Annotated in this window: 98 protein-coding genes (1 of these 98 running past the window's edge); 77 read left to right on the forward strand and 21 right to left on the reverse strand. The window is 58.0% G+C overall.

Translation table 11 applies throughout. The features are described 5' to 3' along the window. Positions 1-267: 267 nt before the first annotated feature. Together B0G52_RS12225 and B0G52_RS12230 are read left to right on the forward strand one after the other, a co-directional pair. Positions 268-1317: an ABC transporter substrate-binding protein gene (locus tag B0G52_RS12225; RefSeq protein WP_094044577.1), complete on the forward strand. Its 1050-nt coding sequence runs from the start codon at positions 268-270 to the stop codon at positions 1315-1317. A 119-nt stretch (positions 1318-1436) separates the two neighbouring features. Beyond that, positions 1437-3074, forward strand: coding sequence for an AraC family transcriptional regulator (locus tag B0G52_RS12230; RefSeq protein WP_094044579.1), 1638 nt, complete (start codon positions 1437-1439; stop codon positions 3072-3074). Here the strand turns inward: B0G52_RS12230 and B0G52_RS12235 are convergent. Then, the gene (locus B0G52_RS12235; protein ID WP_094044581.1) at positions 3071-4642 is read right to left on the reverse strand and encodes a histidine kinase N-terminal 7TM domain-containing diguanylate cyclase; all 1572 of its coding nucleotides are present in this window, start codon (positions 4640-4642) and stop codon (positions 3071-3073) included. The two genes, B0G52_RS12230 and B0G52_RS12235, sit on opposite strands and share 4 nt — an antisense overlap. 288 nt (positions 4643-4930) lie before the next feature. On the opposite strand from B0G52_RS12235, the gene B0G52_RS12240 reads away from it, so the two are divergent. From B0G52_RS12240 to B0G52_RS12300, 13 genes are all read left to right on the forward strand, one after another. Next, a complete protein-coding gene (locus tag B0G52_RS12240; protein WP_233162625.1) occupies positions 4931-5500 on the forward strand; it encodes an RNA polymerase sigma factor in 570 nt (189 codons plus the stop codon). After that, positions 5461-6429: a hypothetical protein gene (locus tag B0G52_RS12245; RefSeq protein ID WP_094044583.1), complete on the forward strand. Its 969-nt coding sequence runs from the start codon at positions 5461-5463 to the stop codon at positions 6427-6429. Before B0G52_RS12240 ends, B0G52_RS12245 begins: the two co-directional genes overlap by 40 nt. Before the next feature lie 7 nt (positions 6430-6436). Then, the gene (locus tag B0G52_RS12250; protein ID WP_094044585.1) at positions 6437-7339 is read left to right on the forward strand and encodes an aldo/keto reductase; all 903 of its coding nucleotides are present in this window, start codon (positions 6437-6439) and stop codon (positions 7337-7339) included. A gap of 129 nt (positions 7340-7468) precedes the next feature. Further along, positions 7469-8200 (forward strand): polysaccharide deacetylase family protein, encoded by a 732-nt coding sequence (locus tag B0G52_RS12255; RefSeq protein WP_094044587.1) that lies wholly within the window; start codon positions 7469-7471, stop codon positions 8198-8200. Between the two features lie 84 nt (positions 8201-8284). Beyond that, the gene (locus B0G52_RS12260; protein WP_094044589.1) at positions 8285-9337 is read left to right on the forward strand and encodes an NAD(P)/FAD-dependent oxidoreductase; all 1053 of its coding nucleotides are present in this window, start codon (positions 8285-8287) and stop codon (positions 9335-9337) included. Between the two features lie 100 nt (positions 9338-9437). Next, the gene (locus B0G52_RS12265; RefSeq protein ID WP_094044591.1) at positions 9438-11210 is read left to right on the forward strand and encodes a glycerophosphodiester phosphodiesterase; all 1773 of its coding nucleotides are present in this window, start codon (positions 9438-9440) and stop codon (positions 11208-11210) included. A gap of 88 nt (positions 11211-11298) precedes the next feature. Continuing rightward, positions 11299-11931, forward strand: a complete 633-nt coding sequence (locus B0G52_RS12270; protein WP_094044593.1) for a 2OG-Fe(II) oxygenase — start codon at positions 11299-11301, stop codon at positions 11929-11931. 69 nt (positions 11932-12000) lie between these two features. After that, complete coding sequence (locus B0G52_RS12275; RefSeq protein ID WP_198960638.1) at positions 12001-12636, forward strand: DUF975 family protein; 636 nt, start codon at positions 12001-12003, stop codon at positions 12634-12636. Positions 12637-12980: 344 nt separating this feature from the next. Next, a complete protein-coding gene (locus tag B0G52_RS12280; RefSeq protein ID WP_094044597.1) occupies positions 12981-13808 on the forward strand; it encodes an alpha/beta hydrolase in 828 nt (275 codons plus the stop codon). Between the two features lie 70 nt (positions 13809-13878). Continuing rightward, complete coding sequence (locus tag B0G52_RS12285) at positions 13879-14715, forward strand: helix-turn-helix transcriptional regulator (RefSeq protein ID WP_094044599.1); 837 nt, start codon at positions 13879-13881, stop codon at positions 14713-14715. Positions 14716-14823: 108 nt separating this feature from the next. Further along, entirely contained in the window at positions 14824-15876 is a 1053-nt protein-coding gene (locus tag B0G52_RS12290; RefSeq protein WP_094044601.1) for an ABC transporter substrate-binding protein, read from the forward strand. Between the two features lie 117 nt (positions 15877-15993). Next, on the forward strand, positions 15994-16380 hold the full coding sequence (locus B0G52_RS12295) for an iron chaperone (protein WP_094044603.1): 387 nt from the start codon (positions 15994-15996) through the stop codon (positions 16378-16380). Positions 16381-16391: 11 nt separating this feature from the next. Further along, the gene (locus tag B0G52_RS12300) at positions 16392-16685 is read left to right on the forward strand and encodes a DUF2277 domain-containing protein (protein ID WP_094044605.1); all 294 of its coding nucleotides are present in this window, start codon (positions 16392-16394) and stop codon (positions 16683-16685) included. A 17-nt stretch (positions 16686-16702) separates the two neighbouring features. On the opposite strand, the gene B0G52_RS12305 is transcribed toward B0G52_RS12300, so the two are convergent. Beyond that, positions 16703-17176, reverse strand: a complete 474-nt coding sequence (locus B0G52_RS12305; protein ID WP_094044607.1) for an SRPBCC family protein — start codon at positions 17174-17176, stop codon at positions 16703-16705. Between the two features lie 213 nt (positions 17177-17389). Between B0G52_RS12305 and B0G52_RS12310 the strand changes: the two genes are divergently transcribed. The 3 genes from B0G52_RS12310 to B0G52_RS12320 all read left to right on the forward strand — a co-directional run bounded on the left by B0G52_RS12310 (position 17390) and on the right by B0G52_RS12320 (position 19259). Continuing rightward, positions 17390-17881: a DinB family protein gene (locus tag B0G52_RS12310; protein ID WP_094044609.1), complete on the forward strand. Its 492-nt coding sequence runs from the start codon at positions 17390-17392 to the stop codon at positions 17879-17881. Positions 17882-17958: 77 nt separating this feature from the next. Then, complete coding sequence (locus B0G52_RS12315; RefSeq protein WP_094044611.1) at positions 17959-18957, forward strand: helix-turn-helix transcriptional regulator; 999 nt, start codon at positions 17959-17961, stop codon at positions 18955-18957. Continuing rightward, positions 18957-19259, forward strand: a complete 303-nt coding sequence (locus B0G52_RS12320; RefSeq protein ID WP_094044613.1) for a putative quinol monooxygenase — start codon at positions 18957-18959, stop codon at positions 19257-19259. Before B0G52_RS12315 ends, B0G52_RS12320 begins: the two co-directional genes overlap by 1 nt. A 29-nt stretch (positions 19260-19288) precedes the next feature. Here B0G52_RS12320 and dapA read toward each other — a convergent pair whose 3' ends face one another. Next, the gene (gene dapA, locus B0G52_RS12325) at positions 19289-20164 is read right to left on the reverse strand and encodes a 4-hydroxy-tetrahydrodipicolinate synthase (protein WP_094044615.1); all 876 of its coding nucleotides are present in this window, start codon (positions 20162-20164) and stop codon (positions 19289-19291) included. Between the two features lie 112 nt (positions 20165-20276). Here dapA and B0G52_RS12330 point away from each other — a divergent pair, with 112 nt between their 5' ends. Further along, the gene (locus B0G52_RS12330) at positions 20277-21161 is read left to right on the forward strand and encodes a LysR family transcriptional regulator (protein WP_094044617.1); all 885 of its coding nucleotides are present in this window, start codon (positions 20277-20279) and stop codon (positions 21159-21161) included. Here B0G52_RS12330 and B0G52_RS12335 read toward each other — a convergent pair. Further along, on the reverse strand, positions 21137-22174 hold the full coding sequence (locus B0G52_RS12335) for a zinc-dependent alcohol dehydrogenase family protein (protein ID WP_094044619.1): 1038 nt from the start codon (positions 22172-22174) through the stop codon (positions 21137-21139). The two genes, B0G52_RS12330 and B0G52_RS12335, sit on opposite strands and share 25 nt — an antisense overlap. 115 nt (positions 22175-22289) lie before the next feature. On the opposite strand from B0G52_RS12335, the gene B0G52_RS12340 reads away from it, so the two are divergent. Next, positions 22290-22667, forward strand: coding sequence for a winged helix-turn-helix transcriptional regulator (locus B0G52_RS12340; protein WP_094044621.1), 378 nt, complete (start codon positions 22290-22292; stop codon positions 22665-22667). 164 nt (positions 22668-22831) lie between these two features. Here B0G52_RS12340 and B0G52_RS12345 read toward each other — a convergent pair whose 3' ends face one another. Further along, on the reverse strand, positions 22832-23713 hold the full coding sequence (locus tag B0G52_RS12345; RefSeq protein ID WP_094044623.1) for a carbohydrate ABC transporter permease: 882 nt from the start codon (positions 23711-23713) through the stop codon (positions 22832-22834). 17 nt (positions 23714-23730) lie between these two features. Further along, positions 23731-24645, reverse strand: coding sequence for an ABC transporter permease (locus tag B0G52_RS12350; RefSeq protein ID WP_094045073.1), 915 nt, complete (start codon positions 24643-24645; stop codon positions 23731-23733). Positions 24646-24848: 203 nt separating this feature from the next. Between B0G52_RS12350 and B0G52_RS12355 the strand changes: the two genes are divergently transcribed. The 11 genes from B0G52_RS12355 to B0G52_RS12405 all read left to right on the forward strand — a co-directional run bounded on the left by B0G52_RS12355 (position 24849) and on the right by B0G52_RS12405 (position 38313). Continuing rightward, positions 24849-26615 carry a cache domain-containing sensor histidine kinase gene (locus B0G52_RS12355; RefSeq protein WP_158223681.1) on the forward strand — a complete coding sequence of 589 codons (1767 nt, stop codon included), beginning with the start codon at positions 24849-24851 and terminating at the stop codon, positions 26613-26615. Continuing rightward, a complete protein-coding gene (locus B0G52_RS12360; protein WP_094044627.1) occupies positions 26593-28230 on the forward strand; it encodes a response regulator in 1638 nt (545 codons plus the stop codon). The genes B0G52_RS12355 and B0G52_RS12360 overlap by 23 nt, the downstream gene beginning before the upstream one ends. 182 nt (positions 28231-28412) lie before the next feature. Next, entirely contained in the window at positions 28413-30107 is a 1695-nt protein-coding gene (locus B0G52_RS12365; protein ID WP_094044629.1) for an extracellular solute-binding protein, read from the forward strand. A 16-nt stretch (positions 30108-30123) separates the two neighbouring features. Further along, positions 30124-30819 carry a ribose-5-phosphate isomerase RpiA gene (gene rpiA, locus B0G52_RS12370; protein ID WP_094044631.1) on the forward strand — a complete coding sequence of 232 codons (696 nt, stop codon included), beginning with the start codon at positions 30124-30126 and terminating at the stop codon, positions 30817-30819. Positions 30820-30832: 13 nt separating this feature from the next. Next, positions 30833-31783, forward strand: a complete 951-nt coding sequence (locus B0G52_RS12375) for an MDR/zinc-dependent alcohol dehydrogenase-like family protein (RefSeq protein ID WP_158223682.1) — start codon at positions 30833-30835, stop codon at positions 31781-31783. Positions 31784-31830: 47 nt separating this feature from the next. Further along, positions 31831-32907, forward strand: coding sequence for a Gfo/Idh/MocA family protein (locus B0G52_RS12380; RefSeq protein WP_094044635.1), 1077 nt, complete (start codon positions 31831-31833; stop codon positions 32905-32907). A gap of 19 nt (positions 32908-32926) precedes the next feature. Beyond that, positions 32927-33661, forward strand: a complete 735-nt coding sequence (locus tag B0G52_RS12385; protein ID WP_094045075.1) for a phytanoyl-CoA dioxygenase family protein — start codon at positions 32927-32929, stop codon at positions 33659-33661. 128 nt (positions 33662-33789) lie between these two features. Then, positions 33790-36027: an alpha-amylase family protein gene (locus B0G52_RS12390; RefSeq protein ID WP_198960639.1), complete on the forward strand. Its 2238-nt coding sequence runs from the start codon at positions 33790-33792 to the stop codon at positions 36025-36027. Further along, on the forward strand, positions 35955-36836 hold the full coding sequence (locus tag B0G52_RS12395) for a sugar phosphate isomerase/epimerase family protein (RefSeq protein ID WP_094044637.1): 882 nt from the start codon (positions 35955-35957) through the stop codon (positions 36834-36836). Before B0G52_RS12390 ends, B0G52_RS12395 begins: the two co-directional genes overlap by 73 nt. Further along, the gene (locus B0G52_RS12400) at positions 36833-37771 is read left to right on the forward strand and encodes a nucleoside hydrolase (RefSeq protein ID WP_094044639.1); all 939 of its coding nucleotides are present in this window, start codon (positions 36833-36835) and stop codon (positions 37769-37771) included. Before B0G52_RS12395 ends, B0G52_RS12400 begins: the two co-directional genes overlap by 4 nt. Before the next feature lie 2 nt (positions 37772-37773). Next, positions 37774-38313 (forward strand): cupin domain-containing protein, encoded by a 540-nt coding sequence (locus tag B0G52_RS12405; RefSeq protein WP_094044641.1) that lies wholly within the window; start codon positions 37774-37776, stop codon positions 38311-38313. 90 nt (positions 38314-38403) lie between these two features. Here the strand turns inward: B0G52_RS12405 and B0G52_RS12410 are convergent, their stop codons facing one another. Next, positions 38404-39228 (reverse strand): ABC transporter permease, encoded by an 825-nt coding sequence (locus B0G52_RS12410; RefSeq protein ID WP_094044643.1) that lies wholly within the window; start codon positions 39226-39228, stop codon positions 38404-38406. Next, positions 39209-40213 (reverse strand): ATP-binding cassette domain-containing protein, encoded by a 1005-nt coding sequence (locus B0G52_RS12415; RefSeq protein ID WP_094044645.1) that lies wholly within the window; start codon positions 40211-40213, stop codon positions 39209-39211. Before B0G52_RS12415 ends, B0G52_RS12410 begins: the two co-directional genes overlap by 20 nt. 340 nt (positions 40214-40553) lie before the next feature. Here B0G52_RS12415 and B0G52_RS12420 point away from each other — a divergent pair, with 340 nt between their 5' ends. The 8 genes from B0G52_RS12420 (at position 40554) to B0G52_RS12455 (ending at position 50518) form a co-directional block, all read left to right on the forward strand. After that, entirely contained in the window at positions 40554-41774 is a 1221-nt protein-coding gene (locus B0G52_RS12420; protein ID WP_233162626.1) for a CynX/NimT family MFS transporter, read from the forward strand. Between the two features lie 112 nt (positions 41775-41886). Continuing rightward, positions 41887-42720 (forward strand): helix-turn-helix domain-containing protein, encoded by an 834-nt coding sequence (locus B0G52_RS12425; protein WP_158223683.1) that lies wholly within the window; start codon positions 41887-41889, stop codon positions 42718-42720. Between the two features lie 197 nt (positions 42721-42917). Beyond that, positions 42918-43781 carry a hypothetical protein gene (locus tag B0G52_RS12430; protein WP_094044649.1) on the forward strand — a complete coding sequence of 288 codons (864 nt, stop codon included), beginning with the start codon at positions 42918-42920 and terminating at the stop codon, positions 43779-43781. A gap of 346 nt (positions 43782-44127) precedes the next feature. Then, complete coding sequence (locus B0G52_RS12435; protein WP_094044652.1) at positions 44128-45147, forward strand: ABC transporter substrate-binding protein; 1020 nt, start codon at positions 44128-44130, stop codon at positions 45145-45147. A 36-nt stretch (positions 45148-45183) separates the two neighbouring features. Then, positions 45184-46296, forward strand: a complete 1113-nt coding sequence (locus B0G52_RS12440; RefSeq protein WP_094044654.1) for an ABC transporter ATP-binding protein — start codon at positions 45184-45186, stop codon at positions 46294-46296. Continuing rightward, positions 46293-47948, forward strand: a complete 1656-nt coding sequence (locus B0G52_RS12445; RefSeq protein WP_094044656.1) for an ABC transporter permease — start codon at positions 46293-46295, stop codon at positions 47946-47948. Before B0G52_RS12440 ends, B0G52_RS12445 begins: the two co-directional genes overlap by 4 nt. A 94-nt stretch (positions 47949-48042) precedes the next feature. Beyond that, complete coding sequence (locus B0G52_RS12450) at positions 48043-49743, forward strand: sensor histidine kinase (RefSeq protein WP_094044658.1); 1701 nt, start codon at positions 48043-48045, stop codon at positions 49741-49743. Next, positions 49736-50518: a response regulator transcription factor gene (locus B0G52_RS12455; protein WP_094044660.1), complete on the forward strand. Its 783-nt coding sequence runs from the start codon at positions 49736-49738 to the stop codon at positions 50516-50518. Before B0G52_RS12450 ends, B0G52_RS12455 begins: the two co-directional genes overlap by 8 nt. Positions 50519-50717: 199 nt before the next feature. Here the strand turns inward: B0G52_RS12455 and B0G52_RS12460 are convergent, their stop codons facing one another. Continuing rightward, entirely contained in the window at positions 50718-50978 is a 261-nt protein-coding gene (locus B0G52_RS12460; RefSeq protein ID WP_094044662.1) for a hypothetical protein, read from the reverse strand. A gap of 737 nt (positions 50979-51715) precedes the next feature. On the opposite strand from B0G52_RS12460, the gene B0G52_RS12470 reads away from it, so the two are divergent. Then, entirely contained in the window at positions 51716-52477 is a 762-nt protein-coding gene (locus B0G52_RS12470) for an SDR family NAD(P)-dependent oxidoreductase (RefSeq protein WP_094044666.1), read from the forward strand. Between the two features lie 20 nt (positions 52478-52497). Here B0G52_RS12470 and B0G52_RS12475 read toward each other — a convergent pair whose 3' ends face one another. The 7 genes from B0G52_RS12475 to B0G52_RS12505 form a co-directional block, all read right to left on the reverse strand. After that, a complete protein-coding gene (locus B0G52_RS12475; protein ID WP_094044668.1) occupies positions 52498-54246 on the reverse strand; it encodes a methyl-accepting chemotaxis protein in 1749 nt (582 codons plus the stop codon). A gap of 164 nt (positions 54247-54410) precedes the next feature. Next, positions 54411-55172 (reverse strand): alpha/beta hydrolase, encoded by a 762-nt coding sequence (locus tag B0G52_RS12480; RefSeq protein WP_233162628.1) that lies wholly within the window; start codon positions 55170-55172, stop codon positions 54411-54413. A 24-nt stretch (positions 55173-55196) separates the two neighbouring features. Then, on the reverse strand, positions 55197-56225 hold the full coding sequence (locus B0G52_RS12485) for a FecCD family ABC transporter permease (RefSeq protein WP_369827050.1): 1029 nt from the start codon (positions 56223-56225) through the stop codon (positions 55197-55199). After that, a complete protein-coding gene (locus B0G52_RS12490; RefSeq protein ID WP_094044672.1) occupies positions 56209-57228 on the reverse strand; it encodes a FecCD family ABC transporter permease in 1020 nt (339 codons plus the stop codon). The genes B0G52_RS12485 and B0G52_RS12490 overlap by 17 nt, the downstream gene beginning before the upstream one ends. Before the next feature lie 10 nt (positions 57229-57238). Then, the gene (locus tag B0G52_RS12495; protein ID WP_094044674.1) at positions 57239-58177 is read right to left on the reverse strand and encodes an ABC transporter substrate-binding protein; all 939 of its coding nucleotides are present in this window, start codon (positions 58175-58177) and stop codon (positions 57239-57241) included. Positions 58178-58277: 100 nt separating this feature from the next. Further along, the gene (locus B0G52_RS12500) at positions 58278-59888 is read right to left on the reverse strand and encodes an AraC family transcriptional regulator (RefSeq protein ID WP_233162630.1); all 1611 of its coding nucleotides are present in this window, start codon (positions 59886-59888) and stop codon (positions 58278-58280) included. 244 nt (positions 59889-60132) lie between these two features. Beyond that, positions 60133-62259 carry a DNA topoisomerase 3 gene (locus B0G52_RS12505; RefSeq protein ID WP_094045081.1) on the reverse strand — a complete coding sequence of 709 codons (2127 nt, stop codon included), beginning with the start codon at positions 62257-62259 and terminating at the stop codon, positions 60133-60135. A gap of 193 nt (positions 62260-62452) precedes the next feature. Here B0G52_RS12505 and B0G52_RS12510 point away from each other — a divergent pair, with 193 nt between their 5' ends. Then, complete coding sequence (locus B0G52_RS12510) at positions 62453-63001, forward strand: hypothetical protein (protein WP_094044678.1); 549 nt, start codon at positions 62453-62455, stop codon at positions 62999-63001. A gap of 6 nt (positions 63002-63007) precedes the next feature. On the opposite strand, the gene B0G52_RS12515 is transcribed toward B0G52_RS12510, so the two are convergent. Further along, entirely contained in the window at positions 63008-63319 is a 312-nt protein-coding gene (locus B0G52_RS12515) for a hypothetical protein (protein WP_094044680.1), read from the reverse strand. A gap of 204 nt (positions 63320-63523) precedes the next feature. Here B0G52_RS12515 and B0G52_RS12520 point away from each other — a divergent pair, with 204 nt between their 5' ends. The 6 genes from B0G52_RS12520 (at position 63524) to B0G52_RS12545 (ending at position 70644) form a co-directional block, all read left to right on the forward strand. Beyond that, the gene (locus B0G52_RS12520; protein ID WP_094044682.1) at positions 63524-63868 is read left to right on the forward strand and encodes a helix-turn-helix domain-containing protein; all 345 of its coding nucleotides are present in this window, start codon (positions 63524-63526) and stop codon (positions 63866-63868) included. A 411-nt stretch (positions 63869-64279) separates the two neighbouring features. Next, complete coding sequence (locus B0G52_RS12525; protein ID WP_094044684.1) at positions 64280-65653, forward strand: extracellular solute-binding protein; 1374 nt, start codon at positions 64280-64282, stop codon at positions 65651-65653. Between the two features lie 112 nt (positions 65654-65765). Further along, positions 65766-66659, forward strand: coding sequence for a carbohydrate ABC transporter permease (locus B0G52_RS12530; protein WP_094044687.1), 894 nt, complete (start codon positions 65766-65768; stop codon positions 66657-66659). Positions 66660-66674: 15 nt separating this feature from the next. Continuing rightward, positions 66675-67559: a carbohydrate ABC transporter permease gene (locus B0G52_RS12535; RefSeq protein ID WP_094044689.1), complete on the forward strand. Its 885-nt coding sequence runs from the start codon at positions 66675-66677 to the stop codon at positions 67557-67559. A 9-nt stretch (positions 67560-67568) separates the two neighbouring features. Beyond that, positions 67569-69368: a sensor histidine kinase gene (locus B0G52_RS12540; protein ID WP_094044691.1), complete on the forward strand. Its 1800-nt coding sequence runs from the start codon at positions 67569-67571 to the stop codon at positions 69366-69368. Positions 69369-69372: 4 nt separating this feature from the next. Further along, positions 69373-70644 carry a response regulator gene (locus B0G52_RS12545; RefSeq protein WP_094044693.1) on the forward strand — a complete coding sequence of 424 codons (1272 nt, stop codon included), beginning with the start codon at positions 69373-69375 and terminating at the stop codon, positions 70642-70644. A 473-nt stretch (positions 70645-71117) separates the two neighbouring features. Here B0G52_RS12545 and B0G52_RS12555 read toward each other — a convergent pair whose 3' ends face one another. Next, on the reverse strand, positions 71118-71495 hold the full coding sequence (locus B0G52_RS12555) for a hypothetical protein (protein ID WP_094044697.1): 378 nt from the start codon (positions 71493-71495) through the stop codon (positions 71118-71120). Positions 71496-71648: 153 nt separating this feature from the next. On the opposite strand from B0G52_RS12555, the gene B0G52_RS12560 reads away from it, so the two are divergent. From B0G52_RS12560 to B0G52_RS12575, 4 genes are all read left to right on the forward strand, one after another. Then, complete coding sequence (locus tag B0G52_RS12560) at positions 71649-71975, forward strand: antibiotic biosynthesis monooxygenase family protein (protein WP_094044699.1); 327 nt, start codon at positions 71649-71651, stop codon at positions 71973-71975. A gap of 21 nt (positions 71976-71996) precedes the next feature. Continuing rightward, positions 71997-72356, forward strand: coding sequence for a MarR family winged helix-turn-helix transcriptional regulator (locus B0G52_RS12565; protein ID WP_094044701.1), 360 nt, complete (start codon positions 71997-71999; stop codon positions 72354-72356). A 16-nt stretch (positions 72357-72372) separates the two neighbouring features. Next, complete coding sequence (locus B0G52_RS12570) at positions 72373-72864, forward strand: pyridoxamine 5'-phosphate oxidase family protein (protein ID WP_094044703.1); 492 nt, start codon at positions 72373-72375, stop codon at positions 72862-72864. A gap of 191 nt (positions 72865-73055) precedes the next feature. Beyond that, on the forward strand, positions 73056-74093 hold the full coding sequence (locus B0G52_RS12575; protein ID WP_094044705.1) for a hypothetical protein: 1038 nt from the start codon (positions 73056-73058) through the stop codon (positions 74091-74093). On the opposite strand, the gene B0G52_RS12580 is transcribed toward B0G52_RS12575, so the two are convergent. Further along, complete coding sequence (locus B0G52_RS12580) at positions 74044-75294, reverse strand: EAL domain-containing protein (RefSeq protein WP_094044707.1); 1251 nt, start codon at positions 75292-75294, stop codon at positions 74044-74046. The two genes, B0G52_RS12575 and B0G52_RS12580, sit on opposite strands and share 50 nt — an antisense overlap. 171 nt (positions 75295-75465) lie before the next feature. Here B0G52_RS12580 and B0G52_RS12585 point away from each other — a divergent pair, with 171 nt between their 5' ends. From B0G52_RS12585 to B0G52_RS12675, 19 genes are all read left to right on the forward strand, one after another. Continuing rightward, positions 75466-75852 (forward strand): GntR family transcriptional regulator, encoded by a 387-nt coding sequence (locus B0G52_RS12585; protein ID WP_094044709.1) that lies wholly within the window; start codon positions 75466-75468, stop codon positions 75850-75852. After that, positions 75849-76727 (forward strand): ABC transporter ATP-binding protein, encoded by an 879-nt coding sequence (locus B0G52_RS12590; RefSeq protein WP_094044711.1) that lies wholly within the window; start codon positions 75849-75851, stop codon positions 76725-76727. Before B0G52_RS12585 ends, B0G52_RS12590 begins: the two co-directional genes overlap by 4 nt. After that, positions 76708-77352 (forward strand): ABC-2 transporter permease, encoded by a 645-nt coding sequence (locus B0G52_RS12595; protein WP_158223684.1) that lies wholly within the window; start codon positions 76708-76710, stop codon positions 77350-77352. Before B0G52_RS12590 ends, B0G52_RS12595 begins: the two co-directional genes overlap by 20 nt. Before the next feature lie 211 nt (positions 77353-77563). Continuing rightward, a complete protein-coding gene (locus B0G52_RS12600; RefSeq protein ID WP_158223685.1) occupies positions 77564-80986 on the forward strand; it encodes a copper amine oxidase N-terminal domain-containing protein in 3423 nt (1140 codons plus the stop codon). Positions 80987-81165: 179 nt separating this feature from the next. Further along, a complete protein-coding gene (gene lepB, locus B0G52_RS12605; RefSeq protein WP_094044717.1) occupies positions 81166-81711 on the forward strand; it encodes a signal peptidase I in 546 nt (181 codons plus the stop codon). Positions 81712-81818: 107 nt separating this feature from the next. After that, entirely contained in the window at positions 81819-84116 is a 2298-nt protein-coding gene (locus B0G52_RS12610) for a glycoside hydrolase family 183 protein (protein ID WP_198960640.1), read from the forward strand. 140 nt (positions 84117-84256) lie between these two features. Then, positions 84257-86074: a sensor histidine kinase gene (locus tag B0G52_RS12615; protein ID WP_158223686.1), complete on the forward strand. Its 1818-nt coding sequence runs from the start codon at positions 84257-84259 to the stop codon at positions 86072-86074. Further along, the gene (locus B0G52_RS12620) at positions 86056-87639 is read left to right on the forward strand and encodes a response regulator (RefSeq protein ID WP_094044721.1); all 1584 of its coding nucleotides are present in this window, start codon (positions 86056-86058) and stop codon (positions 87637-87639) included. The genes B0G52_RS12615 and B0G52_RS12620 overlap by 19 nt, the downstream gene beginning before the upstream one ends. Further along, the gene (locus B0G52_RS12625; RefSeq protein WP_094044723.1) at positions 87629-88972 is read left to right on the forward strand and encodes an ABC transporter substrate-binding protein; all 1344 of its coding nucleotides are present in this window, start codon (positions 87629-87631) and stop codon (positions 88970-88972) included. The genes B0G52_RS12620 and B0G52_RS12625 overlap by 11 nt, the downstream gene beginning before the upstream one ends. 99 nt (positions 88973-89071) lie before the next feature. Then, complete coding sequence (locus B0G52_RS12630; protein ID WP_094044725.1) at positions 89072-90385, forward strand: ABC transporter substrate-binding protein; 1314 nt, start codon at positions 89072-89074, stop codon at positions 90383-90385. 70 nt (positions 90386-90455) lie between these two features. Beyond that, positions 90456-91349, forward strand: coding sequence for a carbohydrate ABC transporter permease (locus tag B0G52_RS12635; protein WP_094044727.1), 894 nt, complete (start codon positions 90456-90458; stop codon positions 91347-91349). A gap of 4 nt (positions 91350-91353) precedes the next feature. Continuing rightward, positions 91354-92166 carry a carbohydrate ABC transporter permease gene (locus B0G52_RS12640; RefSeq protein ID WP_198960641.1) on the forward strand — a complete coding sequence of 271 codons (813 nt, stop codon included), beginning with the start codon at positions 91354-91356 and terminating at the stop codon, positions 92164-92166. A gap of 29 nt (positions 92167-92195) precedes the next feature. Next, entirely contained in the window at positions 92196-93290 is a 1095-nt protein-coding gene (locus tag B0G52_RS12645) for a glycoside hydrolase family 172 protein (RefSeq protein WP_094044729.1), read from the forward strand. A gap of 133 nt (positions 93291-93423) precedes the next feature. Beyond that, on the forward strand, positions 93424-95196 hold the full coding sequence (locus B0G52_RS12650; protein ID WP_094044731.1) for a cache domain-containing sensor histidine kinase: 1773 nt from the start codon (positions 93424-93426) through the stop codon (positions 95194-95196). Positions 95197-95200: 4 nt separating this feature from the next. Then, positions 95201-96841: a response regulator transcription factor gene (locus tag B0G52_RS12655; protein ID WP_094044733.1), complete on the forward strand. Its 1641-nt coding sequence runs from the start codon at positions 95201-95203 to the stop codon at positions 96839-96841. A 106-nt stretch (positions 96842-96947) separates the two neighbouring features. Beyond that, entirely contained in the window at positions 96948-98294 is a 1347-nt protein-coding gene (locus B0G52_RS12660; protein WP_094044735.1) for an ABC transporter substrate-binding protein, read from the forward strand. 98 nt (positions 98295-98392) lie between these two features. Then, positions 98393-99283 (forward strand): carbohydrate ABC transporter permease, encoded by an 891-nt coding sequence (locus B0G52_RS12665; protein ID WP_094044737.1) that lies wholly within the window; start codon positions 98393-98395, stop codon positions 99281-99283. Between the two features lie 12 nt (positions 99284-99295). Further along, on the forward strand, positions 99296-100102 hold the full coding sequence (locus B0G52_RS12670) for a carbohydrate ABC transporter permease (protein ID WP_094044739.1): 807 nt from the start codon (positions 99296-99298) through the stop codon (positions 100100-100102). Between the two features lie 20 nt (positions 100103-100122). Beyond that, the gene (locus B0G52_RS12675; protein WP_094044741.1) at positions 100123-102303 is read left to right on the forward strand and encodes a glycoside hydrolase family 43 protein; all 2181 of its coding nucleotides are present in this window, start codon (positions 100123-100125) and stop codon (positions 102301-102303) included. A gap of 323 nt (positions 102304-102626) precedes the next feature. On the opposite strand, the gene B0G52_RS12680 is transcribed toward B0G52_RS12675, so the two are convergent. Further along, the gene (locus tag B0G52_RS12680) at positions 102627-103517 is read right to left on the reverse strand and encodes an AraC family transcriptional regulator (RefSeq protein WP_094044743.1); all 891 of its coding nucleotides are present in this window, start codon (positions 103515-103517) and stop codon (positions 102627-102629) included. 203 nt (positions 103518-103720) lie between these two features. On the opposite strand from B0G52_RS12680, the gene B0G52_RS12685 reads away from it, so the two are divergent. The 4 genes from B0G52_RS12685 to B0G52_RS12700 all read left to right on the forward strand — a co-directional run bounded on the left by B0G52_RS12685 (position 103721) and on the right by B0G52_RS12700 (position 109456). Then, positions 103721-104761: an alcohol dehydrogenase catalytic domain-containing protein gene (locus tag B0G52_RS12685; protein WP_094044745.1), complete on the forward strand. Its 1041-nt coding sequence runs from the start codon at positions 103721-103723 to the stop codon at positions 104759-104761. Beyond that, on the forward strand, positions 104754-105755 hold the full coding sequence (locus B0G52_RS12690; protein ID WP_094044747.1) for a Gfo/Idh/MocA family protein: 1002 nt from the start codon (positions 104754-104756) through the stop codon (positions 105753-105755). Before B0G52_RS12685 ends, B0G52_RS12690 begins: the two co-directional genes overlap by 8 nt. Before the next feature lie 102 nt (positions 105756-105857). Beyond that, positions 105858-107615 carry an ABC transporter ATP-binding protein gene (locus B0G52_RS12695; protein ID WP_233162632.1) on the forward strand — a complete coding sequence of 586 codons (1758 nt, stop codon included), beginning with the start codon at positions 105858-105860 and terminating at the stop codon, positions 107613-107615. Next, entirely contained in the window at positions 107612-109456 is a 1845-nt protein-coding gene (locus tag B0G52_RS12700) for an ABC transporter ATP-binding protein (RefSeq protein WP_094044749.1), read from the forward strand. Before B0G52_RS12695 ends, B0G52_RS12700 begins: the two co-directional genes overlap by 4 nt. An 8-nt stretch (positions 109457-109464) precedes the next feature. Here B0G52_RS12700 and B0G52_RS12705 read toward each other — a convergent pair whose 3' ends face one another. Beyond that, positions 109465-111105, reverse strand: coding sequence for a helix-turn-helix domain-containing protein (locus B0G52_RS12705; RefSeq protein WP_094044751.1), 1641 nt, complete (start codon positions 111103-111105; stop codon positions 109465-109467). 289 nt (positions 111106-111394) lie between these two features. Between B0G52_RS12705 and B0G52_RS12710 the strand changes: the two genes are divergently transcribed. The 3 genes from B0G52_RS12710 to helD all read left to right on the forward strand — a co-directional run. After that, positions 111395-112402, forward strand: a complete 1008-nt coding sequence (locus B0G52_RS12710; protein WP_094044753.1) for an ABC transporter substrate-binding protein — start codon at positions 111395-111397, stop codon at positions 112400-112402. A 12-nt stretch (positions 112403-112414) separates the two neighbouring features. Next, complete coding sequence (locus B0G52_RS12715; RefSeq protein WP_094044755.1) at positions 112415-113728, forward strand: LLM class flavin-dependent oxidoreductase; 1314 nt, start codon at positions 112415-112417, stop codon at positions 113726-113728. Between the two features lie 214 nt (positions 113729-113942). Continuing rightward, on the forward strand, positions 113943-115343 hold the 5' portion of the coding sequence (helD, locus tag B0G52_RS12720) for an RNA polymerase recycling motor HelD (protein WP_094044757.1). The gene runs 1017 nt beyond the window's last position; 1401 of the gene's 2418 nt are visible here — the first part of the coding sequence; its start codon is at positions 113943-113945; its stop codon lies off the right edge, out of view.

Consider the following 115343-nt stretch of genomic DNA (forward strand, 5'->3'; position numbering starts at 1 on the left):
TGAGTGGCTAGAATGGAACTGTAAATATATGAAATCAAAGTAATAGGAATACAATCCAGTTCACTATGTGAGCATTTATGCAACGCTAGTGCGCCGTACGGGCATATTGGCCTGGTTGGCGTATGAGACAGCCCCGCTTTTTTGCATGATTTCCACGCTTCGGCGAGAAATCAGCCTGTTTTTGCTCCGAATCCTCCATTGTTGACCTTCGGCGGCCTCCTTATAATATGGTGAGAATCATTATCACTAGACAAGGGAGTCTGAACTATGCAAGCCATTCGCAAGCCGACAGCCATTGCCTCTCTGCTGCTTCTCGTTGCCGCCGTGCTGCTCAGCGCATGCGGGAACGGGAATTCCGCCGGAACCGGCGCTTCCGCCAGTCCTTCCAATTCTCCGTCCGCCTCACCGTCCTCGACGCCGTCGCCGTCTGCAACGCCTTCGGCATCCGCCTCGGCGGACGGCGAAGAGACGCGAATCGTCAGCACGGTCAACGGCGACGTCGAAATTCCCGCGCATCCGAAGCGTATCGTCGCCCTGTATTACCATCACATCCTGTTCGCGCTCGGCGAGAAGCCGGTCGGAGCCAATCTGACCTGGTGGGGCGGCAGCCCGTTCCTCGCAGAGCAGGAAGCGGGTCTCGTAGACGTCGGCGGTCCGCCGTCTTTGGAGGCGGTAGTCGCGCTGGAGCCGGATTTGATTATCATGAACAGCAATAACGCCGAAGACTACGAGCAATTCGCCAAGATCGCGCCATCGGTGCTGATTCCGTACGACGGCAACCGCACCGTCTATCAAGAGACCGAAGAAATCGCCAAGCTGCTGGGCAAGCCGGACGAGGCAGCCCGGCTCCTCGAAGAGTTCGAGAAGAAAGCGGAGGCCGCGCGCGCCAAGCTGGAAGGCGTATTGACGAGCGACGCCAAGGCGGCCATTATTCGCATCGACGGCAACGGAGGACAGTTCACCGTGTTCGGCGATAACTACGGCCGCGGAGGATGGCCGATCTACAGAGGGCTGAAGCTGCAATATCCGGCCAAGATCAAGGAAGACGTCATCGACAACGGCAAACAAATCGCTCAGGAGCTGCCGCTCGAGAAGCTTCCCGAATACGCGGGTGACGCCGACTATCTGTTCGTTTCCACGGAAGGAGTCGCGCTCGACGTCGTCAAGGACAGCGCCGTGTGGAAAGGGCTCAAGGCCGTGAAGGAAAATCACGTCATCGAGCTGGACTCCAAGCAGTATTTTTATTTCGACCCGATCTCCATTTCCGCCCAGATGGATCTGATCGCGGACTTGCTGTCGCGCAATTCTTCCCAATAACTCGCCCCGTCGGCCGCCGGTACTCCGGCGGCTTTGTTGCGCGTATCGCGGGGGTTCGCTAGAATAGAGACATTCAACTGATTGATAATCATTATCAACTATAAAAGGGGCGCGCCCGAATGAGCCGTTTGTCTCTGCCCTTCCTGACCTCGTTGTTCACTCTATCCGACATCGTCGAAATTCGTTGCCAGGCTGCCGCCAAGGCGAGCAGGCTGCACGCGTCGGACCATGTATTCGTCGCGGCTATGCAAGGCGCCGGCAGTGCCATCATCGACGGCAGAAGGCGCCGCTTGGTCAAGGGGAGCTGCTTCCTCCTGCCTCCCGATACGTTGTTCGACGTGTCGGCGGACGAAGGTCCGGAGCTGAAGCTGATGTGGTTGATCTTCCGGGCCGTTCCGGTCTCGGGGAGTCCATCGGGTGCAGAGAACGAAGCGAACCAAGACGCTCTTCGCATCTTTCCGTACGAGGAACTCGACGCGCAGCCCTTCGGCCGCATCGCGGGCCGGTTGGACGAGCTATACCGTCACAGGGGAGCGACGGAGGAGCTGGCGCATTTCAGGCAGCATATCCGCTTTCAGGAGCTGCTGTACGAGCTGTGTCGGGGCGGCGAGTCGTCCGGCGCTCAGCTCCAATCCCGGGAAGCGGTTCGGCGATCGATCGACGGCTTGCACCGGTTGGACGTCTCCGACATAAGCGTGGAAGCTCTGGCGAAGCAGGCCAATATCGGAACCCGGCAATACTCGCATCTGTTCAAGCAGCTGACCGGCAAAAGCCCGGTAGACTATATTACGGAATTGAAGCTTAACCATGCCAAGAAGCAGCTTCTCACGTCCAACGACAGCCTGCAGCAGATCGCTCAGAGCGCCGGCTTCAAGGACGTCTACTATTTCAGCCGGAGATTCAAGCAGATGGTCGGGCAATCTCCCAAGCAATACGTTGGCCACGCCCGCAAAGGACTGCGGATCGTGGCGCTCTATTACGCCAACGTCCTGCTCTCGGCCGGGGTGAAGCCCGTGGCCGCCAACTTGACTTGGTGGGGAGGAAGCACGTTCCTGAAGGACATGGAGGAGGGGATCGTCGACATCGGCTGCGAGCCGTCTGTAGAAGCCGTAACGAAGCTGGAGCCGGACCTCATTCTCATGAACGACGCCAATCTGTCTGCCTATCCGGCCATGTCCAAGATCGCGCCCACCCTTCTGCTGCCTTACGAGGGCAGCCGCAGCATCTTCGACGACGTCCGGCTGATCGGCCAACTGATCAATCGTCCGCGGGCGGCGGACGAATTGGAGTCGCGATTCGAGAGAAGAGCCGCGGAAGTTCGGGAACGATTGGCAGGAGTCTTAAGCGGGTCGTCTACGGCGGCCATCGTCAGATTCGACAGCCAGGGCCGGCAGTTTTCGGTGTTCGGGGACAATTACGGACGAGGGGGCTGGCCGATCTACCGGGGGTTGCGCCTGGGCGTTCCGGAGCCCGTGCAGCGGCAGGCGATCGACAGCGGGAGGCAGATCGTGCAGGGCCTGCCGCTCGAGCAGCTGCCGGTTTACGCTGCCGGCGCGGATTATCTGTTCGTCTCCGACGAAGGCGAAGGCATCCGGTACGTGCAGGACCATCCGATCTGGAGGAGCTTGCCCGCCGTGGCGCACGGCCGGGCTCACGTGCTGAGCAGGGCCGACTTCTCCTATTTCGATCCGATCTCGATCGAAGGCCAGCTGGAGCTGCTGGCGCAGCTGTTGACGGAACGTCAGCCCGCCTCCTAGACGCGCGAAGCCGAAGCTCCGCGATAGGCGCTGACGCGGTTGCGGCCGTTCCGCTTGGAGGCGTACAACGCTTCATCCGCTTGCTGCAGCAGCGCGTCGAGCGTCGCGTCGGCGCCGTCTTCGGCCTCCGCTACGCCGAAGCTGGAGGTGACGGCGATCTCGCCCCGGGGAGTCGACAGCGGTTCGGTCTCCAAGCCTCTTCTTAGCCGCTCCGCGATCTCGCAGCCTGCCTCCAGAGTCGCGTCCGGCAGCGCAAGGACGAACTCTTCGCCGCCGTAACGCGCGAACAGCATGTCCGGGGAGACGAGTCCGCCGCATACGGCGACGACGTGCACGAGGAGCTTGTCCCCCGTCTCGTGCCCGTAATGATCGTTCACGCGCTTGAAGTAATCGATATCGAACAGAACGACGGTGAACGGTCTTCCGCCCGTCAGGCAATCCTCGAGCAGTCGGCGGCTGCGGCTGATGAACTGGGAGCGGTTAAGAATTTGCGTTAACCCGTCATAGTAAGCCTGGTGCTCCAGCTCGCGCTGGAGCCGCTTCAGTTCGGTGACGTTGATGAACATGAGCAGGCCGCCTGCCGCATCCCCGTTGCGGTGCAGAAGAGGAGAATAGCGGACCTGGTACGTCTGCTCCGCTCCGTCCGTCGTCCACGCCAGCTCTTCCGCCCCTTCGTCCGGCCGATGGGCGAACGGATACGGAGATCCGTTCAGCTCGATCCAGACTTCGTTTAGCGTTTTCCCGATCATGGCCGTGCTGAGGGAAGGAATCATCCGCGCGACGGCCAGGTTGAAGTCGCTCAGACGATCCGCCGCATCCAGGACGATAACGCCTTCCCTCATGCTGTCGAAGATCGTCTCCTTGGCGATGGGAATGACGGTCAGCATTTTCGCGGACAGAATGGCCCAGATATACAGCGCCGAAGTCACGCACATGACCATCGGAACCGGGTCGATGCCTGCCGGGGTCAGCCCGACGAGATACAGGAACGCGGTGATCATCGGGAGAAACTGTCCGCAGATCAGCGTCGCCAGCTGCGGACGGTAGGACTTGCGGGTCTGTCTCCACCGGCTCAGCAGCAGCACGGTAGCGGCAAGCAGGCAGCTGGACGTGAAAATGCCGTGAACGATATACCATTCGCCGATCTCGATTTCCAGATAGGGAAGAGGCATTCCTTCTTTCATCCGAAACACTTTATAGAACAGCTGGTGGTAGTCGTTGGTGGCGACCATCAGCAGCGTGACGGAAGGGACGACGAGCATGGCCGCGGCCTGCCGGCGGGTAACCTTCCAGCCGAGATACTGGAGAATGATCATGAGACCGAGCGGCGCGGAGAACGGCATGCCGATATATTCGACGACCGTCCATAACTTGACTTTCCACAGCGTATCGCTGGCCAGACTGAAGGCGTAAGCGAAGCTGTAGACGGACAGGGCGGCCGTGTACCAAATGAAAGTGCGGGAGCCGGGAATTTCCTGCTTTCTGAACAGGACGTAGAGGCAGAGGAACACGTTGAAGATGCCCGACACGCTCACCAAGGTAATGTACATTGTCAGCTGCGAATCCATTCCTTCGTTCGACTCCATTCGCGAGGATCTATGCTGCTATCGTAACACATCGATCCGGGGGCCTGTCTGTATAAATAATTACTATTTAAATCAAAAACGCGCGCTTTCCGACCCGTCCGGGCTACAATGCCTTTAGGCGGGTTTTTGGCGTCTGCGCGCTTGATCCCAGCTGTTTTTTTCGACATGTGGTCGATGCGGCGGCACTTTTTTCGTCGCTCGAGTGTTATAAGAGTAATACGGTCGAAGGAGGTGTCCGAATCGCTGCAACCCTCTCTGAATTCGGATGAATTGGAAACGTTGGTCTCCGCCGTGCGGCAAGGAGAGACGGAGAAATACGAGCCGATCGTCAGAGCCTTCCAGCAGCCGATCTTCCGCTATTGCTACCGCTTGTTCGCCAATCGGCAGGATGCGGAGGACGCCGTGCAGGATATTCTGGTGAAGGCTTATCGATCGCTTGGACAGTACAGAAGAGCGGACAACTTTCAGGCCTGGCTGTACCGGATCGCTTACCGCCATTGCCTGAACGTGCTGAGGAGACGCCGCATTCACCGGCAGGTGATGAAGATGCTCAGGCCGGAGACCGTTACCGCGGGGCCGGAACAAGAGCTCGACGACCGGCTCTATCATCCTTCTCTGGCCCGGGCGCTGGCGGAATTGTCTCCTCGGGAGCGAAGCCTGCTGATTCTGCGGGCATTCGAAGAGAAGAGCTTCGCCGAGCTGGGAGACATTATGCAGACCAGCCCGAATGCGCTGGTGAAGAGAATGCAACGGATCAAGCAGAAAGTGCGGACATCCATGAAGTCGAAGGAGGATATGCCATGGAACGATTCGAAACGTCCGATGAATACAGAGGTTTGAAGCTGGCCGTCCATACAAGTCAAGTTCCGGAGATCGACGTCGCCGAGAAGGTGATGGCCCGTATTGCAGGCTCGTCGCGCCGCCGTCCGGCTGTTATCAGGACGATGAGGGGCTCGACGGCGCTGGCCGGCCTGTTCGCTCTGCTTCTGGTCGTCTCCGTCACCGCTTACGCCACTTCGGAGTATATCCAGTTTCGGGACAAGAGCGGCGCGGTCAGGGTGGAGTATGTGCCGCCGAACACGTCGAGGATCGTCGATATTCCCTACAATAAGTTCACCGCGCAGGTTCACGAATTCGCCAAGCCCGGAGAGCTGGTGGCTTATTTTGTCAAGGACGGCGACGAAGCGGGAGGCTTGCAATTCGAATTCAAACCCGAGCGCATGACTTCTTTCTCCAAGCTCCAAGACGAGCTCCGGCGTGTCGGTTCCCCGGTGCTGCCGCAAGCGGTCTCCGGCTTTCAATTCGAATATGGAGAGATCAGACCTCACTATCCGGATAAGGAAACGCCTCAATACCGGGACACGCTTAAGGAGCTCTCCGGGCTCGCTTCCCGGGCGGCCGACGGCGAACGCTTGTTTATGAAGACCGTGCCGTGGACGGACGCGGCGACTCTGGTCGCGATTTATTCCAAAGACGGCGCTTCGATCGGGTTGCACGCTCATTTCCTGAGGGGAATGGAGATGTACGTCGAGCTGCAGGAAGGCAATACAAGCGAAAAAAGGACGATAGCCGGGACGGAAGTCGTTTATAATGAGGTCAAGAGACAGATCGCCGCCGAGGGACGGCCCGTGCAGCTTGAATACGGGTACCTGAACTGGTATGACGAAGAGCGGGACATCTATTACACGCTTACGAATCATAAAGGGCCCGGGATTTCCAAGGAGGAGATGCTGCGGCTGGCGGAAGATTGGCTGGAGAAGAAGGGATGAGCGCGCGATGAAAATGAACCGTCTGGGCGTATCCGACTTGCTCGTCGGCGAGATCGGACTGGGATGCATGTCTTTGGGAACGGAGGAGGGGAAGGCGACCGGTCTGATTCACGAAGCGCTGGACCTTGGCGTCAATTTTCTGGATACGGCCGATCTGTACGACCATGGCCGCAACGAGGAATTCGTCGGCAAGGCGATTCGCGGCAGAAGAGACCGGGTCGTGCTGGCGACGAAGGTCGGCAACCGGCGCATTCCGGGACAGGAAGGCTGGACGTGGGACCCTTCCCCGGAATACATCCTGTCCTCGGTCAAGGAGAGCTTGAGGAGGCTGGGCACGGACTATATCGATCTGTACCAGCTTCACGGCGGAACCCTTGAGGACCCGATTGACGATACGATAGAAGCTTTTGAACAGTTAAAAAGGGAAGGAACGATCCGGGAGTACGGCATCTCCTCGATCCGTCCCAACGTCATCCGCGAGTACGCCGTACGTTCCTCCATCGTCAGCGTGATGAACTCGTACAGCATTGTCGATCGGCGGGCGGAGGAGACGGTGCTTCCGCTCCTCCATGAGAAGGGGATCGGCGTCATCGCCAGAGGCCCGCTGGCCAAAGGGGCGCTGGCAGCCAATCGTGAACCTTCGGGCGGAGTGTCGGACTACGAGCTGGAAGAGCTCAAGGCTCTTCGGGAGAGGCTGCGGGATCTGGAGACGCCGGGGCGCAGCCTCACCCAATTGGCGATCCGGTATTCGCTCGCCCATCCTGCGGTGGCCGTCGCGATTCCCGGAGCAAGCTCGCGTGAGCAGCTGCTGCAGAACGTCGCCGCGACGCATGCGCCTGAGCTGTCGCCCGAAGAGCTCGCGGCCGTTCGCTCGTTCAGCAAGCCGAACGTCTACGCCGCGCATCGCTAAAAAACGTTGCATTGTGTAAGAAATTGATCATCTGTTATCTCGTTTCGCTCCTCCTTGGCCGCTAGAATGAACATACAGCATACGAACGCCGTAGATGCTGACTAGTACGGAGGAGTGAGCTACAGAAACATGAATACCGGAAAAAAGGTTGTTTATTGCGTCATTGCCGCCATTGTGATCCTGCTGGCGACGGCTTGTTCGCGGGAGAAGCCGCAAGCAGTCGAGCATGTCTACAAGATCCATGCAGCTACCCAAACGATCGTCCCCGTCAACCCGGGGCAGAATAGCGACAAAGTGGTGCTGCTCACCTTCGACGACGGTCCGAATGAAGGGTTGAACGAGAAGATTCTAGCCACGCTGGATAAACATAAGGCCAAGGCGATCTTTTTCATGAACGGGCCTCAAATCGAGAGCGGCAAAAATTTGGTAAAGCTTGTTCACAACCGGGGGCACATGATCGGCAACCATTCTTGGGACCACATCGATCTCAGCGCGGAAAGCAAGGAACAGGTAGAGAAGCAGCTCGGAGACGTCCAGAAGGCCGTGAAGGATATTACCGGAACGGCGCCCGTATTTTTTCGTCCGCCTTTCTTGGCTTTTAACGACGTGACCGTCGAAGCTGCCAAGGCTTCCGGCCTGACGGTCGTAACGTCGTCGATCGATTCCCAGGACTGGGCGATGACGGCGGACAGCAACGATCCGAAGGCGCTGGCGCAGCGCATCGTCGACCAAATGCATCCGGGCGCCAACATCTTGATGCACGAGCTTCCCTGGACGGCCGAAGCGCTGGACGGCCTGCTGTCCAAGCTGACGGAGCTGGAATACGAGTTCGTCGATCCGCATACGATCGGGCCTCTATAATAATGATTTTCATTCTCAATCCGTTTGTGATACAATGAGTCCGAAGTCATTAGATCGGATTAGAGGATGAGGGAGAGGATACGAGTGTGCGCCAAGGACATATACGACGTGACGATAATCGGAGGGGGTCCTGCGGGACTTTTCTCCGCTTTTTATAGCGGCTTGCGAGAGTTGAAGACGAAGATTATCGAATTTCAGACTTTCTTGGGGGGCAAAGTCAACGTCTACCCGGAGAAGCTGATCTGGGATGTCGGCGGCGTCACTCCGATTACCGGCGAGAAGCTGATCGAGCAGATGATCGCGCAAGGGCTAACGTTCGATCCGGAGATCGTGCTGGGAGAGAAGGTCACCTCCATTTCCAAAGACGAGGACGGCATCTTCGTCCTGCAGACCTCTTCGGGAGCGGAGCATTATTCCAAGACGGTCATTCTGGCCGTTGGCGGCGGCATATTGAAGCCGACCAAGCTGAATCTCGAAGGCGCCGAACGGTACGAGGTTACCAATTTGCACTATACGGTCAAATCGCTGTCGCGCTTCAAAGACAAAACCGTGCTCATATCGGGCGGCGGCAACTCGGCGGTCGACTGGGCCAACGAGCTCGAGCCGATCGCGAAGCAAGTGTATTTGACCTATCGCAACGAAACGCTCAAAGGGCACGAGGCCGAAGTGTCTAAGCTGCTCTCGAGCTCGGTCGTCTGCCTGCTCAATACCGAGATCGAGAAGCTGGTCGCCGCCCCTGGACAGGAAGCGATCGAGCGGGTGGTGCTGCGCAACAAGGACGACGGAGCGCAAGTCGAGATGTCGGTGGACGAGGTCATCATCAACCATGGCTACGAGAGGGACAAGGATTTGCTCTCCAACAGCCAGGTCAACATCGAGATGCAGAACGAATGGGCGATCGCGGGAACTCCGATGAGCGAGACGTCGGTCCCCGGGCTGTACGCCGCGGGCGACATTCTCGGGCATGAGGGCAAGCTGCACCTGATCGCGGGAGCGTTCCAGGATGCGGCCAACGCCGTGAACAAAGCGAAGCAGTACATTATTCCGGAGGCGGAAGCCTGGGGGATGGTCTCTTCGCACAACGAGATTTTCATGGAACGCAACCGGGAGCTGAAGAAGCAGCTGTTCGCGAATTAACGAGGCGTCGTCGAAGAAATAGACCGATTCCCTGTCTTTCGGCAGGGGGCCGGTCTGTTTTATAATTAAATATCGACACCTTGAATTAGGATGATTCGCCATGCTTAAATTGATCGGCAGAAGCGTACGCGAGTTTCGCGCGTTTTCCGCCAAGCTGCTTATATTCGAAATGTTCTACATGCTCGTGACGAGCGCCGTCGTTATACCGATTATTACGTATGTGTTCAACCGGATTCTTAGAGTCGTCGGCTCCGGCTCTCTGCTCAATGCGGAAGTCTACCGGATCGGAGTGAGCTACGAGGGCGTGGGCGGCTTGTTCTTCATCGGGCTCGTCGCTTCCTATGCGCTGCTGATCGAGTTGTTCGTGCTGATCGTTCTCGTCCAACAACGCTATTTCGGCAAAGAGATCGCGATCGCGGACGCGCTGGCGATCGCGCTGCGCAAGACGCCCAGGCTGCTCGGCTTCGGCGCGTTCCAGCTCATGATGCTGCTCCTTCTCTTGATACCGTTCGTCGACTCGCCTCTCTCGGCCTCTTTTTACGCGTTGTTCAACGTGCCGATCTTTCTGAACCACTATGTGCTGGACGCTTCCTACACGATGGCCGCCGCCTACGCTGTGCTCCTGGCGGCCGCGCTCTACACTTTGCTTCGCTGGATTTTCGTGCTTCACTTTATCGTGATAGAAGATTTGAAGCTCGGGCAGGCCATACGCAGAAGCCATGCGCTGACGCAGGGAAGGTGGCTGCAGCTGTTCGGCTCCCTGCTCCTGTTTAACGCCGCCGTCCTGATCGCTACTTCGGCTGCGGTATCCGCCGTCGGCTCCATCCCCTCTTGGCTGAATATGGACGTTCTGGCGCTAGTCTCTCAGCATCACTCCTTGACGCTTTCCACGATTTTGACCTACCTGTTGGCGCTTCTGCTTCTGCCGATCAACATCTTCCTGCTGACGCGGCTCTATTACGGGTTGGGCCGGCTTCAAGGCATCAAAGCGAAAGATCGGCTGAACGTTCGTCCCGGCGAGCTGGGCCGGCTCGAAAACCGCATCGTCAAATGGTGGAAAGGGCTTCGCCGCAAACGAACCGTTTTCGCGGCGGTCGCCGTCTCCTATATCGCTCTGTCGGTCTTTATCGGCTTGCGGGCGAACGACAGCCTTGTGTACGCGAAGTGGAGCGTGCAGATCGCCGCGCACCGCGGCGATGCGTCGAGCGCTCCCGAGAACTCGCTGCCCGCCGTCACGGCCGCCATCGACAAAGGCATTCAATTGGCGGAGATCGATATCCAGCTGACCAAGGACGGAGTGGCGGTGCTGAACCACGATTACGATCTTCGGCGTGTCGCCGGGGAGAGAGTGCGTGTAGCCGATCTGACCTATGCAGAACTGCTCCGGCTGTCCATTGGCGAAGACGACAACGGGGCCCCGGTTCGCATCCCGACACTGGCCGACGTGCTGACGGAGGCGCAGGGCCGCATCAAGCTGCTGCTCGATCTGAAGCCGTACGGAGAGAGCGAAGCGCTGGCGAGCGAGGTCGTCCGGTTGATCAAGGAGGCCGGGAGCGAGCAAGAGGTGCGCATCCAGTCGTTCGACGGCATAGCGCTCGGGAAGGTGCGCGAGCTCGCGCCCGAGATCAAGATCGGGAGAATTCTGTTCTTCGCGCTAGGCGACTTGTCGGCGCAGGACGTCGATTTCTTTACGGTCGAGCAAGTCATGCTGACCCCGTCGCTCGTGAAGCGGGCTCATGCCGACGGACGCGAGGTGTGGGTATGGACGGTTAATTCCAGGCGAGATATGAAGGAGGTGCTTAAGTTCGAGATCGACGGCATGATCACGGACTACCCCGAAGTGGCGCTGTCCACGGTCGAGGTGAATCTATAGCCGCTTGCCAGCCTTGTTTTTACAACTTCTGATATCGACATCACGCGCATTCGAATGGTTCCTCATTTCCGTCTGGGAGGATAAAGCGATGACCGTTAAAGAGCAGACGATTGTAAAACCGCATGGCAACCTACTCAGAACGTCGGACAGAGAGATTCCGATCGTCGGCAAGATGGAAGAACCTCTTATTTTAATCCTGGAAAATGTACTGACCGGAGCCGAGTGCGACGCGCTGGTCGACTTGGCCAAGGACCGGATGCAGCGTGCCAGAGTCGGCCAATCTCGCTCTGTGAGCGATATAAGAACGAGCAGCGGCATGTTCTTCGAAGAGAGCGAGAACGAACTCATCCATCGAATCGAATCCAGGGTCTCCGAACTGATGAACGTCCCGATCGCGCATGCCGAACCGCTGCAGGTTCTGCATTACCGGGCGGGGGAGCAGTATCAGCCGCACTACGACTACTTTACGTCCGGTATCGGCAACAATCGGATCAGCACGCTTGTGATGTACTTGAACGACGTGAAAGAAGGCGGCGAGACGATCTTTCCTTCGCTGAATCTGACGGTCGCCCCGCGCAAGGGGAACGCCGTCTACTTCGAATATTTCTATAACGATCCCCGTTTGAACGAGCTCACCCTGCATGCGGGAAGCCCCGTCGTCTCAGGGGAGAAATGGGCCGCCACCCAATGGATGAGAAGGCAGAGGCAGCGTGAATTTTGATTGCCAAAAATGTGGAAAAGAAATAAAATGTAAACGTATCCATAATAGGTTGAAGGTGGAATGAGAGTCGTGCCGACCAGTGCAGAATTTCGCGCTAGAGCAAGAGAGAGCTTGTCGGGCAATTGGACGAGCGCAGTGCTTCACTATTTATTGTTTAGCTTCGTCATGTCGGCTTTGGGGTCGATCGGGTTCATCCCGCTTCTGGGCTGGATTCCCGCCTTCCTGTGCGCCGGGGCGATGATTTACGGATTGATGGCCTTTTTCCTTGATTTGTCCCGCCGACAGTCCCCTGCGACCGAGACGCTCTTCAGCGGATTCCCGAAGTTCGGGGAAACATTCGTTCTGTACCTGCTGATGCTGATCTTCGTATGGTTGTGGAGCTTGCTGCTGATCATTCCTGGAATCATCGCGGCATTCCGGTATTCGCAAGCTTACTTCATCCTGAAGGACAATCCGGGAATCGGCGCGTTGGAGGCCATTCGCCGGAGCAAAGAGATGATGGCCGGCAACAAGGGCAGATTGTTTTTCTTGATGCTCAGCTTTATCGGTTGGGCGCTGCTCGTTCCGTTCACGCTGGGCATCGGAGCCCTCTGGCTGGTGCCGTACGTATATACCTCGGTGGCGCACTTTCACAACGATCTGTTGATGCGCACCGCGTCCGTTCCCCCGCCGCCTCCGCCTCCGCAGTCTTATTATCAGGGCTGATTTCGGGCTCGCCCGGGGAAGAAGCATTTGGTCGTCGACCAAATGCTTCTTTTTTCTGCGGTTGACCTATTCGTAGAGATGAACATATGCCGATCGCACATCGCCACGTCGCGAACCTAAGTTTCCTCCTACACATATGCTAGGGCGTGTATGCAAACCCGCTCAGGGGCATCTATCACCGCCTTTTCGCCCCCTGCTTCGTCATTTTTGCTTGACGTACCCCCGGTACGCCTTCACAAAAGTTCCTTGCATGGAACGAAAATTCGGCAATATCTGCTACCCTCGGAGTATGCATACACGCCCTAGGCGCAGACCCGATTTTTTTTCGAGGAGGAGTATGAGCAATGCAGGTGTATTGGGTTAACGGAGCTTATGCGCATGTCCCGGGTCATTACGGACAGCCCGGTCCGCAGCTTCCGGGCGGGGGCGCCGGTTGCCGGCCATTGACGTTCGTGCTGCTTCACGGCTCCTGGGCGGATGCGAGCTTCTGGAACGGCGTTGCCGCCGAGCTGAGACGACAAGGTCATATCGTTCACGTTCCCGAATATCCCGGCCATGGGGCAGATCCGAATACGAACGTCACGCACGGACAGATTACGCAAGCGGTCGCCGACTATATCGTCGAATGCGATCTGAAGGACGTTATTCTGGTCGGGCACAGCTTCGGCGGCTCGGTCGTTCAGACGACGGCGGAGCGGGTGCCGGACCGGATCAAGAGGCTGGTGTTCGCGAACGCGCTCGTGCTGGGCAAGGGGCAGTCTCCGGCCGATCAATTCCCTCCCGAGGCGCGGCAAGGCTTCGAGCAATTGAGGCAGGCGTCCAAGGACGATACGATTACGCTGCCTTTTAACATCTTCCGCGAGACGTTCGTGAATTTGGCGGATCTCGACCTGGCGCGGCGGCTGTACGCGGAGATCCGGCCGGAACCGGCCAAGCCGCTTTTCGAGAAGCTGAAGCTGGATTCCTTCTACGAGCATGATATCCCGCGCAGCTACTTGTACCTGACGGGGGACAACGTGCTTCCCCAAGGGGGAGGCTACGGCTGGCATCCGCACATGTCGTCGCGCCTCGGCTTGTTCAGGCTGATCGAGGCTCAAGGCGACCATATGACCTATTTTAGAACGGCTCCGGCTTACGTGGCATGCAAGCTGTATGAAGCCTCCAGGGACTAGATAGGCGGCTGGCGGGGACTGGTCTATAATAGGGAGAAAAGGAATCGGGCGAGGTTGGGGGAGGAGCGGCATGGACTGTTCATACGAGGAACTGGCGCGGGATTTCGCGAGAATTCCGCTGGGCGTATACGGAGTCTTCCGAACGGAGCTGCGGGCCGATCTGGTCTACAGCGGACATGTCGCCAGACCGACGACCAAGTGCGCCGTCGTCATGGCCCTGCGGGGGAGCGCCGAGTTCGTATTCGGCGGTTCGGACCGTTACCGGCTTGAACCGGGAAGAGTGCTGTTGGGCGGCTTGGGACAGAAGCTGGAAATCTACCCCGGAGCGGAGGGCTTCGAGTACGGATTGGTTCACTATTTGCCGGAGCCCTCCGATCGGGAGGATGCCCGCGGCTTGATCGAGGTGTCGATGCTGCACGTCCCTCCCGATCCGGAGCTGCTGCGTGTGCTGGACCGTCTGCTCGAAGCCGCCGCTTCCCCCGACAGCATGGGGCTGCTGGAGAAGAAGGCGCTTTTCTACCGGCTGGTCAACCATATTCTCCTGTCGGAGAGGGTCAGCCAGAACAAGGAGAGCTACCCTCTGATCGACGAAGCGATTCAGTATATTCGGGAGCATCACGCGGAACCGCTCACGTTGGACATGCTGGCGGAGCGTTATCAGATCAAGGCGAAGTATTTCTCCTCCCTGTTCCGCAAATACGCGGGAATCGGGCCGATCGATTACTTGATCCAGTACCGGATGAACCGGGCGAACGAGATGCTCCTCACGGGACAGTTCCCGGTAGGAGTCGTGGCGAAGAGCGTAGGGTATGCGGACGCCTATTATTTCAGCAGGCTGTTCAAGAAGCACAAGGGCGTGCCGCCGGGCAAAGTCGGCATGCGCCGTGAGCGAAATCATCCAGTATAAGTTCGGGAATCTCTCCATTTTCAACATAGAAACAAGGTGATATGGTTATATTCGATAATGAGAATCGTTATCACATATAACCCGCGTAATTCAGAAAGGATGCTTGACATGGTTAACCGCAGATTTCCCGTGACATTGTCGCTGCTCATGCTTGTCCTTGCGCTTCTTCTCGGCGCTTGCTCGAATTCCGGCTCTCCGAGCGGACAGGAGTCTTCGTCTTCTCCCGCACAGACCGAGAGCGCACCTAGCCCCAGTTCCAGCCCTAGTCCAAGCTCGAGCGAAGAAGCTTCGCCCGCAGCGGCTTTCCCCCGTACGATCCATGCGGCCAACGGAGACGTTACGATCGAGAAGCAACCGCAGAAATTGGCGGTCGTTCATTGGGGCTACACCGATTCGATTCTGCTGTTCGACTTGAAGTCGGTCGCGCTCGCGCTTCCGTTCACCGAGAAGCAGTCCGTCCTGCACACGGATACGTACAAGCCGTACACCGAACGACTGGAGGAGCTGGCGATCGTCGGGGAGAATACGACGGTTAACCTGGAGGCGCTGCTGGCCTACGCTCCCGACGTCATTATCGCAGGCAACGCCATCAACAAGGACATCGTCGATTCCCTGGAAAAAATCGCCACGACCGTCGTGCTCGACGAGCAGCAAACGGATGTGTGGGGAGACTGGCCTTCCGTCGTGACCGAATTCGGCAGCATTCTCGGCCAAGAGGAAGCCGCCGCGAGCTACATCGCCGATTTCCGCGCGAAGGTGCAATCCGCGAAGGAGAAGCTGGCGAGCGTCGAGGGTTCCGTTGCGTTCGTGCAGATCAGAGCCAAGGAAGCCTGGCTGCAAGGAACGAATTACTTGCCGACGTATTACGAGGGGCTTGGGCTGAAGGCGCCGGAGTCGAGCGAGATGGAGGAAGGCGCGCAGCTGTCCTTGGAAGGCTTGAGCCAGCTCGATCCCGATCATCTGTTCCTGGGCCAGTTCAACGTGTCCGACCCGTCGCTTCCGGCTTTGTCTGACGAGTGGTCGAAGAGCGGCGTCTGGAACACGCTGAAGGCGGTTCAGAACGGCCATGTCTACGACATCGACGGACAGCTTGCCCTGGGCTACGGTCCGCTCGGCAATTCGTACGGCGTGCAGGCCGTTCTGGATGCGTTAAGCCAATAATATCGCACAAATCTGATCGGCTCCGGCGCGGCTCTTCGTTGCGCGGAGCCGATTATTGGTTAATAATGAACGTATTGGACGATCGTTGCCCAAATCTTGCGACGAGGTGAACCGGACATGCCGACCGGCGATAAGATTCAAAGCGTAGAGGAGTATGTAGGGGCGTTTCCCGAAGAAGTTCAAGCCAGCCTGGAGAGAATCCGCCAGACGATCTCGCAAGCGATACCCGCAGCCGAAGAGGTCATCAGCTATCAAATTCCCGCATTCAAGCTTCACGGCATGGTAATCTATTACTCGGCCTACAAGAGCCACTATTCGATCTCTACGCCGCCTCCGTTTACCGCATTCGAAACGTTCAAGGAAGAGCTGGCCCCGTACGAGGTGTCGAAGTCCGCGGTCAAGTTTCCGATGGACAAGCCGCTTCCGCTCGAACTGATCGGCAAGATCGCGAAGTTCAAAGCGCAAGAGAACGCCGAAGCCGCTCAGAAGAAAAAGAAAAAGTGAGGTGAGAAGCGATGTGCAGAAACATTAAGACGCTGTTTAACTTCGATCCTCCTGCTTCGCCCGACGAGGTGCAGGCCGCCGCGCTTCAATTCGTGAGGAAGCTGTCGGGCTTTAACGAACCGTCGAAGGCGAACGAGGAAGCCTTCCTGCTCGCGGTGCGGGAGGTCGGCGATGCCGCGCAGAAGCTGCTCGACTCGCTCGTCACCCGGGCCCCTTCGCGCGACCGGACCGTCGAGATCGCGCGGGCCCGCGCGAAATCCGCCAAGCGCTTCGGCAAACCCGTCCGCGTCACTTCGGCGGAATAAACAAGAGGCGGTTCGGGCTACAGCGCCCGAATCGCCTCGACGTATTGCTCGTATCGCGTTTTCCACTCGTCTTCGCGCGACAGGAATTCTCCGCCGTTCATCAGAGCTTCCACCGCGTCCAGACAGACGTGCCAGCCGGCCAGATCTTTCGGCGTATGATCCGTGATCCGGCGTATCGTCTCGATCAAGACGAGCCTGCAGCCGTCCGGCCGCGGTTCGATCTCGAAGCGGACGCTGTCCTCGCCCCATTCGTACTCCAGCACAGATCCCTCCGAGAAGTCTGTAATCTTCATCTCCTCGAACGCTCCGTCACCCATATCGAAGCGCATGGTTCCGCCTTCGCGGAGATCGTGAGAGCTGAGCTCGGCGAACCATTGCGCCAGCTTTCCGTTATCCGTCAACCACGCCCACGCCTGCTCTGCGGAATGTTTCAAATCCCGCTCATAACGCGCGACGTGGCCTTTTTCCGTTGGGTAAAGAGTGGCCAGCATGTTCTTTGCCTCCCGAGATCGAAGATAGGATCGCTTAATGCGCTGTTCCTCCGTGCATGTTCCTAGGTCTCAAATTATAGGCAAGCCCTGCAAATGTCAAGCGGCGGGCACAGTACCGGGAGAAATCTTGCGGCGCACCCCGAAATGACTGACCGTTTCTGTCAGGGACCAAGGCGTATACTGCTATTGAGGTCGAAAAAGGAGGCAGATACCATGTTTGCGACAATTGAAGCGTTCACGGCGGAATGGGAGAGTGAGTCCGGGTTGACCGATCGGGTGCTGAGCGGGTTGACCAACGACTCCTTGGGGCAGGCGATCGCTGCGGACCGCCGGACACTGGGGGATTTGGCCTGGCATCTGGCGACTTCGCTGCGGTTCATGACTGCGCTCGGGCTTGATTTCGACGGAGGGGCGGATCATGCTCCGAGGAACGCGGCGGGGATCGCCGAGGAATATCGCCGGATCAGCTCGGCTGTGCTTCAGGCCGTACGGACCCAGTGGAACGACGGCAGCCTGGAGGAGGCGCAGACGATAATGGGGGAACAGTGGAGGAACGGCGATTCCTTGCGATTTACTCTGATGCATCAGGCGCATCACCGGGGTCAGATGACGGTGCTGATGAGGCAGGCCGGATTGCGGCCTCCGGAAATCTACGGCCCGACTTACGAGACGTGGGTCGATCAAGGAAAGACTCCGCTCGCTTAAAAGGCGTGAACAACTTCTAGAAGTGGCGTACAATGGAGTTGGTTTTCCAGCGCTCAACGGGAAGGAAGGTTTGAACCGTGACCAAGGCGGACAATATGTTATCGATCCTGTGGATGCTGCGGTCGGGCAAGCAGATGACGGCGAAGCAGCTGGCGGAAAAGCTGGAGATTCATGTGCGGACCGTCTATCGTTGCATCGATTCGTTGTGCGCCAGCGGAGTGCCGATCATCGCGGATTCGGGACCTAACGGAGGTTACCGCATTATGGACGGTTTCTCCGAATCTCCGCTCCTGTTCGACGAGGATGAGCGGAAAGGGTTGGTCCATGCCTCGATCTTCGCGCGGGAAGCCGGCTATCCGCACTCGGAGGCGCTGGACAGAGCGGTGGACAAGCTCAAGCGGTACACGAACGAGAAGCAATTGGATCGCCTTGAACGTCACGGCGGCGGCTTGTCGGTCATCTATCCGGCGATCGACGACAAATACCGGACGTTCCTGCAGATGCTCGAGGAAGCGGCCGGCCAGGGCCGGACGCTGGAGATGGAGTACGACCGGGGGAAGGGCGAACCGTCGCCTCCCCGATCGTTCGATCCCTACGGCATCGTGTATTGGAAAGGAAGCTGGTATGCCGTCGGACACTGCGGCTATCGCGGGGAACCGCGCAGCTTCCGAGTAGACCGGATCACGGCGCTGCGGGAAACGGAAGGCCGCTTCGAACGGCCCTCTTCCTTCTCGGCCAAGGACTTCCTCCTCGGCAACCTGCTCTCCGGGGCGGGTTCGCAGGAGCTTGAGACCGTGAAGATCAGAGCGGGCGAGCAGGCGCTGAACGAGCTGTGCCGGCATTGGCTGTTCGGACACGCGCTGGCCGAACGCCGCCCCGGCGAGGCCGTGTTCCGGCTGGAGCGGTCCACGCTGCATACTTACGTGCCGTATTTTCTGATGCCTTACAGCACCGCGCTGACGATCGAGTCCGATCTTCTCGTCCGCAGAATGGCGGAGGCGGCCAAGCGAATGGCGGCGCATTACGAAGCGATGTTATCCCAATCCTATTCCGAATCAAGAGAGGAAGAGCGATGATGAGCAAATTTGCAATGTTCGGCCAATTGATCGCCCAACCGGGCCAACGCGACGAGCTGGCCCGGCTCATGCTGGAGTCCGCTGAGACGCTGCAGGGCATGGAGGGCTGCATCTACTACATCATCAGCGAGTCGGTAGACGAGCCCCATGCGCTCTGGATATCGGAGCTATGGGAGAGCGAAGAGGCGCATGCCGCCTCTCTGAAGAACGAGAGAGTGCTGGCGGTCATCCAGCGCTGTCGGCCGCTGATCGCCGGCGTCAAGCCGGTGAAGGTGCGTCCGATCGGCGGCAAAGGCTTGTAAGCCGCCCTTATCCGGCGGGATCGGCTCATTTACCCCGCAACATAACGGGACAGTCGCGCTTGCAGCTCGGACGTAATCGGGCTCATCGGCAGTCGGACGGCGTCGTCGGCGAGAAGGCTTTGTCTCGCGAGCAGCCATTTGAGCGGCGCGGGATTCGGTTCGCGGAACAGATCCTCGATCAGCGGCCGCAGTTCGTAGAACATGCTCTCCGCTGCCGCATGGTTTCCGGCCGCCGCCTGCCGGTACACTTCGATGAAGTCCGCCGTGCGGACGTTCGCCGAAGCCGATATGCCTCCACTGGCGCCTTGACGGAGCATATCCGAGAGCAGGGAATCTTCTCCGCACAGCACCGGCTTCGTATCGACCCGGCTCAGCTCCTGCAGCAGGTTCAGGCTGCCGGAGCTGTCTTTTAATCCGATGACTCCTTCCAGATCGAGAATCGTCCGCATCGTTCCGGCCGACAGCCGGACGCCGGTACGGGCGGGGATTTCATAGGCGATCACCGGCACGCCCGACCGGGAAGCTCTTCGGTAATGCTCCACAATGCCGGCTTCCGACGGCCTGCTGTAGTAGGGAGTGACGACGAGCGCAGCGTCCGCGCCGATCCGGCCGGCCATTTCCGTTCGCCGAACGGTATCCGCCGTGCTGTTCGTTCCCGTTCCGACGACGATCGGAACGCTGCGCGATCCCCGTGCTTCGCGGGTGGCGAGAACAAGCGCCTCGATTTCCTCCCAAGAGATCGTCGGACTTTCCCCCGTCGTGCCCCCCACGACCAGCCCATCGATATCCGTCTCCAATAGATGCTTGACGTACCTTCCGTAAGAGACCAGATCCAGCTCCCCATTCGGCAAGAAGGGAGTGACGACGGGCACGTAGATTCCTTTTAACTCCGCTGCGCTCAACATGAAATTGCCTCCTTAGCAAACTGTTTGAACCTACTGTATCACGCCGCATACCATCATAGTTATCTATAATATATAATAGTCATTATCAATAATGTTGATGGGTGGTGGGGCAGTGGATCTCGTCTATTATCAGACGTTCCGGGAGGTCGCCGTGCGGCAGAGCTTCACGAGGGCCGCGGAGCAGCTCGGGTATGCGCAGTCGAGCGTAACGACACAGATTCAGAAGCTGGAGAAGGAGTTCGGCGTTCAACTGTTCGAGAGGTACGGTCGAGGCTTGCGGCTGACCTCCGCGGGCGAAGAGCTGCTGAAGACCGTCACGCAAATGTTGGAGCTGCACCAGCAGGCCAAGGAGAAGCTGGCGAGGCAAGGAGGGGGAAGCTTGACGATCGGCACGATCGATTCGCTCGCGGCCTACTATCTTCCGCCGTTCGTGCAGCGAATTCGGCAAAGCTATCCGGAGCTGAACATCCGGCTGCAGCCGGATCGCGAGGATCGGATCGTTCATCGGGTCAAGGAGGGGGAGCTCGATTTCGGCCTTATGCTCGTCGGCGAGCCGACCGATCCCGCGTTGGAATGGACGGAAATCCGCGAAGAGCCGCTCGTGCTCGTCTCCGCGCCCGATCATCCGCTCGCCCGGCTCGACCGGGTGGACTTGCGGCGGCTGGGCGGCGAGGAGTGGATCATGACGGAGGAGACGTGCAACTACCGCATTATGCTGGAGAAGCTGCTGAGGGCCGAAGGCATTCCTTACCGGATCAGCCTGGAGATCGGCAATCCGGAAGCGGTCAAAGGGTGCGTGTCCGCCGGAGGGGGCATCGCCATCCTGCCCCGGCTGGCCGCCGATGCCGAGCTGGGAAGAGGGGAACTGGCCGCGCTCCCGTTCTCTCATCCCGATCTCCGATTGAGCTTGCAAACATGCATGCATCCCCGCAAATGGGTCTCTCATGCGATGCGGGCGTTTCTGGACTCGCTTCAGCCTGCCGAGGCCGCATTCTGATCGAATCGGATGGCGATTTTGCCGAAGTAGGACTCGTTCTGCAGATGACGCAGGGCGTCGACCGACTGCGAGAAAGGGAAGACACGGTCGACGACCGGACGAAGTGCGTGCCGGGAGATGGCCCGGTTCATCGCTTCGAACATTTCCCGGCTGCCGACGTTGATCGCCTGAAGCCGCGCTCTCCGTAGAATGGCCGGAACAATCGGGAAATCCTCGACCTTCCCTCCCGACAGGAGTCCGACAAGGCTAATCCGGCCGCCTACCCTAAGCGCGGCGATGGAGCGCGCGAGCGTGGCCGCCCCTCCCAGGTCGACGATGTGGTCCGCGCCCCGTCCCCCGGTGTAAGAAAGCACGGCGTCGTTCCAGTCGGGATTGTCCTTGTAATTAATACCGTGATCCGCGCCGAGGGAGATCGCGCGCCCCAGCTTCTCGTCGCTGCTCGACGTTACGATGACCCGGGCGCCCTGCAGCTTGGCGAATTGCAGGGCGAACAGCGAGACTCCGCCGGTGCCCTGCACGACCACAGTGTCTCCGGCCTTGACTTGACCTTCTTCGACGATGGCGTGCCAGGCCGTAACGGCGGCGCACGGCAGAGTCGCCGCCTCTTCGTCGGTCAGATGAGCGGGGACGAGCACCAGCTTCTCCTCGTGAAATACCGCATACTCGGCAAGCAGTCCGTCCAGCGGACTCCCGAGCGTCGAGGTCCAGTTCGCCTGCGTCGCTTCGCCCGCGATCCAGCTTTGAGTGAAGATCGGGCTCACCCGGTCGCCCAAGCCGAATCGGGTCGCTCCTTCCCCGAGCTTGACCACCTCCCCGACGCCGTCGGACACCGGAATCAGGGGGCCCTTCAGATCGGGATTATAGAAGCCGCCGATTACTCCGAGATCGCGGGCGTTTAAGGAGGCGGCTTTCAGGCGAATGAGCACTTCCTTGGGTCCTGGAGCCGGAATCGGACGGTCGACGCGAGCGAGCCGCTCCAAGCCGAACCCGCCTTGAATAGCGAATGCTTGCATGGTTCATCTCTCCTTCTATCAGGGATAGACTTACCATAAGGCATTCGCTAAACTTTGGTAAGAAGGCACTTTCAGGTCGGTTACGAACCCGAAAGTGCGTAAAGGAGGCGAGAGCATGGCGGGAACAACGCCCGATATTTCCCTGGAAGCTTGCAGCTATAGCCGCGTTCTGGAGATCGTCTCGAACAAGTGGACCGCACTCGTGTTGTATGCTTTGGAAGGCGGCACGATCCGCTATGGGGAAATCCGGCGCAGAATCGAAGGGATTTCGCAGAAGATGCTGACCCAGACGCTGAAGCAATTGGAGCGGGACGGTCTTGTCCGCAGGAAGGTCGTGCCTTCCGTCCCTCCCATCGTGGAATATTCTCTGACTCCCCTTGGCGAGACGCTTATTCCCTGCATGCTGATGTTGAAAAGCTGGGCTTCGACCCATTACGGGTCTGTCATGGCCGCGAGAGAAGAGTTTGACCGCGGGGAGAGCATAAAACTCTGACCAGACTCGGGGTCAGTGGCAAACTGAACGGCAAGCCCTAAGACGGCGAAAACCGGCGAGTTCCTCCCGAGAGAGGCTGCCGGGTTTTGCTATGCCGCCGAGAACGTTGAGTTTCCGCTTCATGGAATCGCCGCATCGAAGCGGCCGCGCAGCCCTGTCGCCGCCTACTCCTTCACCGAGCCCAGCACGATTCCTTTGACGAAGAAGCGCTGGAGGAACGGATAGACGAGCAGGATCGGCAGCGCTCCGATGAAGATCTGAGCCGCTTTGACCGATCGCTGCGACATGTTCTTGAGCGACTCCGAATCGACCGACAGCCGGCTGAAGTCCTGCTGCACGACGATCGTCTGCAGGAACGTGGCGAGCGGGTAATTTTCCAAGTCGGACATGTAGATCAGCCCGTCGAACCACGAGTTCCAGTGGAACACCATCGTGAACAGCGAGATCGCCGCGATTGCGGGCATCGCGATCGGGATGTAGATCTTGAACAGAATGCGGTAATATCCCGCCCCGTCGATAAGCACGGCCTCCTCGAGCGCCCGCGGCACCGAGGTTCGGAAGAAGTTCAGCATCAGAATCAGGTTGAAGGAATTGATCGCGACCGGAAGAATGAGCGCCCACATCGAATTCATCAGTCCGACCTTGGAGATCAGAATGTAGGTGGGAACGAGCCCTCCGTTGAACAGCATCGCGAAAATAAACAGCCAGACGTACCATTTGCGCCCCTTCAGCTCGCTGTCCTCTTTGGACAGCGGATAAGCGATCATCGTCGTCAGCAGCATGGAGAAGGCGGTTCCGATCAGGGTGCGCAGGAAAGACGTCTGCAGGGCGTTGGAGAAATTCCGGTTGTCGATCGTCTCCGCGTACGCGTCGAGCGTGAAGTCGATCGGCCACAGGCCGACCAGATTGGCGCCGGCGGCCTCCTTCCCGCTGAAGGAGACGGCCAGCACGTGGATGATCGGCAGAATGCACGAGACGGAGATCACGGCCAGCAGAATGTAGTTGATGATCGTGAACGTTTTGTACGAGCCGGTCCTGTAGATCACGGGGTAGCCTCCTTTAGTCAGAAAATGCGATAGTCGGCGAATTTGTAGGCCAGCCGGTAGGCGGTGACGATCAGAATGAAGCTGATGACGGATTTGAACAGGCCGACGGCCGTGGCGAAGCTGAATTGTCCGTTCAACAGCGCCATCCGATAGACGTACGTATCGATAATGTCGCCCTTATCGTAGACGAGCGGATTGTACAGGTTGAAAATCTGATCGAACCCGGCGTTCAGAATGTTGCCGAGCGACAGCGTGCCGACGACGATCGCCATCGGGAGCAGCAGCGGAACCGTAATGTGCAGCAGCTGTTTCCAGCGGTTCGCCCCGTCCATGACGGCGGCTTCGTACAGCTCTCCGTTGATGCCGGCCAAGGCGGCCAGGAAGACGATCGTGCCGAACCCGAACTCCTTCCAGACGTCGCTGGCTATGACGACGAAGCGGAACCAATTGCCGTCTCCGAGGAAGAAGATCGGCTTCATGCCTAACCCTTCGACCATGACCCGGGTGACGAGGCCGCCCTCGGGATTAAGAATGTCGAGCAGAATGCCGCCAAGAATGACCCACGACATGAAGTGGGGCAGGTAGACGAGCGTCTGAACCGTTCGTTTGAACGCCATCTTCGCGACTTCGTTCAACATGAGCGCGAATACGAACGGGGTAACCAACTGGAACACGATCTTCAGGGAAGCGATTACAAAAGTGTTCCAGATCACCTGCCTCGTGTCGGAGAACGCCGCGATCTCCCGGAAATGATCCAGTCCGACCCATTCGGACCCGGTAAATCCGGCGTACGGTTTGAAGTCTTGGAAGGCCATAATAATTCCCGGCATCGGGCCGTATTGAAATACGAGCAATACGATCAATCCGGGAAGAACCATGCTGTGAAGGGGCCACGTTCGTCTCAAATTCCATTGCTGTTTCGTGCTGCGCATCAATTCCACCGCCTGTCGTTTTTTCTCCCCATAGTCCAATGGTATACGCTTTGAGATCCCCTCCTAAATATCAAAATCTAAACATAGAAGCACTTTATCAACCAATGCGCGAACTGGTAATCGGTTTATCTAGTACCGCCTCGGCCCTTCTTTGTATAATGGGTGCACGGCTTCGATTCGAGGGGCGGGAAGGAGACTCGGCCATGCGCATTAAGTGGAACTTCAATATTTTCAAGAAAATCTACGTGTTGATCGTTCTGTTCCTGATCCCGGTTCTCGGGCTGTACTACTACTCCAACCAGATCAGCGTCGAAGTCGTCGAGCAAGAGATCAACAACCGCGATCTGAACAAGCTGAACTATGTGCTGAGCCAACTTGAAAGCGATTTCGAGCAGCTCTCGCTCATCTCGCTGGCGCTCGTCCAGGACCCGGACATCCACAAGTACGTCAACAGCGACGTCTTCGCCAGCACGTTCAGAGACGATTACGACCTGGTCGAATTGAAGGTTAAGATTATGGAGAAAATTTCCCTGCTCAGCCTGCTTAATCATTGGAGGAACGGGATTTTCGTCTATTCCGGCAACGGCAGCGAAGTGCTCAGCAGCAACATTCTGCTCCGCGCCAACTTCCAGCCCAATGAATTCAGTCCGATCTGGGAATACAATCCGCAGGCCGACCAGTTCTACAAGCATACGAGCACGCCTCTGTCCGAACCGGGCACGGAGGGGCCCGACGAGTTGATCGTGGAGGTGCGGGCCCCGGCTTCCTACATTCGGGAAGTGCTGGACCAGCTCAAGGTCGGCGGGGACGGAGATCCGTTCCTGTACCGCGCCTCCTACCAGCCGCTCGTCAACCGAACGGCGAACGACCCGCTGATCGCGCAGTTGAACGAGAGATTGGATCGGGAACCGCTGCAGGCGGCGGGACATCTGACGGAGAAAATCAACGGCAAAAAATATTTGATTACTTACGTGCGGTCGGAAGCGATGGGCTGGACGCTCGTCGATTACGCCAAAGTGGACACCATCCTCGCTCCGATCGAGATGAGCCGCAATTTCTTCTGGTTCTCGGTCGGGATGCTGCTGATCTTGTTCGGCGTCGTCGCGTTGCTGCTGTTCTTCCACGTGCAGCGGCCGACGGGCGAGCTGATCGACAGCATGCACCGCTTGAAGAAGGGCGATTACCAGGTACGGCTGCGGCCGGACAAGAACAACGTGTTCTATTTTATTTTCAAGCGGTTTAACGAGATGGCCGAAGAAATTCAACATCTGATTGAGAAAGCATACGTGGAGAAGCTGCGGACGAACGAGGCGGTCATGAAGCAGCTCCAATCGCAGATCAATCCTCACTTCCTGTACAACAGCCTGTTTTTCGTGCAGACGATGGCCAGGCGGGGCAGGGAGGAAGAGGTCGAGGCGATCTGCATGCATCTCAGCGAGTATTACCGTTACGCCACGCGCGTGGATAAGCAGTTGGTGACGCTTCGTGAGGAAATGGAATACATTCGCAACTACTTGGAAATCCACGTCATGCGGACGCAGCGCATCCGTTACGAGATCGAAGTGCCGGAGGAGATGCTGGAGCTGGAAATTCCGCGAATGCTCGTCCAGCCGCTCGTCGAGAACGCGATCAAGCACGGCATCGAGCCGAAGCCGGGGGAAGGGGTTATTCGCATATGGGGCAAACGGGAAAACGAGGATTACGCCCTGTACATCGAGGATAACGGAGTCGGCATGCCGGCGGGAGAGGCGGAGCGTCTGAACGAGTTGATCCGGCAGTCTCAGGCGGGGGACGAAGAAGAGATCGGATGCGGCGTATGGAACATTCATCAGCGCATGAGATACAAGTTCGGGGAGGGAGCCGGGTTGGCATTCGCCGCCAAGGAAGAGGGCGGATTGCTCGTCGGCATGCATTGGAACGGCGAACAAGGAGAAGGGGGAGAGCGGAATGTTCCAGTTGCTGCTGGTTGATGACGAGAGACCGGTCGTGGAGGGCTTGGAGGAGATTATTCCTTGGGAGGAGCTGAGTGTGTCTCAGGTGCACACGGCTTTCTCGGGGCAGGATGCGCTGAACGTTATGAAGAAGCACGCGATCGACATCGTCGTGACCGATATTCAGATGCCCGGCATGTCGGGCATCGAGCTGATCAAGGAGATCGAGCGGAGATCGCCGCGGACGAAATGCATTCTGCTGTCCGGCCATGCCGAGTTCGAGTATGCCCAACAGGCGATCCAGAGCAATGTGATCGATTATTTGCTGAAGCCGATTCGCAGTCAGACGCTGATCGAATCGGTGAACCGGGCCCAAGAGCTGCTCAAGCAGGAATGGGAGCAGATCGGCTCGTACGAGCGATCCGTTCAGGCGCTGAAGGAAAATATGCCGCTGCTGCGCGAGAACCTGCTGAAGGAGCTGCTGCACGGTGCGCGCATCGGCGGAGAGGAGTGGGAGCGCAAGCGGCAGACGCTGGACATCCCGTTCGTTCCGGGAGACGATTGCTCGCTCGTGCTGGTGCGGATGGACGAACTGGGTCGCCTGGAAGAGGAGCATCCGTCGCTCGCGGAATTCGCGATCGGCAACATCGCGGCGGAAGTGTTCTCGGGCGGCTTTCATACGTGGAACTGCAAGGTGGACCACGGCTTCCTCATCTTCGTCGTCAAGCCGACCGCGGCCCGCGAGGAGGAGATGCGGCAGGCGAACGGGGAAGACTGGATACAGGCCCGCAAGCATCTGCTGGAGGAGACCGCCAGCCAGTTCCAGAGTAAGGCGAAGCATTATTTGAAATGCAAAGTTTCGATCGTGATCGGCGATTGGGGAACGTTCCCGGGCGGGCTGAAGGTGCTGTACCGGCAGACGCTGACCTCGCTGATCAAGTATGTCGGGGACTCGGAAGACTTCTTCCTCGCCTCTATGGAGGAGAAGCGCAAAGCGAATTCGCTGCGCGGACTGCACGAGCATCCGACGGTCGCGCATCTGCTGGAGGTCGGCAACTGGAAGCAGGCGTACGAGAAAATAGGCGATATTTTCGCGGAGCTGAACCGGATCAACGTGCGTCACCGGGAATTTCTGATGGAGGTCTATTACGTGATCGGCGCGGCCGTGGCGATGACCGCCCATAACAACGGCTATCTGCTGTCCGAGGTGCTCGGCGACGACGATTACGCCGCGCTGATGCAGCCGTCGTACGATTCCGTGCGTGCGTTCGAAGCGTTGGCGTACCGGGTGCTCAACAAGCTGGAGGCGCGGATGATCGCGGATCTGGAGGGCAACCGCATGTCCGTCGTGCAGAAGGTTCACGCGTTCATCGAGAAGAATCTCGATTCCGACGTGTCGCTGCAGTCGATCTCCGATCACGTCTACCTGCACCCCGTGTATTTGTCCAAAGTGTATAAGCTGGAGACAGGGGAGGGGCTGAGCGAATACATCAACCGCATCCGGATGGAGAAGGCCTGCCATCTGCTGAAGAACTCCCGGCAGAAGATCTACGAGATCGCCGAATCGCTCGGTTATCAGACCAATTATTTCATTCGCGTATTCAAGCGCCAGTATGGAATGACTCCTCAGGAGTACAGAAGAGTCCAAATTTGAGCTTCGTCCCGATATCATCTTACAGAATGCTACTTTGTTAAGATTGTGATATATATCCGCCAAAATAGCCCGTATTATAATGATCCCAGAATTGAATCGCCCGCTGCCGGCGGCGTGCGAATGCGAGCGTTCAGACTTCGGTCCGGCCGGCGATTCGATTCCCATCATCAGGAGGTGGACTCATGTTCAGGAAATCTGCATTGGTTCTAACGGCGATCATAGCGTTAACCGGCGTTTTGGCCGCCTGCTCCAAGGGGAACGGCGGCGAAGGCGCGGCTCCGGGCAACAGCCAACCGGCGACGGAGACGGCTTCGGCGCCCGCGGCCGAGTCCCCGGTCAGCTCGACCGGGAAGTTCGATCCGCCGGTGAAGATTACGACGGCCAGGCCGGTTGCTTCCGACGTCGTGTACAAAGAAGGGGAAGACACGAAGAACAACGTCCATATCCAATGGGCGAAAGACAAGCTTGGCATCAATATCGATTACATCTGGACCGTGGGCACTTACGATGCTTACCACAACAAGATCAAGCTGGCGCTCGCTTCCAACGAGCCGCTGCCGGACGTGTTCATCGTCGAGGACGCCCAGCTCGCCAAGCAGGTCATCGAGTCCGGACGGGCGATGGACATCAGCGAAGCGTACGACATGTATGCCAGCGAGCGGATGAAGCAGATGTACGCGGACAATCCGACGGCATGGCAGTCGGTGTCCAAGGACGGACGCAAATTCGGCATCCCGATTCTGCAGACCGGAGCGGGAGAAGATCCGATCCTCTGGATTCGCCAGGATTGGCTCGACAAGCTGAGCCTGCAGGCGCCGACGACGATCGAGGAATTGGAAGCGGTCATGGATGCGTTCGTTAACCAAGACCCTGACGGCAACAACAAGAAGGATACGGCGGGCATCGCCTTGACGCTGCGCGACGGCTTCAACTCCTGGGTCGACGGCAAGTTCGTCTTCGGAGCGTACAGCAAGGACGGCGTGCTTCCGAAGTACTGGCACGAGAACGCCGAAGGTCAGCTGGAGTACGGCTCCATTCATCCGGATATGAAGCAGGGGCTGGCCAAGTTCCACGAATGGTACACAAAAGGCTACCTGTTCGAGGACGCCGGGGCGGCCGATCTGTTCGCCGCGTTCGAGAAGTTCAACCAGGGCAAGGTCGGTATCATCGCCGGTCCGTACTGGATGGGAGACTGGCCGCTGCCGGACGTCTTCAAGAACGTTCCCGAATCGGTCATCAAGCCTTATCCGCTGCCGCGGGGGCCGGAAGGCGTTCACGCGCCGGGCGAGCGGCTGGTCAAGAGCCGGATGTTCTTCAACAAGGATTTCAAGCATATGGACGCGTTCTTCAAGTATTACGACGAGACGCTCGGCTACTGGTACAACGACGAGAATTCCGACTTCAAGTACGGATTCGCCGAGGGCTACGACTACGTGCTGGAGAACGGCGAGGCGGTCTACGATCCCGAGAAGCTGCCGAACGGCTACATCAACGCGGGCAAGTACATGCTGAGCTGGAATCCGCCGAACGTTCCGTTCGTGGAGCTGAACGTCTACAAGGATCTGGCGACGGGCAAGCCGGCCGAAACCTATCTGGAGAAGAAGCTCGCCGGACTGCCGCCGCTTAAGGTGGAAGGCGGAGCGGTGCTGGCGAACGACCTGGACAAATCGGTGCACGACCGCTTCGTCGGCGCTCCGACCAAGACGATGGAGAGCAAGGGCGTCATGCTCAACAAGCTGGAGAACGAGACGTTCGTCAAAATCGTATACGGCAGACTGCCGCTGGACGACTTCGACAAGTTCGTCGCCAACTGGAAAGCTTCCGGAGGCGATCAGATCACCGAAGAAGTGAACGAATGGTATCAGTCGGTTAAATAGTCGGGAGGGTCGGCTGATGGATCTTCCGGTCGACTGGGCCGAAGCGGACCGGGCCGCGGGCGAATATGCCGCGGGTTATGTCGAAGACGGCATGACGGTCGGTCTCGGAAGCGGCACGACGATCTATTGGACGCTGCGCAAGCTGGCCGAACGCGTCGGGGCCGGCCTGCGGATGAAGGGGATTCCCACCTCGCTGAAGACGGAACGGCTGGCGCGCGAATGGGGCATTCCGTTGACGGATTTCTCCGAGTGCCGGAATCTTGACTTGTACTTGGACGGCGCGAAGGAGATCGATCCGGACAAGGCGATGATCAAGGGCGGCGGAGGCTCCTTCTTCCGAGAGAAGCTGATCGCGGAAGGGGCTGTGCGGCGGATTATCGTCATTCGGGGCGGCAAACGGGTCGAAAGGCTCGGCAGTATCCCCGTTCCCGTCGAGATCGTGCCGTTCGGCTGGGAGTGGACGCTGGAGAGGCTGCGCGGTCTGGGCTGCGAGACAGCGCGGAGGAGCCGGAGCGACGGAGGGGGAGAGCTTCCTTTCGTTACCGATAACGGCAATTACGTGGCCGATTGCAGCTTCGGACTTTTATACGACCCAGCGGAGACGCATCGTCGTATTAAAGAAATTACAGGTGTGGTAGATACCGGCTTGTTCTTCGGCCTAGCCGATGAAGTCGTCGTGGGCGGCGAAAGCGGAATCGAAATATGGACGTAAGCGAGATGATGAGATGAAGGCTGCCGCATTGACGGGATTCGAACGAATTCAGGTGTTCGAGGCAGAGAAGCCTGCGCCGGGGCCGGGAGAAATCCGGGTCCGGGTGGCGGCGTGCGGAGTGTGCTCCTCGGAACTGGGTCTGTGGGCCAACCCGGCCTTCTCGACGGAGACGCCGCTGTACTTCGGTCACGAGATCAGCGGCATCGTCGAGGAGACGGGGGCTGGAGTCGAACGTTGGCAGACCGGCGACAGAGTAACCGTATTCGCCGAGAGAGGCGGCTACGCGGAGTACGTCGTCGTGCCGGAGAGCTGGGCGATCCGGGTAGCCGACGGGATTCCGCTGCGCGCCGCGCTCGGCGAGCCGATCGGCTGCGCGATGAACGCGGCCGCCCGCTCGGGAATCGGCCTGGGCGATACGGTCGTGCTGATCGGGGCCGGCTTTATGGGGGCTTTGGTGCTGCAAGGCGCGAGGCTGAGAGGCGCCGCCAAGGTGATTGCCGTCGACGCCCGCGAGGAATCTCTGGCGCTGGCGCGCCGTCTGGGCGCGGACGAGACGATCCTGGCCGGACGCGAGGACGTGGCGGAGCGCGTGCGGGAGCTGACCGGCGGAGCGGGGGCCGACGTCGCCATCGAATGCACCGGCCTTCAAGCCGGGCTGGATGCCGCGACGCAGGTCGTGCGCATTCGCGGGAAGCTGGTCGTCGTCGGCTACCATCAGGGCGGGCCGCGCTCGATCGACATGCAGATTTGGAATTGGAAAGGGCTCGACGTCGTCAACGCCCATGAGAGAGAGCCCGAAGCTTATCTGTCCGGCATCCGGGCGGGAATGAAGCTGCTGGAAGCCGGACGGCTCGAGATCGCGCCGCTGCTGACGCACGAGTACCCGCTGGAGCGGATCGACGAGGCGTTCCGGGACGCGAAGAGCAAGCCACCGGGTTTCACGAAGGCCGTCATCGTATTCTGATCGTTCGTTACGGCATCACGCATCGCATACAGAAGGAGTGTTTTCCTGTGAGAAAATTGAAAGTCGGGCTGATCGGCCTGGGCGAAGTGGCGCAGATTACCCATCTGCCGATATTGGAAAATTTGGCGGACCGCTACGAGATCGCCGCCTTGTGCGACATCTCGCAGCAGCTGCTCGCCGTGTTGGGCGAGAAGTACCGGGTGACGAACCTGTACACGGACGCGAAGCAGTTGTGCGAGCAAGCCGATCTCGACGCCGTGTTCGTGCTGAACAGCGACGAATACCACGCGGAGTGCGCAATCCATGCGCTGCGCAACAAGAAGCATGTGCTGATCGAGAAGCCGATGACGCTGAACCAGACTGACGCCGACGCGATGATCCGGGCGCGGGACGAAGCCGGCGTGCAGGTGATGGTCGGGTATATGCGCCGCTTCGCTCCGGCGTTCACGGAGGCGCTGGAGGAGCTGAAGACGCTCGGACCGATTCAGTACGCCAAAGTCCGCGACATTATCGGGCAGAATCGGCTGATCATCGAGCAGTCCAGCAACGTCTACCGGTTCTCCGACATTCCGCAGGAGGCGTCGGCCGACCGTTGGGCAAGACGCGAGGCGATGATCAAGGAAGCGATCGGAGACGTTCCGAAGGACGTCTACAACGCCTACGGTTTGCTGTGCGGCTTGAACAGCCACGACTTGTCCGCGATGCGCGAGCTGCTGGGCATGCCGAAGCGGGTCGTGTCGGCGAAGCAATGGAACGGAGGCGGCTATATTGCCGCGATCCTGGAGTTCGACGGCTACTATGCGACGTTCGAGACGGGCGTGGACGATCAGCGGCGGTTCGACGCTTCGATCGAAGTGTTCGGCCGCTCCAAGTCGATGACGATCCAGTACAATACGCCGTATATCCGCCACCTGCCGACGACGCTGAACGTCAAGGAAACGATCGGAGAGGCGTACGTCGAGACTGCGAACCGCCCGACGCTCAAAGACCCGTATACGGTGGAGCTGGAACATTTTTACGACGTGGCAACGCAAGGAATCGTTCCGAAGACGACCCCGGAGGATTACAAGAACGACCTGGAGATTTTCAGAATGATCGCCGAAGCGCTGGTTCGAGAGGAATAAACGAATGGAGGAAACGGACATGACGCAATTGCTGACGAAAACCGAAGTCGACGCCTACCAGGAACAAGGATATACGCTGTACAAGAAGCCGGTATTCTCCAAGGAAAAGATGGACCGGCTGCGGGGAATTTTCGAGGATCATCTGGCGGAGAAGGGCGACAAGCTGTCCGACGAATTGGATACACCCCACTTCCGCGACAAGCGGCTGCTGGAGTTTCTGCTCGCGGACGAGGTGCTCGACCTGGTCGAGCCGATCATCGGGCCGAACATCATGCTCTGGTCGAGCCACTTCATCTGCAAGGACCCTTACGTGGGCCGTGCCACGCCATGGCACGAGGACTCCGCGTACTGGAACGGCCGCTTCGACAAGTACGACAAGATCGTGACCGTATGGCTGGCGATCGACCGCAGCTTCAAGGACAACGGCTGCATGCGCGTCATCCCGGGAACTCATCACAACGGCTTCTCGCAGTACGAGAACGTCGATATGTCCGTCAACACGTTCCATGCGCAGATCAAGGACATCGACGAATCGAAGGCGGTCTACTTCGAGCTGGAGCCGGGCGAATGCTCGCTGCACGACTCCCGCATCATCCACGGCGCCGCGGCCAACACGAGTCCGTATCGCCGCTGCGGCTACACGATGCGGTTCATCTCCACGGATACGAAGGTCATTCCGGAGAAGAACGAGAACTGGGAAATCATATTGGCTCGCGGCGTCGATCTGGCCGGCAACAGCTACGTGAAGATCTAATCGGCGGCAAGCCATGCGCAAGGGGCATCGGGCGACCGTGCCCCTTGTTCACGATTCAGTCCAGAGGACGCCGAAGAAGTTGTTGCTTGTGTCTCACAAAGGAAAAGCAGATGCGAGAGGTGAACGGGATGGAACGGGGAATTTACTTTGACGGCTGGTATCGGGATGAGCATTGCTATCATCCGAGCCTGCCGATGCGCAGGACACAGATGGTGGAGGATCTGGTCGACTACGAGGCGACGCTGCTCGTCTGGTCGGCTCTCGGGGGCGGCGTCGTGTCGCTTCCGTACCTGGAGGAGGAAGCATACGGCGAAGTGCCGTCCCGTCTGCGGATGTACGGGTATATGAACGACCGCGAATTCATCCGCGAATGCGACAAGCACGGCATCAAGGTGTTCGGCGTCGTGTTCGAGGTGCAGGGCTGGGAGTTCCCGGCCGAGATCAGCGAGGACGAGACGAAACTGCTTGGGCTGAACATTATGCGCGGAGAAGGGCAGAAGGTGACGTACGGCCTTCGGGAGTTCAGCCAGGACAAGTATCCGAAGCTGTTTCCCAAGACGTTCCGCGATTACTTCCCTGACGGGCTGGTCAACAGCGACGGGGAGCAAGTGACGGATCTGTGGGAGGAATGCGCCGCCCGCAAAATGGACGGAACGGCCGTCCACGCCGCCTGGGTGGAAGTGGTCGGGCATGAGCAGCAATGCTACCAGATGTGCCGCAACAATCCGGTATGGCGGGCTTATCTGAAGAAGATCATCGAGATCCAGATCGACGCCGGCGTACACGGCGTGCATCTGGACGAATGCGAGCTGCCGATTACGGCGATCGGGTACGGAGGATGTTTCTGCAAGGATTGCATGAAGCAGTTTAACGTCTATCTGACGGACCGGCAGCGCAAGGGCGATCTGCCCGCGGCTTTGCAGGAGATGGACCTGGAGTCGTTCCATTACGGCGATTACTTGAAGGCCTGCGGCGCCGAATTCCCGGGCAAGGCGTCCGAGACGCCCTTCTTCACGCAATATTTCCAATTTCAAATGAAAATCATGACGGGCTACTTCAAAGAACTGACGGACTACGTGCGCGAATACGGCCGCTCCAAGGGGCGGGACGTGCTCGTGTCGGGCAACTTCTTCCACGTCATGCACCAATACATGCCGCTGCAGCCGGAAGTGGACATCATCGCCACGGAAATGCGCAATACGCTGTACCGGCAAGCTTACTGGTATCGCTACGCCAACGGGTTCGCCAACGGCAAGCCGATGACCGTCGTGGAAAATCCGTACGGCGGCATCGTGCCCGAGTTGCTGGAGAATCTGCGCGCGGGCCGAATGGCCGAACAGTTCCAGCTGATGCTGCTGGAGGCGGCGACCTACGGCTGCAATCTGTCCGTTCCATACGGGGGCTGGATGGGCAACACGATCCGCGACGCGTTCTATGCGCCCAAGGAGCCGACGATGGCCGTGCAGAAGTTCCTCAAGCGCAACGAGCATCTGATCTCCGACGTATCGGGCGCGGAGATTGTCGTCAACTACAGCTACCCGAGCTACTACTATCGCGAGAACGACGCGGTGGAGAACGACCCGGGGCAGGCGACGATGCTGTCGTCCACGGTGAACAAGGGCGTCGTGATGCCGTTCTGGGACATCATCAAGGAGATGAGCAAGCAGCACGTGCCGTTCGACGTGTTGATCTCTTCGGACGGCGAGCTGTTCCAGGATACGTTTAATCTGGAGAGTCTGAGCAAGTACAAATGCCTCGTGCTTCCCGACAACGAGAAGATGACGTCCGAGCAGCTTGCGGTCGTGCTGGGCTTCCTGGACGGGGGCGGCCGGGTTGTCGTCTACGGGCGGCTGGCGGACGAGATGGGCGATCCGGAGCTTGCGCGGATAATTCTGGCGCATCCGGGCACGGTTCATTGCGGCAAGGAGGAGAAGCTGCTGGGCTTTGTCGGTTCCATCCGCGACGTGCTGCCGGACCGCAAGTTCCAGATCGAAGTGGAGGGCCGTCCCGATATCGGGCTGCACCCTCACCGGCTGGCCGACGGGCGCACGGCGGTGCATCTCGTCAATTATCAATTCCACCGCGAGCAGGATCGCGTGATCCCGATCGAGAGCGTCACTTTCCGCATGCGCGCAGATCGTCCGATCGAAGGATTGGCGCTTCATACGCTGGACGGGCGGGAGCTTGACGCCGAATGCCGGAACGAAGACGGTTATCTGACGGTGACGATTCCGTCGATGCCGCTGTACGTGCTGGTAGAGTGTCTGACCGAAAGGGGCGAAGGAACGGGAGCATGCAAATCCAATTGTACATGTCGCTGTGGGCATTCGTCGGATTCGAAGGGTCGCCGCTGTCAATCCGATTAGGGAGCGATGCCGGACGCGTGTTCGAGAGAATCGCGGCAGCGGGCTATCAAGGCGTGGAATGCCCGCTGCCCGTCGCGGAACAGGAACCGCTGTTCCGGCAATTGCTGAAGGAGCACGGTCTGAAGCTGATCGCTCAGGTGCTGACGGAGGGACCCGACCACGCCGGCTCGTTCGAGCGGCAGCTTGAGCGGGCGGCCTCCTTCGGGCCCGGGCTGATCGTCTCGCAGAGCGGCAAGGACAGCCACGGCCGGGAGGAGCGTCTGGCGTACTTCGAACGGGCTCTCGCCGCGGAAGCCCGCATCGGTATCCCCGTCGCTCATGAAACGCACAGAGGACGGGCGCTCTATACGCCTTGGCACACGGCGGAACTGCTCGCTGCGGAGGAGCGGCTTAGGTTGACGGCGGATTTCAGCCACTGGTGCTGCGTGACCGAATCGCTGCTGGAGGATCAAGGAGCGGCCATGTCGGCGGCTTGCGCCCGCGCGATTCACATTCACGGGCGCGTCGGCCATCGCGAAGGGCCGCAGGTTTCGGATCCCCGCGCTCCAGAGTATGCGCAGGAGCTGGCCGCGCACGAGGACTGGTGGAAACGGATCGTAAATGCGCACTTTGCCCGAGGAGAGACGACGATGACATTCACGCCGGAATTCGGACCGCCCGGATATATGCCGACGCTGCCTTATACGAAGCAGCCCGTCGCCGATCTGTGGGAGCTCAACGCCTGGATGGCCCGCCGATTCGTTCGCTTGGCCGAAGAAGCGATAGCCGAGGCGACAGATTCGGGGAAAAAGGAGGAGCACGCAGGATGAAGGACGAAATTAAGAGGCGAATTATTATCGATACCGACATCGGCGGAGATCCCGACGACGCGACGGCGATCGCGCTCACCCTGGCTTCCCCGGAGCTGGCCATCGAGGGGATCACGACCGTCTATTCGGACGTCGATTATCACGCCAGACGGGTCGCTCGCTTGTTCGAATTGGCGGGAGCCCCTCCGGTTCCCATCTATAACGGACTGTCGGAGACGCTGTTGCGAAACCGGAACGTCAGCTGGACGAGCGATGCGGATACGCAGGACGAGGAGGGAGAAGGGGACGCGCTGGACGGCGGCCCGCAGCCCGCGGATGCCGGCAGCGCCGTCTCCTTCATCGTCGGCTCGATCATGGCCTCGCCCGGCGAGATCACGCTCGTCTGCATCGGACCGCTGACGAACATCGCCGCCGCCATCATCGTCGAACCCCGTATTATAGACAGGGTGAAGCAAATCATTTTGATGGGCGGCGTCACCCGTCTCGGGGACAACGGGGCGGAGCTGTATCCCGTCGAGCATAACATCAAGTGCGACCCGGAAGCGGCGTCCGTCGTGTTCGGCTCGGGAGCGCCGATCGTAATGGTCGGTCTGGATGTGACGAGCAAGGCGCGAATTACGCGCGAGCACTGCCGCAGGCTGATCGCCTCCGGCAAGCCGGTTAACGCGGCGCTGGCCGACGTCATGGAGCGATGGCTAGTGCGGATCGGAGAGGACTCGACCCCGATGCACGATCCGATGGCCATGGCGCTGGCGATCGACGGTACGCTCGCGACGACGAGGCGGATGAATGTGCGGATCGATTACGACCACCGGGAAGGCACGGGGCAGACGGTTGCAGTGTCCGACCCTCGAAGTCCGGTGGAGGTTTGCCTCGATGTCGAGGCGGACAGGTTTCTGAACTTGCTGTTTGACCGACTATGCAAGGAGGAGTAGGGATGACGACGCACATCGGGCTCGAAGAGGCTCGGCTTCGCACGATAAGCATGCTGGAGCAGGCAGGCATCGTGCTGACGGAGGAAGAGAAGGCGAACGTGGAAGTCGCCGACATGGGACTGGGCGAGCTGGCGGTCAGCGGTCTTCAGCTGATTACGTACGTCAATACGGACCGTTACTGCGCCAAGGATCTGGTACTGTTGCCCCGGCAAACCTGCCCCGAGCATCGGCACCCGCCGCTTGGACCGGACAATCCCGGCAAGCAGGAGACGTTCCGCTGCCGGACGGGCCGCGTCTGGCTGTACGTGGAGGGTCCGGCGACCTCCGAACCGCAAGCCCGGCCGCCTGCGGGAAGCGAAGCTTACTACACCGTTTTTCACGAAATCGAGTTGAATCCCGGCGAGCAGTACACGATTCCGCCCGATACGCTCCATTGGTTTCAGGCCGGGGACGAGGGCGCGATCGTATCGGAGTTTTCCAGCACGAGCCGCGACGAATCCGACATTTTCACCGACCCGCGCATTCGGCGTCTGGCAGATTGAGAGTTACGGGCGTCGATAAGACGGCGAGAAGGCCATCCCCAAGTCATTCTGAATTGACTTGGGGATGGCCTTCTGCCGTCTATTGCCGTACTATTTCTTATTGTTATAAAAGTACATCGTCAACGGAGCGAATACGACGACGAAAGCCGCGGAGAGGAGGAAGACGATAGGCAGCAGCCCGCTCTCCAAGCCGCCGTGCGCCAGACCGCGCACCGCGTCCACGACCAGCGTGACCGGATTGACGTCGACCAGGCTCTGCAGCCAGCCGGGCATCGTCGAAGTATCGACGAAGACGCTGCTCAGGAACGTAAGCGGGAACAGCACCATCATGCTGATGCCCATCAGCGCTTTTTCGGAACGCACGATGAGACTGAGAAACGTCCATACCCAGGACAGGCTGAAGGCGAACAGCAGCAGCACGAGAACGCCGAGCACCAGGCCTCCGAAGCCTTCGGCCGGCCTGAAGCCGAGGATGTAGCCAAGCCCGATCATGATGGTCGAAGCGAGCAAATAGCGGACTGCGTCAACCAGCAGAGCCCCGACAAGAGCCGCAGGGCGCCAGAAGGGCAGCGTGCGAAACCGGTCGAATATGCCTTTCTGAATATCCTTGTTCAGATCGATGCCCGTGTACATCGTGATCATCGAGACGGTCATGACGAGAATGCCCGGCAGCACGAAATCGAGATACTCTCCGGTGGAGCCGGAAATCGCGCCTCCGAACAAATAGGTGAACATGAGCAGGAACATAATCGGGAAAGCCGTTACGTCGAACAGTTGCTCGGGAACGTATTTGATTTTCAGCAGCGCCCGCCACCCGAACGTCAAGGAGGCGCCGATCGCCCCGGGGCGGCCTGGACGCTGCGACAACGTTAAAGCGCGCTGCAGATCGGTTGCGTTATCCTGCTTGATGTACATCTTCCGATTCCTCCCCTTCCGACTCCGGCGAGTCCGGTTTCTTGCCTGTCAACGTCAAGAACACCTCATCCAGGCTGGGCTGGCCCATCGAGAAATCCGCGATCCGCAAGTCCTCCGTCACGAACCGGCTGATCGTCGCGGCTGCGGCGCTGTGATCCGCGATCGGAACGATCAGCTTCAGCGCCCGCTCATCCTTCTCGAACGTCTCTTGCGTCAGCGAGCCAAGGATGACTGCCGCCCGTTCGAGATCTTCCGCCGCTTGGAAGTGAACCGTCAGCCTGCCCGCGCCTACGAGAGCTTTCAGCTCCGAGCTTGTTCCTTCGGCGATTAATCTTCCGTGATCGATGACGGCGATCCGATCGGCGAGCTGATCCGCTTCCTCCAGGTACTGCGTCGTCAGGAATACGGTCGTTCCGTTGCGAACGAGCGCGCGAATGATGTCCCATACCTGGTTGCGGCTTCGCGGGTCGAGCCCCGTCGTCGGTTCGTCGAGGAACAGCAGGTCGGGCGCCGCCACGATGCTGGCCGCGATATCGATCCGCCGCCGCATGCCTCCCGAGTATTTCTTCACTTGCCGCTGCGCCGCCTCTTCCAGATGGAACGCCTTCAGCAGTTCGTCTGCCCGCGCCTTCGCGTCCGCTCTGGAGAACCCGACGAGCCGGGCGATCAGAATGAGGTTTTCCCGGCCGGACAGATCCTCGTCAACCGAGGCGAACTGTCCCGTAAGACTGATGCGCTGCCGTACTTGATCCGTCTCCTTGGCCAAATCGTAGCCCATTACCTTCGCGGAGCCTTCGTCCGGTTGAAGCAGCGTAGCCAGCATGCGAATCGTCGTTGTTTTGCCCGCGCCGTTCGGACCCAGAAAGCCGTAGATCGAACCTCTTGGCACCCGCAGCGCGATGCCGTCGACGACGCGCTGATCTCCGAATTTTTTGACCAGACCGTCGGCCTCGATGGCGTATTCCGGATGAGAATTCAAGCCCATGCTTCGCGATCCCTCCATCTCCATTGTCGTTCGTCAGCGATTATGCGGTTAAGCGGTTATGCGTATGCGGGACTCTCTCAAATGTCTCTATTATTATACAGTATAACCATGGGAATGGTATTTTCTTCTTGCGCCTTCGAATTTTTATTTCACGACGAATGGCGCGCCGGGAGCTGCGCCGATGAGTGCCGCCATAGACGGCGTTCGGGACGCGCCGGAGGCGGGCGACGCAGATTGCGGGACATTGCGTTCCTCCACTCGGCAGCGGATTTTTTCGTTCTGTGAATCCATGTTATGATGAAAGGATCGTCTTAAAGAACCGGCAAGGAGAACGGGACAAATGGGTACGGAACTATCGATCGAACGCTCGTCCGGAATGACCGGACGGCTATGGATTTTGCTCGGAATTATACTGGCAGGAGCGAATATGAGGGCGGCGATCTCTTCCGTCGGACCGCTGATCGGCTTTATTCGGGATGAGACGGGCTTGTCCAACGGGGCAATGGGCTGGATGACCACGATTCCGTTAATCGGCTTTGCGCTGTTGTCTCCCGTTACTCCGGCTATTGCGAGAAGGTTCGGCACCGAGCGGACGCTTGCGGCAAGCCTGCTGCTGATGACAGTCGGCATCGCCTCCCGCGTCGTCGACTCCGTGCCGATGCTGTTCATAGGCACGGCTGGGGTGGGCGTCGCGATCGCGGTAAGCAACGTGCTCCTTCCGAGCATCGTCAAGAAAAACTTCGCCAACCGGGTCGGTCTGATGACCGGACTGTACAGCATGACGATGACGCTGTTCGCGGCGTTCGCGGCCAGTGTCAGCGTGCCGCTCGCGGAGGGGGCGGGCTGGGGCTGGCGCAACGCGCTGCTCGTATGGGCCGCGATGTCCGCCGCGGGTCTGCTCATCTGGCTGCCTCAAGCGATTCGTTCCCGCTCTTCGGGGGCCGCTGCGGCCGCGGGAGTCTCCGCGGAGTCGCGCGCCGGCCGGGGATCGAACGTCTGGAAGTCCGGACTGGCCTGGCAGATCACGCTCTTTATGGGGTTTCAGTCGTTCAACTTTTACGTCTGCGTGGCCTGGTTGCCGGACATTCTGCTGAGCAAGGGATGGTCCCCCGAGAATGCCGGGTTCATGCTCAGCTTGATGCAGCTTTCCGGGATTCCGTTTAATTTTCTGATTCCGATGATCGCGGAGAAGCTCAAGGACCAGAAGCTCGTAGCCGCCCTGGGGGCATTGATCAGTCTGGCCGGGTATGCGGGCTTGCTCTCCGGCCATTCCGCGGCGCTGACCGCATCGGTCGTGTTGATCGGCGTAGGGCAGGGGATGAGCATCAGCTTGGCGCTCATGTTCATCGCGGTGCGGGCGAGGAGCGCGACGCAAGCGGCGGCCCTGTCGGGCATGGCCCAATCGGTCGGCTACGCGCTCGCCGCGCTGGGGCCAATCTGCCTGGGCATGCTGCACGACGCTTCTTCTTCGTGGACGGGCCCCATTCTCGCGATGATTGGCTCTTCCGTCGTCATGGCGGTCGCGGGCTTCGGAGCGGGGCGCGATCGTTACGCGGATTAAGCGTTGGGTGGGAGTTCGTTTTTTCTGATTAAAAAATTATATCCCGTTATGAAATATTTATTTTTCATTTCGGGATATTTTATGTTATAATATGGAAGTGGGGAGAGTTGATATGGAAAGAAATGAGATCATTGCAGAACGCTTGAAAACTTGCCGTGAAAAACGGAAATTGAAGAAAACCGATGTAGTTGAATTAATAAATGTTCCCTACAGTACTTATGCAAATTGGGAATCTGGAGCACGAGAGCCATCGTCGAAAGATCTAGTCCGACTTGCTGATTTCTATCGCGTATCTTTAGATTATCTATTTGGTCTTACGGATGTCCCAACAGTGCCTATCCAGCAAGATGTAAAAGAAGGAGGAAAATCATTGGATGCTTTGCGGGGAATAGTGGGAGATTTCAAGAGTCTATGGAACGAAAGGGATCGCAATATTAAAATTCGAAAAAGCCTCTATAATCAATTATTCGAAGATGCTGATATGAGAGAAGACAGAGTTCATTTCATTGTTAACCGAATTATTTCTTCATATTACATTGGAATCGAAACGGAACGGCGAAAGGAAGAAGAGGAAATTCAAAAGGAAGCGGAATTGACGGATTATTATATTTATTTAGATCGCTATCTTCATGCTTCGATTGGACATAATGTTGAGATTGGTATTACTAATGAACGAGTAGGTAAAGAAGGTACGCAAGACAACTATATTCTGATGGATTACAAACTTTCTCAACCATATCATTACTTGAAACTTCACTTAGAGCGGAATAACGAAAAATGGCCAATTTCGTTCCATGAAATCCAAGACATTAAATTTCTGAAGTGTGGCGATGATCGATTAAAGGTCTGGATCTACATGCCAAAACAAACATGGAGATTTTATCTGAATTATGATCCAAGGTCTGTAATGAGCAGCGAGATAAGCGATAAATTAGAACTAACATAAAGAAAGAACTCCTAGGCATGGGTTCTTTTAATATTACCCATTTTGAAGCTTAATTCTCTTCAATAAATTAAAAACCTCCTCATCCGGCAAAATGCCTATGAGGAGGCAGACGCAATTCCGGGCAAAATGCCTTTTGCGTCCGTATTAATTTATGCCCATGGCTCAATAATATAATCCATGCTGCAGGGAGAATCACAGTGAATAACGAAAAAAATATTTGTATAAGCTACCTGGACGAATCTAAAGTTGAAAATAAAGGCCCAATACGAAAGTATACAATTGCAAGTATGACTGCGCTTAAAGCGGATTATGTCGATCACATTGAGCAGAAATGGAAAAGTCACCGCGATACATACGGCATTCCTAAAGGAAGAGTCATTCATTTTACGAACATTAAGCATCTGTTGAATCCAAATCCTCCTCCTCAACGTCCTCATGATCCAGACTGGGTAAGTGTGTTTAGCAATGATACAGGCATAGATTATGCTAAACTATATGCGTTTTTTAACGACTCTCTGGCCATCATAAGAGATGCTCCATTTATTGTGCAACTTACGGGACTGGAGTATGATTCAAGTCATTTATGCAGGCAAAACAATGTAAAGGATCAAATCTATTTCCCTCCCTTTATTGCGTTCCGCGAACATTTGGACCTTATGGGGTTATATTTATTGGGGCTTCATCAGGCTCCGTACAATTCCAATAATATTAAAATCACTAAGTTACGTTATGATGGTGACGTTGGACTGCAGGAGCGAGACGATATAAAACGCGCATACCATCATACTCTAACGGTCGGAACCAGGCATTTCAAAGCGGAAACAGCGATCAAGCTTTTTGATGAAATACGTTTTATTGGGAAGCATGAAATTGGTCACGAAGTAGTTACGCATGCCGGGAATGAAATTATCGATTTAATCACAACAATTGCTGCTCGGGACATGTGGCAGATTGATACAGATAAAATTAACATCGCAGTTCCAAATGTCGGAATCATCGACCCGTTACCGTTTATTAAGCCCAAAATTCTCCATGCGCAAAAACTAAAAGATTTTTATTAGAGCTGTTGCAATTATATTTTTAGTATAGTATTATTTTCTTAACAAGAGGGAGTAGTTCCTGTCTTGTTAAACCTCGCAGGCATATGACCGGGCGAGTTTATTTTTTTATATGGAAGATATTTAGGAACCATTATTAAAGCTGAGGCTTTAATAATGGTTCCTTTTTTGCTGTGCGATACGATGAGCAAGGTATCCAATTCGTTTCTAGGTCAAGAAATAGAAAAGTCGACCAATCCGGTTGCGAATTTTAGACGATGTTCTCGAATCGTAGGATTATTTAAATCGAATAAGCCCGATACAATGAAAGGGCATTCAAAACTAAATCCTCTACTGGAGTGAATACAAAATGAGAAGGCTTTCTATCTTATTGCTCGTATGCACGATGTTCGCGGCGGCGCTCAGCGCGTGCGGCGGCGGTTCGAAATCCTCGAAGGAAAACAAGCTCGTCGTCTACAGCCCGAACAGCGAAGAGATCGTCAAAACGATCATCCCGATGTTCGAGAAGCAGACGGGAATTACCGTCGAGCTGGTCACCGCCGGAACCGGGGAAATTTTAAAGCGCATTCAATCGGAAAAATCGAACCCGTACGCGGACGTTATGTTCGGAGGCTCGATGGCGGGTTACCTCAGCAACAAAGATCTGTACGAGCCGTACGTATCGCCCAACGATGAGTTTCTGCTGGAGGGCCACCGCAATACGAGCGGCTTCGCGACTCCGTACATCGGGGACGGAAGCGTGCTGCTCGTCAATACGAACCTGGTCGGCGACATTAAGATCGACAGCTACGCCGATCTGCTGAACCCGGCGCTGAAGGGCAAGATCGCCTCGGCCGACCCGGCCAGCTCCAGCTCCGCGTTCGCCCAATTGACGAACATGCTGAAGGCGATTGGCGGCGATTACGAGAGCGAAGCAGGCTGGAACTACGTCGGCGAGCTGATCCAAAATCTGGACGGCAAAATCGCCAGCGGCTCCGGCGCGGTCCACAAAAGCGTCGCGGACGGAGAATACGTCGTCGGCTTGACGTACGAAGATCCGGCCAGCACCTACGTGCGCAACGGCGCTCCGGTCAAGGTCGTGTATCCGAAGGAAGGCGCCGTATTCCTCGACGCCGGCTCGGGCATCATCAAGGGCGCTCCCCATCTGGAGAACGCCAAGAAATTCATCGACTTCATCCTGTCGAAGGAAGCGCAGGACGCGTTCGGCAGCCAGCTTACGAACCGCCCGCTTCGCAAGGACGCGCAGCTCGGCGACTACATGACGCCGTACAGCGACATCAAGATGATCGACGAGGACACGAAGTATGTCAGCGAAAATAAATCGAAGATCGTCGAGAAATACACCGACTTGTTCGCGAGCCTGCAATAAGGCCGCCATTCTGAATAAAAAGCAGGTGACAACGAGATGAGCGTGACGATATCCATTCAGGATTTGGTCAAAAAATATGGAGACGCCACCGTCATTCCCGAGCTGTCCCTGGAGATCAAGAAGGGTGAATTTTTCACCCTTCTCGGTCCCTCGGGCTGCGGGAAAACGACGCTGCTGCGCATGATTGCGGGCTTCAACAGCATCGAAGGCGGCACGATCAAGTTCAACGAGAAAGCAATCAACAACGTAGAGCCGGGCAAGCGGAACATCGGCATGGTGTTTCAGAATTACGCGATCTTCCCGCATCTGTCGGTCACGGGCAACATCGCGTTCGGTTTGCAGAATCGCAAGCTTGCCAAGCCGGACATTGCCGCCAAGGTCGAGGACATCCTGAAGGTTGTCCAGATCGAGCAGTACAAGGACCGGATGCCCAAGAACCTGTCCGGCGGTCAGCAGCAGCGCGTCGCCTTGGCCCGCGCGATCGTCATTCGGCCGGATGTGCTGCTGATGGACGAGCCGCTGTCCAACCTGGACGCCAAGCTTCGCGTCGACATGCGCAACGCGATCAAGGAGCTGCAGAGGGACGTCGGCATCACGACCGTCTACGTCACCCACGACCAGGAGGAGGCGATGGCCGTCTCCGACCGGATCGCCGTCATGAAGTCCGGCGTCATTCAGCATCTGGGCACGCCGCAGGAAATCTACCAACGCCCGGCCAATCTGTTCGTCGCGACGTTCATCGGCCGCACGAACGTGCTGGAAGCGGCGCTGACGAGCAATCAGGGTATGCGTATGCTGCGTTTCGGAGAAGGCGGCTATCAGGAGCCTGTCGATCACCTGAGCATTCCCGAGGAGGATGCGAACAAGCCGCTGCTGGCGGTGAAGGTGTCGATTCGTCCGGAGGAGTTCATCATCAGCGAGGACGGAACGGGCATCCGGGCGAAAATCGTGCACAGCGTATTCCTCGGCCAGATGACGCATTACTTCGTCTCGCTGGATTCGGGGCAGAGCGTGGAGATTACCCAGGAATCGACGACCGCTCGGCCGCTGGAGCCGAATCAGATCATTCATCTGAAAGTGAAGAAGGATAAAATCAACATTTACGACGCACGCGGGGAAACGAACTACACGGGGAGCGGACGCCCATGATCCAAGCGCGCAAAAGATTCGACGTCTGGACCAACCTCTCCCTGATCATTTTCATTTTCTACATTCTGTTCCTGGCTCTGCCCTTGTTCACAATGCTGTTCAAGAGCTTCTACGACGGCAATACGGGCGAACTGTCGCTGGCCTATTTCACTAAATTTTTCAGCAAACCTTATTATTTGAACGCTTTGTGGAACAGTATGAAGGTAACGGTCTGCGTCACGCTGCTGGCCGCTCTGATTGCGACGCCTCTGGCGTATATTATGTCCACCGTGAAAATCAAAGGAAGCTCCGCGATTCAAATCTTGATTCTGATCTCGTCCATGTCGGCTCCGTTCATCGGCGCTTACTCTTGGATTCTGCTGCTCGGGAGAAACGGCGTCATTACCCGGTTTTTCAAGGATACGCTCGGGATTGCGATGCCTGACATATACGGATTTACCGGCATTCTGCTCGTCTTGACGCTCCAGATGGTGCCGCTGATCTTCATGTACGTCTCCGGCGCGCTCAAGAACGTGGACCAGTCGCTGATGGAGGCGGCGGAAAGCATGGGCTACAAAGGCTTCGCCAAAATGAGAAAGGTGCTGCTGCCGCTCATTACGCCGACTCTGTTGGCGGGCGGTCTGCTCGTCTTCATGCGCGCCCTGGCCGACTTCGGTACGCCGATGCTGATCGGTGAAGGCTACAAGACGGTGCCCGTCCTCATCTTCACCGAATTCATCAGCGAGGTTGGAGGAGACGACGGTTTCGCCGCCGCAATCAGCGTCATCGTCGTGCTGTTCGCCACCGCGGTTTTCCTGCTGCAGAAGTTCGTGGCGAACCGCAAATCGTATACGATGAGCGCGCTTAACCCGATCGAGGCGAAGAAGAAAAAAGGGATCGGCAACGTCGCCGCCCATGTCGTGATCTACCTGTACACGCTGCTTGCCCTTATGCCGCAGCTCTACGTCATGTATACTTCGTTCCAGAAGACGTCCGGACGGATTTTCGTCCCCGGTTACTCGCTGGACAGCTACCGGCAGGCGTTCGACAACATCGGCGACGTCATTACCAATACGTTCATGCTGGCGATTACCGCGATTGTCATTATCATTTTGCTGGCGGTGCTGATCGCTTATGTGACGGTTCGCAGACGTAACGCCTTGACGAACACGCTGGATACGTTCACGATGTTCCCTTACATCGTGCCCGGCTCGATTCTGGGCATCGCCCTGCTGGTCACGTTTAACGACAAGCCTCTTATACTGAGCGGCACGGCGGCTATTATGGTCATCGCGTTCGTCATTAGGAGGCTGCCGTACACGATTCGCTCAAGCGCGGCGATTCTGCACCAGATCAGCGGCGGCATCGAGGAGGCGGCGATCAGTCTGGGCGCGTCCCAGATGAAGACGTTCTTCAAGATCACGCTGCCGATGATGCTCGCCGGCGTCGTGTCGGGGGCGATCCTGAGTTGGGTGACGATCATTACGGAGCTCAGCACGTCGATCATCCTCTACACCGGAGGCACGCGCACAATGACGGTTGCGATCTATACCGAGGTCGTGCGGGGCAACTACGGGGTGGCGGCGGCGCTGTCCTCGATTCTGACCGCCATTACGGTCGCCTCGCTGCTCCTTTTCCTGCGAATGACCGGGAAGAAGGAATTTACGCTATAATTGAGTTTCACAAAAAGCAAGTCGGTACTTGGGCGAACTCCGGGGCCGACTTGTTTTGGCATTTTCGCGCGAGCGCCTGGATGGGGGAATCGTCATGGGGCAAGAGAAAAAGCGCAATTTTCAGGAGTCGACCCGCCGGCTGTTCCGTCTGTATACGCTCATTCCGTTCGGGATTCTGATCGCGTTGTTTTTCGCTTTTACGATCGTGAACGGCAGAATGGCGGTGGAGCAGCGCTCCGCCCAAGCGACGCAGGCGATGGCCGAATCGATCGGAGAGGTGTACCGGCAGTATGAGCGGGAGACGTTGCGAATGGCAGAATCCCCGGCGGTGCTCGACTACGTGCGCACGAAGCTGGGCAGCGAGAAGGTGTACGCGGAGTTTTACGAGTTCAACAACCGGCAGAAGGTGAAGAGCGTCTTCCATATCGTGAGCATGGACGGCGTGTTTCTGGCGTCTTCCGCGCCTCCGGACGCGTTGAACTCGGATCAGGCGTTCGGAAATCTGCTGCACCGTATTTCGGTCAAGCCCGAGGCGCTGCTCGCGGAGACGAACGGTTTTCGCTATTCGTACGATCGGATCACGAGCTATACGTTCGGCAAGGCCATTGTGGAAGAAGGGCGAACGATAGGCTACCTGGTGTATCAGCTGTTCGAGACGGATTTGCAGAAGCTGATTTTCCTGCGCAATAACGAAGTGGCCGTCGTCACCGCCGAGCACAACACGATCGTCGCCACAACGAGCAACATCACGAAGGGCATTCTGAACAAGTTCCAGCCCAGTGCGGAAGGAAGCGGGAAGGTGCTGCTGAACGGCGGGGAATACGGCATGCACACGCGCGAAATTCCCGGAACGCCGATCAAGGTGCATGCGCTCAATTCTCTGGAATCGGGACGCGATACCGTGATCACGCTGTCGATCTTCGTGGTTGCCGCCAGCCTGCTGCTGTGGATCGTCATTCATTTTCTCGCGCAGAAAATGTCGTCCCGCAACGCCGAGTCGATCGACAAGCTCGTGCGGGCTTTCCGCCACTTGAGGGTGGGCAACCTGAACGAATACGTCGACATCCGGACGGGCGACGAGTTTCAGACGCTGGGCGAGAAATACAACTATATGCTCGATCGTTTGCGGGAGCTGATGGACAAAAATCAGGAGCTGTCCCGTATCAGCAATCTGGTCGAGATCAAGCAGCTTCAGTCGCAGTTTCATCCTCATTTTATTTTTAACGTGCTGGAAACTTTGCGTTATGCGATCAAGGCGGACGCGGGCAAGGCGCAGGAGATCGTCATGCTGCTCTCCCGGTTGCTGAGGTACAGCGTCGGGCACGAGCGGAGCGTGAGGCTGGAGGACGATCTGGGCTATGTGCGGGATTACTTGAAGCTGCAGCAGATCCGGTTTAACGAGCGGTTGAAATACAACATCGAGGTGACCGGGGACGCCGGCAATCTGTATGTGCCCAAGCTGATTCTCCAGGCGGTCATCGAAAACTCCATCAAGTACGGCTACCGCAACCAGAGCAGTCTGCATATCGACATTTTCGTGTTCGCGTCCGCCGGTAAGCTGATGTTGGAGGTCGCCGACGATGGACAGGGGATGACGAAGGAGCGGCTGGAGCAGGTGAACCGGATTCTGACAAGCCCGGAAAATACGACGGAGCATATCGGCTTGTACAACGTGCATCGGCGTCTCGTGCTTCTCTACGGGGAGGAGTACGGCATTCAGATCGCGAGCAAGCCGGGGAGCGGAACGAAAGTCACGCTGACCATTCCTTATGAGGAGGGCGAGGGGCATGTATAAGGTTCTGCTGGCGGAGGACGAGGATATGATCCGCAACGGCATCAAGTACAGCATCGATTGGCTGGAGATCGATTGCGTCGTCGTCGGGGAGGCGTGCAACGGAGAGGAAGGGTTGGAGAAAATCCGCGAGCTTCGCCCGGACATCGTGCTGACCGACATCAATATGCCGATTATGGACGGGATCGCGATGATCGAGCAGGGGCAGAAGCTGCATACGTTCAGCAGTATCATCATTTCCGGGTACAACGAATTTCATCTGGCGAAGCAGGCCCTTCATCTAGGGGTGAGCGATTTCCTCGTGAAGCCGCTGGAGGAGGAGCAGTTAATCAAGGCGCTCGAATCGGCCAAGAGCAAGGTCGAGCTGATGCTGAAGTACGAGAAGCTCGCCAGCCGCTCCGAGGAAGCGGAGGACGAGCTCCCCGCCGTCGCGCTGCCGGACGACAAGCTGAAGACGTCCAAGCACGTCGCCAAAATGATCGAATACGTGCAGGAAAACTACCACCGCAAAATCAGCATCCACCATCTCGTCAACCTGCTCGGCATCAGCGCTTCTTATTTGAACCAGAAGTTCAAGGCGGAGACGAGCTATACGTTTAACGACTTTCTGAACCGCTACCGCATCCACAAAGCGATGGAAATGCTGAAAGCCGGCGACGGCAAAGTGTACACGATCGCGCAGGACTGCGGCTTCAGCGACTACAAATACTTCATCAGCATCTTCAAGAAGTACGCCAACTGCACGCCTAGCCAGTATCAGGAGTTTTGTGGGCGGTAGATTTCTGGTGATTGCCTTGAGGACTGCCCAAAAAACTACGGCTGACTAATTGGCTTACAGATAGCTAGATTTCTTCATAGTAAAGAATGTACGGAATGATCTGGCCTGATTCGTCCCGTAACGGTCCGCCAGAGTCGACTATTCCCTAAAAGCAAAACCTCTGAACTCAATCACTATTGTAGTGAACAACAGGCCATCTCTATATTCGATGTTTATCATAATTTCCTCTGAAGCCAAATAAGGGTTTAATTCCGATTTCGATTTGTTCTTTTCCCGTATGGTAGACAAGAACATCGTCCTTAGAACGAACCAGTTCTCTTGTTGCGGATAGTTCATCTTCGAAAGCTTGGATGACGGCCACGTCTTCGACGAATCGTGTTTGATTTTCAATATGGGATTTCAGGATTTGCATTTTCACGAACCGGTCGGGATACAATTGTCTGACTTCCTGCCATTTCAAGGTGAACACCTCCGAACATTTAATAAATTCATCGTAACACTCGGATATAGGAGAAGCTATATCCGCTTCGGAAGCGTTATACTAATTCTTCAAATCGCGAGGGGCATGGCATGAGAGTCGCTTAAATATGACTGAAAACCACTATTGAAAAGGGCAACTCTTTAGATTTCTGGCGAGGATTACTCTCTTTGATATGTTTTCATTTCCATAATTTATAAGCCCGGTTAAAATGTTCTTAATAGAGTCGTTCCTGTGTGTGAGGGGAGGGGGATCGGTTGTTGAATATATGGCTGGTGATCCTCCCCTTGTCCATCATTCTATTTTTGTTTCTTTTATTGTCTGCCTGGAAGCTGAAGATCAAACCTGAAGAAAAAGTTCTGCTTCTTTTATTTGAACTATCCACTGCGGTTCTTATCCCTGGGATTCTATATATGCATTTCAGAGATACATATGGTCCCTTCGATCTGAAGCAGGGAATGGATCAGTTTGGGACGGCGATACTGAGTTGCGTTTTTAATATAGTCGTTTATTGCTTCTACAACTTGTTAGTCTTGTACATAAAGAAATGGATTCCACGGTTGATCCTACTGGGAATCTTGGTGGCCGGTATAACCGTATCGTACTTGATTGCATCCTTTGCGGTTGGGTGGACTCCTGATAGGAGTAATGAGAGGGAATTTAGGATGAATGAGAGCTGGATGTTCTATGAAAATAGGAATTAAGGGAGACTTATTACAATGAAACCGGATTTCAGCATTCAAGGGAAAGTCGCGATCGTGACTGGAGCGAGCAAAGGGATCGGCTACGGGCTGGCGAAGGCGTTGGCGGCGGCAGGCGCAAAAGTGGCGGTAGCGGCACGGAGCAGGTTGTCGTTGGACACGTTGGTGGAGGAGATTACTGCGGAGGGTGGAGAAGCAAGGGCGTACGAACTGGATGTTCGAGACGTGTCTTGTATTCGCACAGTGTTTGAAAAGGTTGCGCAGGATTTCGGCAGGCTCGATATCGTCGTCAACAATGCCGGACTGGGTGAAGGAAGGGCCGCGCTGGACGTGACGGAGGAGTATTGGGACGATATGCTCGACGTCAACCTCAAAGGCGTCTTTTTCTGCTGTCAGGCAGCGGGAAGAATTATGTTGAAGCAAGGCTATGGCAAAATCATCAATGTCAGCTCGCAGGTCAGCGTGGTCGGCATCCCCGACGGGGTCGCCTACTGTGCCTCCAAGGGGGGAGTAAACCAGCTGACGAAGGTGCTGGCGCTGGAGTGGTCGGGCAAGGGAGTATGCGTGAATGCGGTCGGCCCGACGTTCATCTATACGCCGGGCACCGCAGAGCGGCTCGATGCGCCGGAATTCCGCGAGCAGGTGCTGGCCCGCATACCGGCGGGCCGGATCGGCACAATCTCCGACGTCGCCGGGGCCGTCGTCTATCTGGCTTCCCCGGCGTCGGATCTCGTAACGGGCACGCTGCTTCTGGTCGACGGAGGCTGGACGGCTCAGTAGCCCGCGACAAGCAGGGCCGGTTAAACCTTGAACCGGCTAACGGCTTCGTCCAGCTCCGCCGACAGCGCGCGAAGCTGCTCGGAGGCATTAGCCACTTCTTCGATCGACGCGAGCTGCTCCTCCGAAGCGGCTGCGACTTGCTGCGTATGGGCCGAAGATGATTGAGCGATTCGTTCGAGCTCGTCCAGAGAAGCGGCGATCTCTTCGCTGCCGGCCGACATCTGCTCGGAGGCGGCGGATACTTCCTGCACTTGCTCGGACACTTCCTTGAACGAGGACAGGATGAGACGGAACGTGTCTCCCGTTGTATTGGCAAGCTGCGTGCCCTCGCGGGCTTCTTCGGCGGAGGTTTGCAAGGAAGCGGCGACCTCTTCCGAGCGCGAGCCTATCGTATGCAGGATCTCGGCGATCTCCTGGGACGATTCCCGGGAGCGCTCGGCCAGCTTGCGGATCTCCAGAGCGACGACGCTGAACCCTTTGCCATGCTCTCCCGCGCGGGCAGCCTCGATGGAGGCGTTCAGCGCAAGCAGGTTCGTCTGATTGGCCACCTCGGCAATATGCGAGAGAATGTCTCCGATCTTGCCGCTGAACTCATTCAGTTCGCGCATCGAATCCGCCGCGGTGAAGACGTGGGATTCGATCGTCTGCATCTGGCGCACCGTTCGTTCGACGACCAAGGCTCCTTCCGAGGCTTGGTTGGACGCTTGGGCCGCAAGGTCGGAGACGACGGACGAGGACTCGGCAATCCGCTGGATGCCGACAGCCATCTCCGTCATCGCGCGCTGACACTCCTGGGAGCTGCCGAGCTGCGTCTCCGTGCCCGAGGCGACGTTCTGAATGGCCGAGGTGATCTCGTTGGTCGCCTGGGCCGTTTGCTGTGCCGTCATCTTCAAGTCTCCGGAAGAGGCGGACACTTCGCGGGAGTTGCGCTGCACGCGAAGCGCCAGCTCACGCAGATTGCCGATCATCGCGTTGAAGGAGGCGGAGGCTTGCCCGATCTCGTTGCCTGTCGTAACCGGCACGGCGACGGTCAGATTGCCTTGCGCCGCTTCGTTGGCCGTCAAAGCGAGCACGCGCAGCGGACGAACGACTTGGCGCACGAGGTAGACGACCAGCGCGATCGCGGCCAGGGCGGCAATGACTCCCAACAGGATCGCTTCCCAGAGAATCGCCACCATCTGCTTTTGCACCTTGTCGTAATCGTAGTCGATCCCGAACATGGCGACCGGCTGTCCTTGTTCATTCAAGATCGGCGCCGCGTAGGTGATCCATACGCCGTATTCGTCTTCGTAGGTGGGGGTAAGATGCGCCTTTCCTTGAAGGGCGAGGTTGAAGGCGTCAAGCAATACGTCGGGAGGCACGAACTCCATGCCCGCGCCGCTTCCCGCCGCACTGAGAGACTCGCTGACCTGAAGGTTGCGCATAACGGTCTGATCGTTCTTCGTCTCGGCCACGGCGGAGATGTAGTAGGCGTTGGTCATCAGGTCGTCGTCGGTCATGGGGTCGAGCAGCCTTTTCAAGATGGACATCTCGTTCGCAGGCGGTTCTTCCCCGGCATTCAAAGCGTCGGCAGCGGCCGAGATCAGATTGGAATTGGCCTGGGCCTGCATGCGCAGCTTGTCCCCGATCAGTTGGAATTGCCGGTACGCGTCCCCTTTCTGGGCGTTGTACAGCACGGCGACCATCACTCCGATCACGATCAGGAACAGCACGGACAATACGACGGAGCTGGTGAACAGCAGGCTTTTGCGTTTGAGCCATTTAATCAAGAAGAAACACCTCGCGAATCGGTTAAGTTAGCTCACATTATAAGGGTGAAGTGTTAGTGAAATTCACGACTAATCGTTTGAATTGTGTGAGGGTGCCGGCACGCAAAAAAAAGGCCTTGCCCGACAAGCCCGAGAAGCTTGTCAGGGACAAGGCCCTTTCCGATTCATCCCGCCGCGAAGCGAATGGCTCGGCTGATGAGACCCGGCAGCAGGGAGACGTGATTGTCGTCCTCGAACGAACGGTACTCGACCCGCAACCCCGGCCGTTTCAGGGCGGTCAGCCGTTCGCTAAGCTCTCTGGCGTGATCGACCATCCTGCTCTTGTGGTTTTCCTCCAGCGATCCGACGGCGATCAGCAGCCTGAGCTCATCATCCGCTTCGCCTCGGGAGGCGAAAGCCGCTTCTTCCGCGAAAATGGAGCTCTTGTTCCAGTGGATCGACGGGCTTCCCGCTATATAAGTACGGAAGGCTCCCGGGGAGGCGAACAACGCATACAGCGTGAACAGTCCCCCGAGCGAATGCCCGAATAACGTCTGTCTGGAAGCGTCCACGGCGTAGCTCCGCGCGATTTCCGGTTTCAGGCAGCGTTCCAGAAAGCTAAGAAATTGCCGAGCTCCTCCCTGGGGCGGCCATTGTTCGCCTCGCGGATGGGAGGGCAGCACCGCCGGATCGCTGTCCAGAGTGAAATCGTAGTGCCGGTCGGGTGGAAACGGCTCCTCCGAAGGATAGCCGATCCCTACGACGAGGGAGGGGACCACTCCGGTTTTGTCGGCACGGCGCCCCTGGACGTTCACGGCTTCGGCCGCCGTGCCGAAGACGGCGTTGGCGTCGAGCACGTAAAGGACGGGATAACCCGAAGGCGGAGGAGGCTGCGTCGGCCTGGCGATCCGAATCCGGTACGTCCGATTGCCATCCTCCGATCGCATAAGTTTCTCTTCGATATGCATAGCTTACATTCTTCCTTTCCGGCGATACAGCAAATAGACGAAGCTCGGCACGCCGAGAATGGCGACGATGATGCCGGCGGGCAGTTCGACCGGACTGAAGAGCGTCTTGCCGATGAAGTCCGCGGTCAGCACCAGCAGAGCGCCGACGATGGCGCAGATCGGCAAAATACGCTGATGGGCGCTGCCGACCAGCCGCTTGGCGATATGGGGTGCAATCAGTCCGATGAAGCCGATGCCGCCGGCCACGGATACGCAAGCGCTGACGATTCCGATGCCGCTCAGCAGCAGAATCGCTTTCTGCCTCTCCAGCCGGACGCCGACGCTGCGAACGCTGTCGTCGTCCAGTTGAAGCAGATTCAGCGTGTGCGATCTGGCGTAGATGAGGGGCATCAGCACTGCGAACCAGGGCAGAATGGACACGATATACTTCCAGTTGGCGTTGTAGATGCTTCCGGACGTCCATACGGCGACCATCTCGAAGTCCTGGGAGTTCATGCGCAGCGTCAGGAACAGCGAGATTGCGCTAAGACCGGAAGCGATCGCAAGACCGGTCAGCAGCAGACGCTGAGGCTCCAGGCGGCCGTGCTTCCAGGCGAACAAGTAGATCAGCAGCGCCGCGAGCAGTCCGCCGAACAGGCCGAACAGCGGCATGGCCATGACGGACAGCCAAGTGACTTCGCGGATTTGGCCCTGGTAGAAGTACAGAAAAATGACGATCGCGACGCCCGCCCCGGCGTTAATGCCGAGCATTCCCGGGTCGGCCAGACCGTTGCGGGTCACGCCCTGGATCACCGCTCCCGCGACGCCAAGCCCCATGCCGACCAACACCGCGATGACGATGCGAGGCAGACGAAACTCGAATATGACGAGATCATGGTCGCGATTCTGATCGATGCGCAGCAAGGTGCGGACGATGTCCTTGACGGTGATGTCGAATTCTCCGTTCGTCAGACTGACGTACACCATCGTCGCGATCAGTCCCATGCCGACGAGAAGCAGGATGGCGAAGGCTCCTTTAATTTTTGCGAGCACGCATTCCGCCTCCCTTCGTTCGGATCAGGTAGAGGAAGAAGGGCACGCCGAAGATGGCTGTAACGACTCCGATCGGCATCTCGAACGGGTAGTTCAGGAAGCGGCTGCCAACGTCGCACAATACGAGGAACAGTCCTCCGAACGCCGCGGACAGCGGTACGATCCAGCGGTAGTCGACGACGCGGGCGAGCATGCGGACGATATGCGGCACCAGCAGGCCGACAAATCCGATTCTTCCCGCGAGCGCGACGGCAATCCCCGTCAGCAGTACAACGCTGAGCATCGCCGTCAGCTTAACCGCGGTCGTCTTCACGCCCAGTCCGGCGGATACGTCCTCGCCCAGGGAGAGCATCGTAACCGACTTGGCGACGAGCATGGCGAGCAGCAGGCCGAAGACGGCGAACGGAATCGCCAGCTTGATCATATCCGGTTCCAATTGGTGCAGGCGGGCGTTGTACCAGAAGCTGACGTTCTGGGACACTTGAAAATACATTCCGACCGCGGCCGCTACGCTGCTCAAGAAGGTGCCGATGACCGTGCCCAGAATGGCCAAAGAGACCGGCGAGAGCCGGGTGAACACGGATGCGGCCAATCCGAAGACGACGGCTACGCTGAATGCCGAGCCCATCAGCGAATAGAAAATCATCGTGAGCATCGGGGCGTTGGGAACGACGACCATGCAGACGGTGATGGCGAACATCGAGCCGTCGGTCACGCCCAATATAGAAGGGGATGCAAGGTAGTTCCTTGTCATCCCCTGCATAAGCGCTCCGGATACGGCCAGGAAAGCTCCGATCAAGAGCGACCCGGCCGCCCTGGGCAGCCGGGAGTGTCTGACGATCTGATGATCTACATTGTCCGGATCGAAATGCAGCAAGGCGTCGCGAATCGTATCCAGCGGAATGGCCTTAGATCCGTACACGACGGACAGCGTCAGCGCGATCAGGATGGCGATCGGAGACAATGCGAGCAGCAGAACCGGCAGAGTGGCTTTGAATTTCATGCTTATCTTCTCACTTGCCTTTATAGAGCTTGGTTTGCTTCAAAGCTTGAAGGAAAGAAATTTTGCTGTAAGCCGTTCCGCCTTGCGCGAGCGGATCGACGATGTTGACGTAGACGTGGCCGTTTTTGACCGCTTTAAGGCTCTTCCAGATCGGATTTTTTTGCAGCTCTTCGAGCGCCTTAGGCTGATCCGCGTTCTCTTCCGGAGAGAACTGGACGAACAGGTAGTCCGGGTTGATCTCGGCGAACTTCTCCAGGGAGATGTTTTGCTGAGCTTTAGCTGCGGCAACTTCCTTCGGCACGGATGCACCCAAGTCTCTGTACAGGGAAGGGTTGAAGAAAACGTCCTTCGGATAGATGAACAGATTTCCCGCGCGGATGCGGATCGCCATAACCGTCTTGTCTTCGAGCTTCGGAGCGAGCGTCTTTTTGACCAATGCCAATTCTCTTTGGTACTGCAGAACGGCTTGCGTAGCCGCGTTCTTGTTGCCGATCAGATCGCCGAGCAGCTTCAAGTTGTTAACCCAGTCGGTCGAGATGTGCGAGACGGGAATCGTCACGGCGATTTTGCTCAGCTTCTCGTTCGTTTCGGCCGGGAATTTCGTGCTGGTGAGGATAACGTCCGGCTTCAGCTTCAGGATCGTTTCCAGGTTAGGCTGCGTTTTCTCGCCGATGCCTTGAACGCCTTTCGTAATCCGGGAGAACAGGGCCGGGAATGTGCCGCCGGTCGTCGGCGCGCCAAGAGGTTTGAAGTTCAGGACCAGCGCGTCTTCCATCGCTTCCAATGCGCCTACGATGACGATTTTGTCGGTTTTGACCGGTACGGTATAGACTTGGCCCTTATACGTAATCTCCCTCTTTGAATTCGCCGCCGGCGCCGCGCCAGCGACGGACGTAAGACCGAATACAAGCGCGCAGGCCATAACCAGCGCGGTTAATTTCTTAAACATAACTTCAACACTCTCCATTTCTATGATCGGTAATGATAATCATTCTCAGTAAAGGATTATATACGGAAAACAAGCCGATGAACATGGATAATCTCCGGATTTAATCTGGACGATCTCCGCATAGGCGCCGCGCCAGATCATCCGTCATCCGGCTTGCGGCATGGGCGGAGTACTCTCGCCACGGATCGGAGGGAAGTTCGTATACTTTGTTCCTGCGAACCGCCTTCAGATCCTGCCACAGGGAGGAGGCCTGACGGATTCGCCATTCGGCGAGCGTCTCGGGTTCTTGGCAGATGTTCAGCAGAATGCGGTCGGCATCCAGTTCCGCGATTTTGTCCGCTGCGATCGGCGTGTTGTACCGGGCTTCCTCGAAGGGGCCGAGAAGATTCAACCGCAGCTCTTGCCGTACGACCTCCGTCATTCCGCGAGTGGGGCAGTAGAAGAATTGGCCTTTGAAGAAGCTGATCGGGAGAATCGACTCGTCGCGAAGCTCGCGGCGAACGCTCTCCCGGATGAGCTTGAGTCTGCGTTCGAATTGCTCCAGCCAAGTCTCCGCGTCACCGTCGGCGTTCACGAAGCGGGCGATCATCCGCAATTGCTGGCGCCAGTCGACCTCCTTGGACGGGATAACGAGCAGAGGGCCGATCGCTTCGAGCCGCTCCCTTTCTCCCTGATGCAAGTAATCGAGTGTGATGATCGCGTCGGGACGGGTATCCGTCAATGCGGCGATATTGGCTTCCCAATCTTCGTTAAAACGATAGGCGCTGAGATGGAGCGGGATGTCCGTCCGGTAGACATTGTAGTAATGCGGCGTCCACTTCGGATGAAGAGGAGCGGCGTAAGGCATCAGGTTAAGCGCCAGCAAATGGCCGGCAACAGGCGACATGTAGGCCGCGACTTTGCTCCGGCGGTTTTTCGCGTAAGCGGACGGTGTCAACCCGGTCGCCTGCTTGAACTTGCGGCTGAAGTAGAATTCGTCGTTGTAGCCGACTTGGTGGGCGATGTCGCTCAGCTTCATATCCGATTGCGCGATTAATCGCTTGGCATGATTCAAACGCGCTTCGGTCACGTAATCGATGGTGCTGACACCGTACGTCTTCTTGAACAGCTCGGCGTAATATTTCGGGCTGAGCTCGGCGATTCGCGCCAGCTGCTCAAGCGTCAGATTTTCGTGATAATGGCTGTCGATATAGGCTTTGGTTCGTTCCAGCGCCGCTCGGGAATTGGCCGCGGACGTCCGCGGAATCGGCTTCAGAATCCAATAGAGCCATTCCTGCAGGACGGCTTGCGCGCGAAGACGCTCCAATGGACCGCCTTCCACCCAATGCTGGTGCAGCGACTCGCTGCTTGTCCCGGCTTCTGCGTGCGGAGGAGGCGGCAGCTTGCCGCTTGCGGGAAGGCTCGCCTCGGAACCGTCCTCCCGCTTGACGCGGAACCGGATCAAATAGAGGGAGAATGGTTCGCCTTCTTCCGGATGGACGGCAACCGTCTGTCCGGGGGATACGAGATAGGAGATGTCGGCGTCCACCCTGCACTCTTGCAGGTCGATCGTCAGGCGTCCTTTGCCTTGCTTGATGACCAGAATCGCATGAGAATCGACAAGTTGCGGCTCGATTCGTCCGCGGGGAATCCATTCCACGCCAATCAGCTTGACCCAGAGGGAGTCAAGCTCGTGGAGGGGCTGCAAATCGTGCGAGAGAAGGTCTGGCACCGTCATCGTCCTTTCGGGCAACATGTTATTGAGAATTATTATCAATAACGTAGCATGAAGGCGATTAAGGGTCAAGGTTCTGCGAGAATAAGGGTGCGGGAGGCCGTTATGGAGCCGGAATTTGGAGGTTCTGCGGAAATAACGGTGGGGTAGGCCGTTAAGGGGCGGGAAGGCTCGCAAATGGCGATGGCCCGAACCGAGCCCGCGCCGAGGAACGCGGTACCAGGTTCGGGCCAAGCCCGTTTTAGTCTTTTTTCTTTTCCATTGCCGCTTTCAGCAAGTCGCCGAGGCTTGTGCCGAGGGGCTCCTGCTGCTTGGAGAATTGACTGACGAGCCGCTGCTGCTCGCGCTTGTTCATATGCGTGCTGTCTTTGTTCAATGTCTCCGTCAAGCCGCATGGCAGACACTGCACGTATTTGCCCGCTTTGCCTTCCTTCAGCACCATTTTCTTATGGCATTGAGGACAGCGCCGGTTCGAGAGCTGCTGCTCGCCGGAGCGCCGATAGCCGCAGTCTTCGTTGGGGCAAGTAAGCAGCGTGCCGCGCTTCGTCTTCTTCTCCAGCATTCGCGTGCCGCAGTCCGGACAGTGGCTGGCCGAGACGTTGTGCGGTACATAAGTGGCCTCGCTGTTCTTGACGCCGGAGACGAGCTCGCGGGCCATGTCGCGAATGCTCTTCAGGAACGGATCGGCTTTGCCCTGTCCGCGGGCGATTCTCTCAAGATCGGCTTCCCAGCGCGCCGTCAGCTCCGGCGTGCGCAGGTCCGAAGGCGCCAGCTCGATGAGCTGTTTGCCTTTGCCCGTCGGATGAAGCAGGTTGCCCTGCCGATCAATCGTATCGGAGCTGACCAGCTTCTCGATAATGTCCGCGCGGGTGGCCGGCGTTCCCAGGCCGTGCTTCTCCATCTGCGTCAACAGGGCGGCTTCGGTGTAGCGCTTCGGCGGTGACGTTCTGCCGGTCTGGATGCGGCATTGCTTGATCTCGACCGTCTCGCCTTGGCGCAGCTCCGGCAGCAGCGCATCCTTATCGTCCGCGGAGTCGTCGCCTTCCTCCTCGTCCAGCGATTGCCCGTCGTAGACGGCTCGCCACCCGGCATCCTTAATCGTCGTCCCCTTGGCTGACAAAGTTTCCCCGGCCGCCTCGACCGTTACCGCCACCTGATCGAAGCGGGCCGGACCGTAGAACAAGCTGATGAACCGCCGCACGATCAGATCGTACAGCTTCCGCTCTTCGTTGCTGAGCGCATTCAGCATCACGACCTGCTCCGTCGGGATAATGGCGTGGTGGTCGGTCACCTTGCTATCATCGACAACGCGCTTGCTCAGCGGCAGCTGGCCGCGCAGCAGCGGACGCGCCAGCGGAGCGTACGGACCGATGGCAACGCTGGACAGGCGCTCCTTCAGCGTGTCCGCCATATCCGAAGTCAGGTAGCGCGAATCCGTTCGCGGGTAAGTTACCAGCTTGTGCTGCTCGTACAGCCGCTGCAGCACGTTGGAAGTCATCTTCGCGGAGAATCCGAGCAGGCGGTTCGCGTCCCGCTGCAGCTCCGTCAAGTCGTAAGCCAGCGGGTGCGGCACCGATTTCTCGCTTTTCTTCAGCGAGGAGATACGGCCGCTTTTTCCGGTGAGTTTATTTTGCAGTTCCTTGGCCTTCTCGGCATCGAAAATTCGGGAGTCGCCATTCGAGCCGCGCCATAACGCCTCGAAGTTGCCGAGATTGATGCGTATTTGACTGTATTCTTCCGAACGGAAGGACAGAATCTCCGTCTCCCGCTGCATGATCATGCCCAAAGTCGGAGTCTGCACGCGGCCTGCAGAGAGCGGCGAACCGAACTTGCATGTCAAAGCGCGCGTGACGTTCAGTCCGATCATCCAATCCGCCTCCGCCCGGCAGCGAGCGGACTGGTACAGCCGTTCGTACTGGCTGCCCGGCTTCAGGGAGGCGAAGCCTTCCTTGATCGCCTTGTCGGTCTGGGAGGAAATCCACAGCCGCTGGAACGGCTTTTTCCATTTGACCATGTCGATGATCCAACGGGCCAGCAGTTCGCCTTCGCGCGCCGCATCCGTTGCCACGATCAGCTCCCCGATGTCCGGCCTGCGCATGAGCTGCTGCACCGCCTTGAACTGATGGCTGCTTTCGCGCAGTACCTTCAGCTTCATGCTCTCGGGCAAGATCGGCAGATCCTCCAGCGCCCAGCTCCCGAGCTTGGAGTCGTAATCCTCGGGCTCCGCCAAGCCCACGAGATGCCCCAGCGCCCAAGTAACGACGTATTTCGGCCCTTCGATATAGCTCTTATTCTTATTATGGCTGCCCATCACCCGTGCGATTTCGCGCGCGACCGACGGCTTTTCCGCTAATACCAATGTTTTCATAAGTTTGTCGGACACCCCTTTCTCCGTTCATTATACTACCCGGGGCGCGAAATTGCAGGAAGGCGCGGGTGTAGAATGTAACGTTTCGTTCTATCTGAAGCGGCAATCATGGCTATCGCTTATCTATTCGAGGAGTGTGTTTCCTGTGGCATCGCTATTAAAATATAATTGGACAAAAGGGGGGCGATAATAAATGAAGCTTCCAACTCTGTTGGAGCAAGTCGTCGAGTGGGAGAAAAGTGTCGCGGGACGGCTTCCGGACTGGGCGGCGCCCTCGGGTCTGATCTTGGGCGTAACGGAAGACGGAGACGGGGGATACGAGTGCACTCCGGAGCGTTCGATCACGTTCGCGCGCACTGGGGGCGACGGCATCCATTTCGCCTGGATTGCGGATCGGAGAGGAGTCTCCGACGATCTGTGCGAGGCGCCGGTCATCTGCGTATCTCCGATGGATTTCGATAATCCGGTCCGGGCCGTGGCGCGGAACATTCGGGATTTTTTCTCTCTGGTGTTCTATGGCCACGATCTGCTGCTGAATAACGACTTCGGCAGTCGGGAGCATTACGGGAAGGCATTGCGGGAGCAGGAGCAATACGCTGCGGAGTCCCCGTATCTCCAGACATGGGGAGAGGAGGCGCGCAAGCTTGCGCTGGAGGCCAGAGCCCAATTCGGACTGGCTCCGATCGACGATCCTTACGGCTATATTCGACAGGTTCGTTCCGAAATCTCAGATCTCGGCTGATCGTTTTTAATTCGCCTTTCCCCTTTGCTCAGTAGGAATAGCAAACGGGTCGGACATTAGCGCAATGGCCAGCTTTGCTCCGTCACGCATCCCCTGCAAATATAACTTTTCATTCTCCAGGGCTCGACAGTAATGATGCTTGTCTTCCCACTCCATAAACTCGGGACATTGCGTTGTATCCACCCTGGCAAACAGTGCTTCAAAAGCGTTTTTCTCCTCTGCCCGGTGCTTATTCAGGTCCGGGTGGAATTGAATTCGCGCGGATACATCGTCCAGTCGTTCCTGAATCGCGTTTTGGAACCATGATGGAAACTCCATGATTGCATTCCTCCAGGCAACCAAGTATTATCACACAATCCTAATCTCAGAAACTCGTATAGTCATATTACTGATAGAATTGCACCTTAAGTTATAAATCATTATACCAATGACTACTATTTGTATCAATTAATATATTTTGATGTTTTTAATGCTATTTTATGGACTGCCAATAGGCTCTACACTCAAAATGAGGTGTAGGCCATGTCTGAAATATTAACGAATGTCGGAAAACGAATCCGTGAAATTAGAAAGGCGCAGGGGTTATCTCAAAGCGCTCTGGCCGAAAAATGCGGATTTACTTTTTCATATATTGGCGGTGTGGAGAGGGCTGAGAAAAACATCTCACTGCTTAATTTAGAAAAAATAGCCGAAGGCTTGGGTGTAGGTGTACATCAATTTTTTACGTACTCGTACCAATATGAGCAACTTCCCGCCAGTGAAAAAGTAATCCGAGAAATCGTCTCCATGCTCGTCCGACACGACGAACAAACGATTGAAATGGCCAAAAATATATTGTCTGAAGTCCTAAAGCATTCCCGCAAGTAAGCCATGTCGACAAAATCGGCATGGCTTACGTTTTTTTGTTCAATTGACCAATTTGCATAACGAATAAACGAAACGCCGCCCGATGGAGAGGCTTTGGCATGGCGAACGCAGCGCGATGTTCTAAGAAATCGATTATCGTCTCCGGAATTGTGCTCAAACGGAGGACGATGTTCTAAGAAATCGATTATCGTCTCCGGAATTGTGCTCAAGCGGAGGGCGATGTTCTAAGAAATCGATTATCGTCTGCCAAATGGCGCTCAAATCCCCTCACCCAACGTTCTCGCAGACCGCAAGACGCCGAGCCTAATAGGGCACCTTTAAAAAACAAACATCAACTCTTAAGTAAGTTTATTGTTCGTCCACGCGCTTCAGCGGATAATGAGGCTATCACAACATCAAGGGGGATGTACGATGAAATTCCTGAACAGAAAGATGCTTCTCTCCGCTATGGCAGGGGTGCTTGCAGTCAGCTTGGCCGCTTGCGGATCTTCCGGCAACAACAAAAACGACACGAGCTCTCCGGCAGCCAGCCCGAACGCCTCCGAATCGCCTAAGGCGAGCCAGTCCGGCGGCAGCAACGAGAAAGTCACCATTACGTTCCAGAATATTTACCCGGACCCGACCGATCCGAAGTACAACATGCTGCGCAAGATCGTCGCGCAGTACGAAGCGGATCACCCTAACGTCAAGATCGAGCTGGATTCGCTCAACACCGACCAGCAGAAGCTGAAGCTGAAGACGCAAGCCGCTTCCAAGGAAGTTCCGGACATCACGATTGTGAACCCGGCCGCTCAGATGAAGCCTTTCGTAGACGCAGATTTGTTCGCTCCGCTGAACGAAATGGTCGAGAAGAACGGACTGAAGGGCACTTTCCAAGAAGGCATCCTGGATTACTATTCGTTCGACGGCAACCTGTACGCTCTGCCGGACGGCAACAACATCGCGCTGATCTACTACAACAAGAAAATGTTCGAAGAAGCCGGCGCGAAAGTTCCGACGACGTTCGAAGAGCTGGTCGACACCGTCAAACAGCTGAAATCCAAAGGCATGACTCCGATCGCGATCGGCGAGAAGGATTCCTGGACGGGTTCGTTCCTGTTCATGAACGTGCTGCTTCGCACGAACGGCGGCCCTGGCTTCCTGCAAGACGTACTGGACGGCAAGAAAACGTTCGAAGATCCGGCATTCGTAGAAGCCGTTGACGCGTTCCAAAACCTCGTTCAAGCCGGCGCGTTCCAAGAAGGCGCGACTTCCTTCGACTACAATGCGGGCGAGAACCTGTTCAAAACGGGCAAAGCGGCTATGTACTTCATGGGCAGCTGGGCGACCGGCGGCATCGAGACTTCCACGGTAGGCGAGAATGGCGAAGTCGGCGTGTTCAAGTTCCCGACGGTCGGCGGCAAAGGCAACCCGGACGAATTCATGCTGGCGCCGGGAAGCGCGTTCGCGGTCTCCAAGAACAGCAAGCATCTCGAAGAGACGCTCGACTTCCTGAACTATTTCATGCTGAACTATCCGAAAGAAGCGTTCGCGGTGAAAGGCGCCGTAGGCGTCGCGCAAAACATCGACGAAGACTTCAAGGCGGCAGGATACTCCGACATGGCGATGGAAGTTCTGGGCATGTTCAAAGACGTTAAAGGCGGCGACCTGGCATTCGACAACACGATGAATCCGGGAACGGCTCAAGTCCACCTATCCAGCATCCAAAACCTGTTCGTAGCGAAGAAGGACTCGGCCGAAGTCGGCAAAGAGCATCAAAAAGGCTACGAAGAGAACAAGGAATAAACGTCCAGATAAGAATGGCGAATGGATGCTTGATGAATCGTCAAGAATGGAGGGGCGCGCCCAGCGCCCCCCCTTTCGTCATCGATGAGAGAGCTTGAAGGGGGCGGGAGCCTTGAAAGTGTTGAAAGTATCGGGATGGACGATCGCGGCGTTCGTGCTGCCTTGCTTGTTCCTGTACGTATGTCTGGTGTTCGCTCCGATCATTGTGTCCGTCTATAACGGGATGCTCGATTGGAACGGCATCGGCCAATCGAAGTTCGTCGGTCTGGCCAACTTCGAAAAAATGTTCACCAACGATTCCTTGTTCTGGCCTGCGGTAGGCAGAACGTTCCTGCTCGCGGGATTTTCCATGCTTATTCAATTGCCGGTCGCCTTGTTCGTGGCGATTCTGATCAGCCGTTTCGTGCGCCGCACGGGGTTTCTCGTTTCAAGTTATTTTCTCCCCGTTATTTTGTCCGTAGCCGTCATCGGCCAACTCTGGAAGACGATTTACAACCCGGCTCCCATGGGGGGCATGATCAACCAAATTCTCATCAATCTCGGTTTGGATTCCTGGACGCATTCCTGGCTGACCGAGCCGAAAATCGCGATCTACGCCATCATCGTCGTTGCGTTGTGGCAGTATCTGGGGTATCACATCCTCATTCAATTCACCGGAATTCAGAACATTCCGGCCGATATTTACGAGGCGGCCAAAATCGACGGCGCTTCCGGCTTCAAAGCCGACCGCTACATTACGCTGCCCTTGATCGTCCCGATTTTCAAAATTTCCGTTGTGCTCTCGTTCATCGGCTCGCTTCAATCGTTCGACCTGATCATGGTCATGACGGGCGGCGGCCCCGCTAACGCGACCAACGTTCTTGCCAGCTATATGTACAACATGAGCTTCCTGTCCATGAAGTACGGGTACGGAAGCGCGATCGCTTCGTTCCTGGTCGTCGTCTGCCTGGCGGCTACCGTAGTCATCAACCTGCTGTTCAACCGGCTGGACAAACGATTCTCGTAAAAGGAGGCGCTCCGCATGAGCCAATCTGTCACCCTGAAAAAGGAAGCGCCCGTCGTCAAGGTCCGCAACAAACGCCGGGTATCCGTTGGCAAAATCGCCGTATTCGCCTTCTTCGGAGTTCTGCTCGTCACGCAGCTGTATCCGCTGATCTGGCTGCTTATTTACTCGCTCAAGACGAACGAGGAGATCCTGTCGGGCAGTTTCTTCTCGCTCCCGGCGGTATGGCAGTGGAGCAACTATTCCGCCGCTATCGAAAGCGGGAACTACTGGAAGTACCTGTATAACAGCGGCTTCGTTACGATCGTCACCATGGTGAGCATCATTTTGCTGGCCTCTCTGACGGCGTTCGCGATTACCCGTTTCCGCTGGAAGTACGGCCAGGTCGTCATGCTTATCTTCCTGCTCGGGATGATGATTCCGATGCAAGCGACGCTGCTGCCGCTTATGCTCATTTTCAAGAACATCGACATTTTGAACACGCACTTGTCGCTCATTTTGCCTTATATCGCTTTCCAGACGCCGATTGCCGTATTCATTCTGAGCGGCTTCATGAGAACGATCCCGACAGAGATCGAGGAATCGGCGATCGTGGACGGGGCGGGAGTATTCCGGATTTTCGGCTCCATCGTGCTGCCGGTCTCCATTCCTCCGGTCATGACCGTCTGTATCCTGGCTTTCATCAACATCTGGAACGAATACATCATGGCGGCTACGTTCATCTCGTCCGAGAAGCTCAAGACGCTTCCGTTCGGCGTGTACAGCTTCGTCAGCCAGTATTCGGTCAACTATGGCGCGATCGGAGCGTTCCTCGTACTCGGCGCATTGCCTGTCGTGCTCATTTATTTCCTGCTCGCGGAGAAAATAACGAAGGGGATGGTAGCCGGCGCCGTAAAGGGGTAACATGGTGGAATGATAAACTTCCGATCCATTCACGGGCGTCTGTTTCTTATTTTTCTCTTCAGCATGCTCGGCCTGCTGCTGATCGTCAGCTTTGTCTACTACCAGAGGGCGACCGACCAGCTTCGCGACAAGATGAGCGTCGTGGCCGAGAAGAACATTTCGCAGACAGTCGGCTTGTTCGACTTGATGCTGAAGGGCTACGACAGCGTCACGAAGTCGCTCAACTCCAATAACGAGCTAATGAGGCTGCTCCGCAATCCGTCCTCCGACCAGACGGTCGAGGGCGTGAATTTGGAGCGCAGAATTACCGATATTCTCGGGGCCATATTTTACTCCCGCAACGATATCGTCGGCATTCATATCGTGACGAACCGCGGCAAAGTGTTCAGCTTCGACCGTTCGGTCGGAGCGACCGTGAGGGACCACTCCGAGCAGGAGTGGTATACCCGTCTGCAGCGATCCACGGGAGAAATGATCTGGCTGGGCGTCTATCCCCATTCGCTCCTGAGCGGGGGCATCGAGCGTCCCGTATTTGCGTTCGGGCGTCAGCTATTCGAGCTTAGCGCGCTCAAGTCGATCGGGATCGTCCTGATCGAGACCGACGCGGACGCGATCGCCGGGGCGCTCAGGAACGCCAGTCTCGGTCCCGGCAGCAACGTCGTCATTCAAGCCGCTGACGGCACGGAGATTATTCGGACGAATCCCGTGCAGAGCGATATGGACCGGATTCCGCTGGGGTGGCCGGGCCCGCTTAAGCCCGGGGAAGTGCTGTTTACCGACCGGGAGGACGCCATGATTACGGCGGCCGGCATCGCCATGGCGGATTGGACGGTTATCGGGATTACGCCCAAGCGGGATTTGCAGTTGGAACTGCAGGAGACGCAGCGTTTTCTGCTGTCCGTCGTCATCGTGCTCGTATTGGCCGCCACCGTGCTTGCGACGTTCGTGTCGCGGTCCTTCTCCTCACCGTTCAAGAGGCTGATTCAGCAGATGAAGCAGGTGGAGATCGGCAATTTCAAAGGGCAGGTGCACGTGCAATCGTATCAGGAGCTGAACGTGCTCGTAAGCTCCTTTAACCGAATGGTTTACCAGATGGACGACCTGATCGAACGGATCAAGCTGGCCTCCATCAGTGAGAAAAACGCGCAGCTTCAAGCGCTGCAATCTCAGGTGAATCCTCACTTTTTATTCAATACTCTGGACATGATCTATTGGATGCTGGACGAGCGCGAGAATGACCGTCTCGGCAAAGTGATTTTGTCCTTGTCGCAAATTTTCCGTTACGGCAGCGAATGGGAGGAAGCCTCGCGCGCTCCGCTTCGCCGCGAGCTGGAGCAGCTTCGCCACTATCTGACCATTATCCAAACCCGGCTCGGAGGCCGGGTGCACACCGAATTCGCGGTCGAGGAACGATGGCTCGACATCGAGGTTCCGAAGATGTTTCTCCAGCCGATCGTCGAGAACGCCGTCAAGTACGGTCTGGAACCGCTCGACCGTCCGGGATTGCTGCGCATTTCTTCGAACGAGCGCGACGGCAAGCTGGAAATTGTCGTGGAGGATAACGGTGTCGGGATGGACGAAGAGACGGTTGCTCGCCTGTCGCGTTCCCTGGACGGGGACCGTTCATCGAAAGAGGAATTCGAAGACGACGTGCAGGTTGGCTCCGGCAGACGGGGAATCGGCTTGCAGAACGTGCATCTTCGCATTCGCCTCATGTTCGGGGAGAGCTGCGGCGTTGGAATCCGAAGCCGCTTGAACGAGGGGACGACGGTCGTCGTAACGATCCCCATTCCGCCCGAGAGGGGGTAATTTCTTGAATATTCTCGTCGTGGACGACGAAAGCGTCATTCGCAGCGGTATCGAACGAACGATCCGCAACCAGTTTCCCGAGCACGCCGTCTACTTGGCCGCAAGCCCGGAAGGCGCCGTCGATCTGCTGAAGAACGAATCGATCGATCTCGTGCTCACCGACGTTCTGATGCCCGGGATGACCGGGCTCGAATTGATGGAAATTTCCCGCAAGAGCCATGCGCACGTAAAATGGGTCGTCATATCGGCCTATTCCGAGTTCGCTTACGCCCAGGACGCCGTACGGTTGGGAGCCAAGGATTATTTGCTCAAGCCGATCGGCAAGGATAGCCTGATCCAACTGATCCGCAAGCTGGGGGACGAGATCGCCCAAGAGAACGCCCGCTCCAAGGAAACATACCTGCTGAAGACCAACCTGCGCTTGCTGAGAGAGGCCGTGTTCGCCCGCTGGGCGTCGGGGCTGGATCTCGGCGGCATAGACTTGAAGCCTTTCACGGAAAATCACCCGAGCTTCCATCTGATCATGGTTCGCATGGAGAGCGAACGGGATATGAAGCTGGAACACTTTATCGTGGAGAACGTGCTGACCGAGCTGATCGAATCTGCGGGAACCGGCTTCGTCGCCAGCGTCGATGCCAAAAGCCTGCTCGGCCTTGTGACGCTGCGGGAGGAGAGCACTCCGCAACGGCTTGTCGATCAGTTGAGAAGCCATCTTAAGCGGTATCTCAAAGCGCCGTTCCAGGTGCTGCACACCGAGCGGCTCTCCGACTTCAATCAGGTGCCGGCCGAAGTGCAGCGGATGAGGAAAGCCGCGGCCAGCCAGGTGTACGACCACTATGCCAGCGGCGGGGACCAGTCGGTCGAAGTCGCGCTTCAGTACATTCAGGGCCATTACCATACCGACCTCTCCCTGGAGAAGGTAGCTTCGATCGTCTATTTGAACCCGATCTATTTCAGCCAGCTGTTCAAACAGAAGACCGGCCACGGGTTCAAGGAATACATCACTCAACTGCGTCTGGAACGGGCGATGGAGCTGCTGCGGGAGTCCGAGCTGAAGATCGCGGACATTTCCGAACGCGTCGGTTACCCGGACATGCGCCATTTCTCGCAAGTGTTCCGCAAGAAGACCGGCCTCACCCCGTCCGAGTATCGGCAATCCGCAAGCACAGGCGTGAGCCTCGACATCGGCGCGGAGCCGGGAATGGGAGCAAGCTTGGGCACTGGCGCAGACGCTGGCGTCGGTGACGACAGCGTTATCCCCGTCGAGCAGGAATGAGCAAAGAGCTAAGCCCGCCAGACGGGCTTAGCTCTTGTCGCATCCCGCAGGCGCGTCTGATAAGCCCGTCGCACGGGTCTATCACGCCCAGCGCCCCTTGGACGGGCCCAATAAGCCCGCCCAGCGTGCGTATCTCCCCTAGCGTCCCGTGAATCGGCTCAATAAGCCCGCCCAGCGTGCGTATCTCCCCCATCGCCCCGTGAATCGGCTCAATAAGCCCGCCCAGCGTGCGTATCACGCCCAGCGTCCCGTGAATCGGCGCAATAAGCCCGCCCAGCGTGCGTATCTCCCCCATCGCCCCGCAGATCGACTCAATAAGCCCGCCCAGCGTGCGTATCTCCCCTAGCGTCCCTTGGACCGGCGCAATAAGCCCGCGCCACGGGCATATCACACCCATCGTCCCCCGAACGCGCCGAATAAGCCCGCCCCACGAGCTAAGCTCACGGAGCGGGCTTGATCCGTTTTAACGCCTCCTACAAAGCGCCCGAATCCTGGACGATCCGCAGCGCTTCGTCGTAATCGTCCTCGTCCACGACCGCCGTGAGCAGAATGTCCCGGCCGTTCACCCGGTTGTCCGCGCCTCCCGAGCTGTATCCGCTCGCGCTTACGCTTGCGGCGGCCAGAATGCCGGCATCGGGAATGAAATTTCCCCCAAGCGTCAAATAACCCAGGCCAGGAAAATCCGCGGAAAGCGGATTTTCGATCTTATCCAGATGCTGCGCGCCTTCCCCCGGATACCCGTCAAAACGGTCGATCGAATGCTCGATCAGACGGAGCGACTTGAGCTTTTCCACCGCTTGCTGCGCTTCCCAGGGCGTTTTGAAATAAGCCATCAACGTTCTTTCGGACACTTGCCATCCTCCGTTTTCGCTAAGGTTAATTTTCCCTGTAGTATGGGGCGAACGGGCGCGGAACTATTCGGTTTCATCAACATCGATTCGACCCTCAAGCGGAATCAGGTACAATAAAAGCAGTAACCTAAACACACACCGGGGGCGATCGACATGGAGACAAAAGGACAAACGAACGGCGGATATTACGCGGTGATTTTCACGAGCCGGCGTACGGAGGGAGACAACGGCTATGGCAAAATGGCTGACGAGATGGAGCGGCTCGCGTCCGCCCAACCCGGCTTCATCGGTGCGGACAGCGTTCGGGACGCTTCGGGGGCCGGCATTACAATCTCCTATTGGGAGAGCCTGGAGGCCATCGCCGATTGGAAGGGCAACGCGGCGCATCGGGTGGCGCAGGAACGCGGGAAGGCGGAGTGGTACGAGGGCTATGAGGTGAAAATTTGCAAAGTGGAGCGCGAGTACTCGTCCGGCGGATAAGCGTCGGGAGGGTCATCCTCAGTGAAGCATCATCAGATCCACGACATCAATCCCGCGCAGGGCCGAATTCTATTCGCTCTCTGGCAGAACGACGACATTCCGATCCAGGAGCTGGCCAAGCGCACGTCGCTCGGCAAATCCACCTTGACCCGCATGCTGGACAAGCTGGAGCAGACCGGTCATCTGCAGCGCGTGTACCCGAACGACGACCGGCGCAAAGTGCTGATCCGGCTCACGGAACAGAACAAACGGATGAAGCTCAAGTACGAAGAGGTGTCCGAAGAGATGACGCAGGTGTACTACGAAGGGTTCGAGGAGCATGAGATCGAGGCGTATCTGGACAGAATTTTCCGCAATCTGGCCAAGCGGGAGAACGAGTGAGGAGGAGTCGGCGCGAATGAATCCGGCAAGCTTACGCCAAGCGGGAGCCGAAGCGGCGAAGAGGTTGGTCGAAGAAGGGCTTAAGCCGCTCGGAGAGAAGGAAGCCGTCGAGAAGTCGCTGGCGCTGCTCGCCCGCTCGGAGGTCGTCATGGTCGGGTCCAACGACGGCAGCGGTTACCCGAATATGAAGGCGATGTTCAAGATCGAGTCCGAAGGGCTGTCCACGATCTGGTTCAGCACGAATACGTCGTCCCGGCGCGTCGCCCAGTTCAAGAAAGATCCGAAGGCTTCCGTCTACGTGTTCGATCCGGCTTCTTTCTCGGGATTGCTGCTGGTAGGCGAGATGGAGATTATGCAGGATCGCGCAACCAAAAGGCGGTTCTGGCAGGAGGGCTGGGAAGCCTACTATCCGCTGGGGGTGACGGACGAGGATTACTGCGTGCCGAGGTTTACGGCGAAGCGGGGCAATTTCTATCAAGGGTTGCAAAATAGCGATTTCGAGCTTTAGGGCGTGTAAGCAAACCCGCTCAGGGGCATCTATCACCGCCTGCTGCGTCACTTTTGCTTGACGTACCCCCGGTACGCCTTCACAAAAGTTCCTTGCATGGAACGAAAATTCGGCAACATCTGCTATCTTCGGAGGTTGCATACACGCCCTAGGGAGTCTACTATTCATGGAAAAAAAGGAGCGAGCGATACATGGCAGGTTGGACGCGTAATCCGGTGGATGAGGACGGGAACTTCGACTTTGGCGATTCGGGAGCCCGGCCGGGACAATTTCTCGGCACACGGGCGTTGTACATGGACAAGGCGGGGGCGGCCGTATGGTTGCGCGACGAAATTCCGTTCTCCAGCTACCGCGTGGAAGCGGAGGCAGCGATTCCCGAGTCCGTCGGCTTTGTCGGCATCGCCTTCGCGGCCAAGGATGAGGACAATTACGAGCTCATCTATCTGGCCCCTGTCGAAATCCAGTACGATCCGGTCATGAACGGGTCGATGACGTGGCAAATCTATAACGGTCCCCGCTATCAGAAGCCGCTGCCGGATACGACGGGAAGCTGGACGAAGCTGATCGTCGACGTCCATCCGGAAGTCGCGCTCGTCTATCTCGGGGATGATCCATCCCCGCAATTAATTGTATCCAACCTGCAGCATAAGGGAGAAGGCAGACAGGGGGCGATCGGTCTGTGGAACTTCCTGCCCGCGTACGTTGGCCGAATCTCCGTAACGGAGATCGAGCCCACAGCGATCAAAGCCCGCGGGACGAATCTGCGCGAGCTTGTCAAGGAAGGCTTCGTGACCGAGTGGCTCGTGTCCGAGCCGTATCCGGAGAATACGGCTCCGGAGCAGGCGTCGGGCTGGAGAACCGTGGCGGTCGAGGAGAACGGAACGCTGAACCTCAATCGGCAGTATACGGCCCGCCCCGGTCTGGCCGTTACGGCGGAGGCGGTCGTTAACGTTGCCGAGGAAGGGGAGTTCCCGATCGACTTCGGGTTCAGCGACCATCTCAAGCTCTGGATCAACGGTGAGCCGGTATACGAGGGAAGCTGGAGGTGGCAGCCGCCCGCCAGCGACGGCAGGATCACCGCTGATCTCGTGACGCTCCCCATCCGCTGGCATGCGGGAGAGAATCGGATTCGCGCTGAACTGACCTGCGCCGAAACGTTCGGATGGGGACTGTGCGCGGCTATTCGAACGAATCGATCACGTCCAGCAGAAGCACAAGCTCTTCGTTAATCGGGATCGAGACGGTTCGAATCCACAAGTGCGTGTCCAGATCGGCGTATTTGCCCGATATTTTGGCTTCCGTCTCCGTCGAGGCGTCGTGGGACAGATGGGGGATGAAGTACGGCCTCCAGCTCCAATCGGCGAAGCGGTATTCGAGATTCGTTTTCCAGCCTTCCGCATCGCTGCGGGAATGGTTGGCGGACAATTGGATTCCCGTCGTCCGGCACAGATAGACGCGCATGCAGGAGTCGTCCAAGCGCGGCAGCAGCAGGCGGATCGCCTCGTCGGCGAGCTCCGCCTCTTCGCCGTCGTTCGGGGAGCGACGTTCCAGCAGCTCCCGAATGCCGGACTCCCGCACGCGCTCGACCAGCCTGTTGCCGATCCCCTCCCAGAGCAGCCGGGTTTCCTTCATCAGAAGCTTGTGGGCGCTTAGCTCCGCTTCGATCAGCGAAGTGAAGGCGTGCCGGTCCTGGTAATCCGTCTGCGCTTGCGAGAACAGATAACCTTGGACGTATCTTGCTCCGGCCTGGATCGCCCTTTTCAAATCCTGGCTTGTCTCCACGCCTTCCAGCAGCAGGGATGCCCCGATCTGTTCCGCCAGGTTGGAGAACGACCGAAGCACGCCGAGATATCCGCTGTGGGTGGCGCTCTTTTTCATCAATAAAATATCGACCTTAAGCAGATTGGGCCGGATTCTGGCAATGCGGTCGAAATTGCTGAACCCCGTTCCTATGTCGTCTATGGCAATCTGGCAGCCTGCCTGCCGGTAGAGATCGACGATCTGCGTCAGCTCGGACATGGAATCTCCGAATTCGTCCTCCGTGATTTCGATGCACACTTTGCGGGGGTCAACTCCGTACTTTTGAATCAGCTGGAGCGTGTGCAGTTCTCCCGTGTTTTTGTAGTGCCGGTAGATCCACGAAGGCTTCAGATTGACGAACAGCAGGGGAGGGTCCGCTTCCTTGCTTAGTTTGGCTATCGCCTGCTCGCGAAGAATGCGGTCGATTCGAACATGCTCCTCCACAGGGACGTTATTGTCCGTGAAGAAGGGACCGAGGCTGCGCACCGCGCCGTCGATCCGTTCTCTTCCCAATGCTTCGTAGCCGATGATCGCACGAGTTTCCATGGCGACGATAGGCTGATAATAGGCCAGTAGTTGTCCTTGCGGATAGTGCCGGGAGATGACGTCGCAGTCTGTTTGGTTGCTCATAGAGGCCCTTTCCGATCATGATGTTATATAAGGTGACATCTAGTTCTGATTGTATAGAAGCCGAAGCGATCCTACAAGTAGTAAAATACTCAACCCGCATCGGTGTTGACTTCTATGTTCTGAGTGTGTATATATTATATATACACTAAATACAATGGAACGAGGAAATTCATGAACATCCAAATTTCCAACGCGTCCGGGGAGCCGATTTATTCGCAGATCGTCGGACGCGTTCGCGGCGCGATTCTGAGCGGCGAGCTCGCTCCGGGAACGATGCTGCCTTCTATTCGCCAATTGGCCAAGGATTTGCAGATCAGCGTGATTACGACGAAGAGGGCGTACGAGGAACTGGAGAAGGAAGGCTTGATAGACTCCGTAGTCGGCAAAGGTTCTTTCGTCTCGGGAGCGAACGAAGCTTTTATCCGGGAACAGAGGCTGAGGGCGATGGAGACCAAGCTGCTGGAAGCCGTTAAGGAGGGCAAGTCGCTCGGGCTTAGTCTGGAGGAAATCATCGGACATGTTCGACTGCTGGATCAGGAAGGAGAGTCGGAAGGATGAATGCGATCGAAGTTCGCGGGCTTGCGAAGAAGCACGGTTCCTTTACGCTCGGAACGTTGGACTTGAACGTTCGCCAAGGATACGTAACCGGGCTTGTCGGTCCGAACGGAGCGGGGAAGAGTACGTTGATCAAGCTGCTCATGGGCTTAACGGTAGCCCGAGCCGGGGAGATACGGATTTTCGGCGAGAAAATGCCCGAGCAAGAAGCGGGAATCAAAGCGCGAATCGGTTTCGTATCCGAGGAGAACACCCTGTACGAGCATCTGTCCATCGACGCGATGAGAAGCATCTATGCTCCATTCTATAGGCGATGGGACGAGCAAACGTTTCGCGAGTGCCTGCATCGGTTCGAACTCTCTCCCCGCAGCCGGATTCGCTCGTTGTCCAAAGGCATGAAAATGAAGCTGTCGCTCGCATTCGCCCTCTCCGGCGGAGCGGAGCTGCTCATTATGGACGAACCGACGGCGGGGTTGGACCCCGTCTTTCGGAGAGAAATGCTGGATATTCTCTCCGGTCTGATGCTGGACGAGAACAGAACGATTCTGTTTTCCACCCACATTACGACCGACCTCGACCGGATCGCCGACTACATTGTGTTTCTCGATCAAGGACATCTTGTTTTCGACAGCTCCAAAGAAGATCTATTCGACCGATATGCCCTGATCAAGGGGGATAAGGAATGGTTGGATCGCGATGTCCGCCAAGCGTTCGTAAGCATTAGGGAAACCGGGGCGGGATTCGAAGGTCTGGTACGCGATCGCGGCGAAGCGCTCCGAATGTTCGGAGAAGACGCGATTATCGAAACGCCGACATTGGAGGACATTATGTATTTTACCGTTAGGGGTGAACGGCATCGTGCTGAATCTCGTTCGTAAAGATCTGCTCGTGCTGCGGTGGTACTATCTGTTCGTCGCGTTATATGCGCTGCTTTTCGGGTTAATCATTACCAAGGGGACGTTTATGCTGTTGGGCGCTCTTCCGGCCGTCATGATGCTCGTTATAGGATCGGGTCTGGAACTGAAGAACCGCAGCTTGGTCTTCATAGGCAGCTTGCCCGTTACCCGCGGGCAGATCGTAAGAGCTCGCTATGCGACTGCCCTGGTCTTTACCGCTGCAGGGATTGCCGTTACGGTGATCATGAATTTGATCAATCGTTACGCGCTCGGAAGAGAGCATGGTTTCTCGGGGCTTATGATCGCTTTCATCATCGGAATCGTTCTCTTCTTCTCGGCAATCTATTTGCCCGCCTATTATTGGCTTGGGTCCAAAGGGGAACACGTGGCGCTGGGGGCGGCGCTGGCGCTAATCGTATTGGCGGCATTCGTGATGTCTGGGTTGCTGGGCGGCATATACGGAAGCGGGTACGAGCTGGGAGCAAGATTAAGCGCGTGGCCGCCGGTCGCATTGGGAGGTCTGGTCGTCGCCGCATCCGCTCTGCTGTTCGTTCTGTCGGGCTGCATCTCTTATCGTATCGTTCGAAGCAAAGATTTGGGGACATAAAGAGCAGGCCCGCGGCGAAGTCGACTTCCGGCGGGCCTGTCTATTTTTCATGAAGAACCATAGTAACTTTCTGACGCTTTCGACGTCTATAGATTAGCTGAAGATTTGCTGAAACTTTCGCCGTCGTTCGAGCGTCAAATTACCAAGATCATGAAACGCGAACGCGGAAAAGAGAATAAAACTCATTTTTCGCCCAGAGAGGATGAATCCAGTGCGTAAATTTCTTTCCTTGCTAGCGGCATTCGCCATCGTATTGTCTTTCTTTCACCAACCGCAAGGAGCCAAGGCCGCCACTCCGATCCGAATTTTCATCGACGGCCAAATTCTTCAAACTACCCAGCCTCCCCTGCTGATCGGAGGGTACACGATGGTTCCGCTTCGCGGCATCTTCGAGGCCCTGAATGCGCAGGTGATCTGGAATCAGAAAGCCAAGACGGTCACCGCCAAGAAGCGGGATACGACGATCGTGCTGACGATCGGCGCCAGAACGGCGACGATCAACAACCAGACGGTGACGTTGGATTCCCCGGCGCGCGTGCTGGCCGGCCACACGATGGTTCCGGTCCGGTTCGTCAGCGAGGCTCTCGGAGACGACGTGCGCTGGGATAAACTGTCGCAAAGCGTGCTGATTACGACCAAGGCCGTTCAAGAAGTCGGCAAAGTCACTCAGCTCGGCGTGACGGAAGTTTCCCAGAACGGCGACGGCCGGGATTTGCAGGTCAGCTTCTCGACGCCGGCCGACCAATCGAACGTCAGCGGCTACCGGATTTTGGTCGTGAAGGCGGAGAACGTCTCTTCCTTTAATCTGGCTAAAGCCTTGGCCGTCCGCGCGGCCAACTATACGTCCGTATCCAAGTCCGGTTCCTACCAACGCGTAACGCTTACCGCGCAGAGCCGGGATGTCGACGGGGCGCTGCTGCGCGCGAATCAAGCTTACAAAGTATTCGTTCTGACGGTGGGGTCTGACGCGAACGCGCTCTCCGACTCTTCCATTTCGATTACCCTGAAGTCCAACCCAGCCGTAGGTCAGGCGACAAACGTAAAAATCGAGGACGTTGCGGATCAAGGAGACGGACGGGATCTGAGAGTTACGTTCTCCAGAGCGTCCAGCGAAAGCAACATATCCGGCTACCGGGTCATGATCGTCAAATCGGCCAACGCTTCCGGATTTAATCTGTCCCAAGCGAACGGTATGTCCAGCTCCTACTATACGAACGTTGCCAAGACGTCGGGATCGGGCGCGCTCAGCGTGACGCTCAACTCGTCCGCTCGGGATACGTCCGGCGATCTCATCCGCAACGGGGTAGCGTACACGGCCTTCGTCATGACGGTCAGCTCGAATACGTCCAACTGGTCGCACTCGCTGTCCGCGAGCTCCGCTTCCGTTACGCTCGGCGCATCGGCCCAAACTCCGGTCATTACGGGAGTGGCGGACGTGGACGACAATGGCGACGGACGCGACCTGCAGGTGACGTTCAACAAGCCTTCCGACGAATCGAGAATCGGTTCGTACAGAATTTTCGTCGTCAGAGAAGGCGATTACTCGTCCTTTAACCTGACGGAAGCGAACCGGGTGTCTTCCGGCAATTATTACGATCAATACAGAACGGGCAACAATTACAACATTGTGCTCTCTTCGAACATGAGAGATACGAGAGGCAACAAGGTGACGAACGGCGTTGCTTACCGCGTGTTCGTAATGGGCGTGTCCAACAACAACAATTACGCCAACTCGCTCTCGGCGGCTTCCGCGAGCATTACGCTCAAGAACTCCGGAGTTCAAGCGGTGACGAACCTGTCGGTCAGCGATGTTGCGGACTATAACAACGGCCGAGATCTGCAAGTATCGTTCACGAAAGCGACCAATGAGTCGCTGATCAAGAACTACCGGGTATTCGTCGTCAAGGAAGCGAATGCCGGAACTTTCGGACTGGCTGCGGCGAACGCGGTCACGAATTCGAACAACTACACGACGATCAACAAGAACAACACGAACATCGTCCAGACGTTGGCGGCCGGGTCGCGCGACGTGAACGGTGCAACGATCCAGAACGGGGTCGCTTACCGGGTGTTCGTCATGTCGGTAGGTACCGTGAACGGCAGCAACGCGCTGTCTTCTCCGTCCGCTTCGATTCAGCTTAGCAACAACAACGTCACGGCGGTCACGAACGTCGCCGTCAGCGACGTCGCGGACTACAACAGCGGCCAAGACTTGCGCGTGTCGTTCACCAAAGCGGCCAACGAGAACAACATTGCCCACTACCGGGCTTATGTCGTGAAGGAGAATGCGGCAGCTTACTTTAACTTGAACACCGCAAACGCCATACCGAACTACACAGTCATCAACAAGAAAGGAACCAATATTGCTCAGGAACTGAACGCCGATTCCCGAGACATTGACGGCGCACTGATTCAGAACGGCATCAAGTACAAGGTGTTCATCTTGTCGGTGGGCGTCTCCAATGTATACGGCAATGCGTTGTCTGCCGGGTCTCCGACGATTCAGTTGGAGAATAAAGGCACGGTAACGGCCGTTACGAACGTTACTGGAACCGACGTGGCCGATAACGGCAACGGCTTGGACCTGCGCGTATCATTCACGAAGGCATCCGTGGAGACGAACATCAGCCATTATCGGATTTTCATCGTGCCGGACTCGGCGGCTTATCAGTTCACCTTGAACGCCGCTAACGCGATTACCAATACGGCGCTGTTTACTACGGCTAATCCGGGCGCGAATCATAATGCAGTGCTGGCGAACAACGCCGTCGACATTTACAATCAGCCGATCAGAAACAACGTGCCGTACCGAATTTTCGTCCTGTCGGTAGGTTACGGCACTGCTCACGGCGTGAACGCTTTGTCTGCGGCTTCTCCGGCAGTTACTTTGACGACCTCCGGCGCACCGGCGGTAACGGGCGTGGCGGTCAGCGATACGGGCGATGCGGGAACAGGCGCTGACCTGCAGGTCAGCTTCAACAAAGCAGCGGACGAGAGCAACATTCAAGCATACCGAATATTCGTTGTCAGAAGCGGCAGCGCCTTTACGCTGGCGACGGCGATTAATGCCAATCCGTATGCGACGTTCGCTCCGAACGGATCTAATCCGACCTTGAATCTGGGAGGGGTCGCAACCGATACGAGCGGCGCGCCTATTGCCAACGGCGTCAGCTATCAAGTTTATGTGCTTTCTGTAGCCAAAGCCGGCAGCAGTTCGTTGTCTGCTCCTTCGGCAGCCATCAGTCTAACCTCCCCGGTTCAGGTAGCCCAGAGTGTGGGCGCAGTACAGGCCGGCGCCGATAAGCTGGTCGTCACCTGGACTCCGCCGGCATCACAGACTGGAATATCGCAATATCTCGTGTTCCTGCTACATCCGGCAGGAACGTTGGATGCGGCTACTGCGTATAATTTGCGGGCTCAGGCCTCCGCTACTGTTGCCCCGGGAACGAACACGGTCGAACTGTCTCTGGGCAGCACGGTTATCGGCGGTACATTGACGGCCAATACGGCTTATCAAATCTACGTCCTGTCCGTAGCGGACGGAACAACGAATCACAACATTTCCGCCCCCGGCAGCGGAACCATCACGGTAGCGCCTCCTGCGCCTACTGGGGATCCGGTTGAAACGCCTTAATAACTGCGAATAGAAGCAGGCGTCTCCTTGACGCGGCTCGCATGATGAATGCGAGCTGACGCAGGCGGGACGCTTGCTTCTTTTTGGGCTCCATCCGCCGCACCGCACTATAGGCGCGGAAATGTGATTTCAATCCCCGATCATGCTAGAATAATAGAAAACGCCGAAGGAGTGTCCGCGTGAAGGTGTTCAGAAAAATACGCAGCTGGGTAGGCTCGCTGGCGATCGCCTACATCTTGTCGCTGCTGATCGGAATCTTTCTTCTTCAGCCCTATCGAGTGGACGGGCACTCTATGGATCCGACGCTGCGGGATAGTCAGCGGCTGTTCGTGTCGAAGCTGTCCCATACTTTTTCCTATATGCCGGACTACGGCGATATCGTCATTATAGACAGCCGGGTGAACCGGGAGCGCACCTTCATGGACGACGTGATGGAAAATCCGCTGATCCAGTTGCTGACCAGGGATGAAGACCGGATCTACTACGTGAAAAGGGTGATCGGCAAGCCGGGAGATATGCTGGAGCTTACCGGAGGGCAGCTGTACCGCAACGGCGAGCGTCTCGAGGAGTCGTATATTAAAGAAGAGATGAACGCGTTCGTCGGCGGCATCTGGGAGGTGCCGGAGGGGCATGTGTTCGTCATGGGCGACAACCGCAACCATAGCGACGACAGCCGTTCGATCGGGTATATTCCTCTGAATCACGTGTTGGGCAAGAAGCTGTAGCGCAATCGTAAAAATGTCCACCCTCCCCAAAAATGTTCGGATATATCGTTGCCTGCGCATGAACTATACTGTAGGCGATATCCCAATACTCAGGGGAGGGAATTCATATGAAACGAGCAATGACCGGCATGCGCATGGCGGTTGCTTTGCTGCTGCTTGCGGCGGTCGCCATCGCGGGAGAAGACCGCGCCCAAGCGGTTGTGCCTGCGGAGAGCACCTTTTTTGCAACCGCTTTCGTAGACGAGGGCAGCACCTACAACACGAACAGCGACGGAGATTTGTGGCCGTCCGCGTGGTCGAACGACGATTACTTGTACCTGGCTAACGGAGACGGCTGGGGCTGGACGAATCAAGGGTGGAGCGATATCGCCTTCAACCGGATTACGGGCGGCCATCCGGACAGCGGCAATCTCGTCGGCAATCGGGTAAGCGCGGGCTTCGGACCGGTATGGAACAAGTCGACCTGCCCGGACGGTTCGCCCCGTTACAACCGCAAGCCGACCGGCCTGACCTCCAGAGGCGGCACGCTCTGGCTGGCCGTTCAGGATCTGAACCGCTGTCCTGGCGCCCAATTTTACGGACCGGCCTTTAACGATGCGCCGAACGCCACCATTCTGAAGTCGACGGACAAAGGCGCCACCTGGACGTGGAACGCGACTTCGCCGATGTTTCCGAACTCGGTGTTCACGACGGTTTTCTTCCTGGATTGGGGCAAGGACGGCGTCGACAACGACCCGACGACGAACTGGGACGACTATATCTACGCTTACGGCACGGACTACAACTGGCGCGACTCGTTCAACAACGCCGTTCCCGATCCGACGAAGCTTTATTTGGCCCGCATTCTGGCAACGGACAATCTGCAGGATCTGTCGAAGTGGCAGTTCTGGACCGGCGGATTAAATGGAGGAACGCAGTCGTGGTCGAGCTATGGCAACATCGCCGCCAAGCAGCCGGTGCTGCAGGACGACAGAAGAATCTACCCGTCCGTCACATCCGGCTTCCCGTCTGGCCACATTCGCGACATGACGCCGATCTCGCAAGGAAGCGTCACCTACAATCGCGCGCTCAACCGCTACATCTATCTGTCCTGGACGGAGTACACGTTCGAATTTTACGAGGCTCCCGCGCCGTGGGGACCGTGGAAGAGATTTCTGTCCAAGGACTTCGGAACGTATTCCTCGCCTTGGACGACGGGCAAGAACGGCGGGTACACGACGGTGATGCCGTCCAAGTACATTAGCGCCGACGGCTTGCGGATGTGGTTCAACGCCAATACGTTCGAGGGCCCCGTCAACAATTACCGCTTCTCCCTGCGCCGTCTTTACGTGACCCCGTACAACGCTTCGCTGACGCCGACCAACGCGCGGAGCGACACGAACAATCTCGCCGTGACGGGAGACGCGAAGACGCCGATCGCAGCGGCGAGTTTCCACCAAGGCAATCCATGGGCGCTTAACGACGGCGCGAAAAACGTCAACGCAGACGACTGGAACGGGGAAGCGAAGGCGCAAAGCTACTGGGGCTACACCTGGTCCAGACCGTACAACATGAACAAAGTCGTCTACACGTCGGGCGCTTCCTTCCCGGACGGCGGCTATTTCGCTTCGGGGCTGAAAGTCCAGGTTCGCCAAAACTTCCAGTGGGTAGACGTAACGGGCCTGTCCGTGAGCCCGGACTATCCGTATAACGGTACGGCCGCACCTTATAAAACGTACACGTTCAAGTTCGACGACGCGTGGGGAGACGGCGTGCGGATTATCGGGGCGACGGGAGGCACGCAGAAATTCACGGCGATCAGCGAATTGGAGGTCTACTACGCCAACGGCTTCGCGACGACGGTTGCCGACCCGTTCGACGGTCCGCTAGGCTCCGCCTGGACTTGGAGCGCGCCGCTGGCAGGACCCGCTTACTCGTTCACCGGCGGGAATCTGCGGATGACGCTGCCGAATTCGAGCGCCTATGACAATTGGGACTTCATCGACCAATCGCCGAAGCTGATGCGCACGGATATGGGCGGGGGAGACTGGACGATCGAGACGAGGATGAACTTGTCCTCTTATACGGCGGGCAACAACTTCCACGGGGGCTTGGCCGTGCGTTTCGGCACAAACAATTATTTCCTGTGGGGGAACCTGAAGGGCAACGCCCTCGAATTCTCCCGGTCGGGATATGCGGCGCTGGCTGCCGTCACTCCGTACACGAACTCTGCCGTTTCCCTGCGAATAAGGAAGGCAGGCACCCGCTATTACGTCGATTACAAACAGAATCCGGGCGACGCGTGGATTAACGCGGGCAGCGACAACTATCCTTTCGCGGCTCCCGTCTCCGTCGGGCTGATGGCGAAGACGTGGTCGGCGGTTCCGCTGACGACGGATTTCGATTCGTTCGTGCTTAGAAAATGACAAGGCCCAAGGGCGGCCCCGGCAGGTTTCGCGACCTGTCCGGGGCGGCTTCGTTCCCCGTTGTCAAACGGCCGGCGATCCCGTACACTTTGACTGACGGAAGCGTTTACACCCGTTCCGCGGACCGGAGGACTGACCGCATGATTCCATCCTTGCTACGCAATCGGAAGCTCGGCAGCAAGCTGATGCTGCTTCTGCTTACGGTGATCCTGGCGCCCCTGTCGCTGCTGGGGCTGCTGTTCTATCAAAATTCGGTAGAGTGGGTCGAAGAGAAAAGCGACAAGGAGTCGCTGCAGGTGTTGAACCTGGTTATGCAGAACGCGGACGAAATGCTGCGGGGCGTGGAAACGCAGTTGCTTGATATTTACAATCAGGACGATATTATCGCTCAGCTCTCGGGATCGGTTCCGGACGCTGCGGGCAGCGGTGAGAACCCAATCGCGGAGGATCGCATCAGCCGGTATTTGCGCGATTTTCTGCGGGGGAAGGACGACGTGGACTCCGTCTATTTTCTGACCGAGTCGGGCGCGACGTATTTCGCCGATTTCCGCGGCGCGAGCTTGTTCACCGATCAGATCGGACGAAATCCGCAATGGCTGGAACGGATCGCCGAGGAGAACGGGCGGATCGTCTGGATTCCGACCTATGAAATTGCGCCTAATCGATACTCTCCGGACAATTCCTATTATTTTGCCGCAGGCATGAGCATCCGGGACGTCACCGACGAGCTGCAGGCGCTCGGCGCGCTCATTATCAACGTGAAAATCTCTTCGCTCGACCGCCTCATCGGCCAAGTCGACGTAAGCCCGAACGGCACCATTCTCGTGGCCGACGATTCGGGCAACCTGATCTGGCATCCCAATCCGCGAGCGTTCGGTACGAGGATGAACGAAATTCCGTTCTACAAGGCGACCAAGCCGGGCGAGTTCGTCCGGTTCGAGCTGAACGGGGAGAGCTACCGCATCGGGCGAGTGGCCTCGGGCTTTAACAATTGGTCCTACTACGCTATCGTTCCCCAGCTCGATCTCGACGCGCAGACGGAGAACCAGAAGCGGTTTCTCGTCGTGACGATCGTCGCTTTCTCCGCGCTGTTCCTGCTGCTTGCCTGGCTGACGACGCACTATATCACGAAGCCGATCCGGCAGCTCGTCGTCGCCATGAAGCAGATTCAGAAGGACTCGCAGGGGGTGAAGCTGCAAGCGCAATCGAACGACGAGATCGGCATGCTGCAGATGGCGTTTAACGGAATGCGCGGGCGGATCAACGATCTGATCCAGGAGGTGCGCATCGTCTCCGACAAGGAGAAGGAGGCCGAGATTCGGGCGCTTCAGGCGCAGATCAATCCCCACTTCGTCTACAACACGCTGGACGCGATCAACTGGCTGGCGATCGAGAAGGATGAGAACGAGATCAGCTCGATGATTACGGCGCTGAGCGACATGATGCGGTACGCGATTCGGCCGGGCGCGCCGTGGGTTCGGATGGAGGAGGAGCTGCAATGGGCGCAGAACTATGCCTATCTCCAGGAGATGAGATTCGAAGCGAAGTTCGCCGTCGAGTTCGACATTCCGGCCGAGCTGCTTCAGCTCAAGGTGCCGAGGCTGCTGCTTCAGCCGTATATGGAGAACGCGATCCTGCACGGGATGGAAAATCTGGACGGCGGAGGGCTGATCCGGGTCGGCCTTGCACTGGAGAGCGAAGATAAGCTGCGTCTCGTCGTGGAAGACAACGGGGTCGGGATGACGTCCGAACGGATGGACAGCATCAAGTCGCGCAAGTCGCATGGCATCGGCATTACGAATATGGACGACCGGCTGAAGCTGGAATACGGGGCCGGCTACGGCGTGCAGGTCGAATCCGAGCCGGGCAGAGGCACGCGCGTCACGGTCGTGCTTCCGGTAATCCGGGACGAGAACAATCCGCGAGGAGAGACGGACCTATGGCATACAGAGCGCTGATCGTGGATGACGAGCCGAAGGTAAGGCGCGGCTTGTCCGCCCTCATTCCGAAGCTTGATCCCGAATGGGAGGTCGTCGGCACGGCCGCGAACGGGGAGGAAGCGCTGCAGTTCGTGAAGAAGCAGCTTCCGGACCTGGTCATCACGGACATACGCATGCCCAAGATGAACGGTCTGGATCTGCTCAGCGAACTGAAGGAATACCCGCTTCAAGTCGTGATTCTGTCGGGATACGGCTATTTCGAATACGCGCGCACCGCGATTCAATTCGGCGCGTTCGACTTCCTGCTTAAGCCGCTGAAGCCGGACGCCATCCGAGACGTGCTGCGCCGCTTGTCCGCGCAGATGAAGCCTGTCGAGAGGGAGACGCCGACAGGCGTGCCGGAGCAGAAGTACTCCAAGCTGTGGAAGGAGTGGATGCTGTCGCCGGAAGACGAGCCGGGGCACGAGACCAAGCTGCTCCCTCTTCTTCCGCCGGGCGCCGGTTCGATGAGAATCGCCGCGATCGAGATCGACGCCTACGACAAGGTGATCTCCGAGGATCAGTGGGGCGATCGCCAGCTCGTGGCGTTCGCCGTCCGCAACGTCCTGCACGAGCTGCTGTCGGCCCGGGCCGCGGATCGGTTCCGCTATTTGTTCCAGAACGGCTCGCAGCTTTATTATTTGCTGGCGAACGCGGGCTGCGGCCGCGACTTCTGGGAGGAAGCGATCCGCACGATCGCCCGCTCCGTGAAAATCTCGGTGTCCGTCGGCTTAAGCGGGGAGAGCTCCGAGTTCGCCGAGCTGCCGAAGCTGCTGGCCCATGCCCGGGAGAGCCTGGAGAACAAGTGGATCTACGGGGGAGGGAAGGTCAGCGACTATCGCGATTTCCATCTGGAGGACCTGGTTCGAATCGGCTACCCCGAAGCGCTGGAGGAGAAAGTCGGCTGGGCGGTCAGAAGCGGGGACGCGGCCGCCGCGTCGCAGGGGCTGGAGGAGTTCGTGCGCGCGCTCCGCGAAGCGGAGGTGCCGTTCCGGCTGTTCCAGCGCTATTGCTTGCAGCTGCTGACGTCCGTTCTGCGCATCGCCTATGAGCAGAAGGTGTCGGACTTGGTGTTCGGCCGGATGACGAGGCCGGCGGATCTGTTCGGGCGGGATTTCACGGCTCTCGGGTTTCTCGCGTTCATGAAGGAGTTCGCGGAGGAGAGCGTGCGGGCGCTGGAATGGAGCCGCAGCCAGAAGCAGAGCAAGACGCTGGATAAGGCGCTGGCGTTCATCCGGGCCAACTACTCGCGGGACATCTCCCTGGACGACGTGGCGGGACACGTAGGCATGAGCAGCAGCTACTTCAGCACGTATTTCAAGCAGGAGACGGAAACCTCGTTCGTCGAATATTTGACGCGCCTTCGGATGGACGCCGCCAAGAAGCTGATGAAGGACACCGATCTGAGACTGTACGAGATCGCCGCGATGGTCGGCTATCAGGACGTGAAGTATTTCTCCCGGCTGTTCAAAAAAACGATGAACGCGACTCCCGGCGAGTACCGGCAGTTTTTCGACCGAAAGGACGAGGGTTATGTCAAATAGGGGAGCGCTGGCCGGGATTCGTTACGTCGCCGCTTTATTGGGGCTGCTCCTGCTGCTGGCGGCGGCTTCCGCTTGCGGAGGCAAGCCCGTCGCTCCGGACGAGAAGCTGGATACGCTGATCGGCAGGCAGGCGCCGAAGGAGACGGCCGCTGCGGACCGGACGGTGCTGCGCATCTGGTCGTTCCACCAGGGGGAAGAGTTCACCTTCTGGCAGTGGCTCGGAGAGCGGTACGCGGAGGAGAACCCGGGCGTGGAGATCAAGGTGGAGTATATTTCGAGCGACGACTATTTTACGGGCAACCGGCTGGCTTCCTCCTTCGCTTCGGGACACGGTCCGGACGTATTCTTCGTGTCGGCGGGCACGATCCGCAAATACGTCAACGCCGGCATCCTGCAGCCGCTGGACGAGTATTTCACCGCTGAGGTTCGCAGCGATTTCTTCAAGCCGGCGCTCGATTCGGTCACGGTGAACGATCGCATCTACGCGATTCCGTTCGAGACGGAGCTGCTGGGCTTGTACTACAACCAAAAGCTGTTTCGCGACCAAGGCATCGCTCCGCCGGAGACGTGGGAGCAGATGCGCGAGGCGGCGCGGCTGCTGAAGAGCGGGTCCAGGAGCGGCCTGACGGTGGAGACGTTCGGGAGCGTCTACCAGACGTTCTCCTGGCTGCCTTTCCTGTGGCAGACGGGGGCCGATCTCGTCACAGAACCGGGCGACGGGTCCGGTCTGACGGAGCCGGGCGCGCGGACGATGTACGAGTTTTTCCGCGGGATGGCCGAAGACGGCCTGCTGAACATGCACCCTTCCCGGCCGACGACGGATATCGGCATTCTGGCGGGCGGGGAGACGGCGATGCAGGTGAGCGGCTCCTGGAATATCCGCTCGCTGGAGGCGAGCTATGCCGATCAGCCGATCGGCGTCGTACCGCTGCCCGTTCCTCCCGGCGGCCGGGAAGTAACGGCCGCGGGAGGCTGGAAAATCGGCGTCAACCGTTTCAGCGCGCATGCGGACGAAGCCGCGCGGTTCATTGCGTGGGCGTTCGCGGAGAGCGAGGACATTCCGCTGAAGTGGTGCACGGAGGTGAAGTTCGCCTATCCTTCGCGCGTCTCCGTCATGACGGCGGGGGAAGAGCTGTACGACCGCGGCCTGCGGTCCGTCTTTACGTCGCGCATCTTCGGCACGGAGCGGCAGGAGCCGCAATTGCCGGAAAGCGTGACGAGAATTTTCATCGACTCGCTGAACAAGCTCGTGTTCGGCGATGCGTCGGTCGATGCGCTGCTCGCCGACACGAACGCGCGGCTGAACGCTTACTTCGCGAACGTCCAAAAATAGTCCACCCCGCCTAAAACATTTCTCGTTACGGGCCCTCGCTTCTCCCCGCTATACTCGAGGTGACTTCAACCACCACCTATCGAAAGGGGAACCTCGAGTATGCAAAGCTTCAAATGGCGGCCGCTGCTGATCGCCTCCCTCCTCGCCGTCCTCCTGCTGCAGATCGGCTGCGGCTCGAACAACGGAGGCAAGGAAGCGTCAAGCAGCCCGTCCTCCTCGGCAACGAATTCCGGCAACGCGAGCAAAGAGAAAGTCACGCTGAAATTTTGGGACTTCCATACCGAAGCGGAACAGAAATTTTTCGAGGATCTGGTCGCGGAATACAACCAGTCGCAGGATCGGGTCACGATCGAGTATTCGACCTCCAACCAGCAGGATTACACGACGACGAAGCTTCCGACCGCATTCGCCTCGGGCGACGGGCCGGACATCTACATGATCAGCCCGGGCGACTTCATGAAGTTCGCGAAATCCGGCCTGATGGCGGATCTGTCGCCGTACTTCCCGTCGGGCTCCAAGGAAGATTTCCTCCCGGCCGCGCTGGATGCGGTTACGGTAGACGGCAAAATCATGGCGCTGCCGTACGAGCTCGAGCTGCTCGGGCTGTACTACAACGAAGAAATGCTGAAGAACGCCAACGTCGAAGTGCCGAAGACGTGGGACGAACTGCTCGCCGCGGCCCGCAAGCTGACGACCGACAAGGTCGCGGGGCTCGTGCTTCCGCCGGACAAAGGGCCGTACCTGAACTTCATCTGGTATCCGTTCCTCTGGCAGCAGGGCGGCAACGTGCTTAGCGCGGACGGATCGCAGTCGACGTTCGACACTCCGGAAGTCGCCAAGGCGCTCGACTTCTACGGCTCCTTCTTCCGCGAGAAGCTGGCCCCGTCCAAGCTGCAATTCGGACCTTGGGAGATCGACAACATCGGCAGCAAGACGGCGGCGATGCAGGTGCTCGGCACCTGGGCGATCAACCGCGCAGAGGAGAATTTCGCGGACGTGCCGATCAAGGTCGCTCCGCTGCCGCTGCCCGATGGCGGCAAAGCCGCGACGGATGCCGGAGGCTGGAAATTTGCCGTGAACGGCAAGAGCAAGCACGTCGAGGAAGCCGCGAAGTTCGTCATGTGGGCATTCGCCGACGATCCGGCTCGCGCGCTGAAGTGGTGCACCGAGATCAAGTTCGCTTACTCGCCGCGCCAATCGGTCGTCGATGCAGGCAAGGAGATCTACAGCAAGGGCATGCGTCAGGTGTTCACGGAGCAGATCTATTCCTCCGCGATTCCGGAGCCGACGTATCCTTCGGAGATCGTCGACATCGTCGGCGACGCGATGCAGTACGTCATGTTCGGCAAGATGGACGGCGCCGCGGCCGCGAAGGAAGCGGACGGCAAGATCAAGAGCTTCTTGAGCAAATAAGGCAGCAAGGCGGGATCCCGGCCGAACGCGAGGCCGGGGTTCCCGCTTGCCGACAGAGGAGGCACAAGCCATGGTTCCGAAACGGCCGTCGGCGCGGACTTTGCGGGAATGGGGCACGGCGTACGCCTTCCTGTTCCCCAACATCATCGGTTTGTTCGTGTTCGTTTTTATGCCGATCGTATACGCCCTCTACGTGAGCTTGTACGATTGGAACGCGCTTAGCCCGAAAGTGTTCGTCGGTCTGGACAATTATAAGGATCTGTTGGGCGATAAGGGGTGGTGGAGATCCGTCGGGAAGACGATCACCTTCAGCGTGATTTACGTGCCGCTGCTGTTCGTCTCGTCGCTGCTGTCCGCCGTATTGATCCACGCTCTGAGAGGCCGGGTAAGCGGCCTGGCGCGAACGATGTTCCTGATGCCGTTCGCCATTACTTCCGTCAATTCGGCGATTATCGCCATGTATTTGCTGGACCCGAGAAGAGGGCTGATCAACTGGATTCTCAGCGGGTTCGGCGTCCCTTCCCAAGATTTTCTCGGCTCGACGAGCCAGGCGATGTTCTGCGTCGTCGTCGTTCTTCTGTGGATTAACGTCGGGTACAACATGATCATTTTTTTATCGGCGATCAAGGAAATTCCCAAGGACTATTACGAGGCCGCGCACATGGACGGGGCCAAGCGGGGACAGACGTTCTTCCGCATCACTTTCCCGCTGATCAAGGAGACCAATACGTTCATCCTTATCGTCACGACAATCGGCTCGTTCCAGGTGTTCGACCAGATCATGGTCATGACGAAGGGTGGACCGGCCGGGGCGACGGAAGTGAGCGTTCTGTACATTTTCAAGCATGCCTTCGAGCTGCTTAACATGGGCTATTCTTCGGCGATGGCATTCGTGCTGTTCCTGATCATTTTCGTGCTGTCGCTGTTTCAATTGAAATTATTCTCCAGAGACGAGGAGCGCTGATCCCATGCTGGCGATAAGACGCGCGGCATTCCCGACGTTGGCCGTGGTGCTCGGCCTGGCGCTCGTATTCCCGATCTATGTGCTCGTCATCGGCTCCCTGCGTTCGGAGGAGCGGATATTCGACGTCACGCTGTTTCCCGTCGAAGCCGTCTTCGCCAACTTCTCCCAAGCGGTGAAGGGGACGGGCCTGATCCGGTCGATCGCCAATTCTTTTCTCGTATCGGCGACGGTCACGGTCGTGGCGATGATCTTCCACTCGATGTCCGGCTACGCGCTGGCGAGGTTCCGGTTTCCGGGAAGAAACCTGGTGTTCGCCTGGATGCTGAGCACGCTTATGGTACCGTTCGCCGTCATCATGATTCCGCTCTACCTGATCACGAAGCAGTTTCATATGATCAACTCGTTTGCCGGGCTGATCGTGCCCTCGATTTTCAACGCATACGGCATCTTCCTGTTCCGCCAGTTCTACCGGGATTTCCCGCGGGAGCTGGAAGAGGCGGCTTACTTGGACGGTCTGTCGCTGGGAGGGACGTATTTCAAGATCGCGCTGCCGCTGTCGGTGCCGATAATCGCGCCGCTGACGATCGGTTTTTTCCTGGCGAACTGGAACTCGTATTTGTGGCCTCTGATCATTACGCAGGATGCCAAGCTGTGGGTCATTCAGGTGTTCCTCGCCAGCCTCGTCGGAGGGGGCTACTTCACGCCTTGGAACGTCGTGCTTGCGGCGGCGGTCGTCTCGACGATTCCGACGTTCGTCTTGTTCTTCGGAGCGCAGCGGTTCCTCGTGGACGGCATCAAGATGTCGGGCATCAAATAACGAACTCAACCTAATTGGAGGATGACAGCATGCTGGGAACGTCGTTAAGGGATCTGTACAGAGAAAGGGAAGGCAAGCGCAAGCGCGAATCCAGCTACGACACGACGGGGGGCAACCGGGACTACAAAGTGATCAAGCCGGGCGAGGTCGTCGACCTGTGCGAACTGAGCGGCAGCGGCAGCATTACGCACATCTGGATGACGATGGCACCGACGGACGATACGCTCGAATCGCATCTGCACCGCAAAGTCGTCCTGCGCATGTATTGGGACGGGGAGACGAATCCGAGCGTGCAGGCGCCGATCGGCGACTTCTTCGGCATCGGCCATGGGGAGACGCGCAACTTCAGCTCCGCTCCGCTGGCGATGAGCCCGGAGGACGGACGGGCGCTCAACTGTTATTTTCCGATGCCGTTCGGCGTCTCGGCCCGGGTCGAGATCGAGTCCGGCGCGGACAAACCGCTCAAGTTCTACTACTACATCGATTACGAGGCGTACGACCGCCCGATCGACAGTCCTCTCCGGTTTCACGCGATCTGGAGAAGGGAGCTGACGGACGGCGTCGACGATCAGGAGATGTCCAACGCCCTGTTCGAATTCGGGGGCAAAAATACGACCGGAGACGGCAACTACGTGCTGCTCGACGCGGAAGGCAAAGGACACTACGTCGGCTGCAACCTGAACATTCACAATCTGCGGATGACGCGGGAATGGAACTGGTACGGGGAAGGGGACGACATGATCTTCATCGACGGGGAGCCTTGGCCGCCTTCGCTTCACGGCACCGGCATGGAGGACTACTTCAACACCGCCTGGTGTCCGACGCAGGAGTATCACTCTCCGTACCACGGCATGACGATGGGCGGCGGCCCGAACTGGTCGGGCAAAATATCGGCTTACCGGTTTCACATCCAGGACCCGATCATGTTCGACCGTTCGATCCGGGTGACGATCGAGCACGGACACAACAACCACCGCAGCGACGACTATTCGAGCACCGCGTACTGGTACCAGACGGAGCCGCACAAGGACCATCCGATCATCGTGCCCGTGAGCGACAGATTGCCGCTGCCCGACTATCTTCCTTTTAACGCGCAGGACATGAAGGTTTGCTTCGACTATTAGCATTCGCAAGGAGCCGCGACGGTGTCGAACCGTTGATCGGCTCCTTGTTGCTTGAACCGCCAAAATGTAATATCCTGTCTGCATCATGTTACAATAGCATGCGACGTTCTTATTTCGCGTAAGGGAGAACACCATGAGAATAAGCATTCGGGCGAAAATCTTTATCGGCTTCTCCATTCTGCTGGTCGTGTCTCTCAGCATCGTCACCTGGATCTGGTACGAGAAATATTCGCGCAACCTGCGGGAATCGTCGGAGGAGTTCATGATCCGCTCGATTACCGAGATGAACGACAGCTTCGAGCTGACGATGAAGGACATCGATTACATCAGCACGATGATCTCGCTGAATCGCCCGAACGTCATCGACGTGCTCGTCGGAGACTCGGAGGACACCGTCTTCGACCAGTTGCAGAAGGACCGCAAGCTGGACAACTACATTTCCAGTCTGTACGGCTACAAATACTACATCTCCGGGATCAGCGTCGTCAGCGATAAAGGACGCGTCTATTCGCAGGGAACCTCGCTGCCGGTCGCGCAGTTCCGGGCTTCCCCCTGGCATGCGAGCATGACCGAGCGGCAGGGCCGTCCCGTATTCGTCACCACTCACGCAGGCTCCTCCCTCGACCGGGTATCGGAATTCCCGTCGCAGAACGTCGTCTCCATCGCCCGCACGATCCGGGACGGCAACCGGCAGGTCGGCTACGTGCTGATCGACTTCGGGTACGAATTCGTGCAGAGGATGTTCAGCAGGCCGCTGGTGAAATCGGGACAGTCGTTCCTGCTCGACGGGGAGGGCAACTTCGTCTACGCGCAGGAGAAGCTGGACATCAACCGCAGCATCCGGCAGACGAAGTACGCGGACGTCCTGCCTCTGCTGCAAGGCACATCGGGGAGGAAAACGATCGATATCGGAGGCGAGCCGCATTTTCTCGTCTACTACAAATCCCAATACACCGACTGGACGACGGTAGCGCTCGTGCCGAAGGACGAGCTGCTGGCGGACAGCCGCAGGGCGGCCAATACGTCGATGATCGTGCCGGTCGCGACGCTGATCGCCGCGCTTCTGGTCGCGACGGTGCTGGCGCGACAGATTACCCGCAACATCGGCATTCTTCGCAACGCGATGAAGCGGGTCGGATCGGGCAATCTGACCGAGACGATCGCGATCCGCTCGCATGACGAGGTGGAGGAGCTGAGCCGCGGCTTCAACCAGATGGTCGAGAGCATCAAAAATCTGGTCGAAGATGTCAGGCGGACGGACGAGAAGCGGCACGAGATGGAGTTCAAAGCGCTGCAGGCGCAGATCAATCCGCACTTTCTGTTCAACACGCTGAATCAGATCCGCTGGCTGGCCGACATTCAGAAGGCCGACAATATCAAGGAGCTCGTCTCCTCCCTGCTCGCGCTGCTGCACAGCAGCATGGGCAAGGGCGGCGAATATTTGACCGTGCGCGAGGAGATCGACTACCTTCGCCATTATTTGAACATCCAGGAGTACCGCTACTACGACAAGTTCGAGGCCGTGTTCGATTTCGAAGAGGAAATATTGGACGGGCGAATTCTGAAGTTCCTGCTCCAGCCTCTCGTGGAGAACGCGCTGATTCACGGCATCGAGCCGTTAAAGGGCAGAGGTTTGCTGACGATAAAAGGGTTCGCCGACCGCGGGGATCTCGTGCTGCAGGTGTCCGACAACGGGGTGGGCATGACGGCGGACCGGCAGGGGGAGCTGCTTGCCGCTTCGGCGGAGAAAGACAAGCTCCGGTTCAGCGGGATCGGCCTGAGCAACGTCCAGGAGCGCATTCGCATGCATTACGGCCCACCGTACGGACTGGAAGTGCAGAGCGCGGCGGGGTTGTTTACGACGGTGACGGTCCGGCTTCCCTGCCGGGCGGAGAAGGAGGGATGACGGGATGCTGCGGGTGATGCTGGTGGACGACGACTTGCCGATGCTGAATCATCTGAAAAATATGCTGGAGTGGGAGAAGCACGGCTTCGTTCTATGCGGGGAAGCGACCGGCGGCAAAGCCGCGGGGCGGATGGCGGACGAGCGCAAGCCCGATATCGTCATCACGGACATGAGCATGCCGGGCATGGACGGGCTGGAATTGATCGAGTACCTCCAGAAGTTCCATCCGCGGACGAAGATCGTCGCGGTGAGCGGGTACAGCGACGTCCATTACATTCGCAACAGCATGAGAAGCGGCGCGGTCGACTATATTCTGAAGCACGAGCTGAGCTCCGAGCTGCTGCTGGACGTCTTGGGCAAAGCCTCCGACAAGCTCGCGGAGGAGCGGAGGGCGACGGAGAAAAGCATGCAGATGCAGCTTCAACTGGAACGCAGCCGCTCCTTGCTGAGAGAGGACGCGATTCGCCGGCTCGTCCAAGAGGACCAGCCGGATGAGTCCGTCTCGACCGATGCCTTGAAGGAGCTGGGGATCGAATTCTTCTCGGGCGGCGTCACCGCGGTCGTCGTCTCCTGGGACGGATATTTGCAGTTGAAGGAAAGGCTCGAACGTAAGGATCTGGACAATCTGGCCCAATCGTTCAAGGATATCGCCGGGAACATTGTCGCGGATGCGGACAAAGCGTACTTGGCGCAGACGGAGGAGGGCAAATTCGTTCTTCTGTTTACGCTTAAGACGAGCAGCCGCTTGATCTGGCATACGACGATCCACGAAGCGCTGCGCCGGATTCGGGCGAGCGTGAAGCGGCAGCTCAATCTGAGCGTCAGCTGCAGCGTAAGCGTGCTGTGCGGAGCGATCGCGGACATTCCGAACGCCTGCGCGGAAGCCGAGCGGGCGCTGGAGGAGCGGTTCTACGCCGGGACGGACGCGGTGATCTGGCCGGAATCGGCTCGCAAGCCGAAGGAGGCCGAGGTTCCGACGGTGGACGTGCGTCTGGAACGCGAGCTGGCTCTCCGTCTGTCCAGGCTGGACGAGGAAGGCGTCGGGGAAGTGCTGAACGATCTGTTCGATCGGATGATCGAAGCCCACACGGCTTACAAATCGGTTCAGATGGCCTGCGTCGAACTGATCCATCTCGCCAATCGCAGCTTGAAGGAAGCCGGCGTGTCCGAGCAGGAGGTGTTCGGCGACGTCGCCTCCACGCCTTACGAAACGCTGCTGCAATTCGACACCGTCCGCGCGCTGCGGGACTGGATGACGAACGTCTACCGGGAGCTGCTGCGCGCGCTCCGTTCGCGCCAGACGCCGTCCACGCATTCCGACCTCGTACGGCGTACGCTCGAGTGGATTCGTCGCCGCCATGCGGAGCCGATCACCCTTCAGCTTGCGGCGGACGAGGCCGGCGTCAACTCCTCTTACTTAAGCCGCGTGTTCAAGGAGGAGACGAAGCTCGGATTCGCGGATTACGTCACGCGCTTTCGGGTCGACCAGGCGAAACGGCTGATTCGCGAGGGAGAGACCGACTTGAAGGAGATCGTGCGGCGGACGGGATTTTCCAGCTACAACTATTTTTTCACCGTGTTCAAGAAAGTAACCGGAATTACCCCGCTCGAATACGAGAAATTGCCGGATCAAGCCGAGACGTAAAAAAGCTGTAGTGAAACGTAAAAAAAGTGGAGCCCTTGGGCGGGCTTCTTTTTTTTATGATTAAGGCGGGCAAATTAAGAAACAAACTTAGGGAGGTTCAACAGAGATGAGAACAAAGAAGTGGCAGTGGGCGCTAACGGGCGTGGTAGCTGCAAGCTTGGTCGTCTCGGCATGCGGCAACTCCAACAATAACGCGGGCGGGGAGAGTTCCCCTTCGGGCACGGCTCCGGCCAGCGGCGGCAAGCAAGAAACGATTACATTCTGGTCCTGGGTGCCGACGGATATTCAATCGAAGAAAGTGATCGAGGCGTTCGAAGCGGCCAACCCGGACATCAAAGTCGAATACTGGCGCGGCGAACAGACCGATTTCCAGAAAAAGCTTCAAGTGGCGATCGGCGCGGGCGAAGGTCCGGACCTGATGGGGATGCAAGTCGGCGGCATGCTGAACCAGTACGCGAACATGCTGGAGCCGATCCAGCCGCTCGCGGACGAGAAGTGGGGCGCGGGCTGGGAAGAGAAGTTCGTTCCGTCTTCCATCGACCAAGTGAAGTCCAAGGACGGCTCGATGGTCGCTCTGCCGCTTAACTTGACGGGCCAAGAGTTCGTACTGTACAACAAAGCGATCTTCGACAAAGTCGGCATCACCGAAGTTCCGAAGACGTACGAGGAATGGAAACAAGTCAACGCGAAAATCAGCGAAGCGGGCATCGTGCCGGTCGCGATGGGCGCGAAGGACACCTGGCATGACGTCGACATGTTCGTCGCTCTGAGCAACCAATTCGCTCCGGGCCAAGTGTACGAAGCCGAGCAAGGCAAAGTGCCTTTCACCGATCAAGCCTTCGTCGACACGATGAACGCATGGAAGCAGCTGTTCACGGACAAGGTGTTCCAAGACGGCGCTCTGGGCTTGTCCACCTACCCGGACGCACGCGACCAATACTTCTATTCCGGCAAAGCAGCCATGTTCCTGACCGGCTCCTGGCACGTCGGCTTCGGCCTTCCGGGCGGAGAGAAGGAAGGTACGGCGATCGAGAACGACGCGACGGGCATGTTCCTGCTGCCGCAGATCGGTCCGAATCCGTCCAAAGCGGTGGCGAGCGTCGATACGGCGCTGGCGATCAACAAAAACTCCGAGCACAAGGAAGCGGCTTGGAAGCTGCTTGAGTTCCTGACGATGGGCGAAGGCCAGCAGATCATGGCCGACTTCATCCAAGGCTCTCCGTCCAAGATCGGCGTAGAAGTGCAGACGCTGGATCAATTCAAGTTCGACTCCGAGAAGGAAGCGGTGGGCGTCGTGAACCAGGAGATCGCGGGCGCGATCGGCAAGCGGCTGCTCGACTATCCGGAGCTGAACAACGCGATCGGCATCGCGATGCAGGACGTCGCCGCGGGCAAAGACGTCGAAGCGGCGCTTAAGGAAGTTCAGAAGGTGTCCGAAGGCATCGCCAGATAAGGAAAGCAATCGAACGACAGCAACGGCGCGGGGCATGAGCGGAAGAGACGATTCTTCAGGCTCATGCCCGACGTCCGTCGCCAACAGGGGGGATCATCATGTCCGGCAGCCGTTCCGTTCTATCCGGAGGGAAGGCCTATCTATACATTTTGCCGATTCTGATTTTGTCGGGGATATTCCTGTATTACAGCATCGGGTTTACCGTCTATACGAGCTTTCATCAATGGAACGGCATCGATTCCCAGATGAAATACATCGGCTTCGACAATTACAAGAAGCTGTTCGACGATACGACGTACCATATCGCGCTTAAGAACAATTTGATTTTTCTCGTGTGCACCGTCTTTATCCAGGCGGCGTTAGGCTTGCTTCTGGCCGTGCTGCTGCGGGCCAAGCTGTTCGGCAACAACTTTTTCAAGTCGGTGTTCTTCATTCCGGTCGTCATGGCGCCGGTCATTATTGCGGCGATCTTCCGCATTATTATGGATACGAATTTCGGCAGCTTAAACGAGACGCTTCGCGCATTGCATCTCGATTTCCTGGCCGTCTCCTGGCTCGGCGATCCGAAATACGCGCTGATGTCCGTCATTATCGTGAACATATTCCAGTGGATGGGCTTCAGCATGACGATGTATTACTCCGGCTTGCTGGCTATCCCGGATGAAATATACGAGTCCGCCAAGATGGACGGATCGGGCTTCTGGAGAACGCTGTTCCGGATCACCGTGCCCCTGGTCGGCGGGACGACTTCGACGCTCGTCGTGCTCGGCATCGTTGGATCTCTGAAGACGTTCGATATCGTCGCCTTGCTGACGGGAGGCGGACCGGGACGTTCCACGGAGTTTCTGACCACTTACGTTTACAAGAAAGCGATCGACGAATTCAACGGCGGCATGTCGGCGGCGGCCGGCGTGACGATTCTCGTCATCGCCGTCGTGCTGGCGGTCGTGCAATTGCGCCTGGGCAACCGGCAGCAGAATAACCACTAGGGAGGAACGGACATGTTTACGAATTTGCGGCCTGTCAACAAGCTCGTCATCCAAGCCGTTCTGATCGTCTTCGCGGTTATCTGGCTGTACCCGCTCGTCGAATCGGTCATCCAGTCGCTGCAGATCAACGGTTTCGACAACTACTTGGCCGTCATCCAGCATCCGAAGGTCGACTATTTCCGCGTTGTGTTCAACAGCCTGTTCGTGGCGTTCTGCTCAATGCTGATCGTGAGTGTGCTGGCCAGTCTGGCCGCTTACGCTTTCGCCAAGATGCAGTTCCGCTTCAAGAATGTGCTGTTCTACTCGCTGGTCGCCTGCTTGGCGATTCCGGCGACGGCCGTGATGTCTCCGCTCTTCTTCACGATGAAGTCGCTGCACCTGATGAACACGTACTGGTCGCTCATTTTGCCGCTGGCCGCGTTTAACGCGCCGTTCATGCTGCTCATCCTGAAAAACTATTTCGAAGGCATTCCGAACGCCATTCTGGAAGCGGGAATGATCGACGGAAGCTCCTCGATCCGATTGTACCGGCAGATCATGCTTCCGCTGGGTTTACCTGCTATTATTAACGTGATGGTGCTTACGTTCATTTATTCCTGGAACGACTACATCATTCCGCTGCTGTTCGTGCGGAAGGAATCGATGTATACGGTGACGCTCGCCACGCAATTTTTCACCGGGACGACGGGGCAGACGCCGGAGATGGTCGCGCAGCTGTACGCGGCGCTCATCCTGATGACGATTCCTTCGATCATCATTTATCTGTTCGGTCAGCGTTACATGCAAGCGGGCTTGACGGCGGGGGCCGTGAAGAGCTAACGACGGGGAGGCGGTTTCGGATGAACAAGGAAGGGAAACGAATCGTGCATTTGCCGGTAATGGGGGAGCGGACATACGTCAATCCTCTGCCGCTGGCGGGTGCCGAGGGTGCTGCTCCGGTATCGGACGTGCATCCCGATCCATATGTATTGAAGCATAACGGCGTGTATTACACGTACGCCACGGGAGAAGCCGGCGTGCTGGCTCTGCGCTCCAAGGACGGAGTGAATTGGGAGCATAAGGGATACGTTTATCGGCGGGAAGGCTTCAACAATTATTGGGCTCCGGCGGTCGTCTATGAGAACGGCGCGTTCTATCTGTACGTCTCCTCCATGCCGGAAGGCGAGGAGGACGTTCATAAGGAGTTTCTGCAAGTCGCGGTATCGGAGCGGGCGGAAGGGCCTTTCAAGTACGTTCGCACGCTGTACGATACGTTCTCGCTTGACGCCCACGTCGTGAAGGACGAAGCCGGGGACTATTATTTGTTCTACTCCAACAACGAGTATTCCGGGGTGGACGCCGAGCGTCCGGGCACCGTCATTCTGGCGGACAAGCTGCTGGACATGGTCACTCCGGCGGGCAAGCCGCAACTGGTTGTGGCTCCTTCGATCGACGAGGAGATTTTCGAGGAAAACCGGTTTGGAGACGGACGCGACTGGCATACGATCGAGGGCGCGTTCTACGTTCGCCGGGGCGACAGGCATTATATGATGTACAGCGGGAACGCGTACGTGAGGCCGAATTATTTTATCGGCTACTCCTCCGCTCCCGTGCGGGAAGAAGCCGGGCTGATCGGGCTCGACTGGACGAAGCATCCGTCGGACGACCGCTATGAGCCGCTGCTGCGCAAAAACGACGGCGTCGAAGGCGTCGGGCACAACTCGGTCGTGCGCGGGCCGAACAACGTGGATGAATGGGTGTATTACCACGGCCGCAATGCCGCGGACGAGCTGGATTTCGGCCGCGAGCAGCGGACGATGCGCGCCGACCCTCTGCTCTGGAGCGGCGAGCGGATGTGGATGCCGGGACCGACCTGCGAGGCGCAGGACGTTCCCGCGCTGCCGGCTCTTCGCGAGCTGTTCGACTCGGGGGAAGACGGCAAGCTGTCTTCCGCGGTCTGGAAGGAGCTCGCGGGCGAGTGGGAAGTCGGCGACGGCGAGGTAACGCAGCGCGTACCTGCGCAGACGATGTCGGTCGTGACGGAGCGCTCGTTCGGAAGCCTCGTGCTGGAGACGGGCGTCAAGTGGCGCTACGATCATCGCGGAGGCCGTTACGGCGTCTATGCTTGTTACGTGGACGAGCGGAACTTCGTGGCGTGCGTGCTGGATGTCGGACGCCGGCAGTTGGAGGCCTATGCGGTCAGCGGCGGCGTTAAGCACGGCGTCGTGCAGGCTTCGCTGCCGTTCGGGTTCCGGTTCGACGTCTATCATACGATTCGTGTCGAGAAAACCGGCGGGAGCTACGTGTTTAAGCTGGACGAGGTAGAGCTGGCGGCCGCGTCGTATCCCCATGACGCAGGACGGATCGGGCTCGTCACCTTCTTCACCTCCGCATCTTTCGCGGGGGTGGAGGCGACCGAGCATCTTGCCCTGCGTCGCGGCACGGAGTCGGGCTTCGCGGCGGCGATGTCACTCGCGGAAGGCAGCGGCTCCGCCGAGGCCGCGGAGGGCAAGCTGAGCTGCCGTTCTCGCGACGGTCGCACCGCCTGGCTGATCGGCTGGGAGCCTGCTCGGCAAGGGTTGTATCGCTTCGCGTTCGACCTGAAGCTGGCGGCGAACGCGTCGTATGCGGGTGCTTATGCCGCGTATGCGGCGGACGGCTCGGCGATCGAGTGCAGGCTCGTCCGGCGGAGCGAGGTTGCCGGGCGAGCCGGGGATTCGGCCGCGGTGGATGGAGCGGATCGTGCACGGCAGGCGGAGGGCGACGAGACTCGGGCGTCTGCGGCGAGAGCGGAAGTCGTTGTCCGCTCTGCCGGGGGAGAGACGGCGCTGGCCGTCGTGCCTCTGTCCGCGGATTTCGACTGGAGCGCGACTCACACGTTCGACATTACGGTACGGGCAGGACGCCTGTTCGTTCGCTTGGATAATCTGCTTCTGTTCGACGGCGTTCACGAGCTGGCAAGCGCGGGCGGCGTTCCGGGTTTCGTCTGCTGCGGCGGCCAGGCGGATTTCAGCCTTGTCTCCCTGACGGGTATCGAGTAATCCGTCGGTCTTCCGATTGACCTCTCACGAGTGGGAATACAGTCCCAAGCCCAAGCCCTTGTCTGCGCCTATCGGCGCGGGCGGGGCTTTTTGGGTATCCCCTTCAGTCAGGTCTGCGGCCTGCTGGAGGGGATGTACGAAATTTTCGAGTAACGCCCCGCGTCAGAGCCCCGTTCGAGAGCCGATGTACGAATTTTTCGAGTAACGTCCCCCGTTAGAGCCTCGTTCGAGAGCCGATGTACGAAATTTTAGAGTAACGCCCCGCGCCAGAGCCCCGTTCGAGAGCCGATGTACGAATTTTTCGAGTAACATTATTCCCCGAACTAAGTCGCCCCCCGTTCCCTCCGGCGGTAATCGCGCGGGGACAGTCCGGTCTCGCGCTTGAACACCTTGGAGAAGTGGGCGGCGTCCGCAAAGCCGCAGTAGTCGGCGATCAGGTCAAGCTTGAGCGGGGTGGAGGCCAGCAGCTCCTTGGCGCGTTCGACACGCAGCAGCAGCAGGTGACGGTGCGGAGTCGTGTCGAACGAACGGGCGAACAAGGCGGAGAAATGCGATTCGGAATAGCCCGCATGCTCCGCCATGTCGCCAACCGAGAGCGGGGCCGACAGCCGGAACGAGAAGAAGGCGTTCATCTTGGCGCGGAACTGCTGCTCGGCGAAGCCCGCGGACACGGGCAGCTCATTGTCGCCGATCATGTGCAGCAGCAGCTCGAGGGCGAGCTTCTGAACCTGCAGCGCGCTGCGCAGATCGTTGCCCTTGAAATGCTCAATCATCCGATACAGCGTATCTCGGCATTCGACGGGCCGTTTCGGCCTGAACTTCACGGGCACGTCGACGCCGGGAAGATCGTTCAGGCGCGGCTGGACGAGCTCGGAGTAGCCTTCGAGACTTGTCATGCCCGGCGTCGTGACGAAGCTTTCCTCGCGGCGCGGCCGGTAGAAGAAGTCCAGGTGCGCGTTCGGGACGATGCATTGGCCGTACCCTCTCGTCGTGAACAGCCAGCCCGGCTGGATCAGCGCGAATTCTCCTTCGAGCAGTTCGTACTCCGTTCCTTCCACCGTCAAGACGTAGCGGCCTTGCTCCAAGTAGAGCACTAAATAGTCGAGCAGTCGGCGCGGCCCCTGGAAGAACGATTCGTTAATAAACCGATAGCAGAGACGGACGTAAGGCAGGGCAAGCTCTTCGGTCCAATCGACGTCCGGTTGTCGGGTCATAGCGCTATCCTCCGTTGTTTTTGACAAGTTTATTCGTGGGATTAAACAAACGGAGGCCAGTTTGCGCTCCTATAATACAAGTATATCCCAACGTTCATAACGTGGAAATCGACAAGTGTGAAAGGCGTGCGATCCCCGACGTTGCGCTGCATCCCGACGCGCCGCGTCCTCGTCGCCATAACGCTGGAGGAGGAGATCAGCAGATGAGTTTGCCAAACCTGCCTGCCGCAATGAGGTCCCCCGTTTTTGCCGGTCAAGGCCGTGTGGAGTGGGTGGAGAAGACGGTGCCGAGTCCGGGTCCCGGACAGTTGCTTCTGCAATCGAAGGCGAACGCGCTGTGCGGTTCGGAAAAAGGCTTCTACCTGAACGGTTCGGCGGAGCTGACTCCCGGTCACGAGGCTGCGGGCGTCGTTGTCGCGGCTGGACCCGGAACGACAGTCGAGGTGGGCGCGCGCGGCGTCGTCTTCCTGATGGACTTCTGCGGCGAATGCCGGAGCTGTCGTCTCGGCTATACGAACCAATGCTTGCATAAGCGGGCGGATATGGGATTCACCCACGATGGGGGATACGGTCCGTACATGCTCGTACACGAAAATATATTTTTCCCGATCGACGATGACGTGTCCTTCACTGACGCCACATTGCTGCTCGACGTGATGGGGACGGGCGGACATGCGATCCGCCGCGCCAAGCTCGCAAGGCCGGACATCGAATCCGTGCTCGTCGCCGGTGCAGGACCGATCGGGCTGGCGCTGCTGGCGATGGCGAAGATTATGCTGGGGAAAGACGTTCCGGTGTTCATTACCGACGTGACGGACTATCGGCTGGAGCTGGCGCAAAAGATGGGCGGCATTCCGATTCGCGCGGATCGGGCGGAGTTGGCGGAAGAATTGAGAAAGCACGGCCTTGAGGAAGTTGATGCGGCGTTCGACTCCAGCGGCAGAACCGAGGCGAGGAGACAGGCGATGGACGTGCTCGGCAAGAGAGGCGCGCTGGTGTGCGTCGGTCATGGCGGAGCGTTGTCTCTCGACGTCAGCCCGGATTTGATCGCGGCGGAGAGAACGGTGCTTGGCAGCGAATATTTCGCTTTTGCGGAGCTTGCCGAGAATGCCGCTTTGCTGAAAGGGCATCTGGAAGAGTTAAGGCCGATTATTACGCACCGTTATCCGGCTGGGGAGCTTCAACAGGCCGCAGAGCTGTTCTTCTCCGGACAGTGCGGGAAAGTGGTGGTGGAGCATGAGTAGAACTCAGGGAGAACGAGTAAAAGTTGCGTTGATCGGAGCTGGAGGCTGGGGAGAGCAGCATGCCCGCGTCTTCTCGCAAAGCGAGCTTTCGGAGCTGTGCGCCATCGTCGGCAGGACGCCGGAGAGAACGGCTGAGCGGGCGGCGAGGTACGGTGTCCGGGCGTATACGAGCATCGGGGAGATGATCGGGAAAGAAAAGCCCGACCTGGTCAGCATCTGCCTTCCGAATCAAGATCATTATGACGCGACGATGGAAGTGATCGAGGCGGGAGTGCCGTTGTTCGTCGAGAAGCCGCTCGTCTTCGACCTCGGAGAGGCGGAACGCCTGTTGGCCGCAGCCGCAGAGAGGAAGCTGTTCTTCGGCATCAACTTCAACCACCGCTATGCGAAGCCGATGCGGCTTGCCAAGAGCAAGCTCGACGCCGGAGCGCTGGGAGACCCCGTATTCGCCACTTGGCGGTTCGGCGGCGAAGGCGACGGCGGGCATCGCTACGCCAATCTGATCGAGACTCAGTGCCACGGCTTCGATTCGCTGGAGTACTTGCTGGGGCCGATCTCCTCGGTCATGGCGGAGATGACGGAGATGACCGGCAAAGGCTTCAGCACGATGTCGATTGCGCTGCGTTTTGCCAGCGGTGCGGTGGGCAGTCTGGTCGGTTCCTATGATTCCTCCTATGCCTACCAAGATACGCAGCGGCTGGAAGTGAACGGTACGGCGGGGCGGCTGGTGGTCGACGATACGGTCAGGCAGTTCCGCTTCCAGCAAGCGGGGAGCGAGCTGGCGGAAACGTGGCAGGCGGGTTACTTCAACGACCGGGACAGGGAGTTTCACCGAACGTTCGATGCGCATGCGGACGTTATGCTGAAGGCGTTGCTTGCCGGAGAGCAACCGCCAATTCACGCTCGGGCGGGCTATCGATCGCTGAAGCTCGCGCATGCGGCGATTGAGTCCTGCAGGGAAGGGAAGAGGATTGGAACGCTCGAAGCGGATTGACGGCCTCGCCGGATTCGGATACATTCAAATAAGCGGCGATAACCCCTCTGAATAGGGCCGGTTGTCGCCTTTGTTACGTTCCATGGCGCGAGGAGGCAAGTTATGGGCAAGACCGCGAAAACCAAATCGATCGGGCATTACTACGAGATGCTGAGCCGTTACTTGCTTCCGCAGCGAAGCGCGTTAATCGGTCTCACGGCGCTGCTGTTCGGCTCGATCGGTTTGCAGTTGATCAATCCGCAAATCATCCGCTATTTTATCGATACCGCCCAATCCGACCGTTCGTTGGAACCGCTTTATTACGCAGCGCTTCTGTTCATCGGCTTCTCGCTCATTCAGCAGGTCGTCTCCGTCATCGCGACTTATGTGAGCGAGAACTTGGCTTGGCGCACGACGAACCGGCTGCGGGGCGACCTGGCCGAGCACGGTCTGAAGCTCGATATGTCGTTCCACAAGTCGAACACGACGGGCTCGATCATCGAACGGGTGGACGGCGACGTGAACGCGCTCGCCAACTTTTTCTCCAGCTTCATCATCCACTTGGGCGGCAATCTGCTGCTGATGGCGGGCATAGTGGTCCTCCTCTTCCGAGAAAACGTCCTGATCGGAGCGGGCATGCTGCTGTTCGTGATCGGCGCCGTGTTCGTTATTCAGTGGATTCGCAAATACGCGCTTCCGGTATGGACGAAGTGGCGGCAGGTCAACGCCGAGTTTTACGGCTTTATCGGCGAGCATCTGGAGGGGACGGAGGACACTCGCGCCAACGGAGCGACGGGCTTCGTCATGAATCGCTTCTACGGCCTGCTGCGCCGGATGCTGCCGATCCGCACGAAGGCGTTCCTCGGGTTCGCGTCGATGTGGGTAACGACGATCATCGTGTTCGCCCTGGGCAATGCGATGGCGTTCGCGATCAGCGCGTACCTGTGGAAGCAGGGCAGCATTACGATCGGGACGGTGTATTTGATTTTCTACTATACGGAACTGCTCGCCAAGCCGATCGAGAAAATTCGCACCCAGATCGAAGACCTGCAGAAGGCTGACGCCAGCCTCGTGCGTATCCGGGAGCTGTTGGGAATGCGTCCGAAAATTCAGGATGGTCCGGGAGCAGAGCTGCCCTCGGGACCGTTGGCCGTTGAATTCGATGACGTCACGTTCGGATACGACGACGAGCCGACGCTGGACGGCATCCGGCTGCGGCTCGTTCCCGGCGAAGTGCTCGGGCTGCTCGGCCGGACCGGCAGCGGCAAGACGACGCTCGCGCGCCTGCTGCTTCGCTTCTACGACCCGCGGGAGGGAAGCGTGCGGCTTGGAGGCGTCGATATCCGCGAGTGCAAGCTCGGCGAGCTGCGGACGAAGGTCGCGCTCGTCACGCAGAATATCGAGATCATCCAGGGCAGCGTGCGCGACAATCTGACGTTCTACGACGAGAGCGTGCCGGACGAGCGAATGATCGGCGTGCTCCGCGAGCTTGGATTGGGCGACTGGTACGATTCGCTGCCGCAGGGGCTGGATACGCCGCTGGCTTCGGGCGGGGGCAGCCTGTCTGCGGGAGAAGGACAGCTGCTGGCTTTCGCTCGGGTGTTCCTGACCGACCCGGGATTGGTCATTCTGGACGAAGCTTCGTCGCGCCTCGACCCGTTGACGGAGCACCGGCTGGAGAGAGCCGTCGACAAGCTGCTGAAGGATCGGAGCTGCATCATGATCGCGCATCGGTTGGCGACCGTCGAACGCGCCGACAAAATCGTCATTCTGGAAAGGGGGCGCATCGTCGAGAACGGACCGAGGAAGGCGCTCGCCGCCGATCCGGACTCGCGCTTCAGCCGCATGCTGGCCGCCGGACTCGAGGAGGTGTTGGCATGAGTACGTTCTCGTATATGTGGCGCTTGATCCGTTACCGCCCGGGATGGTATGTATTCAACGCGCTCGTGTGGACGGCGATTTACTTGATGCCGATCGTGCCGGGCCTTATTACCAAGGAATTTTTCGATTCGTTGACCGGCCATGCGGCAACCGGGCTCGGCACGTGGGCGCTGGTCGCGCTGCTGGTCGGGTTCGCTTTGGCCAGGAGCGCGACCGTCTATCTGGGGTTCATTACGGACGTGAATTTTCGTTTCCGGATGGGAATGCTCCTGCGCCGCAACGTGCTCGAGCACATTTTGAAGCGTCCTGGAGCGAGGGCGATTCCGGGTTCGCCGGGAGAGGCGATCAGCCATTTCCGCGACGACGTCGATCAATCGGAGGAGGCGGTCAGTTGGTCGGTAGACGTCTTCGGCATGACCTGCTTCGCCGTCGTTTCGTGCTTTATTCTCCTGAGGATCGATGCGGAAATGACGACGCTCGTGTTTCTGCCGCTCGTCATCGTGATCGTCGCCGCCCAGCTGGCCACGACGAGGCTGCAGAAGTATCGCGCGGCTAGCCGGGAATCGACGGCAAAGGTGACGGAAGCGATCAGCGAGATGTTCGGCAGCGTGCAGGCCATCCAGGTGGCCGGCGCCGAGCGGCGCGTGACGGAACGGTTCCGGAAGCTGAACGACGACCGCCGCAAGTCGATGCTGAAAGACAAGCTGATGACGGAAGCGCTCGACTCGGTTTTCTCCAATACGGTGAACCTGGGGACGGGACTCATTCTGCTGCTGGCCGGACACAAGATGCGCGGAGGCGAGTTCACGGTCGGCGACTTCTCTCTGTTCGTGTACTATTTGACGTTCGTGACCCAATTCATCTCCAACTTCGGCAAGTTTCTGACCTATTTCAAGCAGATGGCGGTCGCCAAGGAGCGGTTGACCGATCTGCTTCAGGGCGCGCCGGCGCAAGTGCTGACGGAGGCTAACACGCTTGGCGAGAAGGGGCGTGAGCCAGGCGCCGCGAGACTGCGGGCGAATGCTTCGGACAGGACGGAGCAAGCATCCGCGGTTGCGGGACACCGGATGAACAAGGGGCCGGCGGTTATCGGAATGGCAGCGGAAGAACGGTTGGAGCAACTTGACGTCAGCGGATTGACCTATCGGTATCCGGAGACGGGAAGGGGCGTGGAGGACATTCGCCTGCATCTGCGGCGGGGCTCGTTCACCGTCGTTACGGGACCGGTCGGCTCGGGTAAAACGACGCTCGTCCGCACGCTGCTCGGCCTGCTTCCGCAAGACAGCGGGACGGTTCTCTGGAACGGGCGCGAGGTGGATGACGCCGGCAATTTCTTCGTGCCGCCTCGCAGCGCCTATTCCGCGCAGGTGCCGAGACTGTACAGCGATACGCTGCGTGAAAATATTCTGCTCGGTCTGGAGGACCGCGGCGGTCAACTGGAGCGCGCGCTGCATACGGCCGTGCTGGAGGAGGATTTGCGGCATTTCCGCGACGGACTGGACACGGTTATCGGTCCGCGCGGCGTGAAGCTGTCCGGGGGCCAAGCCCAGCGGACGGCTGCGGCAAGAATGCTCGTGCGGGATGCCGAGCTGTACGTGTTCGACGATCTGTCGAGCGCGCTTGACGTCGAGACCGAGCAGAAGCTATGGGAGCGGCTGTTCGCTGACCGGGGCGACGCGACCTGCCTTGTCGTCTCGCACCGCAAGGCCGCGCTTGCCCGAGCCGATCATATCCTCGTTCTGAAGGACGGCAGGATCGAAGCGGAAGGCACGGCGGAGCAGCTTCTGGAGCGAAACGAGTCGTTCCGCAGACTATGGAGCGGGGACGAGAGCGGCTCCTAGGGCGGCTCCTAGAGCCGGATGCCGGCAGGCATCAGAAGGGAGGGCGTTTCCTCCAGTTGCTCCATCTGCCACAGCAAAGTCGAAGCGTCGTACGATGCCCAGCGGGGACCGAAAGTGGACACGGCGCCCTCCCGTACCGCCGTTAATTGCCGCCAATTTTCCCGGTGGCTGAGAAGGGCGAATTCCGCCTCGAACTCGTCCCGCGACTTGTAGATGAAGCAGATGTGCCCGGTCTCGCGAAGCTCTTCCAACTGCTCGAAGCGCAGAAGCATGAGCCGCGTATGCGGATTGGACGAAAGCATGTTGGACATTAGCGCGGGCGGCCGGAAACCGAGCGTTTCGTAAAAGACGGGGAAAAACCGCGGCGCGAACAGCCAGATTCTTCCCTCCTGCAGCCCAAGCACGGCCGCGCTTTTGCGCTTCTCGACAAGGGGGTTGTAAAGCTCCTGTACCACGGTTTTCTTGAGCGCATAAGCATTCAGCCACTTCTCGGCCGCCTGCCGCTCGCCGAGCGCCTCGGCAAGCAGACGCACGCGCTCCAGCGGGTCGCAGTCCCATTTCAACACAACTGTCGGCGCGCAGGAGGACAGCTCGGCGATCGCTTCCGCCGGCATATAATCGGCGGCAATGATCACATCCGGGCGCAGCTCGCCGAGCTGCTGCAAGTCCGCCTCTTTATCCCCGATACAGCGAATCGTCCCGATCCGGGGATCATTCTCCATCAGCATCAGCGCTTCGCGCAGCGAGGCGACGGGATGCAGGCCGAGCGCCAGCAGCTCGCCCACGAATTGCAGGGCGACGATGCTGCGCTGCGCCCCCTGCTTCTTCGCGTATTTGCGCGGCGACGTGCCGGACAGCTCCTTAAAGCGCCGGATAAAATAGTACTCGTCCGGGTAGCCGGACCGATGCGCAATCGACTCCAGCGGATCGCGGGTGAGCAGCAGCTGCTCCTTGGCCCGGTTGACGCGATACTCGTTCAGATAGTGGTTCGGGCTCACTCCGGTCAGGCGGCGGAACAGTCGGCTATATTGGCGTACGCCAAGATGGGCGAGCTCCGCCAGCTCCCCGACGCCGATCTCCTTGTCGTAGTGCTGGTGGATATAGGCGATCGTCCGTTCCACCGACTGCAGCGAATGGTCCAGCTTCTCCGCATCGGTACTTCCCTTCAGCATCAGGGACAGGAAGCGGATGAAACGAATATGCGTGTTATACCGGTCCATTCCCGTAAACGGGACATCGCCTTCGCACATGGCCTCAAGCAGAGAGAGCAGCGTCTCCGGCTCCGCGGGACAGAGAGAAGCGGCTCGCGGCATTCGTTCCATAGCGGCTAAGCCGCCGTCCGGAGCGGACGGACGAAAGCTCACCCGATACAGCTGCAATTCCCCGAAATCCGGTCGAATCGACGTTCGGCATCCGGGAGCGACCAGCAGGCAGGTGTTCCGGTTCAGCGTTAACCGCTGACGGTCGGTCGTTGCCGTGCCTTGTCCGCTGCATACGGCAAACAAGGCGCAGCTGTCCGTGCTGCCGTATGTCCACGGATCGGCTTCCGCGGAAATATGGACCAGACTCACATCCAGCAGCATCAAGCCGCGCTCGGCCGGCTCTCTTCGTGTTGCTTGGATGGCGGCAGCGGCCTTCGATTTATTCATGGCAATCCCTCTCGATCGTTCTCGGGGAATAGAGTTAATTGATAATAATTCTCATTCACATGGTAGCACAGCCTTCCGATGTTCATCAACCGCCAGTCGCTGCATCGCTGCATGAATGGCACGCCAGCCGCAGCGCCATCGCGAAGAAAGACGGGGCCGCTCGCAGAACCCGCGCAATCACCGCCGAATCGAACATGTCGCAAAAGTCCATTTTTTTCTCGCCGTCCGGCGTCTATGCTGTTAATGATTGAGAATAATTATCATTTATACAGCGGGAGGTCTATTTTTCATGGTTCGTTCGTTACGGTTTTTCACTATAGCGTTGGTCGCGCTAATGCTGGCAGGGCTCGCGTCCGCTTGCGGAAGCAAGGAGGCGGCTCCGTCGGCATCCGCTCCTCCGGCTTCGGCCGCAGCATCCGGTACAGCTTCGCCTGAGGAGAGCGCGGCTCCGTCGGCGAGCGCGGACGCCTCTGAGACGCGCGTCTACAAGGACGTATCGGGACGGGAGGTCACGATTCCGGTCAAGCCGCAGCGCGTGTTCGCCCTGTGGAACGTCGGAGATATGCTGGCATTGGGAGCGAAGCCGGTCGGCAGCACGCAGGCGATGCTGCGTTTCTATAACGAGGAGGAGAAAAGCGGGATCGAAGAGCTTGGCGACGGTTCGAACATGGAAGCGATTCTGGCGCTGACTCCCGATCTGATCTTCGCGTCCGCGCGTACGCCGGCCGAGCAGATCGAGGCCTATTCCAAAGTCGCGCCCGTGGTCGTGACGCCGTTCTTCGGCGATCCGTTCGAAAGCCTCGATATCGTCGCGGACGTGCTCGGCAAGCAAGCCGAGAAGGAGGCTTGGCTTGAACGCTACGAAGCGCGCGTCGCAGAAGCCAAGGAGAAGCTGCAGCCCGTCGTGAAGCCGGGTGAAACCGCGATCGTCTATCAGTACGCGCTCAAGAGCATTTACGTCTATCGGACATCCGTGTTCCGGACGCTGTACGAGACGCTGGGCTTCGCTCCTCCGGAGCGTCTGAAAGAGCTGCAGCAGGACGCGACATTTTCATCCGAGCAGTTGACCGAAGAGGCGCTTCCGGATTTTTCAGGGGACCGGATCTTCATAGTCGTCAACGACGAGGACTCCAGGGACACGATGTCCTCCGTGGAGCAGGGCTCCGTGTGGAAGGGGCTTCCGGCGGTTCAAGCCAATCAGGTCTATCGGCTTCATCAGCGCATTTCGATGGCGGACGCCTATACGCTCTATTGGGCGCTGGACGAAATCCCGCGTCTCCTGCTCGGTCAGTCGTAGGAGGTGCGCCCGATGTCCAAGGAATCCAAACAATTGAAGCTGTCGCTGCTGCTCGTCTCGCCCCCGCATCATAAAATCGGCTGGCGCTATCCGGGAGCGGACGCGGGGGAGTTGCTCGGCTTCGAGCATTATCGGCGCATCGCCCGCAAGGCCGAAGAGGGCAAGCTGGATATGCTGTTTCTGGCGGATAAATATATGGCTGAGGATGTGGAAGACCCGGACTTCTGGAAAACGGCGGGAGCCTGGCCGGAGCCGCTGACGCTGCTCAGCTCGCTGGTAGGCGAGACGAGCCGCATCGGTCTGTGCGCGACCGCTTCCACCACGTACGGCGAGCCGTTCCATATCGCGCGAATGATCGCGTCGCTGGATCATCTGAGCGGCGGCCGCGCTTCGTGGAACGTCGTCACCTCCAACGGGAATCTGGAGGCGCGCAACTTCGGGCATGCCCGCATTCCCGCGCCGGAGCTCCGCCATGAGCAATCCGAGGAGTTCGTCGGGGTCGTCAAGGCGCTGTGGGACAGTTGGGACGACGATGCGGTCATCGCCGACCGGGACAGCGGCCACTATTTGCGCCCGGGCTCCGCGCGTCCGATCGATCACGAAGGCAAGTGGTTTCAAGTCAAGGGACCGCTTAACGTCCTGCGTCCCGTGCAGGGTCATCCGGTCATCGTGCATGCCGGCGCTTCGGAAGCGCTGAAGGCGCGAGCCGCTCAGGATGCCGACGTCGTGTTCACAGCTCTGAAATCTTTGCCGATCGGGCAGGCGTTCTACCGGGATATCAAATCCCGCGCGGCCGCTTGCGGACGCTCCCCCGACGAATTACTCGTTCTGCCGGGGCTGAACCTGACGGTCGGACGGACCGAAGAGGAGGTGCTCGAGAAGCAGCGCTGCTGGACCCGCTATGCCGATCAGAAGGTGAAGATGGATCACGTCTCCGCTTATCTGGGCATCGACGTCGACTCCTATTCGCTGGACGATCCGCTGCCGGACGTCGATACGGCCCCGGGAGTCACTCCCAAGTATAGAAAATGGCATGGAGAGGCCGCCGCGCGCGGCCTGCGCACGATCGGAGAGCTGTACCGACACATTGCGCAATCGTTCGGCCACCTGTCGTTATCCGGAACCCCGGCGCAAATCGCCGATCAGATGGAACGCTGGCTGAAGGAGGGAGGGGCGGACGGCTTCACGTTTATTCCCCGTCATTTTCCCGGGGAGCTGGACGATCTGGTCGACCTCGTCATTCCCGAGCTGCAAAGCCGCGGCCTGTTCCGCAAGGATTACGAGGGCCGCACGCTTCGGGAGCATCTCGGCCTGGCACGCCCCTAGGCTGCAAAAAAAGAACCCGGAAAACGATCCGGGTTCTTTTTTGCGCATAAAAAAATTGCACGTCAAGATGCACTGTGCTATGATTAAAACGTATGTTTTGTATGAAGACATAAGTATAACATCTTATCTACACCTTAATCTTACCATGGAGATCGGCGGCGTGTCAACTGTAATTATTTCTCCCAAACCAACGAACGAGGAGCGTGTGCTAAGGATGACGAATGCACAGGTGCGGCAGGCGGAACAGGAACGGCTTGATTCGGTGACGGAAAAGTTAAAAGCACGACTCGCCGAGCTGGAGCCGGAGGCCATCGGTCTGCGAGAGCAGGTCACAGATATGCGCAAGCGCTTCTGGGAAGAGGTTACGGTGAATACGAGCACGGACGAGGACTTCGAGGAGACCTTCTTCACGATTCGGCAGCAGGCCGCGGTGCTGTCCGAACGCGAGCGCAGCCATCGGCAGTTGATGAAGCAGTGGAACAGCCTCAACCGACTGCTGCCTTCTCCGTATTTCGGGCGAATCGATTTTCGGGAGGACGGCTTGGGTTTGACCGAGCAAATCTACATCGGGGTAGCGTCATTTCTCGAGGAGGACGGCATGGACTTCCTCGTATACGATTGGCGCACGCCGATCGCGAGCATGTACTACGATTATTCTCCGGGTTCGGCCGCTTACGATACGCCGGGCGGACGCATTGCCGGGACAATGGAGCTGAAGCGGCAGTTTCGGATTCAAGACGGGCGTATACGCAATTTGTTCGATGCGAACGTCACGATCGGCGACGAGCTGCTGCAGCAGGTGCTGGGCAAGGGCGCGGACGCGCAGATGAAGAGCATCGTGGCGACGATCCAGAAGGAACAAAACGAAATTATCCGCAACGACAAGAACAGGATGCTGATCGTGCAAGGGGCGGCGGGCAGCGGCAAAACTTCCGCAGCGTTGCAGAGGGTGGCCTACTTGCTGTACAAACATCGCGACAAGCTGAGCGCAGACCAGATCGTCCTTTTTTCTCCCAATCCGATTTTTAACAGCTATGTTGCCACGGTTCTTCCCGAGCTTGGCGAGGAGAATATGCAGCAGGCGACTTTCCAGGAATACCTCGAATACTGGCTCGGTTCCGCGTTCGCGTTGGAGGACCCGTTCGATCAGATCGAATACGTTCTTGCCGCACGAGGGGAGCCGGGGTACGAAGCGCGGATGGAAGGGATCGAATACAAAGCGTCGGAGGCTTACCTGCAGGCGCTTCAGCACTATGCGAAATGGCTTGAGAGGGAGGGAATGCGATTTAACGCCATCCGTTTTCGAGATCGGGAGTTGATTAGCGCGGAGCGGATGAAGGCGCAATTTTACGGCGGGGATCCGTCCATTCGCTTGGCCAATCGCGTCGCTCTGCTGCAAGAGTGGCTTCTTAAGGAGCTTCGCGCGCTGGAGCGCAAGGAACGGGAGGCTTCCTGGGTGCAGGAGGAGCTGAATTACCTCGACAACGATCAATACGCGGAAATTCATGGCCAGCTCCACAAGGAGCGCGGGGTGTTCGATTTCGCCGAGCAATATGCGGTCATTCAGGAAAAGCTTCGCAACGAACGCCGGGGGGACGAGGGAGATTTCGACTAC

The organism is Cohnella sp. SGD-V74 (genome assembly GCF_003001675.1).
GTDB lineage: Bacteria > Bacillota > Bacilli > Paenibacillales > Paenibacillaceae > Cohnella.

Coding starts and splice junctions, on each gene's coding strand:
- B0G52_RS12490 (WP_094044672.1), bottom strand. CDS start 57,228: ATGAAATTCAAAGCCACTCTGCCGGTTCTGCTGCTCGCATTGTCTCCG.
- B0G52_RS12665 (WP_094044737.1), top strand. CDS start 98,393: ATGTCCGGCAGCCGTTCCGTTCTATCCGGAGGGAAGGCCTATCTATAC.
- B0G52_RS12520 (WP_094044682.1), top strand. CDS start 63,524: ATGTCTGAAATATTAACGAATGTCGGAAAACGAATCCGTGAAATTAGA.
- B0G52_RS12685 (WP_094044745.1), top strand. CDS start 103,721: ATGAGTTTGCCAAACCTGCCTGCCGCAATGAGGTCCCCCGTTTTTGCC.
- B0G52_RS12715 (WP_094044755.1), top strand. CDS start 112,415: ATGTCCAAGGAATCCAAACAATTGAAGCTGTCGCTGCTGCTCGTCTCG.
- B0G52_RS12360 (WP_094044627.1), top strand. CDS start 26,593: ATGTTCCAGTTGCTGCTGGTTGATGACGAGAGACCGGTCGTGGAGGGC.
- B0G52_RS12575 (WP_094044705.1), top strand. CDS start 73,056: ATGGCAGGTTGGACGCGTAATCCGGTGGATGAGGACGGGAACTTCGAC.
- B0G52_RS12590 (WP_094044711.1), top strand. CDS start 75,849: ATGAATGCGATCGAAGTTCGCGGGCTTGCGAAGAAGCACGGTTCCTTT.
- B0G52_RS12510 (WP_094044678.1), top strand. CDS start 62,453: ATGAAGCTTCCAACTCTGTTGGAGCAAGTCGTCGAGTGGGAGAAAAGT.
- B0G52_RS12480 (WP_233162628.1), bottom strand. CDS start 55,172: ATGCGATCGGAGGATGGCAATCGGACGTACCGGATTCGGATCGCCAGG.
- B0G52_RS12625 (WP_094044723.1), top strand. CDS start 87,629: ATGTCAAATAGGGGAGCGCTGGCCGGGATTCGTTACGTCGCCGCTTTA.
- B0G52_RS12515 (WP_094044680.1), bottom strand. CDS start 63,319: ATGGAGTTTCCATCATGGTTCCAAAACGCGATTCAGGAACGACTGGAC.
- B0G52_RS12620 (WP_094044721.1), top strand. CDS start 86,056: ATGGCATACAGAGCGCTGATCGTGGATGACGAGCCGAAGGTAAGGCGC.
- B0G52_RS12700 (WP_094044749.1), top strand. CDS start 107,612: ATGAGTACGTTCTCGTATATGTGGCGCTTGATCCGTTACCGCCCGGGA.
- B0G52_RS12680 (WP_094044743.1), bottom strand. CDS start 103,517: ATGACCCGACAACCGGACGTCGATTGGACCGAAGAGCTTGCCCTGCCT.
- B0G52_RS12470 (WP_094044666.1), top strand. CDS start 51,716: ATGAAACCGGATTTCAGCATTCAAGGGAAAGTCGCGATCGTGACTGGA.
- B0G52_RS12415 (WP_094044645.1), bottom strand. CDS start 40,213: ATGGGCTTGAATTCTCATCCGGAATACGCCATCGAGGCCGACGGTCTG.
- B0G52_RS12230 (WP_094044579.1), top strand. CDS start 1,437: ATGAGCCGTTTGTCTCTGCCCTTCCTGACCTCGTTGTTCACTCTATCC.
- B0G52_RS12670 (WP_094044739.1), top strand. CDS start 99,296: ATGTTTACGAATTTGCGGCCTGTCAACAAGCTCGTCATCCAAGCCGTT.
- B0G52_RS12385 (WP_094045075.1), top strand. CDS start 32,927: ATGACGCAATTGCTGACGAAAACCGAAGTCGACGCCTACCAGGAACAA.
- B0G52_RS12320 (WP_094044613.1), top strand. CDS start 18,957: ATGAGCAAATTTGCAATGTTCGGCCAATTGATCGCCCAACCGGGCCAA.
- B0G52_RS12570 (WP_094044703.1), top strand. CDS start 72,373: ATGAATCCGGCAAGCTTACGCCAAGCGGGAGCCGAAGCGGCGAAGAGG.
- B0G52_RS12365 (WP_094044629.1), top strand. CDS start 28,413: ATGTTCAGGAAATCTGCATTGGTTCTAACGGCGATCATAGCGTTAACC.
- B0G52_RS12450 (WP_094044658.1), top strand. CDS start 48,043: ATGGGGCAAGAGAAAAAGCGCAATTTTCAGGAGTCGACCCGCCGGCTG.
- B0G52_RS12455 (WP_094044660.1), top strand. CDS start 49,736: ATGTATAAGGTTCTGCTGGCGGAGGACGAGGATATGATCCGCAACGGC.
- B0G52_RS12310 (WP_094044609.1), top strand. CDS start 17,390: ATGTTTGCGACAATTGAAGCGTTCACGGCGGAATGGGAGAGTGAGTCC.
- B0G52_RS12295 (WP_094044603.1), top strand. CDS start 15,994: ATGCCGACCGGCGATAAGATTCAAAGCGTAGAGGAGTATGTAGGGGCG.
- B0G52_RS12640 (WP_198960641.1), top strand. CDS start 91,354: ATGCTGGCGATAAGACGCGCGGCATTCCCGACGTTGGCCGTGGTGCTC.
- B0G52_RS12335 (WP_094044619.1), bottom strand. CDS start 22,174: ATGCAAGCATTCGCTATTCAAGGCGGGTTCGGCTTGGAGCGGCTCGCT.
- B0G52_RS12405 (WP_094044641.1), top strand. CDS start 37,774: ATGACGACGCACATCGGGCTCGAAGAGGCTCGGCTTCGCACGATAAGC.
- B0G52_RS12535 (WP_094044689.1), top strand. CDS start 66,675: ATGAGCCAATCTGTCACCCTGAAAAAGGAAGCGCCCGTCGTCAAGGTC.
- B0G52_RS12635 (WP_094044727.1), top strand. CDS start 90,456: ATGGTTCCGAAACGGCCGTCGGCGCGGACTTTGCGGGAATGGGGCACG.
- B0G52_RS12585 (WP_094044709.1), top strand. CDS start 75,466: ATGAACATCCAAATTTCCAACGCGTCCGGGGAGCCGATTTATTCGCAG.
- B0G52_RS12435 (WP_094044652.1), top strand. CDS start 44,128: ATGAGAAGGCTTTCTATCTTATTGCTCGTATGCACGATGTTCGCGGCG.
- B0G52_RS12695 (WP_233162632.1), top strand. CDS start 105,858: ATGGGCAAGACCGCGAAAACCAAATCGATCGGGCATTACTACGAGATG.
- B0G52_RS12660 (WP_094044735.1), top strand. CDS start 96,948: ATGAGAACAAAGAAGTGGCAGTGGGCGCTAACGGGCGTGGTAGCTGCA.
- B0G52_RS12280 (WP_094044597.1), top strand. CDS start 12,981: ATGCAGGTGTATTGGGTTAACGGAGCTTATGCGCATGTCCCGGGTCAT.
- B0G52_RS12375 (WP_158223682.1), top strand. CDS start 30,833: ATGAAGGCTGCCGCATTGACGGGATTCGAACGAATTCAGGTGTTCGAG.
- B0G52_RS12690 (WP_094044747.1), top strand. CDS start 104,754: ATGAGTAGAACTCAGGGAGAACGAGTAAAAGTTGCGTTGATCGGAGCT.
- B0G52_RS12610 (WP_198960640.1), top strand. CDS start 81,819: ATGAAACGAGCAATGACCGGCATGCGCATGGCGGTTGCTTTGCTGCTG.
- B0G52_RS12650 (WP_094044731.1), top strand. CDS start 93,424: ATGAGAATAAGCATTCGGGCGAAAATCTTTATCGGCTTCTCCATTCTG.
- B0G52_RS12425 (WP_158223683.1), top strand. CDS start 41,887: ATGGAAAGAAATGAGATCATTGCAGAACGCTTGAAAACTTGCCGTGAA.
- B0G52_RS12705 (WP_094044751.1), bottom strand. CDS start 111,105: ATGAATAAATCGAAGGCCGCTGCCGCCATCCAAGCAACACGAAGAGAG.
- B0G52_RS12285 (WP_094044599.1), top strand. CDS start 13,879: ATGGACTGTTCATACGAGGAACTGGCGCGGGATTTCGCGAGAATTCCG.
- B0G52_RS12410 (WP_094044643.1), bottom strand. CDS start 39,228: ATGTACATCAAGCAGGATAACGCAACCGATCTGCAGCGCGCTTTAACG.
- B0G52_RS12505 (WP_094045081.1), bottom strand. CDS start 62,259: ATGAAAACATTGGTATTAGCGGAAAAGCCGTCGGTCGCGCGCGAAATC.
- B0G52_RS12235 (WP_094044581.1), bottom strand. CDS start 4,642: ATGGATTCGCAGCTGACAATGTACATTACCTTGGTGAGCGTGTCGGGC.
- B0G52_RS12395 (WP_094044637.1), top strand. CDS start 35,955: ATGCAAATCCAATTGTACATGTCGCTGTGGGCATTCGTCGGATTCGAA.
- B0G52_RS12340 (WP_094044621.1), top strand. CDS start 22,290: ATGGCGGGAACAACGCCCGATATTTCCCTGGAAGCTTGCAGCTATAGC.
- B0G52_RS12710 (WP_094044753.1), top strand. CDS start 111,395: ATGGTTCGTTCGTTACGGTTTTTCACTATAGCGTTGGTCGCGCTAATG.
- B0G52_RS12225 (WP_094044577.1), top strand. CDS start 268: ATGCAAGCCATTCGCAAGCCGACAGCCATTGCCTCTCTGCTGCTTCTC.
- B0G52_RS12270 (WP_094044593.1), top strand. CDS start 11,299: ATGACCGTTAAAGAGCAGACGATTGTAAAACCGCATGGCAACCTACTC.
- B0G52_RS12645 (WP_094044729.1), top strand. CDS start 92,196: ATGCTGGGAACGTCGTTAAGGGATCTGTACAGAGAAAGGGAAGGCAAG.
- B0G52_RS12420 (WP_233162626.1), top strand. CDS start 40,554: ATGGGTACGGAACTATCGATCGAACGCTCGTCCGGAATGACCGGACGG.
- B0G52_RS12445 (WP_094044656.1), top strand. CDS start 46,293: ATGATCCAAGCGCGCAAAAGATTCGACGTCTGGACCAACCTCTCCCTG.
- B0G52_RS12250 (WP_094044585.1), top strand. CDS start 6,437: ATGAAAATGAACCGTCTGGGCGTATCCGACTTGCTCGTCGGCGAGATC.
- B0G52_RS12615 (WP_158223686.1), top strand. CDS start 84,257: ATGATTCCATCCTTGCTACGCAATCGGAAGCTCGGCAGCAAGCTGATG.
- B0G52_RS12655 (WP_094044733.1), top strand. CDS start 95,201: ATGCTGCGGGTGATGCTGGTGGACGACGACTTGCCGATGCTGAATCAT.
- B0G52_RS12255 (WP_094044587.1), top strand. CDS start 7,469: ATGAATACCGGAAAAAAGGTTGTTTATTGCGTCATTGCCGCCATTGTG.
- B0G52_RS12540 (WP_094044691.1), top strand. CDS start 67,569: ATGATAAACTTCCGATCCATTCACGGGCGTCTGTTTCTTATTTTTCTC.
- B0G52_RS12580 (WP_094044707.1), bottom strand. CDS start 75,294: ATGAGCAACCAAACAGACTGCGACGTCATCTCCCGGCACTATCCGCAA.
- B0G52_RS12560 (WP_094044699.1), top strand. CDS start 71,649: ATGGAGACAAAAGGACAAACGAACGGCGGATATTACGCGGTGATTTTC.
- B0G52_RS12390 (WP_198960639.1), top strand. CDS start 33,790: ATGGAACGGGGAATTTACTTTGACGGCTGGTATCGGGATGAGCATTGC.
- B0G52_RS12675 (WP_094044741.1), top strand. CDS start 100,123: ATGAACAAGGAAGGGAAACGAATCGTGCATTTGCCGGTAATGGGGGAG.
- B0G52_RS12265 (WP_094044591.1), top strand. CDS start 9,438: ATGCTTAAATTGATCGGCAGAAGCGTACGCGAGTTTCGCGCGTTTTCC.
- B0G52_RS12300 (WP_094044605.1), top strand. CDS start 16,392: ATGTGCAGAAACATTAAGACGCTGTTTAACTTCGATCCTCCTGCTTCG.
- B0G52_RS12350 (WP_094045073.1), bottom strand. CDS start 24,645: ATGCGCAGCACGAAACAGCAATGGAATTTGAGACGAACGTGGCCCCTT.
- dapA (WP_094044615.1), bottom strand. CDS start 20,164: ATGTTGAGCGCAGCGGAGTTAAAAGGAATCTACGTGCCCGTCGTCACT.
- B0G52_RS12525 (WP_094044684.1), top strand. CDS start 64,280: ATGAAATTCCTGAACAGAAAGATGCTTCTCTCCGCTATGGCAGGGGTG.
- B0G52_RS12440 (WP_094044654.1), top strand. CDS start 45,184: ATGAGCGTGACGATATCCATTCAGGATTTGGTCAAAAAATATGGAGAC.
- rpiA (WP_094044631.1), top strand. CDS start 30,124: ATGGATCTTCCGGTCGACTGGGCCGAAGCGGACCGGGCCGCGGGCGAA.
- B0G52_RS12400 (WP_094044639.1), top strand. CDS start 36,833: ATGAAGGACGAAATTAAGAGGCGAATTATTATCGATACCGACATCGGC.
- B0G52_RS12495 (WP_094044674.1), bottom strand. CDS start 58,177: ATGTTTAAGAAATTAACCGCGCTGGTTATGGCCTGCGCGCTTGTATTC.
- B0G52_RS12290 (WP_094044601.1), top strand. CDS start 14,824: ATGGTTAACCGCAGATTTCCCGTGACATTGTCGCTGCTCATGCTTGTC.
- B0G52_RS12305 (WP_094044607.1), bottom strand. CDS start 17,176: ATGCTGGCCACTCTTTACCCAACGGAAAAAGGCCACGTCGCGCGTTAT.
- B0G52_RS12355 (WP_158223681.1), top strand. CDS start 24,849: ATGCGCATTAAGTGGAACTTCAATATTTTCAAGAAAATCTACGTGTTG.
- B0G52_RS12245 (WP_094044583.1), top strand. CDS start 5,461: ATGGAACGATTCGAAACGTCCGATGAATACAGAGGTTTGAAGCTGGCC.
- B0G52_RS12630 (WP_094044725.1), top strand. CDS start 89,072: ATGCAAAGCTTCAAATGGCGGCCGCTGCTGATCGCCTCCCTCCTCGCC.